A 99,692-nucleotide genomic window follows, 5' to 3' on the forward strand; every position below is an offset into this window, starting at 1 on the left:
CCGGCGAGGACGCCCGAGCCAGTCGTCGATCTTCACGTACAGTGCGGTCAGAAGGGTGTTGAGGTCTGTCGTCACAAACAGATCTTCAACACCCTCGTCTATGCCCACACCCCGGGGTCGTTAGGACTTACTCGTCTAGGTGCTCTCATCGGCGCAGGGTGGTCGCCCGCCGCATGTGTGACAGCTTCTCCGGGTTACGCACGGCGTAGACCCCGCTGATCAGACCGTCGTCGATCCGCAGCGCAAGGACCGTGTCGACCGCGCCGTCGAGCCGCAGAATCAGCGCCGGGTGACCGTTGACCTGGGTGGGGTGCAGCGACATGGTCGCGGTCCTGGCGTGTGTGCTGCACAGCAGACGGGCTACCTTGTCGGCCCCGACGACAGGCCGCAGCACGGCCTGCTTGATGCCGCCGCCGTCGCCGAGGAGCACGACATCCGGCGCGAGGACGTCGAGCAGGCCCTGCACGTCGCCGGTCTCGACGGCCCGCCGGAACGCGTCCAACGCCCGCCGCGTGTCCGCCGCCGAGACCATCCCCCGGGGCCGGCGCGCGGCCACGTGCGCCCGCGCCCGATGCGCGATCTGGCGAACGGCGGCCGGACTCTTGTCGACCGCCTCGGCGATCTCGTCGTACCCGAGGTCGAAGACCTCGCGGAGGACGAACACCGCCCGCTCGGTCGGCCCGAGTGTCTCCAGCACCAGCAGCATGGCCATCGAGACGCTCTCGGCGAGTTCGACGTCGTCGGCGACGTCGGGTGCGGTCAGCAGCGGTTCCGGTAACCAGGAGCCGACATAGGACTCTCTGCGCCGACCGACCGCCCGCAGCCGGTTGAGCGACAGTCGGGTGGTGATCCGGACCAGGTAGGCACGCTGGTCGCGCACCGCCGCGAGATCCGCGTCCGCCCACCGCAGCCAGGTCTCCTGGAGTACGTCCTCCGCGTCCGCGGCCGAGCCGAGCATCTCGTACGCGACGGTGAAGAGCAGGTTCCGGTAGGTGACGAACGCGTCGACGGCCCGGTCTCCCCGACCGTCCGCGCTCATGATTCCGCCTCCCGCGTCCATGCGCCCTCCAGTCTCACCGAGCTCGACCGCGTCGCCCACCAGACACCGGCCGTGCGACGTCTGTGACACCGAGCCTCCGTGCTCCCCATCACGTCACGAGCTGTCACAGCGCACCGGCCGGCGGTGTCTCCTGTGCGACTCGTTACGGAGGGAAACTCATGAACCTGGCACTGTGGATCGCGGCCGGACTGTTGGCCGCAGTCGCCCTGGCCGGCGGCATCACCAAGACGTTCGTACCCAAGCAGAAGTTGGCCGCACACAACGGCGGCGGATGGACCGGCGACGCCAGCGTGGGCTTCGTCAAGACCCTCGGGGTCCTCGAACTCCTGGCCGCGATCGGCCTCATCCTGCCCGCCGTGCTCGACATCGCACCGGTGCTGGTGCCGGTGACCGCCATCTGCTGGGTCCTGCTGATGATCGGCGCGATGATCACCCACCTGCGCTACGGCGAGGCGAGGTTCATCGTGCTGAATCTGGTCTACCTCGCGATCGCCGCCTTCGTGGCCTGGGGCCGCCTCGGACCCGAGCCCTTCAGCGGCTGACCTGAGCCCGCTCCAGCCCCGGCTGGCCGACGGTGCTTCGCTGGCCTTGCGCGATGACGTCCCTGACCGGGCTGCGGAGACGCACCGGGCACGGACTGCCGGGGCGGCGCGGCGCTCAGGAGGGCGCGGCGGCGGGGAAGCCGTCGGTGAGCGCGCCGATCACCCGCTGGATCCGGTGGTCCGCCGCCGGGTCGGTGGGGCCGGTCAACGCGACGTGGTGCAGCACGCCGACCACCGCCAGGGCCAGTGCCTCGGTGTCGGCGTCGGCCGGCACGCGCCCGCGGGTCTGCTCGGCGGCCAGGTAGTCGGCGACCGCACGTTCGATCCCCCGCAGCCCTGACATCCCACTGCCCAGGACCGCCTCGACGTTCGCCGTCAACTCCGGTCGGAACGCGGTCAGCCTGGTCAACGCCGTCAGCGTGCCCAGCGGGGTCGCCAGGACGGCCTGGCGCAGGTTGTCGGCGACGGTGCCGGACCCGGCGCGCTCCGGCAGGCCGGCCACCTCGCCGGTGATGTGGAAGACGCGATCGACCGCGAACCCGGTCAGGAAGTCGTCGAAATTCGAGAAGTGCGCGTAGAGCAGGCCGGTCGCGACGCCGGCCTCGCGCGTCACGGCCCGGCCGGTGAGCCGGCTCGGGCCCTCTTCAACGACCAACCGCTCGACGGCGGCGAAGAGCTGCTGTCTGAGCGCTGGGATGGCGACTCCGCGCGGCATGGCTGAAGTCTAGGCGGTTCCGCCGCCGCCGTTTGCGTCGGTATGAACAGTCGCTCATACTGGTTTGAGCAGATGCTCATTCTAGCGGCGAGGTGCTCGATGCGACGTGCGGTGATCGTGGGTGCGGGGATAGCCGGGCTGGCCACAGCCCTCCGACTCCACCAGGACGGATGGCAGGTCATCGTGGCCGAACGGGCTCCGGCCCGGCGCAGCAGCGGCTACCTGGTGAACCTGATCGGGCCGGGCTACGACGCCGCCGAACGCCTCGGCCTGCTCCCCTCGCTCTCCGCCGCCGACCTGGGCCCGTTCACCACGGTGCTGGTCCACGCCGACGGTCGGCCCAAGTTCACAGTGCCGTCCGCCATCGCCGAGGCCGCACTCGGCAAGCGGGCCCTCTCGGTGTTCCGCGGCGACCTGGAAGCCAGCCTCTTCGAAGCGGTGCGGGACCGGGTCGACATCCGCTTCGGCACCACCGTCACGTCCGTCGAACAGGACACCGACCACGTACGCGTGGAGTTGAGCGACGGCACCACCGAGCAGGCCGACCTGCTGGTGGGTGCCGACGGGGTGCACTCCACCACCCGTACCGCCGTGTTCGGCCCCGACCTCCGGGTGGACCTCCCATACCTCGTGGCCGCCTTCCCGCTGCCCCACCCGGTGCCCGGTGTGCCCGAGTCATCCGCCACCACCCACATCGGTCCCGGCCGCACCGCGGCGATGATCAACCTGGGCCCGCAGCGGTCGTCGGCGTTCTTCACCTATCGCAGCGCGGAGCCCGCCACCGACCTGCGACAAGGTCCGGTCGACGCGCTGCGGGCCGCATTCGGAGATCTGGCGGGCGGCGTGCCCGACGCCATCGACCATCTTGCGCAGGACCCGGCCAGCGCCTACTTCGACGCCGTCAGCCAGGTGGTCATGCCACGCTGGAGCACCGGCCGCGTCGTCCTGCTCGGAGACGCGGCCTGGTGCGTGACGCTCTTCGCCGGACACGGCGCGGCCCTCGCCCTCGCCGGCGCCGACCACCTCGGCACCGCCCTGCGACGGCACGCCGACGACCTTCCGGCAGCACTCGCCGAGTGGGAGGCCGGACTGCGCCCCGAGGTCGGCACCCGCGACTGACCGAGGACCTGCAACTCGCCCACCGGCTGCACCGACTCCCCCATGGCCGATCACGATAGTGAATGGCCCACACGTAAGCGCCCTGCGCGAGCGACCCGCCGCCCGCCGCCGGCCGCCCGCCAAGATCCGCGCACGGCACCCCCGGGGGTCAGCGGCGCAGGGTGAGGATCAGGTCGGCCACCAGGGCCGTCCAGCCGGTCTGGTGCCAGGCACCCAGGCCGGCCCCGTTGTCGCCGTGGAAGTACTCGGGGAAGGCGATCAGGTTGCGCCAGTCCGGGTGGGTCTGGAACATCTGAGCGGCACCGTAGATCGGCCGTCGACCCCAGTCGTCCTGGGTGAAGAGCGAGATCAGCCGGGCGGAGAGGTCGTCGGCGATCTCGTCCAGTGTGTGCTTCACCCCGGAGCGGGTCGGGTACTCCACCTGGAGGTCGTCGCCGAAGAACGCCGCGTAGTCGCGCAACGCGCTGATCAGCAGGAAGTTCGTCGGCATCCAGATCGGACCGCGCCAGTTCGAGTTGCCCCCGAACAGTCCGCTGGTCGACTCGGCCGGCTCGTAGCCGACGGAGAACTCCTGCCCGCCGAGGTTGACCGAGAACGGCTTGTCCAGGTGCGCGCGGGACAGCGTACGGAGGCCGAAGTCGGAGAGGAACTCGTCCGGGTCGAGCATCCGGGCGAGCAGGCGGACCACCTGCTCCGGGCCGACCATGGACAGCAGCCGCTGCTGCCGGCCGTCGGGGCCCAGCCGGCGGGTGCCGATCACCTGCGCGTACTCCGGGCGGTTGGTGAGGAACCAGCGCAGCCGGGCGCCCAGCTCCGGTAGGTGGTGCAGGGTCCGGGCGGTGAGCCGGGTGGTGGCGGCCAACGGCAGCAGCCCGACGACGGAGCGGACCTTCAGCGGCACCTTCGTGCCGTCGGCGAGGCGCAGCACGTCGTAGAAGAAGGCGTCCTCGTCGTCCCACAACCCCTGCTCGTACGCGGCGGCGGCGATGTACGCGAAGTGCTCGAAGAACTTGGTGGCGGTGTCCACCCAGGTCCGGTCGTGTTCGGCGAGCACGATCGCGATGTCCAGCAGGTTGAGCGCGTACATGCCCATCCAGCCGGTGCCGTCGGACTGCTCCAGCACCCCGGCGACCGGCAGCGCCGCCGAGCGGTCGAACGGCCCGACGTTGTCCAGGCCGAGGAAGCCGCCCTCGAAGACGTTGTTGCCGCCGGTGTCCTTGCGGTTGACCCACCAGGTGAAGTTGAGCAGCAGCTTGTGCATCACCCGGGCCAGGAACTCGTAGTCCCGGCCGCCGTCGATCTCGAACACCTTCAGCGCCGCCCACGCGTGCACCGGCGGGTTCACGTCACCGAACGCCCACTCGTACGCCGGGATCTGCCCGTTGGGGTGCAGGTACCACTCGCGGAGCAGGAGCAGGATCTGCTCCTTGGCGAAGCCCGGGTCGACCCGGGCGATGCTCACGCAGTGGAACGCCAGGTCCCAGGCCGCGTACCAGGGGTATTCCCACGGGTCCGGCATGGAGATGACGTCGAAGCTGGTCATGTGCCACCAGGCGCTGTTGCGCCCGTGCCGACGCCCGGCCGGCGGTGTCGAGCCCGGGTCGCCTTCGAGCCACCGTTTGACGTCGAAGTGGTAGAACTGCTTGCCCCACATCAGCCCGGCGATCGCCTGCCGGGCGACCAGCGCCTCGTCGGGTGTGGCGGCCGGCGGGATCACTCCGGCGAAGAACCGGTTCGCCTCGGCCCGCCGCGCCCACACCACGGCTTCGAAGCCCTCGCTGAGGTCGGCCGGGGGCGGCGGCGCGGCGGCCGGCGGCGACGCGGTTCGGGTCAGCCGCAGCCGGATCTGGCGCTGCCCGCCGGCCGGCACGTCGAGGACGTAGTGCAGCGCGCCCTTGGTGCCCTCCCGGGCCGGGTTGACCGTGGCCGCGCCGTTGACGACGTGGTCGTTGATGCCGTCCTTCGGGTACGGGGAGCGGCCGGGCAGGCCCCAGAGCCGTTCGGCGTTGGTGTCGTTGTCGCAGAGCAGCGGCACCGGGCCGCCGTCGCCCTCCAGCAGCAGTTGGCCGAACACCCGGTGTTCGCCGACGAGGCGGGTGCCCTGACCGGTCAGCCGGGGGATCCGGTCGCCGCCGGGCAGACCCCAGGACCAGGTGTTACGGAACCACAGGGTGGGCAGGACGTGCAGGGTGGCCGCCTGGTCGCCCCGGTTGGCGACGGTCACCACCATGCAGAGGTCGGTCGGGGACGCCTTGGCGTAGTCGACCGTCACCGCCCAGTACCTGTCGTCGTCGAAGATCCCGGTGTCGACCAGCTCGTACTCGGTGTCGTCGCGGCCGCGCAACGCGTTTACCGCGACGAGTTCGTCGTACGGGAAGGCTGCCTGCGGGTAGTGGTAGCGCCAGCGCATCCAGGAGTGGGTGGGCGTGGAGTCCTCGTACCACCAGTACTCCTTGGCGTCCTCGCCGTGGTTGCCGCTGTCGCCGCCGAGGCCGAACATCCGCTCCTTGAGGATCGGGTCCTTGCCGTTCCAGAGGGCGAGGGCGAACGCGAAGGTCTGTCGTTCGTCGCAGACGCCGGCCATCCCGTCTTCATTCCACCGGTAGGCTCTGGACCGCGCATGGTCATGCGGGAAGTAGTCCCAGGCCGTACCGTGCTCGCTGTAGTCCTCCCGTACCGTCCCCCACGCCCGCTCGGACAGATAGGGACCCCATGCACGCCAGTCCTGCTCCCCCGAGTCGGCCTGGGCGAGCCGGAGCCGCTCAGCGTCGGGTGGCGAGGCGTCGGAGGACGATCGGTCAGTGATCACGTGCACATCTTTGACGTCGCCGCGGTACTTGACCACAGCGGCCATTCTCGTCGTGGCGTGTTACACGTTGCCGCCGGTGGAGGAAAGTTGATCGACATTCGGTTCGGCCCGCAGGTCTGCGGCGATCTGACCAGCGCGGCCAGCCGGGAGTGGCTGGTCCCCGACGGCCTCGGCGGCTACGCGATGGGCACTGTCGCCGGGCTGCGGACACGTCGCTACCACGGCCTGTTGGTGGTTCCCGGCGAAACGCCGGCGTCCCGTCAGGTGGGACTGGTGAGTCTCGATCCGGCGGTCACCCTGCCGTCCGGCGCGCGGATCCGCCTCGGCGCGCACGAGTGGGCCTCCGGCGACGTGGACCCGCGCGGCTTCGAGCTGTTGGAGCGCTTCGACCTGGTCGACGGGCTGCCCCGGTGGCGGTGGCGGATCGGCGCGGTGGTCATCGAACGGGAGCTGGCGATGCTGCCCGGCCGCTCCTGCGTCGCAGTGGTGCACCGACTGGTCGCCGGTGGTCCCGTGCGGCTGGAGCTGTCGGCCGCCTGCACCTGGCGGGACGCGCACGGCGAACGGCGGGCCGACGGCCCGGTCCCGCAGGTCGAGGCGGTGGCCGACGGCGCGGTGGTCGAGGGCGCGTACCGGCTCGCCGGCCCGGGCTGGACGCCCGAGGGGCAGTGGTGGCTGGGCGTGCACCACCGCGAGGAGGCCAACCGTGGTCTGAACGCGGACGAGGATCTCTGGTACGCGGGCCGCTTCTCCGGTGAGCTGGAACGCCCCGGCGACACGGTGTCGGTGCGGGCCTGGGCCGGTCGGCTCGACGAGGAGCCGCCGCCGGGCACGGAGATCGTGGCGACGGCCCGGCGGCGCAACCGGCGGGTGGTGGCGACGGCAAAGCCGGCCGACGACGTGGACGCCACCCTGGCGCTGGCCGCCGACGCGTTCGTGGTGCGCACCGACCAGGCGGCGGTCGACGTGATGGCCGGGTACCCGTGGTTCGGGGCGTGGTCGCGGGACACGATGATCTCGTACGAGGGGTTGTTCCTCTGCACGGGTCGCGCCGATGAGGGTCGGGAGCTGCTGCGGGCGTACGCGGCGACGCTGTCCGAGGGGATGCTCGCCAACACGGCCGACACCGGTCGGGTGGAGTACAACACCGTCGACGGCACGCTGTGGTTCCTGCACGCGGTGAGCCGGCACGTCACCGTCACCGGCGACACCGACCTCGGCGACGAGCTGCTGCCGGCGCTGCGCACGGTGGTCGACGCGCACACCGCCGGCACCCGGTACGGGATCCGGGTCGACCCGGCCGACGGGCTGCTCACCCAGGGCGCCGCCGGCACCGCGCTGACCTGGATGGATGCCCGGGTGTACGGGGTGCCGGTCACCCCGCGCACCGGCAAGCCGGTCGAGGTCAACGCGCTGTGGATCAACGGGCTGGCCGGGCTCGCGGAGCTGGCCGAGCTGGCCGGGCAGGACGCCGACGAGCTGTGGGGACTCCACCGGCAGGCCACCGCCTCGTTCCGGGAGCGGTTCCCGGCCCCGACCGGCTGGCTGCACGACGTGCTGGACGCGCCCGCGCCGGCGTACCCGTTGGGTGGCGCCGCGGTGCACGACGACGACGCGTTGCGTCCCAACCAGCTGCTGGCGTGGTCGCTGCCGTACGCGCCGATGGAGCCGGACGAGGCGACGGTGCGGCGGGTCGGGGGCGGTCTGCTCACCCCGCTCGGGCCGCGCAGTCTGGCCCCGGATTCCGCGGAGTTCGTGGGCCGGCACCGGGGCGGCCCGGCCGAGCGGGACGGGGGCTACCACCAGGGCACGGTGTGGCCGTGGTTGCTCGGCCCGTACGTGGACGCGGCCCGCCGGGGGAAGATGTCCGTCGATGACGTTTTCGTCGGCATTGAGGCTCATTTGATGGAATATGGGTTAGGCTCAGTTAGCGAGACGGCAGATGGCCTCGCGCCGCACACCGCTACCGGGTGCCCGTTCCAGGCATGGTCGGTGGCCGAGCTGCTGCGGGTGCGGCGAAAGAGCCAGTAGCGCTTTACACGACCGCAACGGTGGTGTCGCCGCTGGTTATCGCGATCCCGGCAGGATTGGCCTCGATCCAGACGCGACGGCGACATCAATTCGGTGTCGGTCGGCGCGCGCCCGGGGACAACTCAAAGGGGGCCGCATGTCACTCGATGCCCACGTGATCGACATCAACCCCGCCCGACAGCTGCGGGTGCTGATGCTCTCCTGGGAGTACCCGCCGGTGCTCGTCGGCGGCCTCGGCCGACACGTGCACGCCCTCTCCGTCGCCCTCGCCGCCGCCGGCCACGAAGTCACCGTCGTGACCCGCCACAGCGAAGGCGCACCCCTGGAGGAATACGCCGACGGCGTCCGCATCCTGCGCGCCCCCGAAGACCCCGTCACCTTCCCCCTCGCCACCAGCTCCCTCCTGGCCTGGACCATGGCCTTCAACCACACCCTCACCCGCACCGCCCTACGCGCCACCCAGGCCGGCGCCTACGACGTCATCCACGCCCACGACTGGCTCGTCGCCCACACCGCCGTCACCCTCGCCGAGCACCTGGACCTCCCCCTGGTCACCACCATCCACGCCACCGAGGCGGGCCGGCACCAGGGTTGGCTGCCCGAGGAGATGAACCGCACCATCCACGGCGTCGAACACTGGCTGAGCAACTCCTCCATCCGGGTGATCACCTGCTCGGGTTACATGCGCGACCAGGTGACCGCGCTGTTCGAGGTGCCTGCCGGCCAGGTCGACGTGGTGCCCAACGGGGTCGACGACCGGGCCTGGCGGGCCCGCCCCCGAGCGGTCGCGTCGGCCCGGGCACGGTTCGCCGGGGACGGCCCGTTGGTCGGGTACGCCGGCCGGCTGGTCTACGAGAAGGGCGTCCAGCACCTGGTGCACGCCATACCCCGGCTGCGCGAACGACACCCGGGGCTGCGCGTGGTGATCGCCGGCGACGGCCCGTACCGCACCGAACTGGAGGCGGAGGCCCGGCGACTGGCGCTCAGCTCGACGGTCCGGTTCACCGGGTTCCTCGACTCCACCCAACTACCGGCGATGCTCGGCGCCACCGACGCGACGGTGGTCCCCAGCCTCTACGAGCCGTTCGGCATGGTGGCGCTGGAGGCGGCGGCCGCCGGAGCGCCCCTCGCCGTGGCCCGTACCGGCGGCCTCGCCGAGATCGTCGAACCCGGCGTGACCGGGGTGACGTTCCCGCACAGCGACCCGGACGCCCTCGCCGGCGCGGTCGGCCAACTGCTCGGCGACGAGGTCTTCGCCCGGCGGCTGGCCCGCCGGGCCCGCACGATGGTCGGCGAGCGGTACGGCTGGGCCACCATCGCGGCCCGCACCGCCGCCAGCTACGCCACCGCCCGCCGCGAACACGGCCCCGTGCAGGCCCGCCGCGCCGCCGCCCGACTGAGCGCCGGACGGACCCGCATCGCCATCCCGGAAGGGAACCTGCTCGCTGCCGCCGACCACGCCGCCTGCTGAGCCAAGTCGGACGACCGATAGGTGACTTCCGATCCGCTGGTTAGGGTGTAGCCCGGACAGCGGCTGAGGAGGAGCGTGCACAGGTGCTGATCGCTGGTCGGTACCGGCTGCTCGACCTGGTGGGTCGCGGGGGCATGGGTCGGGTGTGGCGTGCCCGCGACGAGATGCTGCACCGCGAGGTGGCGGTCAAGGAGATCGTCCCACCGAGTTGGTTGGCCGATCATGAACGGGACGAGGTGCGCTCCCGCACCATGCGGGAGGCGCGCGCCGCGGCCCGACTCAACCACCCCGCAGTGGTCCGGCTCTACGACGTCGTCGCGGTCGACGGCAGTCCGTGGATCATCATGGAGTACGTCCCGTCCCGCACCCTTCAGGACGTCGTCGACGCCGAGGGGCCGCTCGAACCTGCACGCGCGGCCCGGATCGGGCTGGCCGTGCTCGACGCGCTCCAGGCCGCGCACACCGCCGGAGTGCTGCACCGCGACATCAAACCGCAGAACGTGCTCGTTGCGCACGACGGACGGGTGATGCTCACCGACTTCGGGCTGGCCACCTTCGACGGTGGCGACGGCGCGATGACCCGCCCCGGCATGGTCTTCGGCTCCCCGCAGTACGTGGCCCCCGAGCGGGCCGCCGAGGGGGTGTCCACGGTTGCCGCCGATCTGTGGTCGCTCGGGGCGACCCTGCACGCCGCCGTGGAGGGCCGGTCCCCGTACGCCCGCAGCACCGCGATGGCCACCCTGAGCGCGCTGGCCGCCGGCCCGCCCGACCCCGCCCCCCACGCCGGGGCGCTCGCGCCGGTGCTGGAGGGATTGCTGCGCCGCGACCCGCGCGAGCGCCTCGACCACGACAAGGCCCGTCGGTTGCTCACGATGGCCGCGACCGGCCGCGCCGACCCGCCGCCGGCGACCGACCGGCCCTCTGGTGACGCACCGGTGCCGGGGCTGATCGCCCACCCCGCAGCCGTCGACGACGACCAGGACCCCACCATCCCGTTGCCCGATCCGTCCGACGAGCCGACCCCTGCCCCGCCCGCAACCGGAGGGGCCTCCCCCACGCCGGGCGCGGACCGGGCGGCCCGGGGACCGGCCACCCGCCGGCTGGCACTGATCGGTGTGGCGCTGCTGGTGGCCGTCGCGGCCGGTGTCGGTACCGCGCTGACCTTCGCCGACGACGAGCCCGGCGACACGGTCGCCTCGTCCTCCCCGCAGCCACCGAACCGTCCACCCGACAACAGGCCGGAGGGACCAGGCGGCCCAGGCGGACCGGGCCCCGACCGGCCTGGGCCGCCGCCCAACGGACGGGACGTCCCCCCGCCGCCGTTCGCGTGTGTCCGCCCGCATGTCGCCGGCACGCCGGTGCTGGCCGGCGACCCGGCCTCCGGCGAACAGTTCCGGCCACCGCCGGGCTGGGTCTGGCACGCCGACACCACAGGCTTCCGGGTCTCCGTGCCGGCCAGCTGGTACTACTCCCGCGACGACGGGGTGGTCTGCTTCCAGGACCCGGCGACCGGCCGGGCCTTCAGCGTCGCACCCGGCAACAGCGCCGACCCGTTGGTCCGGCTCCGCGCGGCCCGGGACGCCGCCGCCGGGGCCGGGGCGTTGCCGGGGTACGACGAGATCCGGCTCGCCGCCAGCGACGGCGGGGCGGAGTGGGAACTCCGCTGGCAGGCCCCCTTCGGCGACCTGTGGCTGCACGCCCGGCAACAGGCTGTCGCTGCCGGCCGCTGGACGCTGGCCTGGATCACCCACGACGAGGACTGGGCCGAGGCCGCAGCCGACTGGAAAAAGGTGCGAGAGAGTTTCCGACCACCCCGCTGACCTGCACCGTATGGCCATGATCGAGACCACCGTCCGTCGTGGATCGAGGCCGCTCAGTGGATGAATTAGCCGCCATTGGTGGCTATCGTGGATCCCGGGGTGACCGAGGGGGAGCGACCGTGCATCAGTTGCTGATCGCGGGTCGGTACCGGCTGCTCGACCTGGTCGGCACCGGCGGAATGGGCCGAGTGTGGCTTGCTCGCGACGAGATGTTGCATCGCGACGTAGCAGTGAAGGAGGTCGTGCCGCCGTCCTGGCTGGCCGAGACCGAACGCGAGGAGTTGCGGCTACGGACCCTGCGCGAGGCACGCACCGCCGCTCGCCTCAACCATCCCAACGTGGTCCGCCTCTACGACGTGGTGCACGACCGGGAGAGCCCCTGGATCGTGATGGAATACGTGCCGTCGCGATCGGTGCAGCAGATCATCAGCGCCGAGGGGCCGCTGAGCCCGCAGCGCACCGCCCGGATCGGGCTGGCGGTGCTCGCCGCGTTGCGCGCCGCCCACGCCGCCGGGGTGCTGCACCGCGACGTGAAGCCGCACAACGTGCTGGTCGCCGACGACGGGCGGGTGGTGCTCACCGACTTCGGGCTGGCCACCTTCGACGGCGGTGACGGTGTGATGACCGGGCCCGGCACCGTGCTCGGCTCGCCGCAGTTCGTCGCCCCCGAACGGGCCCGCGAAGGGGTGTCCGACGCGCGCACCGACCTGTGGTCACTCGGGGCGACGCTCTACGCCACGGTCGAAGGGCAGTCACCGTACGCGCGGTCGAGCGCGATGGCGACGCTCAGCGCGCTGGCCACCGAACCACCGGACCCGATGCGTCGGGCCGGCCCGTTGCGTCCCGTCCTGATCGGCCTGTTGCAGCGCGACCCCTGGCGGCGGTTGACCGCCGCCGAGGCGGAGCCGCTGCTGCGCACCGCCGAGGCGAGCCACGACGAGCCCGCCGCGTCGACCCGCTCCACGGCGGTCGCGGCGGTCCGTGACGCCGGACGCACCAGGACGCCCCAACCGGTCGAACCGGTCGCCCCGTCGGGCGAGCCGGCCACACCGACTCCGAGCCCGCGGCGCCGACCTGGCCGGCGACGGCGCCTGATCGCCCTGGGTGGTGCGGCTGCCGCTGTGCTCGTCGCGGGAGGCGTCACGCTCGCGCTGGTCAACCGGCACGACGACCAGACCCCTCCGTCCGGCTCGGGCGGTGGCGCGCCGACCTCCCGACCGGCCGCGTTCGCCTGCGCGTCTCCCCCGCCACCGTCGGCGACCCCGGTCGTGGCGGTGTCACCGCCACCCGGCGTGAAGTACGGGCTACGCGAGGGCTGGACCTGGTACGACGACCCGAGCGGGTTCCGGATCGCCGCGCCGGTGGGGTGGGCGCGCTGGACCGAGGGCTCGGTGACCTGCTTCCGGAGATCCAACGGAACCCGGGTGCTCAGCGTCGAGGCTGGGCCGGCCCGCCCCGATCCGGTGGCCCACTGGGAGGCCGAGGAGGATCGGCTGACCGCCAACGCCGCTTTGCCGGACTATCGCAAGGTGGACATCTCCGCGATGGACATCTTCGAGGGCGGCGCGGTGTGGGAGTGCGGCTGGCAGAACGCCCTCGGCGTTCCGGTGCACAGCTTCCGCTTGCTCGCCAACACCTCGGCCGACCGCTCCTACACCGTCTCGTGGTTGACAGAAGAGTTCGACTGGCAGGTCAACGCGGCATACTTGCCGATGATCCGGCAGAGCTTCACCCCCACCCCGTAACTCGGTCCGATGTGGACGTTCAGGGTGATGCCCCTGCGACGCCGACGCTTACTACAGTGGCGTAGTTTTGGGCGCTCAAGATCCCTGGGGAGGGTGAGCCGAGATGATGGGACCGCAACACGCGCTGTCCGGCGCGGCGGTGTGGCTGGCTGGCTCCTGGGCACTGGAGCAGTTCGCCGACTACCACCAGTCGCCGCTCGCGTTGGCGGTGGGCACCGCGGTGTGCGCCGGCGGCGCGCTCTTTCCCGACCTCGACATGTCGGGCAAGGTGACCAAGAACCAGGGTGGGGCCACCGTGGCCCGTACCTTCGGAGTCTTCTCGCTCTTCGCCGCCGAGGTGATGGAAAAGATCTCCCTCGGCGTCTACTACGCCACGAAGCTCAGCAAGGACCCACGCCGCAACAACGGGCACCGGACGCTCACCCACACGCTGCCGTTCACCGTGCTGGTCGGCTGGGGCACCACCGCCCTCTGCGCCGCGTACGGCAAGTGGGCTGTCATCACCATCCTGTTCTTCATGTTCGGCCTGGCGCTGCGCGGGCTGTTCGACGAGTGGGCCGAACGGGCCGGCTGGGTGATCATCACTCTCGCGTCGGCCGGGGCCGCCTGGTTCACCTTCGCCAACCTGCCCGGCGGACGCGGCTATCCACTGATCGGCACCGCGCTCGGCGTGGGCTGCTTCGTGCACATCCTCGGCGACATGATCACCAGAGCCGGCGTGCCGATCCTCTGGCCGATCCCCATCAAGCGGCGCATGTGGATGATGATCGGCCTGCCGAACAGCATCGCCCTGCGCGTCGGCAGCAAGGCCGAAGTGGTCGGAATGCGCATCGCACTGACCGTCATCTCCGCGCTCGCCACCGTCGGCCTGATCGCGCCCTCGGTGCTGAGCCGATTCGACATCGAAATATGACCGATCCGGCGTCGGTGTCGGCGTCGGCGTCGGCGTCGGCGTCAGTGCCGGCGTCGGCGTCGGCGTCGGCGTCAGTGCCGGTGTCGGCGTCGGTGCCGGCTGGCACGGCCGGCGAGCATCTGCCGGTCCCACCCGACGCGGACGACCGCGTCCCGGAGTTCTGCCGCGCCCTGGGGCTGCCCGGCCTCGCCGACGTGCACGTGCACTTCCTGCCACCACGCCTGCTGCGTCGGGTGTGGGCCTACTTCGACGCCGCCGGGCCTCTGGTCGGCACCGAATGGCCGATCCTGTACCGCTGGAGCGACGCCGACCGGGTCGCGCACCTGCGCCGGCTCGGGGTGCGGGTTTTCAGCGCCCTGGCGTACGCACACCGACCGGGCATGGCGGCGGAACTCAACCGCTGGACGCTGGACTTCGCCCGCGACACCCCCGGATGCCTGGCCTCGGCCACGTTCTACCCCGAGCCGGACGCCCCCGGGTACGTCGAGGCAGCCCTCGCCGAAGGCGCCCAGGTGTTCAAGCTGCACCTACAGGTCGGTGGCTTCGCGCCGACCGATCCGGCGCTGGACCCGGTGTGGGGGATGCTGTCCGACGCGGGTGTGCCGGTGGTGGTGCACGCCGGGCACGCCCCGGTGGGGACCTCCCACACCGGCCCGGAACCGTTCGCCGCCCTCCTCGCCCGCCACCCTCGACTGACCGCCGTGGTGGCACACATGGGAGCCCCGGACTACCCGGCATTCCTGGACCTCGCCGAGACGTACGCGCGGGTTCGACTGGACACCACAATGGTGTTCACGCCCTACTTCGACCAGTTCGTGCCCTACCCCGCCGAGGAGTTCCCCCGGTTACGCGAGTTGGGGCTGGCCGGCAAGGTGCTGCTGGGTAGCGACTTCCCGAACATCCCGTACCCGTACGCCGAGCAGGTGACCGGGCTGGCCCGACTGGACCTGGGCGACGACTGGCTACGCGCGGTCTGCTGGAACAGCGCCGCCACCCTGTTCAACCTGCCCTGACCCTCGACCGCCACGCCCCACGGGCCCGCGCCCTCGCCCTCGCCTTCGCCCCTCGCCCGCCGCGTCGTCGCGCGCCTTCGCCCTCGCCTTCGCCGCACCCCGCACCTTCGCCCCACCGGGCCGCACCCTCGCCCCCTCGCCCCACCGGGCCGCGCCCCGCACCCTCGCCCCACCGGGCCGCACCCCCGCCCCACCGGGCCGCACCCCCGCGCCACCGGGCCGCACCCCTGCGCCCTCGCCCCACCGGGCCGCACCCTCGCGCCCTCGCCCCACCGGGCCGCACCCTCGCCCCCTCGTCCTAACGGGCCGCACCCCCGTCCCTCGCCCCACCGGGCCGCACCCCGCACCCCGCACCCCGCACCCCGCACCCCGCACCCCGCACCCCGCACCCCGCACCCCGCACCCAAGATCGTGCTCGATCCTGGATGTAGTGGCCTCCACGACTATCCAAGGGACTACATCCAGGATCGAGCACGATCTTGGCGCCGCCCGGCCCGCTCCCCCCTTGACCGGCGGCCAAGATCCGTGCAACTTCCCGGATGTTGCTGCCTCCGGCGGATGGGAGGCAGCAACATCCCCGATGCTGCGCGAATCTTGGCCGCGACCGTCACCTGCGACTGACCGAACCGGAGCGGCGCGCCCCCTGCAACCAAGATCGTGCTCGATCCTGGATGTAGTGGCTTCCACGACTGACCGAGGGAACTAAATCCAGGATCGAGCACGATCTTGCCGTCGCGCGGCCCGCCCGCCCCGTGACCGGCGGCCAAGATCCGCGCAACGTCCCGGAAGTTGCTGCCTCCGGCGGATGGGAGGCAGCAACATCCCCGATGGTGTGCGGATCTTGGCCATGACCGGCCTGTGCGACTGACCGACCGGGGGCGGCACGAGCGGGAGCAGCGCGGCACGGACTGAACGGGAGCAGCGCGGCACGGACCGGGAGCGGCACGGCACGGACCGGGAACAGCGCGGCACGGACTGGGAACAGCGCGGCACGGCGCGGACCCAACGGGACCAGCACGGCACGGACCGGAAGCAGCGCGGCACGGCGCGGACCCAACGGGACCAGCGCGGCACGGACCGGAAGCAGCGCGGCACGGACCGGAAGCAGCGCGGCACGGACCGGAAGCAGCGCGGCACGGACCGGGAGCAGCGCGGTGCCGCGCGGACCGGCCGGGAGCGGCACGGCGCCGACCGACCAGGAGAAGCGCGCGGCGCGGGCTGGGCGAGGGCTCGGCACCCTTCCAGCCTGGCCGCGCGCAGGGCGCTCGGGAGGGACGGGCGCAGGGCCCTGCGCGCCCCTGAATTCTTTTCGACATCGGCTATTGACGTCGCCGTAACAGGTGGCCTAGCGTCCTGTCGAACCGCTTCGTCGAAACGCTTCGACGAAGTTCGGGAGCGGTCCCACCCCAGGCCGGAGGAGATGCGCGGTGGCCACCATGCACGACGTCGCCCGCCTCGCACAGGTCTCGGTCAGCACCGTCTCGTACGTGCTCACCGGCACCCGGCCGATCTCGCAGGCCACCCGTGACAAGGTGCTCGCCGCGATGGCGCAGCTCGACTACCAGCCCAACGCGATGGCCCGTGGGCTGGCCAGTCGCCGCAGCCGGATCCTCGGCCTGCTGATGCCGATGGACGAGCGTGGCCTCGGTGCCACCGAGACCGCGTTCGTCACCGGTGCCGCCGCCGCGGCCAGCGTCGCCGGCTACCACCTGGTGCTCTCGCCGGTCGGTGGGGGCAACCTCGACGACCTGCGTCGGCTGGCCAGTCAGCGGATGCTCGACGGGGTCGTGCTGATGGAGGTCCAGCTGGCTGACGAGCGGGTCACTGTGCTCCAGGAGGCGGGGGTGCCGCTGGTGCTGATCGGCCGCACGGGCGACACCAGCACGCTCTCCTACGTCGACATCGACTTCGACCAGACCGTTCGGGAGGCTGTCGCGCACCTGGTCGGCCTCGGGCATCGGCGCATCGTCTACGTCAACCACTCGGCCGCCACGTTGGCCAGCGGTTACGGGCCGGCGTTGCGTACCCGTGACGCCTTCACCGCGGCGATGACCGGGCACGGCCTGGAGCCGGTGATGATCGCGGCCGAGGACAGCGCCTCCGGCGGGCGGGCCGCCCTGGCCGCCGCGTTCGCGCGGGCCCCGGAGCTGACGGCGGTGTTGGCGATGAACGAGACGGCGATCTTCGGCATTCTCGGCGAGCTGACCGGCCGCGGGTTGTCAGTGCCCGACGACGTCTCCGTCGTCTCGATGGTCACCTCGCCGCAGGTCGCCGAGCTGGCCACCCCGGCGCTGACCGCGATGACGTCACCCGGTTCGGCGCTCGGCCGGATCGCGATCGAGGCGCTGACGCGCCAGCTGGATGGCCCCGCTGACCTTCGTCACCAGCAACTGCTGCCGTGCGCGTTGGAGGTCCGTGGGTCGACCGCTGCGCCCCGACGCCACCAGCCCATGGGGGCCGATCTGTAAATGGCCCGCCGCCGCGCTGCAACGCGACGACGGGCCCCGTGAAGTACCGGCTAGATACTCAACGAGGAGGATGCTAATGCAGCGATTCCACCGGCTCGTCGCCGCGATCGCCCTGGCGGCGATGGCGACGACCACCGTGGCCGCGTGCGGCGGTGGTGACAGCGGGGACGACAGTGACGCCAAGACCCTCAAGCTCTGGCACTACGAGAGCGAGAACAGCGCCATGGGGGTCGGCTGGGACCGGGCGATCGAGATCTTCAAGTCCGAGCACCCGGGCGTGGAGGTGCGCTTCGAGCGCAAGGCGTTCGAGCAGATCCAGCAGAACGCCGGCATGATCATCAACTCGTCCGAGGGCCCGGACATCATGGAGTACAACAAGGGCAACGCGACCGCAGGGCTGCTCTCCTCCCAGGGCCTGCTGGCCGACCTGAGCAGCGAGGCCGACAAGCGCGGCTGGGCCGGCAAGCTCAGCCCCAGCCTGCAGACCACCGCCCGGTACAGCGACAAGGGCGTGATGGGCTCCGGCAAGTGGTTCGGTGTGCCGAACTACGGCGAGTACGTCACCGTCTACTACAACAAGGACCTGTTCCAGAGCAACGGCGTCAAGGTTCCCACCACGATGGCCGAGATGACCGCCGCGATGGACACCTTCGTCGGCAAGGGCATCACCCCGCTGGGGATGGCCGGTGCCGAGTACCCGGCCGGGCAGCTGTTCTACCAGCTCGCCCTCTCCAAGGGCGACCGGCAGTTCGTCGACAACTACCAGCTCTACAAGAACCCGGTCGACTTCAAGGCCGACCCGCTCAAGTACGGCGCGGACACCTTCGCCCAGTGGGTGCAGAAGGGTTACGTCGCGAAGAACTCGGCCAGCCTCAAGGCCGAGGACATGGGCACCGCCTTCATCGGCGGCAAGGTTCCGATGATCGTCTCGGGTAGCTGGTGGTACGGCCGGTTCAAGACCGAGATGAAGGCCAACTGGGACACCTTCCTCTTCCCCGGCAACACCCTGCAGGCCGGCTCCTCCGGCAACCTCTGGGTCGTCCCGGAGAACAGCAAGGCCAAGAGCCTGGCGTACGACTTCATCGACATCACCCTGCGTCCGGAGATCCAGGACCTGATCGGTAACAACGGTGGTGTTCCGGTCGCCGCTGACGCGTCGAAGATCAGCGACCCGAAGGACCGCAAGCTGATCGAGGACTTCAACACGGTCAGCAAGCAGGACGGGCTCGCCTTCTACCCGGACTGGCCGGTCCCCGGCTACTACGACGTGCTGGTCTCCGGCTTCCAGGGTCTGATCAACGGCTCGAAGTCGCCCGACCAGGTTCTCGACACGATCGCCAAGCCGTACGCCGATGGCGTCAAGGAGATCACCGGCAAGTGACACGGCGAGCGGCGGGCGCGACCGGCACGACCGGCGCGCGCCCGCCCGCCCCGCCGGGAAGGATCTTCCATGGCAGTCTCCGAGACGGTCGCCGCCACACCGCCGGCCGCGACCCCCACCCCGCCCGCCCTCAGCCGCAGACGCCGCGGCCGCGACGCGGCGTACTGGCTCTACCTGCTCCCCGGAGCGGTGCTCTTTCTGCTGGTCATCGGCGCGCCCCTGGTCGGCACCCTCTACCTGTCGCTGACCAAGTGGTCCGGCATCGGCGACCCCCGGTGGGTCGGCTTGGACAACTACCGGCAGTTGCTGCAGGACGACGTGTTCTGGGCGTCGTTCCGCAACACCGTCTGGATGCTCGTCGCGATGGTGGTGGTGCCCACGGTGCTGGGGCTGCTGCTCGCCGCGGTGCTCTTCGACGTCGTCGGCCGCCGGTTCAAGCCCCGCACGGCCGCCGCGCTGCGGGCCGCGTTCTACCTCCCGCAGGTGCTGCCCGTCGTGGTGGCCGGCATCGTCTGGGGCTGGATCCTGCGCCCCGGCGGCGCGTTCAACAGCCTTCTCGACGTGGTCGGTCTCGGCGCGTTACGCCATGACTGGCTCGGCGACCCGGGCACCGCACTGCCGGCCGTGATGGCCGTGATGATCTGGGTGCAGATCGGCTACCCGGTGGTCGTCTTCATGGCGGCGTTGCAGCGGGTCGACCCCGAGCTGTACGAGGCGGCCGAGGTCGACGGCGCGAACTGGCTGCACCGGTTCCGGGCGATCACTTTTCCGCAGATCCGGCCGGAGACCTTCGTGGTGGCCCTGACCTGCACCATCGCCGCGTTGAAGGTGTTCGGGCCGATCTTCGCGCTGACCCGGGGTGGTCCGGACAACGCGACGAACGTGCCGAGCTACTTCGCCTACTACACGTTCTTCAAGAAGCTGCAGGTCGGCTACGGCTCCGCGATCTCCACGGTGCTGACTTTGATCATCGTGGTGGTGGCCGGGGTCTTCATCTGGATGCAGGCCCGCAGCGAGCGCCGGGACCGGGGGTTCTGATGGCCGTCACGCTCACACCGAGCCCCGCGCCGGTGACGCCGGCCCGGCCCGTACGCGATCGACACCACCGTGGCGTCAGCCGCTGGGTGGTGCTCGCCCTGGTCACCCTCGGCGCGCTCGTCATGCTGGTGCCGTTCGCGTTCATGCTGCTCAACGCATTCAAGTCGCCCGGGGACTACTCGTCGGGCGGCCCGCTGAGCTGGCCGACGGAGTTCTACACCAAGGGTCTGCGCACGTACTGGACCGAGGTCAACTTCCCGCTGAAGTTCTGGAACTCGGCGGTCATCGCCGGCTCCGTGGCAGTGCTCGGCGTCGCCGTGTCACTGCTCAACGCGTACGCGCTGGGCATCGGCCGGGTCCGGGGACCGCTGTGGATCGTGGGTCTCTTCCTGCTGGCCAACATGCTGCCGCAGGAGGCGCTGATCTACCCGCTGTACTACGTGGCGAAGCAGGTCGGCCTCTACAACACCCAGCTCTCGGTGATCATCATCTTCACCGTGATCCAGAGCGCGTTCGGCACGTACCTGCTCGCCTCGGTGATGGGCACGTTCCCGCGCTCGCTGCTGGAGGCCGCCGCGCTGGACGGCGCCGGCAAGTGGACGGTGCTGTGGCGGGTGGTCTTCCCCAACCTGCGGCCCACCCTCGCGGTGCTGCTCATCTTCTTCTTCATCTGGACGTGGAACGAGTTCCTCATCCCGCTGGTCATGCTGATCGACAACCAGACGCAGACCATTCCGGTCGCGCTCGCGTCGTTGCAGGGTGACCGGCTGATGGACGCCCCGACCACCAACGCCGGCGCGCTGATCAGCCTGGTGCCGGCCATCGTCTTCTTTTTCATCTTCCAGCGCACTCTGGCGCGCGGCATCACGGCAGGAGCCGAGAAGTGAAGTTCACCGACGGGTACTGGCAGCTGCGCCCCGGCGTCAGCGTCCTGCGCCCCGGCGTCGTGGAGTCGGTCGAGCCGGACGAGCGTGGCTTCACCGTCTTCGCACCGACCGGTCAGATCACCGGCCGCGGCGACACCCTCAACCGCCCCCTGGTCACCGTCCGGTTCTTCTCCCCCGCCCCCGGTGTCATCGGCGTGACCATCGCCCACCACACCGGAGGGCTCCCCCGCGAGCCGCACTTCGGGCTGAGCACCGACGACACGCACCCGGTCACCGTCGACGTCACCGGGCTCAGCGCGACACTGACCACCGGCGAGCTGACCGCGCGGGTCGCGCTCATCGACGGGTGGCGGGTCGACTTCCTGCACGGCGACCGGCTGGTCACCGCGTCCACCGCCCGCAGCATCGGCGTCGTCAGCGACGCCGAGGGCCGCCGGCACGTACACGAACGGCTCGCCCTCGGTGTCGGCGAGACGGTGTACGGGTTGGGCGAGCGCTTCGGCCCGTTCGTGAAGAACGGGCAGACCGTCGACATCTGGAACGCCGACGGCGGCACCGCCAGCGAGCAGGCGTACAAGAACGTGCCGTTCTACCTGAGCAGCGCCGGCTACGGGGTCTTCGTCGACCACCCGGAGCACGTGTCGTTCGAGGTCGGCTCCGAGGTCGTCGCTCAGACCCAGTTCAGCGTCGAGGGCCAGTCGCTCACCTACTACGTCATCGACGGACCCCACCCGAAGGACGTGCTGCGCCGCTACACCGCCCTCACCGGTCGTCCGGCCCGCATCCCCGCTTGGTCGTACGGCCTCTGGTTGTCCACCTCGTTCACCACCTCCTACGACGAGAAGACGGTGACCGAGTTCGTCGACGGGATGGCCGAGCGGGGGCTGCCGCTGTCGGTGTTCCACTTCGACTGTTTCTGGATGCGTCAGTTCCACTGGGTCGACTTCATCTGGGACCCGGCGACCTTCGGAGACCCGGAGGGGATGCTGCGCCGGCTGCACGAGCGCGACCTGAAGGTGTGCGTCTGGATCAACCCGTACATCGCGCAGCGCTCGTACCTCTTCGAGGAGGGCCGCGAGGCCGGTTACCTGGTCCGCAACCCGGACGGTTCGGTCTGGCAGTGGGACAAGTGGCAGGCCGGCATGGCGCTCGTCGACTTCACCAACCCGGACGCGGTCCGCTGGTTCACCGGCAAACTCAAGGCCCTGCTGGACATGGGCGTCGACTGCTTCAAGACCGACTTCGGTGAGCGCATCCCGACCGACGTGGTGTGGCACGACGGCTCGGACCCGCAGCGGATGCACAACTACTACTCGTACCTCTACAACAAGGCCGTCTTCGAGCTGCTGGAGACCGAACGCGGCGAGGGCGAGGCGGTGCTGTTCGCCCGCTCGGCCACCGCCGGCGGGCAGCAGTTCCCCGTGCACTGGGGCGGCGACTGCGAGTCGACGTTCGTCGCGATGGCCGAGTCGCTGCGCGGCGGGTTGTCCCTGGCAGCCTCCGGCTTCGGCTACTGGAGCCACGACATCGGCGGCTTCGAGGGCACTCCCGACCCGGCGGTGTTCAAGCGGTGGGTCGCCTTCGGGCTGCTCTCCTCTCATTCCCGGCTGCACGGGTCCGGCTCGTACCGGGTGCCGTGGGCGTACGACGAGGAGGCCGTGGACGTGCTGCGGCACTTCACCCACCTCAAGCTCGGCCTGATGCCGTACCTGGCGGCTGCCGCCCAGGAGGCGCACCGCGACGGGACGCCGGTGATGCGGCCGATGTTCCTGGAGTTCCCGGACGACCCGGCGACGACGCACCTGGACCGGCAGTACATGCTCGGCCCGGACGTGCTGGTCGCCCCGGTGCTCAGCGCCGACGGCGACGTCACCTACTACGTACCCGCCGGCACCTGGACGCACCTGATCACTGGCGCGCAGGTCACCGGCCCGGCCTGGCTGACCGAGAAGCACTGCTTCGACAGCCTGCCGGTGCTGGCCCGACCGGGCGCGGTCATCCCGTTCGGCTCGCGTACCGACCGACCGGACTACGAGTGGGCCGACGATGTGCGGCTGCGGATGTACGCACCGGCCGAGGGGCAACGGACCCGGGTACGGGTACCGTCACCCGGCAACGGGCCGGGCGCCGAGTTCGACGTGCGCTACGAGGGTGGGACGGTCAGCGCCGAACTGGTGGCCGGCACCTCGACGGGCTACATCTGCGAGATCCAGGGGACGGAACGATGACGCAACACCACTTCCCGGAGAGCTTCGTCTGGGGCTCGGCGACGGCCGCGTACCAGATCGAGGGCGCGGCGACCGAGGACGGGCGCGGTGCGTCCATCTGGGACACCTACAGCCACACACCGGGTCGGACCCTCAACGGTGACACCGGTGACGTGGCCGCCGACCACTACCACCGGTGGGCCGACGACCTCGGGCACATCGCCGACCTGGGGCTCGGTGCGTACCGGTTCTCCATCTCCTGGCCCCGGGTGCAGCCGGGCGGCTCGGGCCGGTTCAACCAGGCCGGCATCGACTTCTACTCGCGGCTGGTGGACGGGCTGCTGGAGCGGGGCGTCCGCCCGGTCGCCACCATGTACCACTGGGACCTGCCGCAGGAGTTGGAGGACGCCGGCGGGTGGGCGGCGCGGGAGACCGCGTTGCGCTTCCAGGAGTACGCGGCGGGCATCGTCGGTGCGCTGGGCGACCGGGTGCACACCTGGACGACGCTCAACGAGCCGTGGTGCTCCGCGTACCTGGGCTACGCCTCCGGCGTGCACGCGCCGGGTCGGACCGAGCCGGCGGCGGCGCTGGCCGCGGTGCACCACCTCAACCTCGCGCACGGCCTGGCCGGTCGGGTGGTCCGGGAGCTGGCCCCCTCCGCCGAGCTGTCGGTGACCCTGAACCTGCACGTCATTCGGGGTGCGTCGGACTCGGCCGCCGACCAGGACGCGGTCCGGCGGATCGACGCGTTGGCGAACCGGGCGTTCCTCGGCCCGATGTTGGACGGGGAGTACCCGGCCGACCTGCTGGCCGACACCGCCTCCGTCACCGACTGGTCGTTCGTGCGCGAGGGCGACGAGAAGCTGATCGCGGTGCCGCTGGACGTGCTCGGGGTCAACTACTACTCCAGCACCCTGGTCCGGGCGTGGGATGGGGTGTCGGCCCGCTCCGACGCCGACGGGCACGGCGCGTCGACCTCGACGCCGTGGGTCGCCGCGGAGAACGTCGACTTCCTGCCGCAGCCCGGCCCGTACACGGCGATGGGTTGGAACATCGACCCGGCGGCGCTGACCGAGCTGCTGCTGCGCCTTCAGCGCGAGTACCCCAACCAGCCCATGATGATCACCGAGAACGGCGCGGCGTTCGACGATGTGGTGTCGGCCGACGGGCGGATCCACGACGACCGGCGGATCGACTACCTGCGTCGGCACATCGGCGCGATGGCCGACGCCCGCGCGCAGGGCGCGGACGTGCGTGGCTACTTCGTCTGGTCGTTGCTGGACAACTTCGAGTGGGGCTACGGCTACGACCGTCGCTTCGGCATCATCCGGGTCGACTACGACACCCAGGTACGCACCTGGAAGGACAGCGCCCACTGGTACCAGCGTCTCGCCGCCACCGGCGAGCTGGACCAGGCGGCGGAGTAGGCACCGCCGGGCAGCCCCGCACGGAGGCTGCCCGGCAACCCGCCCACCCTTACGCGATCTTGCACTTTCTGCACCGACATGCCGGGCATCCCACGCGTATCGGCGACAGAAACTGCAAGATCGGCGCGCGCCTAGACCCCGACGCGCTGCGGCGGGACGGTGAGCCCGTACATCTCCATCAGCTCCGGAGTGTCGACCCGGCTGCCGTCGGCCACCGAGTCGCAGGCGATGTCGACGATCTGGTCCTTGTGCGCCAACAGGTACGGCCGGGCGCCGACGTCGGCGCTGGCCAGGGTCGCGATGCCGGGCCAGTGCCGGCGGCCGAACAGCATCGGGTAGCCACGCAGCCCGTCGTAGGTGGCGCAGACCAGCACGTCCGGGTACGGCAGCGCGGCCACCCGGCTGACCGCCTCGGCGGTCAGGCCCGGCATGTCGACCGGCACCACCACCACCGCCTCGATCCCCTCGTCGTCCATGGCGGCCAGGCCGGCCCGGATGGACGAGCCGACCCCGGTGCCCCACGCCTTGTTGATCACAACGGTCGCCTTGCCCAGGTCGGCGGTTTCCTGGACCTGCTCGGCGGCAGCGCCCAGGACGACCACGATCTGCTCGCAGCCCGCCTCGGTCATCGTGTCGATCATCTGATTCACCAGCGGCTTGTCGCCCTGGTGCAGCAGCGCCTCGGGACCTCCGATCCGTCGTCCCCCGCCTGCGGCGATGATCATTCCTGCGATCCCGTTCAGCTGCGCCCCCTCAAGCATGGGAGCGACCGCGACCGATCCGCCCCCTCCTACGGACACTGCAACGAGGAGCGCCAGCGAGGGGTGGCGGGGCGAAAAGGAGAAATAGCACAACCGTTATACACCGGACCGCAGCCGCTCGGCACCGCCGCCACCCCTGACGCGAGCCGTTGATCAAGTTATGGAAAGTAGGTCGGGAAGGCTCCGGGAACCTACTTCCGATCACTTGATCATGGGGCGAGCGCGGGTCAGGCCGCGTCGGCGTAGCAGTCGACGATGGACAGGTCCAGTGGGAACCGGACCGGCGTCGCACCGAAGAGCAGCGCGGAGGCTCGCTCGCCCGACCGGTTGACGGCCTCGGCGACCGCGTCCGCCTGATCGGCCGGCGCGTGCACAACCACCTCGTCGTGCTGGAAGAAGACCAGCTCGGCGTCGGTGCCGGAGAGCTCCGTCCGCAGCGTGGCCAGCAACGTGGAGGCCCACTCCGCCGCCGTGGCCTGGATGACGAAGTTGCGGGTGAAGCGCCCCCGGGACCGGGCGGCACGCGCCCGCGGACTGTGCGGATCACCCGCCCGCTCCGGGTCGGCGGGCTCGTCGTCGGGATCACCGAACCCGACCGAGCCGGGCGGACACGTCCGCCCCAGCCACGACCGCACCAGCCCACCCGTCTCACCGGTACGCGCCGCGGCCTCGACGTAACCGAACGCGGTCGGGTAACTGCGCTTCAGCACCGCCAACGCGGGCACCGCGGCCCCGCCGGTCTGCCCGTACATCGCGCCGAGCAGGGCCACCTTGGCCTTGGCCCGGTCACCGCCGAACGAGTCCCGGGCCAGGGCCGCGTAGAGGTCGCCGGCACCGCCCGCCGCCGCCAACCGCGCGTCGCCGGAGACCGCGGCCAGCACCCGGGGCTCCAACTGGCCGGCGTCGGCGACCACCAACCGCCAGCCCGGATCGGCCACCACCGCCCGTCGGATCACCTTGGGAATCTGCAACGCGCCACCACCCCGGGTGGCCCACCGGCCGGAGACGACACCAGCCGGCACGTACTCCGGTTGGAACCGGCCTCCCCGGGCCCACTGATCGAGCCAGGACCAGCCGTGCGCCGTCCAGATCCGGTACAGCTCCTTGTATTCCAGCACCAGCGGCACCGCCGGATGGTCCACCCCGCGCAGCACCCAGGCCCGGGTGTTGGGCAGGTCCACCCCGGCCCGGGCGAACGCCTTCAGCAGCTCCGCCGGGGAGTCGGTGTGCAGGCCGCGTACGCCGAGCGCGTCGGCGATCCGGGCGGCCAGCTCGGCGAGTCGGCGTGGCGGACCACCGACCGGGGACGCCTCGCCGAGCAGCTCGTGCAGGATCTCGTTGTGCACGTCGGCCCGCCAGGGCAGCCCGGCGACACCCATCTCCGCCGCGATCAGCGCGCCGGCCGACTCCGCGGCCACCAGCAACCGGAACCGGCCGGGGTGCTCGGTCGCGGCGACGCGGGTGAGCTGGTCGGCGTACACCTGGGTCAGTGCCTCGATGCCCGGGCCCGGCGGACCGGGCAGGGTGTCGAAGAGCGCGCCCTGCCCGTGCCCGGGTGGCGCCGCGGCGCGCGGAGGCGGGTCGGGCGGCACCGCCGCGCCGGTCAGCCGGGCCCAGGCGGCGGCCAGCGAGCGGGGCTCACCCCAACGGCCCACGTGCCCGAGCAGCAACGCCTCGGTCAACTCCACGTCGTGACACCGATCGACCCGGACGCCGGCGCGCAGCAGCGTCGGGTAGAGCGCCGCAGCGGTCGACCAGACCCAGCGCGGGTGCTCGGCGGCCTCGCGGCCGGCGACCGCGGCGACCAGATCGGTGACGACCTCGGGTCGGCCGGCCGGCCGGCCGGAGGCGTCCAGCGGGCACAGCACTCCCCCACCCCGCTCGTCGGACACCACCGCCACCAGCACGAACGTGATTCTGCCTCTCCCGTCCGACAGGAACGGAGGCGCACCTCACCGTCGTCGGGCCGGTGGGCTGTCGGGGCCGGTCGGTAGCGTGATCGGGTGCCTCCGCAGATCCCGCATCCCGATCCGGGCACCCCGGACGCCCGTGGTCCGATGCGCTACCTCTGGTGGCTCGTCCGCTGCCAACCCTGGCGGGTGCTGCGCGGCAGCCTGATCGGCACGGCCTGGATGATCGGGCTCTCGGCCCGGCCCTACCTGATCGCCCGCGCCGTCGACGACGGGCTGCGCGAACGCGACACCCAGGCCCTGGCGCTCTGGGTAGCGGCGATCGTCGTCGCGGGCGTGGCCCTGTCCTACCTGGGCATCATGCGCCACCGCACGATGACCTTCATCCGGGAGGACGCCAAGGCCCGCTCGGCGGAGGTTCTGCTGCGCCACCTGTCCCGCATCGGCGCGGTGCTGCCCCGGCGGGTCGGAGCGGGCGAGGTGTCCACCATCGGCGGCTCCGACATCGACTGGACGGCGCAGGTGCTGACGCTGACCGGGCCCGGCGTCGGCGCTGTCATCGCGTACGGGGTGATCGCCGTGGTGCTCTGGTCGGTTTCCCCGATGCTCGCGCTCTGCGTGCTGGTGGGGGTGCCGGTGGTCGGTCTGATCGTGGGGCCCCTGCTGCGCCGCCTGGAGCAGGTCGAATCGGTCTACCGCCGGCAACAGGGCGCGCTCACCGCCCGGTCCGGTGACATCGTCGCCGGGCTGCGGGTGCTCGCCGGGGTGGGCGGCCGGGACCTGTTCGCCCGGCGGTACGCGGCCCGGTCCCAGGAGCTGCGCGCCGAGGGCTACCGGGTCGGCGCGGTCAACAGCTGGATCGACGCGGCGACGGTCGCGATCCCCGGGTTGTTCCTGGCGGCGGTGGTGTGGCTGACGGCCCGGATGGCGGTGACCGGCGACGTCACGATCGGCGAGTTGGTCGCCGTCTACGGCTACGTGGCGACCCTGATCGTGCCGGTCTGGTTTCTGCTGGAGGGCAGTTACCAGCTCATTCGCGGCCGGGTCGCCGCCCGGCGGATCGCCGACCTGCTCAACGTGACACCGGACGACGTCGGTGGCCCGGGCCGCCGGTGGCCGGGGGCCGTGCCCGAGGCACGCCGGCCGGACGACCTGGCCGGGCCGGACGACCCGGCCGACCTGCACGACCCGGTGACCGGCCTGACCGTGCGCGCCGGCCACCTGACCGGGGTGGCGGTGGACGACCCGGCGGCGGCCGTGGCGTTGGCCGACCGGCTCGGCCGGTACGTGGCCAGCGACGTCACCTGGGGCGGCGCACCGCTGCGCGAGGTCGCCCTGGACGAGGTCCGCGCGCGGATCCTCGTCGCCGACCACGACTCCTACCTCTTCGCCGGCACCCTGCGCGACATCCTGCGAGCCGGGGTCGACGACGATGACGAACGGATCGGCGCGGCCCTGCGGACCGCGTCGGCGCAGGACGTCGTCGACGCCCTGCCCGCCGGGCTGGACACCCCGATCGACGCCCGAGGCCGGACGCTCTCCGGCGGTCAACGCCAAGGGCTGCGCCTGGCCCGGGCGTTGAGCAGCGAACCGGAGGTGCTGATCCTCGTCGACCCGACGTCGGCGGTGGACGCGCACACCGAGGCGCGGATCGCCGAGCGGCTGCGGGCCGCGCGGGCCGGGCGGACCACAGTGGTGATCGCCACGTCGCCGCTGCTGCTCGGGCGGGCCGACGTGGTCGCGCTTCTGAACGCCGGCCGGGTCACGGCCACCGGCAGCCACGCCGACCTGCTCGACGACGACCCGGCCTACCGGCATCTGGTGGCCCGCGGCAGCGAGGAGGCGTACCGGTGACCCGGCTGCCGGTCGCGGACCGTGGCACCGTACGCCGCGCCCTGCGGAACATGATCAGCCGGCACCGGCGCGCCGTCGGGGTCGTGCTGGCGCTGCACAGCGCCGCGGCGGTCGCCGGGCTCGCCCCGCCGTGGCTGTTGGGCACCATCGTCGACCGGGTCACGGCGGGCGCGGGAGTGGCGACCGTGGACCGGTTGGCACTGGCCATCGCCGGCTGCGTCGCGGTCAGCGCCCTGCTCTCCCGGTACGCCCAGTACGCCGGCCACCGCTTCGGCGAACGGGCCGTCGCCGAGCTGCGCGAGGAGTTCGTCTCCCGGACTCTCGGGCTGCCCGTCTCGGTCGTCGAGCGTGCCGGCTCCGGGGACCTGGCCACCCGCAGCTCGGTCGACGTGTCGACGGTCGGCACCACCGTCCGGGACGTGGTGCCCACCATGGTCATCGCCACGGTCCAGTTGACGTTGCTGTTCGGGGCCGTCTTCCTGCTGCACCCGCTGCTCGGGTTGGCCGCGCTGGCCGGGCTCCCGTCGATCGTGGCAGTGACCCGCTGGTACCTGCGCCGGGCCAGCTCCGCGTACCTCACCGAGGGCGCGGCGGCGGCCGAGCTGACCGAGACGCTGACCACCACCGCCGAGGGCGCGCGCACCGTGGAGGCGCTGCGGCTGGCCGACGACCGGATCCGGCACGGCACCACCCGCGTCACAGCGGTGTGGCGGGCCCGTCGGGCGACCCTCGCGCTGCGTACCGTGTTCTTCTCGATCGTCGAGGCCAGCTATCCGCTGCCGGTCGCCATGGTCCTGCTCGTCGGGGGCTATCTGCTCTCCCGGGACATGGTGTCGCTCGGCGCGGTGGTCGCCGCCGCGCTCTACCTGCAACAGGCGATCGACCCGTTGGACCGGCTGTTGCAGTGGACCGAGCAGGCGCAACGCGGCTTCGCGTCGTACGCGCGACTGCTCGGCGTGGGCATGGTCGCACCGGAAGCACCCGGCACGAACGCCTCGTCACGGGGTGAGCGGCTGGTCGTCAGTGACGCCCGGTTCTCCTACTCCGACGGGCCGGACGTGCTGCACGGCATCGACCTGGAGGTGCAGCCCGGTGAGCGGCTGGCCGTCGTCGGCCCGTCCGGTGCCGGCAAGTCCACCCTGGCCCGGCTGCTGGCCGGGATCGACGCGCCACGCCACGGCGTCGTCACCATCGGCGGCTGCCCGATCACCGACCTCGACCCGGCCGAGCGACGCCGCCGGATCGCCCTGGTCACCCAGGAGCACCACGTCTTCATCGGCTCGGTACGCGACAACCTCTCCTTCGCCGCGCCCGACGCCACCGACGAAGAGATGCGCGCCGCGCTGCTCACGGTGGGCGCCGAGTGGTTCGCCGAGCTCCCCGACGACCTGGACACCCAGCTCGGCGACGGGGCCCGTCAACTCGGTGCGGCCGAGGCCCAACAGCTCGCGCTGGCCCGGTTGGTGCTCGCCGACCCGCACACGCTGATCCTGGACGAGGCGACCGCCGCGCTCGACCCGTCCACCGCCCGCCGGACCGAACGCGCGCTGGCCGCCGTGCTGGTCGGGCGGACCGTCATCGCGATCGCGCACCGGCTCAACACCGCGCACGACGCCGACCGGGTCGCCGTGCTCGCCGACGGTCGGATCACCGAGATCGGCAGCCACGACGAGCTGGTCGCTGCCGGCGGGGCGTACGCGGCGCTGTGGCGCTCCTGGCACACCCGCGTCGACGAGCGGTGAGGCGTCCTACTTCACCGCTCCGGAGGTGAGGCCGGCCTGGATCTGACGCTGGAAGACCGCGTACACGATGATCATCGGGAGGATGGCGATGGTCAGCGCGGCGAACAGCCCGGACCAGTCCGCCTCGTACCCGGCGTTCACCGAGATGTCGGCGATGCCCTGGGTGAGCACCCACTTGTCCTTGGCGTTGGAGAGCAGCACCAACGGAAGCTGGTACTGCGCCCACTGGCCGATGATGTTGAAGATCGCCACGCTGATCAGGCCCGGCTTCGCCATCGGCATCATCACCTGGAAGAACAGCCGGGTGTGCGAGCAGCCGTCGATCATCCCCGCCTCGGCCACCGACGACGGCAGCGTCTTGAAGAACGCGGCCAGGAAGAACACGGTGAACGGCAACGAGTACGCCGAGTAGACCAGGATCACGCCGGTGTGGGTGTCGAGCAGACCGAGGTTCTTCACCACGAAGAAGAGCGGCACCAGGGCCAGGAAGACCGGGAAGGCCAACCCGGAGACGAACAGGTAGTAGATAGCCCGGTTGCCCCAGAACTTGTAACGGGCCAGCACGTACGCGGCCATCGAGCCGAGCAGCATGGTGAGGAACGTGCTGCACGACACCACGATCACGCTGTTGATGAAGTAACGGCCGACGTGTGCCTTGGTCCAGGCCCGCCCGAAGTTCTCCCACCGCAGCTCGGCCGGCAGCGTCCACGGGCTGCTGAAGATCTCACTGGTGTTCTTGAACGCGGCCAGGAAGGTCCAGAGGATCGGCACGATGACGATCACCGCCCACACGGCGAGCGCGACGTGCCCCAGGCCGGCGAAGAGCCGTACCTCCGAGCGAGGGTCCTTGCGGCCCGGCCCGGCGGGGGCGGACGGGTCACCGGTCTTCGGCGGCAGCGCGGCCGGGGTCGGCGGCAGCGTCGACTGCGGATTCATCAGTACTCCACGCTTTCCCGCTTGGTGAGCCGCAGCGTCAGCGCCGCGAACGTGAGGGTGAGGAAGAACAACGCCACGCCCATCGCCGAGGCGTAGCCGTACTTCGAGTAGACGAACGCGTTGCGGTAGATCTCCATGGCCAGCACGGTGGTGGCGCCGTCCGGGCCGCCACCGTCCACCGAGAGCACCGCCACGATGGCGAACGCGTCGAACGCCGCGATCCCGAGGTACACCCAGGCCACCTGGAGCGTGTCCCACAGCAGCGGCAGGGTGACCCGGAAGAACAGCGTCACCCTCGTCGCCCCGTCCATCTCGGCGGCCTCGTAGATCTCACCGGGGATGGAGGCCATCCCCGCCGAGAAGAGCACCACGTAAAAGCCGACCGCCTGCCAGACCAGCACCGCAAGGATCGACCAGAGCGCCAGGCTCGGCTTGACCAGGAAGAGGATCGGCTCGATGCCGAACTTCATCAACACGCCGTTGATCAGGCCGGACTCGTTGGGCCGGTACACCATCTGGAACAACACCGCGATGATGGCCACCGCCAGGACCTGGGGGAAGAAGAACACCACCCGGTAGAACTTCGCCCCCCAGACCCCCTGGCGTTGACCACCGCTGCTCTTGCCGCCCACGTTGAGCAGGAAGGAGAAGAACAACGCGATGGCAATGGTGATCAGCGGCAGGGCAAGCAGCAGTACGCCGTGGTGCTGGACCGCCTTCCAGAAGGCCCCATCGTCGAGCAACCTCTGGTAGTTGTCGAAGCCCACCCACTGCGGGGCGGACAGCCCCCGCCAGTTGGTCATCGAGATCTGGAACGCCTGAGCGTACGGCCAGATCACGAATGTCACGTACAGCGCGACCGGGGCGAACAGGAACCCGATCACGAATGGATACTTGCCGTGCCGCATGACCCTAGCTCCGATCGATCAGCGCTTGAACTTGGTGACGGAGCTGTCCTTCTTGATAGCGTCGGCGCGCTTCTGGATCCGCTCCACGAAGGCGTCGGCGTTGATCCGGCCGAACATCAGCTCGTTGGTGGCGGTACGCGCCTCCGTGTCGAGCTCCTTGTACCAGCCGTCGAAGTACAGGTTGAACACGTCCTGACCGGCCGCCTTGAGCGCGGCCTGCGAGCTGGCCACACCGGGCGGGAAGGCGAAGCCCTCCGAGCCGGCGGTGACCACGGTCGGGGCCTTGACCACCTCGGTGAAGCCCTTCGCGCCCGCCTTCGACAGCATCTGACGCATGTACTCCAGGCCACCCTTGGGGTTCTTGCTCTTGGCCGAGACGAAGTAGCCCTCACCGGCGGTGGCGCGCAGCGCGGTGGCCGGCAGCTTGTCCGAGGCGGACAGGCTCGGCACCGGCATGAGCTGGTAGTCGAAGCCGGCCGGGGTGTCCTTCTTCTGCTCGCCCTCCAGCCAGTCACCGCTGGGGTACAGGGCCACCTTGTACTGGTTCTGCCGCAGCTGCACGTCGGTGTGCTTGAGGCCCTCGAAGCTCTTGTCGCTGAACTTCGCCCCGACCTCGGCCCACGCCGCGGCCGCCTGCTTCACGGCGTCCTGCTTCCAGGCGCCGTCCTCCAGGTTGTCGATGTTCTTCAGCACGTCCGTGCCGCCGATCTTGGCGGCCTGGGTGAGGATCACGTTCCACTGGTAGTAGGCCGCGTTCGCACCGGCGTAGCCGTACGGGGTGATGCCCTTGGCCTTGATGTTGGTGAGCAGGGTCATGAACTCGTCCCACGTCTTCGCCGGGGCCCAGCCATTGTCCTTGAACAGCTTGGCCGAGTACCAGATGCCGAAGACCGTGGAGACGTAGTACAGGACGAACGGCTTGCCGTTGAACGAACCGGCCTCGATGGTGCCCGGCACCACCGTGTCGCGGACCTTCTTGGACGGGTCGTCGACCGACGGCGCGTCCCACAGCTCGGTGAGGTCCTGGAGCTGACCGTCGGCCACGAGCGCACCGAAGTCCATCAGCTTCTCGCCCGAGTTGTTCACGAACTCCGGCGGGTTGCCGGAGGCGAACCGCGGCTGGAGCACAGTGGAGACTGCCTGGGTGGCCTGGTGCTTGACCTCGGCCTTGGGGAACGCCTTCTTGTACAGCGGCTCGTGCACGTCGGTGGCGTACTTCTCGCCGTAGCCACCGTTGAAGATGACCACCTCGATCGCGGCGTCCTCCTTGACGCCCAGCGGGTTCGCCTCGCTCTTGGTGCCGCCGGCGACCTGCTCGTTGTCACCGTCACTGCCGCTGGTGGCGCAGGCGCCGAGCAGGCCGATGGCCGGAGTGGCGAGCATGCCCACGGCGGCGGCGCGACGCAGGACCGTGCGACGGTCGAGTGCGGCCGGGTGTTCGGGGGTAATCGACATCGTCGTCTCTCCTTGTGAAATTCGGGTCATGCGGTACGCCGGAGACGTCCGGCGTACCGCGACTCGAGGGCGAGGTTGTGCTCGTCCCCGCCGGGGACGTTGGCGGAGAGGTAGATAGGGGGCACCTCTCCGGCCTGGTGGAACCGTCGTACGACCTCCGCGGTCAGCAACTGCGCCAGCAGCGCCGTGGTGACCGAGGAGACCGCACAGACCGCGCCGCCGCCCTCGAGCGGCAGCAGTGCATCGCCGTACGGCGCGCCGTTATCCAGCACGACGTCGGCGAGGTCGGCGAGCCGGTGCCCGGACGGGTGCCGTGGCGCCACCCGCGCGGTGTGCTCGACCGAGGTGACCGCGATCAACGGGTGACCGCGCTCGGTGACCAGCGCCGCCAGCTCGACGACCGAGCCGTTGATGCCGGACTGGGACGCCACCACGAACACGTCGCGCGGCTGGGGTGCCGCGAGCGCGTAGATCTGGTGGGCGATGGAGGGATCACGTTCCAGCTTGGGGTCGGCGAGCACGTCACGCGGGGCGTCACCGTGCATCACCAGGTCCCGTACCGAGAGCCGGTTGGTGGGGACCAACCCGCCGGCCCGGGCGACCAGCTCGGCGGCGAACGCCTCCGAGTGCCCCGCGCCGAACGCCTGGAGCACCCCGCCGTCGCGCAGGCTGTCGGCGATCAGGTCGGCGGCCCGGGTGATCCCGTCCGCCTCCGAGTCGAGCAGCCGGTCGAGCACCGGGCGGACGGCGTCCGCGTACCCCTGGGCGCTGATCATGAGAGGGCTCCCTTCGCTGCCTTGTGCCCGTCGACGGCCTGCGCTGTCCGCCGGAAGGCCGCGTGCGCGCGGTCGTGCGTGCGTTGGGCGACGGCGATGTAGAGCAGGTCGAGCACCACCAGTTGGGGATGCCGGGCGGAGAGCGCGTCCGGCCGAAAGGTGGTCGCCTGGCTGGCCGTGAGCAGGACGATGTCGGCCAGCTCGGCCAACGGGGAGCGAGGGAAGCCGGTGAGCGCGAGCGTGGTGGCGCCCCGGCTGCCCGCCTCGGCGAGCATCTCGATCGTCTCCCGGGTCTGCCCGGTGTGCGAGATGCCGAGCGCCACGTCCCCCGATCGCAGCAACGCGGCGCTGGCCAGCCCCTCGTGCACGTCGTTCCAGGCCCACGCCGCCACACCGATGCGGTGCAGGCTGAACTGCATCTCCTCACCGACCAGGGCGCTGCCGCTGGCACCGAAGATGTTCACCCTGCTGGCGCCGGCGATCGCCACCGCGGCGCGCTCCACCTCGCTGAGGTCGAGCAGGGTGGCGGTGTCGTGCATGGCCCGCGTGTCGGCGGCCATGATCTGGTCGAGCACCCGGGCGAGCGGGTCGCTCGGCTGGATCTCGCGTCCGATGTCGACTGTCCAACCGGCAGAGCGGGCCCGGCCGGTCTCGGAGGCGATGCCCAGTCGCAGGTCGGCGTACCCCTCGAAGCCCATCGCCCGGCAGAACCGGGTGATGGTCGCCGGTGAGGTGCCACTGCGCTCGGCCAGTTCGACGATCGTCGAGCGGGCGGCGGCCTCCGGGTCGCTGAGCACGTGCTCGGCGACCCGGCGCAGGGCCCCGGTCAACTCGCCGAGCCCGTTGCGGACCCGGGCCAACACCCCGTCGGAGGCCGAGGTCCGTCGCTCGATCACGTCGGCGTCGACCACCGCGGTCCCCGCGGCGGTGTCCACCTCGTGATCAACCATGAGACGCCCCTGCTTTCCGAAAAGACTGTTAACTGTTAGTGGTAAAAGTTCTTACTGAACGACCCTCTGTGTCAAGACTGTGGGCGAAGTTTTCAAACTGTTACCTCCCGCACAGCCCCCCACGCTCGCCACAACTTGCCCCGCACGACCCCGCCGACCAGCATGAACAAGCCAGATCGCCGTTCCGCGCAAGGAGACTCGTGCCGATGTCCGACACCGTCGTGGTGGGTCTCGATATCGGCGGTACGTCCACCCGGGCGACCGTCCTCACCCTGACCGGGCGACGCGTCGGCACCGGCCGCGCCGGCGGCGGCAACCCCACCAGTCACGGCGCCGAGCGCGCCGCCGCCGAACTGCTGACCGCGCTCCGCGAAGCGCTCGCCGACATCGACCCGACGCGGGCCGCCGCCGGCACCATCGGGCTCGCCGGAGCCGGCCGACTGCTCGCCGACCCGGCCGGGCGGGCCGCCTTCGACCAGGCCTGGCACGACGCCGGCCTGCGCTGCCCGTACGAGGTCCACGGCGATGCCCTGGTCGCGTACGCCTCCGGCACCGCCGCCCCGCACGGAACCATCCTCATCGCCGGCACCGGCGCGATCACCGCCCATGTCCACGAGCTGCGGCTCGACCGGATCGCCGACGGCCACGGCTGGCTGCTCGGCGACGCCGGGTCGGGCTTCTGGCTCGGTCGGGAAGCCGTCCGCCGGCTGCTCGCCGACCTCGACGCCGGCAGTGCGCTGGGCGCGCTGACCACGACCGTGCTCACCGAGATTCTGGGCAGCGCCGACATCGCCGCCCGCCCCCGGGACACCGTCGACGCCACCATCCAGACGGTGACCCGTCGACCCCCCGTCGAACTGGCCCGGCTCGCGCCGCTGGTCGTCGACGCCGCCACCCACGGCGACCCGGTCGCCACCGAACTGATCACCGACGCCGCCGCGCACCTCACCGAGAGCGTGAGCCGCATCCGCCCCGCCGGGGCTGTGACACCGATCGTGCTCGGCGGCGGCCTGCTCACCGCGGACACCCCGCTCGCCGCCGCCGTCCGGACCGAGATCGCGCGACACTGGCCGGACGCGCCACTGCGCACCGCCGGAGACGGGGCCGCCGCCGCGGCCTGGCTCGCCGCCCGTGGCCTACCCGAGGTGACCGACCCGGCCGCCCTGCACGCCCGCCTCTTCCCCAACCCCTGAAGCCAACGGCGCGCGGCACATAGCCTGCGCCGGCACGACACCTCGCGCCCCACACCGCGGTGCCCGGCGCCCCACACCGTGCGGGGAGCCCCACCCGCCCGCGCTGAGCGCGGAGTCAAGATCGTGCTCGATCCAGGATCTAGTGGCCTCATCCCGCCGGGAGGGGACTACATCCTGGATCGAGCACGATCAAGGGGCTGGCTGCGGCCCTACACCCGCCGCACCGCGCTCCAACGCACCTGAACCGCTGCGGCCCGTCGCGACATGGCCAAGATCCGCGCACTTTCGGTGAAACTGCTGCCTCGGCACGGCGTGAGGCAGCAATTTCACCGGAGTTGCGCGGATCTTGGGGCCGGGCCGGCCCGGGATGGGATGGGGTGGGGCCGGTCGGGATGGGGCCGGCCCGGGATGGGGTGGGGCCGGTCGGTGAGCGAGTCGGGGTACTGGTCGGGTGGAAGGTCGTGTCGGCCTGCGGGTGGGGTGATCGATATCGGTCAGTGATGGCTAGGTGGTTCTACTTGAGCTGCCCTGCGGTGAGGCCCGCCTGCACCTGCCGCTGGAAGGCCACGTAGACCGCGAGCACCGGGAGCACCGCGATACTCAGCCCGGCGAAGAGCCGGGCGTAGTCGCCGGCGTACCCCTGGCTGACCGACAGCGCGAAGAGCCCCTGCGCCAGCATCCACTTGGACTCGTCGCCCTGCAACAGCACCTGCGGTAGCAGGAACTGGTTCCAGTGGCTGAGGAAGTTGAAGATCGCCACACTGATCAGTCCCGGACGTGCCATGGGCAGCATCACCCGGAAGAAGAGCCGGAAGTGACCGCAGCCGTCGACCAGTGCGGCTTCCGCCACCGAGGTGGGCAGGGTCCGGAAGAACGCGGTCAGGAAGAACACGGTGAACGGCAGCGAGTAGGCCGCGTACACGAGGATCAGCCCGAGCCAGGTGTTGAAGAGGCCGGCGTTACGGACCACGAAGAAGAGCGGTACCAGGGCGAGGAACACCGGGAACATCAGGCCGCCGACGAACAGGTAGTAGACGACCTGGCGACCGCGGAACTCGTACCGGGCGAAGACGTACGCGGCGGTGGCGCCCATCAGCATGGTGAGGCTGACCGAGCCGGCCACCACCACCAGGCTGTTGAGGAAGTACCGGCCGATGTGCGCGCCGGTCCAGGCCCGCACCCAGTTGTCCAGGTGCAGCGCCCCGGGCAGCCCCCACGGGTCGGCGAGGATCTCACCGTTGGTCTTGAACGAGCTGATGAACATCCACAGCAGTGGCAGCACGGTGAGCAGGCCCCAGAGCAGCAGGAAGCCGTGCGAGAGGGCGTTGGCCACGCCGAGTTCCCGGCGTACCGGGCGGTCCCCGCTGGTGACCGGGGTCGGGGCGGTCGCGGTGGGCTGATCCAGAGTGGTCACGAGTACTCGATCCGTTCGCGCCGGCCGACCCGCAGCGACAGCACCGCCACCGAGAGGGTCAGGAAGAACATCACCACGCCGATCGCCGAGGCGTAGCCGAACTTGGTCTCGCTGCCGAAGGCGGTGTCGTACATGCGTACGCCGATCACGTCGGTGGAGAAGTTCGGCCCGCCGTTGGTCATCAGCTGGACGAGGATGAACCCATCCAGGGCGAAGATGGCCAGGTAGACCCAGGCGACCTGGACGGTGTCCCAGAGCAGCGGCAGGGTGACCCGGCGCAGGGTGGTGAACCGGGACGCGCCGTCGAGCAGGACGGCCTCGTAGATCTCCTTCGGCACTGCCGACATCGCCGCGCCGAACAGCACGACGTAGAAGCCGACGTTGCTCCAGACCATCACCGCCAGCACACACCAGAAGGCGGTCGCCGGGTCGCCGAGCCAGGTCGGCGCGGGCAGGCCGAGGCCGTGCAGAGCGGTGGTGAGGAGCCCCTTGTTGGGGTGGTACACCTCCTTCCACAGCAACGCGATGATCACCACGGAGAGCACCTGCGGGAAGAAGTAGACGGTGCGGTAGAGCGCGCCGCCGCGTACGCCGGTGACGCCGGCACTGCCCTTGCGCCCGCCCATGGCGAGCATGGTGGCGAAGAACAGCCCGAGCACGATGGTGAGCACCGGCACCAGCCCCAGCAGGATCGCGTTGTTCTTCAGCGCGTTCCACACGTAGTCGTCGTGCCAGAGGGTCTTGAAGTTGGCCAGACCGACGGGGTTGGCGTCGGCCGAGTAGCCGAGCCAGTCGGTGGTGGAGATCTGGAACGCCTGAAGGTACGGCGAGACGACGAAGAACACGTACAGCAGCACCGGTGGCACCAGGAACGTGACGATCAGCGGCCACTTGCCATGTTTCACGAGAGGGACCTCTCCGATTGGGTACGGCCGGTGGGGGCGGACCTCTCCCCCACCGGCCGGGCGGTCAGGCCGCTCGCTTGTACTTCTTGATGGAGCTGTCCTGGGCGATCGAGTCGGCGCCCTTCTGGCACTGTTCGAGGAACTCGGCGGGGCCGATCCGGCCGCTGAAGAACTCGCCGCACGCGGCGTCGACGAGGTTGCGTTCCAACTTCCGGTAGAAGCTGTTGTAGACCCAGTTGAAGCCGTTGGCGCCGGACGCGTCGAGGGCCTTCACCACGGTGCTCAGCCCGTACGGCAGCTCGACGCCCTCGGTCGCACCGGCGACCACGGTGAGGCTGGCGACCTTCTTCGTGAAGTCCTGGGCGCCCCTCTTGGAGAGCATGGTCCGGAAGTACTCCAGGCCGCCGGCGACGTTGCGGGCCTTGGCGGGCACCATGAACGGTTCCCCGGCGGTTCCCCGGATCGCCTCGAACGGCAGCTTGTCGCCGCTGCCCAGGCTCGGCGTCGGCGCGATGGTCATGGTGAAGCCGGGCGGGGTGACGTCCTTCTGCTCGCTCTCCAGCCAGGATCCGCAGGAGATGAAGGCGGCCTTGCCCTGACACCAGGCGGTCTGCGACTGCTTGTGGTCCAGGCCGGGCGAGCCGTCCAGGATGTACTTGTCCTTGACGATCTGGTGCCAGGCGTCGGCGGCGGCGCGCATCGAGTCGGACTTCCAGGCGTTCGGCTCCAGGTTGTCGATGGCGGTCGCCACCGACGGGCCGCCGAACTTGATCGCCGTGGAGATCAGCGGCCAGCTCATGTAGCGCGGGTGCAGGCCGGCGTACGTCCAGGGGGCGATGCCGGCGGCCTTGATCTGCTTGCAGAGCGCGATGTGCTCGTCCCAGGTCTTCGCGTACGACCAGCCGCGGTCGGCGAAGAGCTTGGCGGAGTGCCAGATGCCGTAGGCGGTGTAGGTGTAGCTGAGCACCAGGAACTTGCCGTCGTAGGAGCCGACCTCGACCGCGCCGGGCAGCAGGGTGTCCTTGACCGTCTTGCCGGGGATGTCGAGGCTCGGGGCGGCCAGCAGTTCGTCGAGGCCGGCGAGGGCGTTCTGGCTGACCAGGCCGTTGAAGTCGATCTGGCTGGAGCCGGAGTTGTTGACCACGTCGGGCGGGGTGCCGTCGACGAAGCGCGGCTGGAGGGTCTTGCTGATCTCCTGGGTGGAGGAGTGCTTGATCTTCGCCTTCGGGTACTTCTCGGTGTACATGGCCTCGTGGGCCTTGGCGTACTCCTCACCGAACCCGCCGCCGAAGATCACCACCTCGAGTGGGGCGTCCTCCTTCACGCCGAGCGGGTTCTCGGCGCTCTTGGTGCCCTGGTAGGTCTCGGCATCGTTCTTGTCACCGCCACCGCTGGTGGCGCAGCCGGACAGCAGACCGGCGGCGGGGGTGGCCAGGAGGCCGGCGGCGGCGCTGCGCCGCAGGATGTCGCGCCTGTTCATGGGTTCTCCTCGGGTCGGGTCGGGCGGATCGCCGGTCTTGTGGGGGAGGCGTCCACCGCGCGAGGGGCGGTAGTTCTCTTCAGTTAATGCTCCGTTGCTGAAGAATTTCTACGACAGCCGGGCTCGGACTTCAAGTCCTGAAGGTCGAACCGTTATCACCACCAGCCGTCATCAGGTCGCCTAGCCTGAGGCGATGCGCCGCCTGCGCCGGCTGGCCGAGCACACCCCGGCTGGGCGGGAGCGATATGTCGACCTGCTCCGCGCACTCGCCATCACCATGGTCGTTTTCGGACACTGGGGCGTCACGTCGATCGGGCGCGACGCCGCCGGGCAGGTCACCGGGCACTCGATGTACGCGCTGCACCGCCGCTTCGGCCTGACCGTCCCGCTGGCACTTGTCGCCCTGGTCGGCCTCGGCGACCTCGGCCGGCTCACCGGGCCGGAGGCGCTGAGCTACGGCACCTACCTCTTCGGCTGGCTGGCCGTCCACCAGCTCGGCTTCGCCTGGCACGACACCCGGCAGACGCCGCCGCCCGCCGCCGGGCCGTCGGGCGACACCGCCGCGACCGCCTCGCAAGCCGGCCCGACGCCCGCCGCCGGGCCGTCGGCCCACGACCATCCGGGGGTACGCCGCTGGCGACGACTGCCCACCTCGCGGCGGGCCGGACTGGTGTTCCTGGCCGGCGGCCTGGCCACGGCACTGCTGCTCACCGGGCCCGGCCCGTGGCCGGTGGCCATGCTGCACGTGCCCGGCGAGAGCCTGGACAACGCCGCGCCGCCCAGCCTCGCGCTGCTGGCCGTCGCCGCCGGCCAGCTCGGTCTGATCCTGCTGCTGCTCGTCGCCATCTTCGGCCGGGGTGGAGGCGCGCAGCGGCCGGCACCGCGCCGGGCGTCGGACCGGTCGAGGCACGCCAGCCCGAACGGCCTCGACGGTGGCCGCCTACGCCGCCGTGGTGGCGGCGCTGCTGCTCAACAGTGCGACGGCCGCCCGCGCCCCGGAGCCGCTCGGCACACCCGTCCCGGCACTGGTGGCGTACCTGGCCGGGGCGGGCGTGCTGCGACTGCTCAGGTCTGGGTGGGGAACCCGAGGTTGACCCCGCCGTGTCGCGGATCCAACCAGCGGCTGGTGACGACCTTGCCCCGGGTGAAGAACCGCACCCCGTCCTCGCCGTGCGCGTGCAGGTCGCCGAAGAGCGACGACTTCCAGCCGCCGAACGAGTGGTACGCCATCGGCACCGGGATGGGCACGTTGATCCCGACCATGCCCACCTCCACCTCGTGCTGGTAGCGCCGGGCCGCCCCGCCGTCGTTGGTGAAGATCGCCGTGCCGTTGCCGTACGGGCTGGCGTTGACCAGGTCCACCGCCTCGTCGTACGAGTCGACCCGGACCACGCTCAGCACCGGCCCGAAGATCTCGTCGGTGTAGATCGACATGTCCGGGGTCACCCGGTCGAACAACGTCGGGCCGAGCCAGAAACCGTCCGGGTCGCCGTCCGGCGTCACGTCCCGCCCGTCCACCACCGGCACCGCGCCGGCGGCGACACCGGCGTCCACGTAGGAGCGCACCTTCGCCGCGTGCGCGGCGGTCACCAGTGGGCCCATGTCGCAGCCCCGTCGGCCGTCGCCGGTGCGCAGACCGGTCACCCGCGCGGCGATCCGCTCGACCAGCGCGTCCGCCACCGGCTCCACCGCCACCAGCACCGAGATGGCCATGCAACGCTCCCCCGCCGAGCCGAACCCGGCGTTGACCGCCGCGTCGGCCGCCAGGTCCAGATCGGCGTCCGGGAGCACCACCATGTGGTTCTTCGCCCCACCGAGCGCCTGCACCCGCTTGCCGGCGGCCGTGCCACGCTGGTAGACGTACCGGGCGATCGGCGTGGAGCCGACGAACGACACGGCCCGCACCTCCGGGTGCTCCAGCAACGCGTCGACCGCCTCCTTGTCACCGTTGACCACGTTGAGCACCCCGTCGGGCAGGCCCGCCTCGGCGAACCATTCGGCCAGCAGCAGCGCCGCGCTCGGGTCCTTCTCGCTCGGCTTGAGCACCACCGCGTTGCCGCAGGCCACTGCCACCGGCACGAACCACAGCGGCACCATCACCGGGAAGTTGAACGGCGAGATCACCGCGACCACGCCGAGCGGCTGCCGGATGGTGTACGAGTCGACCTCGGTGGACACGTTCTCGCTGAACGCGCCGCGCAACGCCGACGGCAGGCCGCACGCGTACTCGATGACCTCCAGGCCGCGCTGCACCTCGCCGGCGGCGTCGGCGAGCACCTTGCCGTGCTCGGCGGTGATCACCTCGGCGAGCCGGTCCCGCCGGGCGTGCACCAACTCCCGGAAGGCGAACAGCACCGCCGACCGCCGGGCCAGTGACGCGTCCCGCCAGGCCCGCGCCGCGCGGGCGGCAGCCTGCACCGCCACGTCGACGTCCGCGGTCGAGGCCAGCTCGACCTCGGCGGTACGCCGACCGGTCGCCGGGTCGAACACGTCGCCGCGCCGCTGCGACGTGCCGTCGACCCGCTTGCCGTCGATGAAGTGACCGATGCTCATGCCGCCACCCCCGCAGCCGTTCGGATCGCGTCGACGAGGATCGCCAGGCCCTCACGGGCCTCCTCCTCGGTCAGCGTCAACGGTGGCCCCATCCGCAGCACGTTGCCGTGGAGGCCGCCCTTGCCGGTCAGCAGGCCACCGTCCCGGGCGGCTTCGAAGACCCGGTTGGTCAGCGCCGGATCCGGCTCACTGCCGCCCGGCCGGACGAACTCGACGCCGAGCATCAGCCCCTTTCCGCGTACCTCGGCGACGCAGTCGAGCCCGCCCACGGCGGACCGCAGGCCGTCGGCGAGGATCGCGCCGACGCGGGCCGCGTTCGCCTGGAGGTCGTGCGCGATCAGGTAGTCGAGCACCGCGTTGCCGGCCGCCGTGGAGATCGGGTTGCCGCCGAAGGTGGAGAAGCTGATGGCCGGCACCGCCTGGAGCACGTCGGCCCGACCGACCACCCCGGCCAGGGCGAACCCGTTACCGATGCCCTTGGCGAAGGTGAGCAGGTCGGGGGTGACGCCGTGCGCCTGGTAACCCCAGAAGTGCTCCCCGGTACGCCCCCAGCCGGTCTGCACCTCGTCGGCGATGAACAGGATGCCGTGCTCGTCGAGGACCTTCTTCCAGCCGGCGAAGAGCCCGTCCGGCGGGTGCACGAAACCGCCCACGCCCTGGATCGGCTCGGCGATCAGCGCGGCCACGTCGCCAGCGGTCTGGGTGGCCAACACCTCGCGCAGGTCCTCCACCGCCGCGTCGACCTGCTCGTCGGCGCTGAGCCGGGCCAGCAGACCCCGCACCCGGTCACCGGAGTGCAGCCAGGCCACCTGGAGCGGGTTGAGGCCGCTGGCCGACCAGGTGCGGTTGCCGGTGACGCCCATCGCCGCGAACGACCGGCCGTGGTAACTGTTGCGCACGGCCAGGATCTGGTGCGAGCGGCGGTGGTTGGTGGCCACCAGCAGCGCCGCCTCGTTCGCCTCGGTGCCGGAGTTCGTGAAGAACACCCGGGCGTCCGGGATGCCGGAACGCTGGGCGATCTTCTCGGCCAGCTCCACCTGTTGACGGATCAGGTAGAGCGTCGAGGTGTGCACGATGCCGGTGGCGAGCTGCCGCTCCACGGCCTCCCGGATCTCCGGGATGTCGTACCCGATCATGTTGGTCAACACGCCGCCGAAGAAGTCCAGGTAGCTGCGCCCCTGCGCGTCGGTGACCCGGCGGCCCGAGCCGGAGACCAACTCGATCGGCTCGGCGTAGTACAACGGCATCCAGGACGGGAGCACTGCCCGGTGCCGGGCCAGCAGGTCGTCGGTCATCGTGGCAACCCTTCAGCGGCGTTCGTGGATACCGCACGCTCCCACCGCCGGCCGACGCGAACAACTGTCAGCCTGTAGCGCATGGACGTCCCGACCTGACAGCACGTCAACGGTTTCCACAGCAATGGTCGACCTTGACGGCTGATTTGCACAGCAATCGCGGGATCACCCCACTCGATCCGCACCTTGGCCGGCCGGTAGGTGTGGTGGCTCGGTCGCCGGCCGGAATGCCCTCGGCGGGCGAGACATCGAGATTCCCCCATCAGCGGCTCCCGCCAGCGTAGGCAGCAACCACAACCAGCAGCTCTGACGCGGCGGGCCGGTAGCATCCGGCAGGTGCACAGAGCGGACGGGCCACCGTCGACCGGAACGGACGACGAACGGATCACGGCGGACATCCGGGCCTGGGTCTGCTCCACCCCGATCCGCGGCCTGGTCGCCCACTTCGGCGGCACCTGGCCCGACGGCGACCTCACCGACGTGCTCCGCTACCTCGACGACTTCTCCGCCCGTCACTGGGACTTCCGCGGCGGCCGGGAACGGCCCGACGCCCGGGAGCCCGACCTCGCCCCGGCCACCGCGACCCTCGTGCTGGACGCGGCTGCCACACTCCGGCTGATCCACCCAGTGCCACCGGCCCGATCGGCGTACGCCCACCTGGTGGTGCTCGGCGGCCTGGCGCACGCCTGCGTACGCCGCGTCGGCTACGCCGCGCACCTGCTGCGCGCCGGCCTACCGGTGAGCGGCGAGGTCGCCGTCCTGGGCAGCTTCCGGCCGCTGTCGGACTGGGAACGCCGCACACTCGCCGAGGCGGGCCTGCCGGCCGACGAGACCGAGGTGGACGTGCTGGACACAGCCGTCCGCCGGGTGTTCGAGGTGACCACCCCGGCCGAGCAGGACGGCGTCGACGCCGGCCACCCGCACCACTCCTGGTCCTCGCGGACCTACCGACCGGACGGGCTGCCGCCGATCCGGGTACTGGCCGCGCCGTCCAGCGAACCGGACCAGCGGCGGGCCCACACCGCCGACACCCAGCGGTTCTGGGCCGGCCACGTCCGGCTCGCGCCGGACGACGAGGTCCTGATGGTCACCGCGCCGATCTACGTGCCGTTCCAACACTGCGACGCGCTGCGCACCCTGGCCGTGCCGTACGGATGCGCCATCGACACGGTCGGGGTGGACCCGACGCTCGCCGACCTGGCGGTGCTGCCCGAGCAGACGCTCACGCCGGGGCGCTACCTTCAGGAGATCCGGTCGGCGATCCGCTCGATGCGCGCCCTGCACGACCTGGTGCGTTGAGGGCTGAGTTCAGCGGGCGGTGTCGGCGACGGCCTGGGCGAAGACCTCGGAGCGGTGCTCGAAGTTGCGGAACCGGCCGTAGCTGGGCGCGGCCGGCGAGAGCAGAACCACCCCGCCGGCCGGGGTCACCTCGCGGGACAGCCGGACCGCGTCCACCAGGTCGTCGACCAGTTCGGTACGCACCTTCGGCAGGCCGGCGAGCACCTCGACGATCCGGGTGCCGCTGTCCGGAATTCCGATCACGGTCAGCTCCCGCTCGGCCAGGTGCTCGGCCAGCGGCGTGTAGTCCAGACCCCGGTCGTTGCCCCCGACGATCACCGTCAACGGCCGCCCGTCGTACGCGTCGATGGCGTGCATCGCCGCGTACGGGCTGGTGGCGAGAGTGTCGTCGACGAACGTCAGCCCGGACGGGTCGGTGATCTCGGTGAGCCGGTGGGCCAGCCCCTGGAACTCGGCGACCGCGACGGCGAGGTGGTCCTTGCCGGCCACCACGTCCACGCCGAGGGCATCGAGGACGGCGAGCGCGACACAGAGGTTGCCCTCGTTGTGCCGGCCGACCAGCGGCAGCACCGCGCGCGGGAACAGCGGCTGGTCACCGAAGTGGAACCACTGCGTACCGTCGAGGCCGGGGGCGACGTGGGTGGTGTCGGGGCTACCGGCGCGGACCGCCGGCAGCTCACCCAGCTCCGCGGCCAGCCGGGGGTCGCCACCGTTGACCACGATCGTCTGCGGGTCGTGGGCGAGCAGGTTGAGCTTGTCCCGGTAGTACTCCCGCTCCCCACCGTGCGCGTCCAGGTGCTCGGGGAAGAGCGCCGTGACCACCGCGACCCGTGGCGAGTCGGTGAGGTCGCTGCACTGGTAGCTGGACAACTCCAGCACGTACAGCTCCGCCTCCGGCAGGTCCAGGGTCGGCACCCCGATGTTGCCGCCGAAGACGTTCGGCCGCCCCATCGCGGTGAGCAGGTGACTGATCAGGCTGGAGGTGGTGCTCTTGCCCTTGCTGCCGGTGACCCCGACCGTGCGCGCGGCGTGGTCGGCCATCCACAACGCGGTGCCCTGGGTCACCATGACCCCGCGCCGGCGCAGCTCGACCAGCCACGGGTGGGTCTGGGGCACGCCCGGGGACCGCACCACCACGTCCGCGGCGGCCAACCGTTCGAAGCCCGCCTCGCCGGTCACCAGTGGCGCCGCCTCGGCCAGCGGGCCTTCCCACGGCAGCGACAGGAAGTTCGCGCTGTCGTCCACGGCGACCAGGTCGGCTGGGCCGTGGGCGGCGATCGCTGTCACAGCGGCCCGGCCCTCCCGACCGGTGCCCCAGACGGCGACGGTACGTCCGCGCAGGTCAGACAGGCGCACTGGTGTCTCCTCGGGGGTCACGGCGGCGGCAGGGCGGGCCCGGTCCGGACACGGCCGGACGAACCAGGGCCTAGTATGGCGTGTGCCCAACGAGCAGCTCCGGCGGATGGACGCCTTCACCTTCCCGTCCTACTCGATCGACTTCGCCACCGGCGAGGTGTTGTTCGACTACGCCCTGACCGGCCCGGCCGGCGAGCAGCGGTTCACCGAGGTGATCACGCTCCCGCTGCCGGCGGAACCGCCCTCCGACGAGACGGTGGCGACCCTCAACCGGGTGCTGGAGGTGCTCCACCTCGTCGCCGGGGTCAGCTACTACAAGGCCGCCGCGCCGCCCCGGCTCGTGCTGCCGACGCCGCTGGGCGCGGCCACCGTCGACTACGTCACGGCCGTCTACACCAGGGGCCTCGCAGAATACGCGTACCGCAACCAACTGCCGCACGTGCTCGACCTGCGCCCCGAGGTGCCGACCGGTGTGGTGACGCCGGCCCGGGTGTACGACGACTCGGACCGTCGCCCGCTCTCCGCGGTCGGCGGCGGTAAGGACTCGATCGTCAGCCTGGAGGCGCTGCGCCGCGCCGAACTGGACCCGGTGCCGTTCTCGGTCAACCCGAACCACGTGATCGTCGCCGTCAACGAGGCGTCCGGGCTGGTTCCGCTGGCTGCCCGGCGGCGCATCGACCCGGTGCTGTTCGACCTGAACGCCGCCGGCGCGCTGAACGGGCACATCCCGGTCACCGCCATCAACTCCCTGATCGCCGTGGCCACCGCCGTCCTGCACGGGCTGGGCCCGGTGGTGATGTCCAACGAGCGTTCGGCGTCCGACCCGAACCTGGTCTGGAACGGCCACGAGATCAACCACCAGTGGTCCAAGGGCGTCGAGGCCGAAGGGCTGCTGCGGGCGTCGCTGGCCGAGCACGCCGGCCTGACCGACCCGTACTTCTCCCTGCTGCGTTCGCTGTCCGAGCTGCACATCGCCCGGCTGTTCGCCGAGTTCACCCGGTACGACGACGTGGTGACCAGCTGCAACCAGGCGTTCAAGCTGCGCGACGCGAGTGAGCGCTGGTGCCGGGACTGCCCGAAGTGTCGCTTCGTCTTCCTGGCCATGGCGCCGTTCATGCCGCGGGAGCGGGTCACCCACATCTTCGGCGGCGACCTGCTGGCCGACGAGTCGCAGATCCCCGGCTACCGCGAGTTGCTGGGCGTGGACGGGCACAAGCCGTTCGAGTGCGTGGGCGAGGTCGAGGAGTCGGTGGTGGCCCTCGGCCTGCTCGCCGAGCAGGACCAGTGGCGCGACGCCCCGGTGATCCAGGCCCTGGTCGACGCCGTCCCGGAGACAGCCTGGTCCTCGGTGGCCCACTCGGACGTCTTCACCCCCGGCGGCCCCAACCACATCCCCCCAACCTACGCAAAAGCCCTAAACGCCCCAGCAACCTAACCCCATCCCCCAACCCGATCCCCGGGCTCCCGCCCCCAGGCTCCCGCTCCGGTGATCATGAAGTTATTGCCATCCTCATCGGCGTGTCGTGGCAATAACTTCATGATCAACGGGGGGCGGCGGGGGACGGCCGGCGCGGAGGGTGGGGTGGGGTGGGGGGTTACGGGGTTCGGACTGCGTCCAGGGCTAGCAGGGCCACGTGTAGGGAGAGGGCGGCCTCCACCGAGTCGAGGTCGACGTCGAGGATGCGGGCGATCCGGGCCAGGCGTTCGTAGAAGGCCGGTCGGGACAGGTGGGCGGCGGCAGCGGCTGCGGACTTGTTGCGCCCCTGCTCCAGGTAGGCGCGCAGGGTGTCCAGCAGCCGCTCCCTCGGGTGCCGGGCGTCGTACTCCAGCAGCGCGCCGAGTTCGCGTTCCACGAACGTCTGCAGGCGGGGCTCGTCGCGCAGCAGGTGCAGCAGACCGGCCAGCCCGACGTGCGGGAGCCGGAAGATCGGCAGGTCACGCCGGTCCCGTCGGGCCGCCTCGGCGATCTGCCGTGCCTCCACGAGCGACCGGCGGGCCTCCCGCAGGGTGCTCACCCCGGATCCGGCGGCCACGATCACGGCACCCGGGCCAGCACCCCGGGCCCCCTCGACACCCATCCGGGCGGCCTCGACACCGGGAGCCGCCCGGAACGGCTCCGCGCCGGAGGAGGAGCGGGACGCGTCGACGACGGGTCCCGTCCGGCCGGCGCCGGCGTCGAGGCGTACCTGACGAAGGGCGTTGGCGAACGCGGACAGCGCGCGGTCCTCGGCGGCCGGGTCGGTCAGGGCCAGGAGAGCGCCCACCGAGTTGTCGTCGACGGCGCTGGTCAGCGCGGTCAGCTTCGCCTCCCGCAGGGCCTGGCCGACGGCCTCGGAGAGATCACGCAGCCGGGCCTGGCCGGCCTCGGGGCCGACCTCCCCGGCGGGGTCGTCGGCGCGGTGCCGCACCATCACGCCGACCAGGTGCCTCCGGTCGAGCACCACACCGAGCGCCTTGGCTCGCAGTCCCACCTCGTCCACCGGGCGGGAGTGGTCGAGCAGCGCGGTGAGCAGGGTGCGGTGGATCTGCCGTTCCAGGCCCTCGGCGTCGCGGCGGATCAGCCGCCCCAGCGCGAGGGTGGACGCGGCCCGCTCGATCAGGATGGTGAGCCGGGTGGGCGAGCCCGCGCTCGGTTCGACGGCCTGGGCGCTGGGCACGTCGCCGCTGGCCGGCCAGCGCAGCAGCAGCCGACCCCAGTCCTGCCCCCGGGCGCCGACGGTGGTCACCAGCCAGCCGCTGTCCGGGTCGTACGCGGTCCGCCCGGCCGGGCGGATCCGCCGGGAGTGCTGCTCCCAGCCGTCCAGCAGCAGCTCTGCGCTCTCCCCCGCCGGGTCGTACCCGAGCACCTGCCGGGACAGGTTCTCCAGCACCACCGGGCAGCCGGACAGCTCGGCGGCCTGTCGGATCACCTCGGCGGCGTCGGCGCCCTCCACGGACAGGTCGTTGAACCGCTGGTGGATCTCCTCGGTGGCGCGCAGCTCGGTGAGCTGCGCGTCGACGATCAGCGCGTGCACCGCCTCGGTGATCCGGACGAACGGGGTGGCCCGGCGCAGTTCCACCAGGGGCAGCCCGCGCCGCTCGGCGGCGGCGGCCATCACCCGGGGCACACCGCTGACGTACCGGCGGCCCAGCTCGACGACGAGCCCGGAGACCCCGACGTCGGCGAGATCGCCGATGAACGCGCGCAACCCGGCGTCGTCCCCGGGCAGACCGATGCCAGTGGTGAGCACCAGCTCGCCACCGCCGAGCAGGGTGGCGATGTCCGGCACCTCGGCGACGTGCACCCAGCGGACGGGTCGGTCCAGCCCCTCGTCGCCGGCGACGACGCGTGGCGCGCCGTGGCGGACCGGGCCCAGGGCGAGGACCTCACGGACGGTAGGGAACACGGCCGACACGCTACCGTCCGTGACGCCGGAACTCGACTTGCCACCGGCGCGAGGGGTCAGTCGACGCCGAACTCCATCGCGGCGCGGTCGAGGGCCGCGTCCTCCGCCGAGGCGACACCCCGGGACGCGATGGCTTCCGCGCCGCCCTCGGGCATCGCCCCGATCAGCCCGGTGGAGGCGGCCTGCGCGGCCCCGATCATCCGCTGCGGGTTCCCGCCGCCGACCAGCCCGAGGGAGGCGTACTGCTCCAGCTTCGACCGCGAGTCGGCGATGTCCAGGTTGCGCATCGTGAGCTGGCCGATCCGGTCCGACGGGCCGAACGCCGAGTCCTCGGTGCGCTCCATGGACAGCTTGTCGGGGTGGTAGCTGAACGACGGGCCGGTGGTGTCCAGGATCGAGTAGTCCTCGCCCCGGCGCAGCCGCAACGTCACCTCGCCGGTGACCGCCGTGCCGACCCACCGCTGCAACGACTCGCGGAGCATCAGCGCCTGCGGGTCCAGCCAGCGGCCCTCGTACATCAGCCGACCGAGGCGGCGACCCTCGTTGTGGTAGTTCGCCAGGGTGTCCTCGTTGTGGATGGCGTTCACCAGCCGCTCGTACGCGTAGTGCAGCAGCGCCATCCCGGGCGCCTCGTAGATGCCTCGGCTCTTGGCCTCGATGATCCGGTTCTCGATCTGGTCGGACATGCCGAGGCCGTGCCGGCCGCCGATGGCGTTGGCCTCCAGCACCAGGTCGACGGCGCTGCCGAACTCCTTGCCGTTGATCGTGACCGGGCGACCCTGGTCGAAACCGACTGTGACGTCCTCGGTCGGGATCTCCACCGACGGGTCCCAAAACCGGACGCCCATGATCGGGTTGACCGTCTCGATGCCGGTGTCGAGGTGCTCCAGGGTCTTCGCCTCGTGCGTGGCGCCCCAGATGTTGGCGTCGGTCGAGTACGCCTTCTCGGTGCTGTCGCGGTAGGGCAGGCCGCGCTCCAGCAGCCACTCGGACATCTCCTTACGCCCACCCAGCTCGGTGACGAAGGCGGTGTCGAGCCACGGCTTGTAGATGCGCAGCATCGGGTTGGCCAGCAGGCCGTACCGGTAGAACCGCTCGATGTCGTTGCCCTTGAAGGTCGAGCCGTCGCCCCAGATCTGCACGTCGTCGGCGACCATCGCCCGCACCAGCAGGGTGCCGGTCACGGCGCGACCCAGCGGGGTGGTGTTGAAGTAGGCCCGACCGCCGGTGCGGATGTGGAAGGCGCCGCAGGTCAACGCGGCGAGGCCCTCCTCGACCAGGGCGGCGCGGCAGTCGACCAGGCGGCCGAGCTCGGCGCCGTAGCTGAGCGCACGACCGGGCACCGAGGCGATGTCGGGCTCGTCGTACTGGCCGATGTCGGCGGTGTAGGCGCAGGGAATGGCGCCCTTGTCGCGCATCCACGCGACCGCGACCGAGGTGTCGAGGCCGCCGGAGAAGGCGATGCCGACACGTTCGCCGGTGGGCAGGGAGGTGAGAACCTTGGACACGGGGAAAATTATGCAATAGAACGCATGGCCATGCAAGCCGATGCGGTCTACCCGCCGTCGACCGGCGCGTCGTCGCGCCCCAGCTCCCAGAATGCGACCGCCGCCGCGGCGGCGACGTTCAACGAGTCCACGCCGCGCCGCATCGGAAGGACCACCCGCACGTCACTGGCGGCCTGCGCCGCAGCGGTGAGGCCCGGCCCCTCGGCGCCGAGCAGCAACGCCGCCCGCTCACGCTGCGCCGGGGTCAACCGCTGCATCGGTACGGCGTCCGGCGCGGGCGTCATCGCGAGCACCGTGAAGCCGGCCTCCCGCACCTGATCCAGGCCCGCGGGCCAGCGGTCGAGTTTCGCGTACGGCATGGCGAAGACCTCACCCATGCTGACCCGGACGCTGCGCCGGTAGAGCGGGTCGGCGCAGGTCGGCGACAACAGCACCGCGTCGACACCGAGCGCGGCGGCCCCCCGGAAGATCGCGCCCAGGTTGGTGTGGTTGTTCACGTCCTCCAGGACGACGACCCGGCGCGCGGTGGCGAGCACCTCGGCCGCCGTCGGCAGCGGCCGGCGGTGGAACGACGCCAACACCCCCCGGTGTACGTGGAAACCGGTGGCCCGTTGCAGCACGTCCTGGGTCGCGGCGTAGACCGGGGCGTCGCCGGTGTCCAGGTCGGCCAGCTGGTCGGCCCGCTTGGCGTCGACCAGGTACGACCGGGCCGGGTAGCCCGCGCGCAGCGCCCGGCGCAGCACCAGCTCCCCCTCGGCGATGAACAGGCCGTGCGGTGGTTCCCAACGGGTGCGCAGCTCGACGTCGGTGAGCGCCCGGTAGTCGGCGATCCGGTCGTCGTCGGGGTCGGTGATCTGGTGGACGGGCACCCGACGATTCTGCCGGACGCGGAGCAGCGCGCTCCGAGGCCCGCCCGACGAGGTGTTTTGTCCGAAGAAGAAGGGGAATGACCGGCAGACAACGGACGTGACGGGAAGGACCAGCCAGGTGAGCGCAGACGACACCACCCCGGGCGAAGTGGGCACCCTGCCCCGGCGTCCGACCGTCGCGGACCACATCGTGTCGCGACTGTTCAGCTGGGGCGTGCACCGCTACTTCGGCTACCCGGGCGACGGCATCAACGGCCTCACCTCCGCGCTGCAACGCACGAATGGACGAGCCCAGTTCATCCAGGTCCGCCACGAGGAGACCGCCGGCTTCGCCGCCTCCGCACACGTCAAGTACGGCGGCGGCCCACTGGGCTGCGCGCTGGTCACCAGCGGGCCGGGCGCCATCCACCTGCTCAACGGCCTGTACGACGCGAAGCTCGACCACCAACCGGTGATCGCTCTGGTCGGGCACACCGCGACCACCGCCGAGGGCGGCGGCTACTACCAGGAGGTCGACCTGCTCGCCCTCTACAAGGACGTGGCGGCAGCGTTCCTGGCCCAGCTCGACAACCCCGCACAGGTACGCCACCTCGTCGACCGGGCGTGCCGCACGGCGCTGGCCCGGCGTACCGTCACCGCACTGATCCTGCCCCTCGACATCCAGGACGAGCCGGCTGTCCCGAACCCGCCCCACGCGCACGGCTACTACCAGACCAGCAACGCGCCGAGCACAACGCCCACAATGCCACCGGAGGCGGACGTACGCCGGGCGGCCGAGGTCCTGCGCGGCGGGCAGCGGGTGGCCATGCTGGTCGGCCAGGGTGCCCTCGGCGCACGCGACGAGGTCCGCGAGATCGCCGATCGACTCGGGGCCGGAGTGGCCACCGCACTGCTCGGCTTCACCGCCGTCGACCACCGCGAGCCGTGGGTGACCGGCGCGATCGGGCTGCTCGGCACCCGACCGAGCTGGCAGCTGATGAGCGGCTGCGACCGGCTGCTGATCGTGGGCAGCAACATGCCGTACTCGGAGTTCTACCCGCAACCCGGGCAGGCCCGCGCGGTCCAGATCGACCTGGACGGCACCCAGCTCGGGCTGCGCTACCCGACGGAGGTGAACCTGACCGGCGACGCCCGCCCCACGCTGCGGGCCTTGCTGAACGAGCTGGGCCCCGGCCCCGGACCGACCGCCTGGCGGGCGGAGGTCACCGAGGCCACCTCGGCGTGGCGTCGGGTGCAACACGACCTGGCCGAACAGGCCGCCGACCCGGTCAACCCGCAGTTGCTCTTCCACACCCTGAACGAACGGCTGCCCGACGACGTGCTGCTCGCCGTCGACTGCGGCACCACCACCGCCTGGTACGCCCGACACATCCAGGTACGCCCCGGCATGCTGGCCAGCCTCTCCGGCACGCTGCTGTCCATGGGCGGCGCCATGCCGTACGCGCTGAGCGCCAAGTTCGCCCACCCGGACCGGCCGCTGGTCGCGCTGATCGGTGACGGCGCCATGCAGATGAACGGCGTCAACGAGCTGATCACCGTGGCGAAGTACTGGCGCAGCTGGGCCGACCCGCGCTTCGTGGTGCTGGTGCTCAACAACCGGGATCTGGCGTTCGTCAGCTGGGAACAGCGCTCCACCGAGGGGACGCCGATGTTCCCGGACAGCCAGCAGTTGCCGGACATCGCCTACCACCAGTGGGCGGAGGTGCTCGGGCTGCACGGCGAGTTGATCGACTCACCGGATCAGGTGCGCGACGTCTGGGACCGGGCGCTCACCGCCGACCGGCCAGTGGTGATCAACGCCCTGGTCGACCCGGCGGAGCTGATGCTGCCACCGCACTTCACCGTCGAGCAGGCCCGCAAGACCGCCGCGGCGGTGCTACGCGGCGACACCGACTGGGCCGGAATCATCCGCCGCGGCCTCCCCGCCACCCTGGCCAGCTACCGCCCCCGCCGCCGAGACCGCTAACCCCCGGCCTGACTCCCGCGATCTTGCACTTTCTGCGCCGACAAAACCGGGCGAATGGGCTATTCCGGCAACCGAAAGTGCAAGATCGCGGGAGTCGGGCTGGGGCGGGGCGGGGGCGGGGCGGGGCGGTGGTCAGCCTCGGCGGTCCAGCCAGCGCTGGAGGGCTGAGCGGGGGTCCTCGGTGGTGGGGTCCTCTCGACGGTTCGGGACCGCTGGGCGCTCGACCGGGCGGTGCGGGTCGCCGGCCAGCTCATGGCTCGGTGCGACGAACGCCTTCTCCGGTTGGCCCTTCACGGCGGTGGCGATGACCCGGGCCACCGCGTCGATCACCTTGGTCTGCACCGCTGACCCCACCGAGTCGGCCGGGTCGTCCGGGTTCGCGGCGATACCGGCGACCGCGACCTGCGGGGTGAAGCCGACGAACGTCTCGGTGGAGTTCTGCTCCGAGCTACCCGTCTTACCAGCCACCGGTCGGCCGTCGAGGATGTCGTTCACACCGGTGGCGGTGCCGCCGTTGCACTGCCCGAACGCCGACTGCTGACCCACCGGGCAGCGCGCCGCGTCGGTAGCGGCACGGGCGACGTCCGCGTCGAGTACCCGCTTGCAGGACGGCTGCCCCACCGGCACCTTCGTGCCGTCCGCGCCGGTCACCGAGACCACCGGCACCGGCGTGCAGTAGGTGCCCTCGGCGGCCACCGTCGCGTACGCGTTGGCCAGGTCGAGCGGGGTGGTGGCCGCCACTCCCAGAGTGAACGAGCCCCAGTTCGCGGCGTTGTTCTTGGCGAAGGCCGCGTCCGAGTCGGCGCGGAACGTGATGCCGAGCCGCTGCGCCATCTGGACCACCTTGTCCTGGCCGACCTGCTCGGCCAGCCAGACGAAGTAGGTGTTCACCGAGCGACCGAAGCCGTCCCACATCATCCGGTACCCGTCCATCCAGTCCGGGTTGGCGTTCGCCGGGCACCAGTGACCGTCACAGCTGCCCGGCCCTTCGGCGGGGTACCGGGTGGGCAGCTTGGCGGGCGCGTCGAAACCGGTGGAGAGGGTACGGCCCGACTCCAGCGCGGCGAGCATGGTGAACATCTTGAACGTGGAACCCGCCTGGTATCCGTCGACGCTGGCTCCGCCGGAGATCAACGGGTTGACGGTGTTCGGGTAGTTCGCCTGCCCGGCCGGGTTGTCGGCGAGGCTGTAGTGCCTGTTGACCGCCATCGCCAACACCCGCCCGGTACCGGGCTGGACCGCCGCGATCGGCAGGGCGCGCTTGTTGTCGTACCCGTAGACCTTTGTGGCCTGCTGTTGCGCGGTGGCCTGGATCTTCGGGTCCAGCGAGGTGACCACGGTGTAGCCGCCCGAACGCAGTGCCTGCTCGCGCTCCGCGACGGTCGCCCCGAAGGCCGGCTGGGTCAGCCACCACTGGCGCAGGTAGTCGCAGAAGTAGCCCCAGTCGTCGTGGCCCTGGGAGACGGCGGTGCAGCCGTTGGGCTGGGCGGTGGGGTGCAGAGCGAGGGGCTCGGCCTTGGCCTGGGCGGCCTGTGCTGCGGTGATCGTGTTGGTGGCGACCATCGAGTCGAGCACGTACGACCGGCGGGTCAGCGCCTCGTCCTTGTCGCCGCTGATCGGGCTGTACGCGTCCGGGGACTGCACCAGACCGGCCAACAGGGCCGACTCGGCGAGGGTCAACTGGGCCGGAGGCTTGCCGAAGTACCGCTGGCTGGCCGCCGCGATCCCGTACGCGCCGGAGCCGAAGTAGGCGATGTTCAGGTACCGGTCGAGAATCTCGTCCTTGCCGAGGTTCTTGTCCAGCGCGCTCGCGTACCGGATCTCCTGGATCTTGCGGCCCACTGTGGGATCGGTGGCGGCGGCGCGCTCCTCGGCGGTGCGGGTGGGGTCTGTCTTGAGCACGTTACGGACGTACTGCATGGTCAGCGTCGAGCCGCCCTGCTCGGTGCCGCCACCCTTGACGTTGGCCACCAGCGCCCGGGCCAGGCCGCGCAGGTCCGCACCACCATGGTCGTAGAAGCGCCGGTCCTCGGCCGCCACGATCGCCTGCCGCATGACCGGAGCGATCTCCGACAGGGGTACGTCGGTGCGGTTCACGTCGTAGAACGTGGTGATCAGCGTCTTGCCGTCGTTGGCGTAGAGGTACGAACGCTGCGGCGTGGCCGGGGTCTTCAGCGAGGCCGGCAACGCGGCGTACGACCCGAGCGCGGAGCGTGCGGTGAGCCCGAGCAGCAGGTTGCCCGGCAGTGCGGCGACTGCCAGGACGAGCCCGGCCAACACGCCGGCGAGCAGCACGGTGAACAGCCGCGACAGCGGCGAGCGAGGGGCGGCCATGCTCCCCAGGATTGCCACGAAAGCCGCCAACCGACCACCCCCACAGCCGGATTGTCAGCAACTTCACGGCCCCCCACCAGCCAATCCCCTGCCCCCGCCCCCACCCCCACCCCCGCCCTAGTGATCATGAGGTTGGCGGGTGAATCGATGATCGATGCACCCGCCAACCCCATGATCACCGAGAAGGGCCGAGGGCCGGGCGCGGGCGCGGGCCGGGCGGCCGACTCTCGTTGACCATGAAGTTATTGCCAGGACACGCCGAGGGCGAGCGCAACAACTTCATGATCAACGGGCGGGAGGCGGGAGGCGGGAGGCGGGAGGCGGCGGGCGGGAGGCGGGACCCGGGGGCAGCGGGGGGTTAGGGGTTTGGGGTGCTCAGGCTGGCGGAGGCGGCGTCTCTGGCGGTTTCGCGGGGCATCAGGCGACCGGAGCGGTAGCCGATGCCGATGCCGGCGATCAGCACGAAGATCGCGCCGAAGGTCTGCAACGAGCCGATCAGGGCACCGCCGAGGCCGAGCAGCGGCGCGGCGATGATCAGCATGACGCCGTCGCCGAGGCTGAAGGTGCCCGAGCGGGCCACCGCCCACCCGGTGAGGAACCAGCCCGCGCTGTAGAACGTCGCGCCGAGCAGGACCAGCGACCGCGCGGTGGCGCCGAAGACCGGCGTCTGCTCCTCGAACCCGGCGAACGGCAGCATCAGCACGGTGCCGGCGATGCTGACCAGCAACCCGGCGGCGGCCACCCGGCGGCTGCGGGTCGCGGCCAGCAGCCCGGTGAGGGCCAGCAGCGCGAGCAGGCCGAGCCAGACCGCGGCCACCCAGCCGATCAGGTAGACCGCCCGGCCGTCGGCCGGATAGGGGTCGTTGCCCACCCCTCCGTCGCTGGCCATCGCCACCGCGCCGTAGAGGATGGCGTACGCGGGCAGCAGCCAGACCGCCGCCCGTGCGAACCGGCGCACCGACCAGGCCCAACTGGCGTTCGTGGCGGGGGCGCCCGGGGTCGGCTCGCCGACGAAGGGCAGTACGCCGAACCCGCCACCGTTGCGTCGGGAGCCCAGCGGGGCGACCGGGTCGTGCGCGCCGGGCACCGGGGCCGAGGACCACATCCGCTTCGCCGGATCCTTCATGCGTCACCTCGCTCGTCGTCGAGCGGTGCACCGACGCGCCGGGGCGCCCCGATTGCCTGGTCACCACCCGTCCTAGGACCGATCGTGGCAGGCGTCGGAGCGCCCCATGAGTCTTTCTCGTATTTAGCCGACCGGGCGGCCGGCGTACCGGATCAGCCGCGCTCGCGCTGGTCGGCCGGGTCCTCGACGAGGCTGGTCGGCGACACCGGCTCCGGTGCGGGCAGCCCCTGCCGCCCCTTGCCGCCGGTGGCCTGCGCCTCGGCGACGCGTACCTCGTCGTGGATCTGCTGGGCGGCGTCCGCCGCCGCCTGCGCCGCCTCCGCGGCCTCTCGCTCGACCTGGCTCGCCTGGTCCGCGGCCTCCGGCGCGGGCAGATCCCCCACCATCTGGCTCAGCCCACCGAGCGCGCCACCCATGCCCTCCAGGGCCTTGGTCAGCTCGGCCGGGACGATCCAGACCTTGTTGGCGCTGCCCTGAGCGATCTGCGGAAGAGCCTGGAGGTACTGGTAGGCCAGCACCTTCTGGCTCGGGTTGGCCTGGTGGATCGCGTCGAAGACCGTACGGATCGCCTTCGCCTGACCCTCGGCCTGCAGGATGCGGGCCTGCCGGTCACCGTCGGCCCGCAGCACCGCCGACTGCTTGTCACCCTCGGCGGTGAGGATCACCGACTGCTTGTGCCCCTCGGCGGTCAGGATCGCCGCACGGCGGTCCCGCTCGGCGCGCATCTGCTTCTCCATCGAGTCGCGGATGCTGGCCGGCGGCTCGATCGCCTTGATCTCGACCCGGGTCACCTTGATGCCCCAGCGGCCGGTGGTCTCGTCCAGCACACCCGAGAGGTGCCTGTTGATCTCGTCCCGGCTGGTGAGCGCCCGCTCCAGATCGAGCGAACCGATCACGTTACGCAGCGTGGTGACGGTCAACTGCTCGATGGCCTGAAGGAAGCTGGAAATCTCGTAGGTCGCCCGAACCGAGTCGACCACCTTGAAGTAGAGAACCGTGTCGATCGAGACCACCAGGTTGTCCGAGGTGATCACCGGCTGCGGCGGGAAGCTGACCACCTGCTCCCGCATGTCGACCTTGGTACGGACCGCGTCGATGAACGGCACCAGCAGGTTGAGGCCGGGGCTGAGGGTGCGCTTGTACTTGCCGAGCCGTTCCACCACGTCCTGGCGTTGCTGCGGCACGATCCGCACCGCCTTGGCCAGCGTTATCACGGCGATCAACGCCACCGCGATCACCACCACCCCGATTAAGGTCATCCCGTTCACCCTCTCGATTCCGGCAGCTCGCCGGCGGAAGAAACATCGTCCTGCCACACCAGGGCGGTAGCGCCCCGGACCTTTATCACCCGAACCCGTTGACCGGGGTCGTAGACCTGTGTCGTGTCGTACGACCGGGCGCTCCACAACTCACCGTCGATCTTGACGAGACCCTGCTCGGCGTCCACCCGTTCCAGCACCAACGCCGTGGAGCCCTCGATCGCCTCCACGCCGAACGGCTGCTCGCCACTCTCCAGCGCGGAGCGGCTGTGCCGCCGGATGACCGGTCGGACCACCACCAGGCTCAAGGCCGACACCACAGCGAAGACCAGCGCCTGCACGGCGACCGGCGCGCCCAGGGCGGCCGCGCCGGCGGCAGCGAACGCGCCGGCCCCGAACATGATCAGAAATAGCGTCGTCGTGAAGATCTCGGCGACGGCCAGCAGCACACCCAAAACGATCCACACCACGGCGTCCACCCCCCGATCGTGACACGCAAATGCACGCGCGGCCTCCCCGCGAAGATCAGTAGGCTCGGCGGGACCCTTTTCCGGCCCGTCAAAACACCACGAATCGGCGGCCCGACCCGAGGAGATCCCGTTGACCCTGCTACCCGAGACCGCCCGACAGATCGACACCCGGGTCGCCCAGGCACAGGCCGACGGTCACACCCCGTCGCTGGTGCTGGGCGTGGTCCGCGACGGCACGCTGGCGCATGTGGCCGTCGCCGGCGAACACCCCCGCCCGGACGTCGACCTGCAGTACCGGGTGGGCTCGATCAGCAAGACGATGACCGCCACCCTGATCATGCAGGTGCGCGACGCCGGCCGACTGGCTCTGGACGACCGGCTGGAGCAGCACCTGCCCGGCACCGGTGTGGGCGCGCTCACGGTGCGCCAACTGCTCGGCCATGCCAGCGGCATGCAACGCGAACCCGAGGGCGACTGGTGGGAGCGGGCGGCGGGCGTCGATCTCACCACCCTGCTCGCCGAGGTCGACGCCGGCAAGATCGCTTACCCGCCGCACCGCGCGTACCACTACTCCAACCTGGCGTACGGGTTGCTCGGCGGGTTGCTCGAACGGCTCACCGGGAAACCCTGGGCCGACCTGCTCGACGAACGGATCCTCACCCCGCTGGGCCTGCGCCGCACCACCTACGCGGCCACCGAGCCGTACGCCCCCGGCTACGTCGTCCATCCCTGGCACGGCACCCTGCGCGAGGAACCCCGTACCGACACCGGCGCCATGGCCCCCGCCGGACAGCTCTGGTCGACGATCGAGGACCTCGGCCGCTGGGCCGCGTTCCTGGCCGACCCCGACCCGTCGGTGCTGGCCGCCGAGACGCTGACCGAGATGTGCGCCCCCGTGGTGATCAGCGACCTCGACTCCTGGACCGGCGGGCACGGCCTGGGCCTGGAGCTCTACCGCGACGGCGAGCGGGTGTACGTCGGGCATGGCGGCTCGATGCCCGGGTACGTGGCCGCCCTCATGGTGCACCGACCCAGCCGCACCGCCGTGGTCGGCTTCGCCAACTCGTACGGCTTCCCGATCACCGGGCTCGGCCGTCAACTGCTGACCATGGTGCTGGACGCCGAGCCGGTGCTCCCGCAGCCGTGGCGACCGGCCACCGCCGCCCCCGATGCGGGGTCGGCCGAGCTGACCGGTCGCTGGTGGTGGATGGGCACCTCGCTGGACCTGAGCTGGGACGCGGGTGACCTGGTGGCCCACGTACGCGGTGAGCGGGTGAGCCGGTTCACCGCCGAGGGGACGGACCGCTGGCGGGGACGTTCCGGCCCGGAGAACGGCGAAATCCTGTCGGTGCTGCGCGACGACAACGGACGGGCACTGGCGGTCGACATCGCCACGTTCGTCTTCACGCGCAGCCCGGACGAGGTTCCCTGACCGGCCGCCGGCCGCCGGGAGTCGGGAGTCGGGCGGTCAGGCCGGCTCGGTGACGAAGTCGATGAGCCGTTCCATGGCGTTGATCAGGGGGGTCTCCACGTCGGCGAAGCTGTTCACCCGGGACAGGATGTGCCGCCACATGTCGGCCGGCTCGGCCACCCCGAGGGCCGCGCAGACCCCCTCCTTCCACGGCCGCCCCGGCGGCACCACCGGCCAGGCCGCGATGCCCAACGCGGCAGGCTTGACCGCCTGCCACACGTCCACGTAGGGATGCCCGGTCACCAGCACGTGCGGCGAGTTCACCCGGGCGACGATCCGGCTCTCCTTGCTGCCCGGCACCAGGTGGTCGACGAGCACGCCGAGCCGTCGGGTCGGGCCGGGGCCGAAGTCGCGTACCTCGGCGTCGAGGGCGTCGATGCCGTCCAACGGCTCGACCACCACGCCCTCGATCCGTAGGTCGTCACCCCAGATCCGCTCGACCAGCGCGGCGTCGTGGATGCCCTCCACCCAGATCCGGCTGGCCTTCGCCACCTGGGCCTGCACGTTATCCACGGCGACCGAGCCGGACGCGGTCCGGCGGCGGGCCGTCGGCACCGTCGCCCGGGTCGGGCGGCGCAGCGTCACCGGGCGGCCGTCGAGCAGGAACGCCGCCGGCAGCAGCGGGAAGTTGCGCCGTCTACCGTGCCGGTCCTCCAACACCACCGCGCCGGCCTCGAAGCCCACCACCGCTCCACAGAACCCGGAGTCGGCATCCTCGACCACGAGATCCGGTTCGGCGTCCACCTCGGGGGTGATCTTGCGCCGTCGCCAGTCGCCCGCCAACACGTCCTCGCCGTATCGCCCCGCCATGTCGATCACGCTAGACCCAGCCCGCTCCCACCCCACCCCCGACACACCGCCCCGCCCACCCGACCCCCAACGCCTCCACGTCAGCCGCCACCCACCGCTGTCGATCATGCAGTTGTGGTGCTCCACGAAACGGTCACAACAGGTGCCTGTCACCCACCACCGCTGCATGATCGACGCGACCCGGGGCGCGGAGACAGGGGCGGGCCGGAACGGGGATCGGGGCGAACAGGGCAGTTGGGGGCAGGCCGGGCGACCGGAGCGGCAGCCGAGACAGGGCCGGTCGTGACCACGTACCCTTTCGGCATGTCCACCCCCGCAACGGGCGCGGTCACACTCGCGCCACGCCGGTCCAGCCGGTTCGTTGCCTGGGTGCGCGCGTGGCGCGCCGGGTTGGTGCCCTTCGACGAGGTCGCCGACGCCATCGCCGGCGACGAGGAACACCTCGTTGCGGACGCCCCGGGCACCTGGACCGACGTTCCGCTGGGTGCCGCGCTGCCCACCCTGGCCAAGCTCTCCCCGGACGAGATCCGCCTGGTGCTGCCCGCGCCGGGCGACCCGAGGGGTCTGCCCGGCCCCGGCGACTTCGCCGGTGCGGCGCTGGTCACGGGTGAGGCGGTGGTCGCCGGCGAGCTGGGGTTGATCCCCCAGGTGCGGCTGCACACCTCCGGCTCGGGAGACTGTTTCGAGACCGTGCTCTGGCGGGTCTACCCGCTGCCGGCCAACGCCCCCGCCGCGTCACTCTCGTTGCCTGGCGCCGCCGAGGCGGAGGCCGAGTTGGCCGCCGCGCTGGCCGAGACGACAGCCGTGCTGACCCGCCTCGACGTCGCCCAGTGGCGGCCCGAGCTGGCTGGCGCGCTGGCCGCGCTCCGCCGCCCGGACGGCACCACCGATCTCCCCCCGGGCTTCGACCCGCGAGCCCGCCGGCTCTTCGCCCGGGCCGCGGTGCTCGACCGGGTGCTGGCGTTGGCCGGGCACGCCGCCCCGGGCGGCGCCATCAACAACTACGAGGCGCAGCAACGGGACGCGGCACTCCGCCCCCTGACCGCAGCCTGCCGGCAGGCGCTGGTGGCCGCCTGCAACGCCCCCCTGCGCCCCTGACCGACGCTGGCACGAGACAGCGGCGGCGAGGGGCGACCGGGGCAGGTCAGATCTCGTCGAGCAGGTCCGCGACCGAGTTGATGATCCGCGACGGGCGGTACGGGTAACGCTCCGCCTCGGTGCGGCTGCTGATCCCGGTGAGCACCAGGATGGTCTCCAGCCCCGCCTCCAGGCCGCACAGGATGTCGGTGTCCATCCGGTCACCGATCATCGCGGTGCTCTCCGAGTGGGCGTTGATGGTGTTGAGCGCCGAGCGCATCATCATCGGGTTGGGCTTGCCGACGAAGTACGGCTCGACCCCGGTCGCCTTGGAGATCATGGCGGCGACCGAGCCGGCGGCGGGTAGCGCGCCCTCCACGGACGGGCCGGTCACGTCGGGGTTGGTGCAGATGAACCGGGCGCCGTCGTTGATCAGGCGGACGGCCTTGGTGATCGCCTCGAAGCTGTAGGTGCGGGTCTCGCCGAGCACCACGTAGTCGGGGGCGAAGTCGGTCAGCACGTAGCCCACGGCGTGCAGGGCCGTGGTCAGCCCGGCCTCACCGATGACGTACGCGGTGCCACCCGGGCGCTGGTCGGCGAGGAACTGGCCGGTGGCCAGGGCGGAGGACCAGATCGACTCCTCCGGCACGTCCAGCCCCATCCGGCTGAGCCGGGCCGTCAGGTCCCGCGGGGTGTAGATCGAGTTGTTGGTCAGCACCAGGAACGGCTTGCCGGAGGCGCGCATCCGGTTGATGAACTCCGGCGCGCCGGGCACCGGCTGGCCCTCGTGCACCAGCACGCCGTCCATGTCGGTCAGCCAACTCTGCACGGGCTTACGGTCATGCATGATGATCCTCAGAGGTCAGGGGCGACGGGTCGGCACGCAACAGACGGTGGGGCAGGTGTCCCACATGGGCAGCTGGCCCAGGCGGCGGCGCAGCTGCGCGCCGTCCGGGTCGGTCCGCTCGGTGACCAGCTCACGCACCATGGTCACGAAACGCGGGTCGGTGCCCGGCGTACCGGCCCGGACGAAGTCCAGGCCGAGCTGCTTCGCCGTCTCCAGCGCTTCGGTGTCCAGGTCCCACACGACCTCCAGGTGATCGGAGACGAACCCGATCGGGCTGACCACCACACCGGTGGTGCCGCCCTGCGCGAGGGCGGCCAGGTGGTCGTTGATGTCCGGTTCCAGCCACGGAACCTGCGGCGGGCCGGAGCGGCTCTGCCAGACCAGGTCGTACGCCAGGTCGGGGGCGGCGGCCGCGGCGACGAGCCGGGCGGTCTCGTGCAGCTGCGCCTCGTACCGGCCGCCGTGCGGGCCGGCGTTGGCCGCCATCGAGTTGGGGATGGAGTGGGCGGTGAAGACCAGCCGGGTGGTGTCCCGCAACGCCGGGTCGAGCTGGCTCAACGCCGCCCGGACCGCGTCGACGTGCGGCTCGACGAAGCCGGGATGGTCCCAGAACTGACGCAGCTTCTCGATCACCGGGGCATCCGAGCCGACGGCGGCACGCGCGGCGGCGATGTCCTCCTGGTACTGCCGGCAGGAGGAGTAGCCGCCGTACGCGCTGGTGACGAAGGCCAACGCCCGGGTGACCCCGTCGTCGCGCATCCGGGTCACGGTGTCGGCGAGCATCGGGTCCCAGTTGCGGTTGCCCCAGTAGATGGGCAGGTCGACACCGTGCGCGGCGAAGTCGGCGCGGACGGCGGCCAGGAGGTCCCGGCACTGCTGGTTGATCGGGGACACCCCACCGAAGTGCTGGTAGTGCTCGGCGACCTCGGCCAGCCGCTCAGGAGGCACACCCCGGCCCCGGGTCACGTTCTGCAGGAACGGCATCACGTCCTCGGGCCGCTCGGGCCCGCCGAAGGACACCAGCACCACCGCGTCGTACGACATGGGGTCATTCTTGCCCCTCGGCCGGAACGCCCCGGCGACGCCCCCTGGTCCGGACGCGTGGATCACGCGGACGGCGACCAGGGGGCGTCGCGGGGAGCGTCAGGAACCGATGGCGTGGTAGCCGCCGTCGACGTGGACGATCTCGCCGGTGGTGGCCGGGAACCAGTCGGAGAGCAGCGCCAGGCAGGCCTTCGCGGCGGGCTCCTGGTCGTTGAGGTCCCAGCCCAGCGGGGCACGCTCGACCCAGGCGCCCTCGAACTGGTCGAAGCCGGGGATCGACTTCGCGGCGATGGTACGCAGCGGCCCGGCGGCTACCAGGTTGCTGCGGATGCCCTGCTTGCCCAGGTGCAGCGCCAGGTAGCGGGAGGCGGACTCCAGGCCGGCCTTGGCCACGCCCATCCAGTCGTAGACCGGCCACGCCTTCGTCGCGTCGAAGGTCAGGCCGACCACCGCGCTGCCGGGCGACATCAGCGGCAGCGCCGCCATGGCGAGGGACTTGTACGAGAAGGTGGAGACGTGCAGGGCGGTCGCCACGTCCTCCCAGGGCGCGTCGAGGAAGCCGCCGCCCAGGCAGCTCTGCGGGGCGAAGCCGATCGAGTGCACGACACCGTCGAGGCCGTCGACGTGCTCGCGGACCCGGTCGGCGAGGCTGGCCAGGTGTTCGGTGTTGGTGACGTCCACCTCGATGACCGGCGCGGGCTCGGGCAGCCGCTTGGCGATCCGCTCGACCAGGGACATCCGGCCGAAGCCGGTGAGGACGACCTGCGCGCCGTTTTCCTGAGCGAGCTTCGCCACCGAGAAGGCGATCGAGGCGTCGGTGATGACACCGGTGACGAGCAGCCGCTTACCGGCGAGCAGTCCGGACATCGCTGATTTCCTCCGTAGTAGTCAAAGGGTTAGTGGCCCATGCCGAGGCCGCCGTCGACCGGGATGACGGCGCCGGAGACGTACCCGGCGCTGTCGGACGCCAGCCAGGTGACCACGTCGGCGACCTCGTCCGGGCTGGCCATGCGGCCTGCCGGGATGGACTTGAGGATCTCCGCTTTGCGGTCGTCGGTGAGGCCGGCGGTCATGTCGGTGTCGATGAAGCCGGGCGCCACCACGTTCGCGGTGATGTTGCGGCTGCTCAGCTCCCGGGTGATCGAGCGGGCGACGCCGACGAGGCCGGCCTTGCTGGCGGCGTAATTGACCTGCCCGGCGCCGCCGGCGAGGCCGACCACCGAGGAGATGAAGATCATGCGACCCCACTTGGCGCGGAGCATCTTGCCGGAGGCCCGCTTCGCGACCCGGAACGCGCCGGTGAGGTTGGTGTCCACCACGTCGGTGAACTGCTCCTCGGTCATCCGCAGCAGCAGCGTGTCGGCGGTCATGCCGGCGTTGGCGACCAGCACCTCGACCGGCCCCAGCTCGGCCTCGACGGCGGCGAAAGCGGCGTCGATCGAGGCGGCGTCGGTGACGTCGGCGCGAACGCCGAACAGCCCTTCAGGCGCCTCGCCGCTGCGGTGGGTGACCGCCACCCGGTCGCCCTGCTTGGCGAAGGCCTGCGCGATGGCCAGGCCGATCCCCCGGTTACCCCCGGTCACCAGCACGGTGCGAGCCACTGTTCCCCCTTGCGATGGTCAGCACGGACGCGTCGGAGCCTAGGCGTTACCGGCAGGTAAGCGCTAACGGGAGTCGCGTCACACTGGGGTACGACACCGGGATCAACCCCTGGTGGCACGCCTCGTGACGGCGTCGGCCCGTAGCCTCCCGGTGGTGAACCGGCATCCGATCGCGGTGGCCCTGCGGGCCCTGTGGCAGACAGTGCTCGGCCCGGACGCCCGGCCCGAACGACCGCACACGCCGACGGGCGGCTGGACGGCCGGCGGGCGGGCGGCACGTTGGCGGCCGGTGGGGCGGTCGCGCTGGCGGCGCTGGTGGCGCTGGGCTACCCGGTGAGCGCGGTCGGCGTACCCGGAGCCGGGGTGTCCAACCTGAACCCGCCGTCGTTGCTGGCCGTGGCGTTGGCGGTGACCCAGGTCGGGCTGGGGCTGCTCGCCCGGCCGGCACTGCACCGGCTGCTGACCCGACCGCTGCCGGGCCGGGCGGTGACCGAGGTGAACCGGTCCGCCGTCCGGATCTACCTGTGGCACCAGCCGGTACTGGTGGCGGTGACCGCGCTCACCGCCCGCGGCGGGCTGGCCCTGCCCGGCCTGCACACCGCCCCGGACAGCCCGGGGTGGGTGCTGGCGCGCTGCTGCTGGCTGCCGTTGCTCGCCGTGGTGCTGCTCACCGTGGTGCGGGCGGGTCAGCCGAGGCCGTTTCAGCGAGGCGTACGCGCTGGTGGCGGGTGGCGTCGCCAACCGGGCGGTGGAGGGGCTGCCGACCGGTCGGCCGAGTGCGTCCCGTCGGCACCGCAGGTGTACGATCATCGACGTTCCGGCCCGCCCGACTTGCAGGAGGTGATCGCTGTGCGAGATAGCGATCCTCCCAGTCGTGGCCGGGCCGATGGTCAGTCCCGCTGAGCCACGACTCAGTCTGGTGAGCTGACCCCGCTCCGCTCCCCACCACGTCGGCAACTGCCGAGGTGAGTGTGCCGCACCGCCCGATCCTCGGGCGGTCGCCGGGAGCCGCCCGGTCACGACTTCGTGTGCGCGTCCCCACCCCCTGCGGTCCGCCCCCGCACGCGGACCGTCCAGCCGCCACCCGGAGCCGTCATGAGCCGCTACGTCGCCCCGCTGGGCTTCACCCTCGCCGCCGTCTGGGTGGCCATCGTCTTCGTGCTCGCCGGTGGCGGTCACTGACCGTTCCGGGCCGGCAGCTCGCGCTGCCTGGTGCTGGTGCCGGCGGCGATCGTCGACCGCCGCCGGCGCAGCCGTTCACAGCATCCGGGACGACCACAGCAGACTGAACGCGCCCGCGCAGAGCGCCAGCAGCAACGCCACCCCGGCGTACCACTGGGTCACCTCACGCGGCTCGGTGCGGAACCCGATCGAGCTGCCCATGTCCTGATAGACCTGCTTCAACTCGCTCACCGAGGCCGCCTCGTAGAAGTAACCCTCGGTGGTCTCGGCCAGCTCGGCGAGGGCCATCCGGTCCACCGGCACCCGCTGCAACTGCCCGCCGATGTCGACCTGGCCGGTGTCGGTGCCGAAGGCGATGGTGGAGACCGGAACGTTAGCGGCCTGCGCGGCCGCCGCCGCCTCCTCCACCGCCCGACCGGAGGTCCGGAAACCGTCGGAGAGCAGCACGATCCGGGCCGGCGGAATACCCGCCGCGCCGTCGGCCGGCACCGACCGGATCGCCTCCAGGCAGGTGAACACCGCCTCACCGGTCGCGGTCGCCTCGGCCAGCACCAGCCCGTCGATGGCGCTGGTCACCGCGTCCCGGTCCTTGCCCGGCGGCACCAGCACGTTGGCCGCCTTGGCGAACGACACGAGGCCCAGGTTGTAGCTCTCCGGCAGCTCACTGACGAACTGCTTGGCCGCTTCCTGGGCCGCCTCCAGCCGGTTCGGCGCCACGTCGTCGGCCTGCATCGACAACGACACGTCGATGGCGAGCATCACCGTGGCCCGCTCCAGCGGCTCCTTGGTGTCCACAGCGGGACGGGCCAGCGCGGTGGCCAGCACCAGCAGGCAGAGCAGGAAGGCGGTCGCCGGGACGTGCCGACGCCAGCCCAGGCCCTTCGGCGCGACGGTACGCAGCAGGTCCACATTGGTGAACCGCATCGCGTACGCCCGGCGGTGCAACTGCCGCCAGACGTAGAACGCGGCGAGGGCGAAGACCGGCAGCACGGCCAGCAGCCACCACGGTTGCAGAAAACGGATCATCGTGTCGTCCCCCGGGTACGCGCGTGCCGCTGCGCGGCCACGAATCGCACCATGTCCAGCAGCCAGTCTCGGTCGGTACGCAGACGCAGGTGGGCCGCGCCGGCGCCGCGCAAGGCGGCGGCGATCGTGGCCCGTTGGGCGGTGGCGGCCTCGGCGTAGCGCTGCCGCAGCCGCGGGTCGGCGGTCTGCACCTCGTGCAGCTCGCCGCTCTCCGGGTCGACCACCGGCAACACGCCAACGTCGGGCAACTCCAGCTCACGCGGGTCGACCACCTCGATCGCCAGCACGTCGTGGCGGACGCGCAGCTTGCGCATCGGCCGCGCCCACTGCTCGGCCGGCGCGAGGAAGTCCGAGACCACCACGGCCACCCCGCGACGGCGGGGCGGACGGTTGAGCATCTCGATCAGGGCACCCAGGTCACCACGGCCCGGCTGGATGGCGGTGCCGGCGACGGCACGCAGCAGGCCCTGCGCCTCCTTGCGCCCGGAACGGGCCGGCAGCCGGGTGAGCACCCCGGGCCCGGCCGGCGGTGGTCCGCCCCGCCAGCGTCGGGCCGGGGCGGACACCCCGCCACCGGTGCCGATCACGGCGCCGATGCGGTTACCTCCGCGCACGGTCAGGTGGGTGATGGCAGCCGCGGCGGCCACCACCACCTCCCGTTTGAGCCACTGCCCGGTCCCGAAGTCCAGGCTGGCGGAGAGGTCCAGCGCGAGCCAGGTCTCCAGTTCCCGGTCGGCCACCGTACGCCGCACGTGCGGTGTGGTGGTCCGGGCCGTGACCGGCCAGTCCATCCGGCGTACGTCGTCGCCGGGGCGGTACTCCCGGGACTCACCCGCCTCACTGCCCGGTCCGGGCAGCAGGCCGGCGTAGTCGCCCTGGAGCAGACCGTCGAGCTTGCGGGTGACGAGCAGCTGAAGCCGGGACAGCACGGCTTCGCTACGGTCGGCCAGGGGGGCCGGACGAGGGGTGGGTGAGGTCACGGGCGCTGCCCGGGCCAGCCAGCGCCCGGCGGCGGCGCGATCGACGGCAGGGTGGCCTGCTGCCGGGGAGCGACCGCCGGAAGCGGGATCGTCGACATCACCCGCTGCACGATGTGGTCGGCGGGTACGTCGTCGGCGAGCGCGTCGTAGCTGAGCACCAACCGGTGCCGCAGGATGTCCGGCGCGATGTCCTGAACGTCCTGCGGCAGCGCGTAGTCACGCCCGCGCAGCAACGCCAGGGCACGGGTGGCCCGGACCAGACCCAGCGAGGCACGCGGGCTGGCCCCGTACTGGATCAGTTGCGCGACGTCGGGCATGCCGTGCTCGGCCGGGGCCCGGGTGGCCAGCACCAACCGGACCGCGTAGTCGACCAGGGCATTGTGGACGAAGACCTGGTCCGCCTTACGTTGCAGGGCGATCAGCTCCGGGGTGTCGAACACCACGGTCGGCTCGGGCGCGGCCACACCCATCCGGTAGACGATCTCCCGTTCCTCCGCGTCGGTCGGGTAGCCCACCACGATCTTCATGAGGAACCGGTCCCGCTGCGCCTCCGGGAGCGGGTAGACGCCCTCCTGCTCGATCGGGTTCTGGGTGGCCATCACCAGGAACGGGTCGGGAACCCGGTGGCTCTCCCCACCGATGGACACCTGCCGCTCGCTCATCACCTCCAGCAGCGCGGACTGCACCTTCGCCGGCGCACGGTTGATCTCGTCAGCGAGCAGGAAATTGACGAAGACCGGCCCCAACTCGACGTCGAACTTCTCGCTCGACTGCCGGTAGATCCGGGTGCCCATGATGTCGGCGGGCACCAGATCCGGGGTGAACTGGACCCGGGCGAAAGACCCACCGACGACCTTGGCAAGGGTCTCCACCGCCAGGGTCTTGGCCACCCCGGGGACGCCTTCGAGCAGGCAGTGACCTCGGGCGAGCAGCGCGACGAACATCCGCTCCACCATCCGGTCCTGCCCGACGATCACACGTTTGATCTCGAACAGGCCCTTCTCCAGCAGGGTGGCGTCCTGCGCTGGTGTGGTCACCGGGGCAGGTGCCGCTCCGTTCGGCGTCGGGGCGTCGGGCATGGTCGGCTGGGCCACCGGTCCTCCACAGCGTTTGTCGGTCGTCGCGGCTCGTGCGGTATCAAGACTCGCACGCCTTGCTGAGTGTCGAGGTGGGGAGAAGCCGATTTTGGGCGCGCCGTCCCCGGCAGCCGAATCACACATCTCGGGTGTGCACATACCGGCCTGCCGCGTGTACGATTCACCCCGTCGCCGGGCGGCTCCCCCCGTGGTCGCCCGGCGCTCAAGCTCTCCGTCCCGCCGCCCTAGACTGGCCGGGATGAGCACCCCCTCCCCCGCCGACGAGGCCCTGATCTGTTCGGCCCGGGGCTGCCGGTCCGTCGCCATCTGGGCGCTGGAGTGGAACAATCCCCGCCTGCACGACGCCGATCGGCGCAAGACCTGGTTGGCCTGCGCCGGGCACCGGGGCAGCCTCGGCGACTTCCTCGACGCTCGAGGCTTCCTGCGTGCCGTCACTCCGGTGCCCGGATCGCCTACGCTCGACGTGTGAGCGGCGACCCTCCGGCTTCCCCCGGCCCCACCTCCCCGTCCTGGCCGCCCACCCCGGCCACCGCACCACCCGGCGTCGACCCGCCGCCCGGCGCGTTCCCCGCACCCGGCACCCTCGGCCCGGAGCCCACCGCGCCGGATGTCTCGACGCCCGCCCCGCTGCCACCGGGTGCGCTGCCACCCGGTCACCGGCCGGCACCGGCCGCCGACCAGCGCCCACCCGACCTGCCGCCTCCCGGCCTCCTGCCGCCCGACCCCGGCGCGCTGATGACGGCCGTGCCGGGTGGCCGGGGTCCGCTGGAGCCCTGGCCGGACACTGTCAACTGGCAGCCGATCTCCACCGACCTGATCTGGGTGGAGCTGATCCGGCTGGCGATCGTGGTCGCCATCGGGCTGGCGGTGACCGGGGTCGCCTGGGCGTTCAGCGGCCACTGGTTGTTCGGGCTCGCCGTGGCCGTCGTGCTGGTGCTCGGCGCGTGGCGGGCCGTCGCGATCGTCCGCGCGGTCCGGGCCTGGGGGTACGCCGAGCGGGAGAACGACCTGCTGGTCCGGCACGGGCTGCTGGTGCGCCGACTCTCCATCGTGCCGTACTCGCGGATGCAGTTCGTCGACGTGAGCGCCGGGCCGTTGGAGCGCGCCTTCGACCTGGCCACCGTGCAGCTGCACACGGCGGCGGCGGCGAGCGACGCCCGGGTGCCCGGGCTGCGCCCGGCGGAGGCCTCCCGGCTGCGCGATCGGCTCACCGCGCTCGGCGAGGATCGGGCGGAGGGGCTGTGAGCACCCGGGCGGGCAGCCGCCGACCGCACCGAGGGCCGCTCCGATGAGCGACGGGCCCGCCGAACCGAGCACCGTGCCGCCCACCGGCCCGACACCCCCGGGGCCGCTGCTGCCCGCTGGCCCGGCTCCTGATGGCCTGACACCGCCTGGACGGGTGCCGCCTGGCGCGGCACCTGATGGGCCGGTGCCGCCCGGGTCTCCCGCGCCGTGGCCGGCACCACCGGTGGGCGGCGAGGGCGAACCCCGGCAACGACTGCACCCGCTCAGCCCGGTGCTGCACGGCGCCAAGTCCCTGGTCGTGGTGATCGCCGGGCTGTCCTGGTCGACGCTGTCGCGGGTGGGCTTCGGCTGGTTCGCCGCCATGGTGGCGGTGCTGGCGCTCGGCGCGACAGTGCTGTCGGTCATCAGCTGGTACAACACCGGCTACCACGTCGTCGGCCGGGAACTTCGGGTGTACGAGGGGCTGCTCTGGCGGCGTACCCGGGCCATCCCGTTGGAACGGTTGCAGGCCGTCGAGGTGGTCCGACCGCTGCTCGCCCAGCTCACCGGCCTGGCCGAGCTGCGCCTGGAGGTGGTCGGCGGCGGCAAGACCGAGGCGCCACTGGCGTACCTCGGGGTGGGCGACGCGGCCCTGCTGCGCGAACGTCTGCTGGTGCTGGCCGGGCGGGTGGCGCAGCAGCCCGTACCCGGCTACGCGGCGGCCCCGGTGGCGCCGGGTGCGACGGCGCCACCGGCGGCCGTACCGGGCCGGCCACTGCACGCGGTGAGCAACCAGAACCTGCTGATCAGCCAACTGCTCACTCCGCAGGCGTTCCTGCTCCCGTTCGGTGTGGCCTTCGTCGTGGTGCAGTTCCTCACCGCCGGTTCGTGGTCGTTCGTCGCGGTGGCGAGCACCCTGACCGCGATGGCGGGTGTGCTGCTGCAACCGATCCGCCGTGTCCTCGACGACTGGAACTTCCGGCTGGCCCGCGACGGCGGCACGCTGCGGGTGCACAACGGCCTGCTGGAGACACGGGCGCAGACCGTGCCGCTGGAGCGGGTGCAGACCGTGCGGGCCACCTGGCCGCTGTTGTGGCGGGTGAAGGGCTGGCTGCGGCTGCGGCTGGAGGTGGCCGGTTACTCCGTCGCGGAGGCCGACGACCGTAACCGGCCCGACCGGCTGCTGCCGGTCGGCGACCTGCCGACGGCGACGATGATCGTCGCCGAGGTGCTTCCCGGGGTACGCCTCGACGCTCTCACGCTGAGCCCGCCGCCGCGCCGGACCCGTTGGCTGCACCCGCTGGGCCGTGCCGCGTTCGGCGCGGGGCTGTTCGAGCGGGTGTTCGCCACTCGGTCGGGGCGGCTCACCCGGCAACTGGTGATCGTGCCGTACGCCCGGATCCAGAGCGTGCGAGTGGTCCAGGGGCCCATCCAACGCCGTCTCGGGTTGGCCACCGTGCACGCGGACACCGCGGGCGGCTCCGGCGCCACCGCCCAGGACCGCGACCTGGCCGAAGCCTGGACCCTGGCAGCCGACCTGTCGACAAGAGCCCACCAGGCCCGCACCACCCCCCAACCCTGACCCCCACCCCCACCCCTCCCGGCCCTCCGTGCCCCGCCTTTCTCCGCGGTGATCATGAAGTTGTTACCCCGACACGCCGCGCGGGAGGGCAATAACTTCATGATCAACGGGCCGAGAGTGGGGTGGGTGGGGTGGGTGGGGTGGGGTGGGTGGGGTGGGGTGGGTGGGGTGGGGTGGGTCAGTGGTCGGCGGGGACCGGGGGGGTGGTGGTGGTGGTTTCCGGGGCGCGTGGGGTTGGGGGCTCAGGCTCATTGTGCGGGGAGTCGGGGGGCGGTTGCGTTCCGGCCTTCGGGTGGCGGACACGCCACGCCGCCCAGCCGCGCTCCGCCAGACCGACCACCAGGAAGGTCAGCCCCACGTAGGCCCAGCCGACCAGCACGTCGATCACGTAGTGCTCACCCGAGTAGACCAGGGTGAAGGTCATCGCCAGCGGGTACGCGAGCAGCAGCGGCCACCAGCGACGACGGGTGGCGGTCAGGAAGAACAGCACCACGAACAACGCCCAGGCGGTGTGCAGCGACGGCATCGCGGCGACCGGGTTGGAGGCGATCTGGCCGGCGTTGAGGACGTTTCCGGCGCCGTGCATGCCGAACGCCTTCCAACCCCGGGTGGAGATCCGGGCGACCTCGGTGAGCAGGCCGTTCTGCGCCGCCCACCAGGGCGGGGCCGCCGGGTAGATGAAGTAGGTGACCAGGCCGGCCGCGCAGAGGAAACCCCACCGCCGCATGTACGCGGCCCAGCGGTGCCGGTCGCGCAGCCAGAGCACCGCGGCGGCGGCCAGCGCCACCACGAAGTGGGAGAAGTACACCCAGCTCGCCGCTACATCCCACCAGTGCACCTGCGGGTGGTAGAGGTGCTGCTGCAACCAGACGGTGGGCACCTCACCGCCGGTGGCCCAGCCGAACATGAACCGGTCGGCGACGATCAACTCCATCGCGTGCGGCGTGGCCCCGTTGTCGGCGAACCCGCGCGAGAGGTTGTAGATCACGAACAGCAGCACCACCGGCACCCAGTCCCGGGCGAAGCGCAGGTGGCTACGCCACGGCCGATCGCTGTTCCAGGCGATGGTCGCCAGCCAGATCCAGACGAAGGCGTACGCCGGGTCGGTGGGCAGCCCGATGGCCAGCCACGCGGCGACGAAGGCGACCGCCCAGACGGTCATGGCGACGACGCGCCGACGACCCCCGTCCGGGGACGCGGGCGGGTCGGTCCGGGCGGGGGGCTGGGGGTCAGTCGCGACGGCCATCGGGGTCAAGGTTAACGACGGGTACGGCATCGACCGACGGGGACCACCCGTTGGGCGTCCGGGGTGGTCGCGTCGGGATCGTCGGGCGCGTGCTCGACGGGTCCAGCGAGCACCTAGGCTGACGACCATGCAGGAGCAGCCCGAGCCGGCCTTCGCGCCGGGTCTGACCGCCCAGGTCGAGTTGACCGTCACCGACGCGGACACCGCCCAGGCGGTCGGTTCCGGGGACGTACCGGTGCTGGGCACCCCCCGGGTGCTGGCGCTGGCCGAGGCGGCCACCGTCGCGGCGACGGCGACCGGGATGCCGCCCGGTTCCACGACAGTGGGCACCCGGGTCGAGTTGGAGCACCTGGCGCCGACAGTGGTCGGCCGGACGGTCCGCGCGCAGGCGCTGCTGGCGACCGTCGACGGTCGCCGGCTGTCGTTCGAGGTCACGGTCAGCGACGGCGACCAGACGGTGGCCCGGGGCCGGGTGGACCGGATCCTGGTCGACCGGGGACGCTTCGTCGAACGGGCCGGGCGGGCGTCGTGAACGCCGCTTTCGCCGAGGTCGCCGACCGGGTGCACGTGCTGGCCGAACCGCTGCTGCGGGTCAACGTCACACTGGTCGTCGGCGACGACCAGGCGCTCCTGGTGGACACGCTCTCGTCGGCCGCCCAGGCCACCGAGCTGGCCGCGGCCGTCCGGGCGGTCACCGACCGTCCGCTGACGCTCGTCAACACCCACCACCACTACGACCACTGCTTCGGCAACGCCGTCCTGGCCGGCGACCCACCCCGCCCGGTGTACGCGCACGAACTGGCCGCCGCCGCCCTGCGCGAGGAGCCGGAGCGGCTGCGCCGGGAGGCGTACGAGGAGGTGCGCACGGAGCACCCGGCGCTCGCCGCCGAGCTGGCCGACACCCCGCTGCTCGCTCCCACGCACACCGTGCACGTCGAGACGGTCCTCGACCTGGGCGGTCGACAGGTGCTGCTGCGCCACCCCGGGCGGGGGCACACCGAGGCCGACCTGGTGGTGCACGTGCCGGACGCCGACGTGCTGGTGGCCGGGGACCTGGTGGAGCAGAGCGGCCCGCCCGCCTTCGAGGACTCGTACCCGTTGCGGTGGCCGGACGCGGTCGCGGACCTCCTGCGACTCACCACCGCGCGCACCGTGGTGATCCCGGGCCACGGCGACCCGGTCGACGTCGACTTCGTCCGGGCCCAGCACGCGGAGCTGGCGAAGCTGGCCTGGCTGATCCGGGCCGCGCACACCGGCAGCGCCCCGCCGGAGCGGGTGGCCGCCGAGGCCCCTTTCGGGGCCCGCCCGGCCCTGGTCGCCGCCCACCGCGGCTACCTGGAACTGAACGGCACGGCCTGACGGCCTACACCGAGGTGCGTCGCCACTGCTGGTTGGTGCCGGTGCCACACGTCCACTGCACCGCGCGGGCACCGTCGGTGGTGGCGGAGTTGAGCACGTCGAGGCACTTGCCGCTGTGCCGGGCGACGAGCTGCACGTAACCCGTGCCGAGGTCCTGCACCCGCCACTGCTGGTTGGTGCCGCCGTTGCAGGTCCACTGGGTGACCCGTACCCCGTCGGCGGTGGCGCCCGCGCCGCCGTACACGTCGAGGCACTTTCCGCTGTGCGCGCTGACCACCGTCTGGTAACCCCCACCCGCGTCCTGGAACCGCCACCGCTGGTTGGGCTGACCGTTGGCGGCCCACTGCACCACGTCGGCACCGTCGGTGGTCGCGCTGTTGCTCACGTCCAGCAGCTTGCCGCTGTGCCGCGCGGTGAGGGTGTACGCGCTCGGCACCGGCACCGTGGTGTCCGGGGCGAGCCGGTACAGCCCGGCACCGTGGGCCGGGAGCGACCGGGTGAGCGTCCCGGTCGCCGTGCCGAGGGACGCCCCGGACCACAGGTCGGTCACGGCGGCCGACCCGATCCCGAGGTCGGCGAGGTTCACCGACACCTGCGCCGCACTGCTGTCCCTGTTGAACAGGGCGACGTACCGGTGGTTGCTGCCCGGCACGTCGGCGGTCCACACCTGCCGGTTGCCACCGTAGAGCTGACGGTTGCGTCATCGACGTTAACGTTCACAAATCCCCGAGGTCAACCCTCCCACACCCCCACACGCCCCCCGCGCCCCCACGCCCCCACGCCCCCACGCCCCCACGCCCCCCACGCTCCCGCCCTCGCCCGAACGCGCGATCTTGCACTTGCTGCGGGGCGAAAGCAGGGCATAGCTGACAAAACGTCGACAGAAACTGCAAGATCGACGCCGGGGGAAGGGCGGGGCGCGGGGCGGGGGGTGGGGGTGGGGGGTGGGGGTGGGGTTAGGGGTTGAAGCGGTTTTTTACTGCGGTGCGGGTGGGCATGGCGGTGGCGCCGCCCGGGGATTCGCAGACCAGGCCGGCCACCCGTAGCGCGAAGGCCACCCGCTCGGTCCAGCCCGACGGGCTGTCCGGCTCGCCGTCGACGAGCAGGTCGGCGATCAGCGCGGCCATCACCGAGTCACCCGCGCCGGTGGCGTCGATCGCCTTGACCTTGGGGGCCGGTACCCGCACCGGGTCGGCGTCGGCGGTAGCCAGCACCGCACCGGCCGCGCCGAGCGTCACGACCACCGTGGCCGCCCCCAACTCACGCAGGTACGCCGCGACACCCTCGACCGGCTCACCGGGATAGAGCAGTACCGCGTCGGCGGCGCTCAGCTTGACCAGGTGCGCGCCGGCAGCGAACTCGGCCACCACCTCGCGCAGCCCTTCCAGTGCGCCCGGCCCGTTCAGCAGCCGGGGACGTACGTTCGGGTCGAAGACCCGCAGGCCGGCGGCGAGCGACCAGGCACGGCGGGCGGCGGCGAGCGTGTCGGGTCGGAGCAGCACGATCGAGCCGCAGTAGAGCACGTCGGCGCCCTCCAGCAACGCCAGGTCCAGATCGTCGGGACCGAGCAGTGCGTAGGAGGCCGGCTCGCCGTAGAAACGGAAGTCCGGCTCCGGCCCGGCGTACGTGACCACTGCGAGCGTGGTCGGCGCCGGGACCGTGATCGCACCGGCCACCCCGACGTCGGCCGCGGTGAGGAAAGCGCGGATCCGACCGCCCAGCGCGTCGTCACCGAGGGAGCCGACGAACTGTGCCGCGCCGCCGAGGCGGGCCACCCCGACGGCGACGTTCAGCGGCCCGCCGCCGATGGCCTGCCGATAGACCCGCTCCCCGTCGAGTTCGCTGTCGAGCAGGTCGACGAGCGCCTCACCGAGCACCACCGCGTATCCCATGCCGATCCTCTCGTCGTCGCCACCGGCCGCCGATCGCCGAGCCGATCTTCGTGGCACCAGGCTGGCACAGCGCACGGCCCGATGGGCGCCGAAGGCCACGCACCGACGGGCGCGCTACCCCGGCCGGTGGATCGGCCCGTCGAGTACCGCGAGGGGGCGACCGGTGCCGCCCCACCGGGCCGCGACGATCTGCGCGGCCACACTCACAGCGGTCTCCTCGGGGGTACGACCACCGAGATCCAACCCGATCGGGGAGGCGAGCCGGGCGAGCTGCGCCGGGCTGAGCCCCGCCTCGCTCAACAGCTTGTGTCGCTCGTCGTGGGTACGTCGTGAGCCCATCGCGCCCACGTACGCCAGCGGGTGGCGCAGCGCCAACTCCAGCAACGGCACGTCGAACCTGGGGTCGTGGGTGAGGACGCACACCACCGTCCGCTCGTCGAGCCGATCGGCCGCCAACTCGGTACGCAGGTAGCGGTGCGGCCACTGCACCACCACCTCGTCCGCCTCGGGAAAGCGCCGCGCGGTGGCGAAGACCGGCCGGGCGTCGCAGACGGTGACCCGGTAGCCGAGGAACGCGCCGATCCGGGCCACCGCGGCGGCGAAGTCGATCGCACCGAAGACGATCATCCGGGGTGGGGTGGCGTACGCGGTCACGAAGAGGCTGACGCCGCTGCCTCGGCGCTGCCCGTGGTACCCGTAGCGGAGCATGCCGCTGTGCCCGGCGGCGAGCAGCCCGAGGGCGTCGGCGCTGGCCGCGTCGTCGAGCCGGTCGTCACCGAGCGAGCCGACGGACCGCTGGCCGGTCAGCACGAGCCGCCGACCGAGCCGCCGGGCCGGGTCGGTCGGTGAACTGAGGGCGTCGGCGGGTGGATCGTCACCTGCGTCGGCGGCCACGCAGGTGACGATCGCCGCCGGGTGGCCGCCGCTACGGGCTGCGGCGACCGCGTCCAGCGCCGGCAGGGCGCTCGCGTCGACGCGCTCCACGAACACGTCGAGAATGCCGCCGCAGGTCAGGCCCACTGTGTACGCGTCGTCGTCGCTGATCCCATAACGGCACAGCTCGGGTTGGCCGGTGTCCAGCACACGGCGGGCCCGTTCGTAGAGATCGGCCTCGACGCAGCCGCCGGAGACGCTGCCGATGACCGTGCCGTCGGTTGCGACCACCATGGCGGCGCCGGGTGGCTGCGGGGCGGAGTGCCAGGTGGCCACCACGGTGGCCAGCGCGACCGCCTCGCCGTTGCGGCACCGGCGGTGCACCTCGTCGAACACGTCCGGCACCGGCGGCCGCCTCCCCCGTTCCCGCTCCCCGTACGCAGGATATGACGTCCGACGACCACCGGCGGGTCTTCTCATACATCGAGGAATGACTATTGCGCTCGGTTGCCGCGGCGTGGTGGGATGACGCGTACCGGGCGGTGCGAGGGCTGCGGCGCCGCCGGTTGCCGGGTTGGTTAGACGCGAGGGCACCGGTCCAGGACAGGACCGTCGACGGCGCACGTCCACTGGCTGTTTTCCGCCAAGGCACGTCGCCGTGCTCGTCGCACCGCTCACGACAGCGGGGCGATCACGCCACATCCCACCCGATTGCGGCGGGGCGGCTCAGCCAGCGCCCCTCGCGAGTCAGGAGAACCTGTGAACCGTTCCCGTATGGCCGCCTTGCTCACCGCGGCCATGACCCTCGCGCTCGGCGCTGTCGCCCTGGCATCCACTCCACAGCCGGCCGCCGCGCACGGCGCGGCGATGACGCCCGGCAGCCGCACCTACCTGTGCTGGCAGGACGGCCTCAGTACGACCGGTGAGATCAGGCCGACCAACCCCGCGTGCTCCGCCGCCGTGGCCCAGAGCGGGACGAACTCCCTCTACAACTGGTTCAGCGTGCTGCGCTCGGACGCTGGCGGCCGGACCACCGGCTTCATCCCGGACGGGCAACTGTGCAGCGGCGGGGCCACCGGTTTCCGCGGCTACGACCTGCCCCGCACCGACTGGCCGCTGACCCACCTGACCGCCGGGGCACGGTTGGACTTCAAGTACAGCAACTGGGCGCACCACCCGGGCACGTTCTACTTCTACGTGACGAAGAACAGTTGGAGCCCGACCCGGGCCCTGGCCTGGAGTGACCTGGAGGAGCCGTTCCTGACGGTGACCAACCCGCCGCAGCGCGGCTCGGTCGGCAGCAACGACGGGCACTACTACTTCAGCGGCAACCTGCCCTCGGGCAAGAGCGGCCAGCACATCATCTACTCCCGCTGGGTCCGCGCGGACTCACAGGAGAACTTCTTCGGCTGCTCCGACGTGGTCTTCGACGGTGGCAACGGCCAGGTGACCGGCATCCGGGGTGGCACGACGTCGCCGACCCCCACGCCGACCACGCCGACGCCGGGTCCGACCGACCCGCCGCCGACCACCACCCCGCCGCCGCCGGCCGGTGGCGCCTGCACGGCCAGCTACAAGGTGTCGGGTTCCTGGCAGGGTGGCTTCCAGGGCGATGTCACGATCACGAACAACGGCAGTTCGGCGTTGTCCGGCTGGACCGCAAGCTGGACCTGGCCCAACGGGCAGGCGATCAGCCAGATCTGGGGCGCGACACAGACGTCGTCCGGCTCGTCCGTGACGGCGACGAACGTGGCCTACAACGGCACCATCGCGCCGTCGGGGACCGCGACGTTCGGTTTCCTGGCCAGCTCCACAGGCACCAACGGCGTCCCCACGGTGAGTTGCGCCGCCCGCTGAGGCCCAACCCCGGCTAGATGATCAAGAGGTTTGCGTCACCTGGAGCAACTCGGGTGACGCAAACCTCTTGATCGATGTGGGAGACGTCGGGCCGGGTCAGCGGACCATGGAACCGACCACCGGCTTCGTGAGCAGGGCGGACTGGTTGCGCTGGATACCCGGGTCGAGGGTCTTGGCCACGAAGATCGCGTGCCAGATGCAGAAGATCAGCACCGTCCACACCTTGCGGGAGTGGTCGGCCTCCTCCCGCTTGTGCTCGTCGAGCAGCCGCAGCGCGTACGACAGGTCCAGCAGGTCACCCGCGCCCGAGGTGCTCAGCACGTGCCGGGCCCACTCGTACATCTCGCCGCGCAGCCAGACCCGGGTGGGGGTCGGGAAGCCCAACTTCTTGCGGTTGACGATGGCTGGCGGTACGACACCCTGCAACGCCTGACGCATCGCGTACTTGGTGGCGTCGGAGCGCGGCGGCAGCTTCAGGTCCACCGGGATCTTCGCCGCGACGTCGAACACCTCACGGTCGAGGAACGGCACCCGCACCTCCAGCGAGTGCGACATCGAGATCCGGTCGGCCTTGACCAGGATGTCGCCGCGCAGCCAGGTGTAGAGGTCGACGTACTGCATCTTGGTGACGTCGTCCAGCTCGGTGCACTCGGCGTAGATCGGGGCGGTGACGTCCGTGTAGCGCACCGAGGCGTCGTAGCGGCGCATCAGGTGCTGCTTCTCCTCCTCGGTGAACATCCGGGCGTTGCCGTAGTAACGCTCCTCGATCGGGGTGGTGCCGCGCTCCAGGAAGCTCTTGCCCTTGACCCCCTGCGGAATCGCCTTGGAGACCGCGCGCAGCCCCTTCTGCACACCGCCGGGCAGACCGTTGACGCTGCCCAGCGACAGCGGCTCCCGATAGATCGTGTAACCGCCGAAGAACTCGTCCGCGCCCTCACCGGAGAGCACCACGGTGACGTGCTCGGCGGCCTTCTTCGCCACGAAGTAGAGCGGTACCAGCGCCGGGTCGGCCACCGGGTCGTCAAGGTGCCAGACGATCTTCGGCAGCGCGTCGATCATGTCCTGCGGACCGATCTTGGTGGGGATCGTGGTGACGTCGAGGTGCCGGGCCGAATCCTGGGCGACGTCGATCTCCGAGTAACCCGGCACGTCGTAGCCGACGGTGAAGGTCAGGATGTTCGGGTTGAACTCCCGCGCCAGCGCCACCACCGCTGTGGAGTCGATGCCACTGGACAGGAACGAGCCGACCGGCACGTCGGAGCGCATGTGCATGCGCACGCTCTCCCGCAGCGTCTCGCGGATCTCGTGGTAGAGCCTCTGCTCGTCGTCGACCGGCGCCGGCCGGAACACCGGCCGGTACCACCGGCGTACGTCGATCCGGCCGCCCGGGGTCCAGTTCAGGTACTCCCCGGAGCCGATCCGGCTGATGCCCTTGTGCAGGGTGCCGGGCTCGGGGACGTACTGCAGGGTCAGATAGTGGCTCAGGTTCGCCGTGTCGACGCCCGCGTCGCCCTGGTAGTTGCTGTGCGCGAACGGCAGCAGCGCCTTCTTCTCCGAAGCCAGGTAGAGGCCGTCGGCGGTCTCCAGGTAGTGCATCGGCTTGATGCCGAAGTAGTCGCGGGCACCGAACGCCCGCCGTTCCTGCCGGTCCCAGATGACGAAGGCGAACATGCCCCGCAGCCGGGTGAGTACCTGCTCACCCCAGAAGTGGTAGCCCGCGACGATCACCTCGCCGTCACCGGCGGTGGCGAACTGGGCACCGAAGTTTCTGATCAACTCCTCGCGCAGCTCGATGTAGTTGTAGATCTCGCCGTTGAAGGTCAGCAGGTAACGGCCGTTCGCGTAGGGCAGTGGCTCGTGGCTCGACGCGACGTCGATGATGGCCAGCCGCTTGTGGGCGAACACGCCGTCCGCGTACCGGCCGGAGGCGTCGCCGACCACCTCGACCCCTGTCTCGTCGGGGCCGCGGTGGTGCAGGCATTCCAACGCTCCGGCGATGTGGTCGCGATGCGCTGCGGCGTTGCCGTTCGCGCTGAAGAAGGCCAGAAGTCCGCACATGGTGGCCATCTTTCCACGCGCGCTGTCGGCCCTTGCAGCCGTCCGTCGATCCACCCGACTCCGAGGGGGCGTCACCGCCAACCGGACGCGCGGTACCGTCGGGACCAGCAACGAAGCGGAGGGAGCGGCGCAATGACCGAGGGACAGACCGACGGTACGCCGACGGACGGTACGGAATCGCACGATCCGGACTTCCCGGAGGCGTTCCTGTCCTTCATGCGGCAGGGCTGGAGCGACACCGCGCTTCCCGTGACGCCCCGCCCGGAGACGCCCAACTACGCCAAGCGGCGGGCGGCCCTCTCGGCGGCGTTCCCCGGCGAGACGCTGGTGATCCCCACCGGCACCGAGAAGGTCCGGGCCAACGACACCGACTATCCGTTCCGGCCGGGCAGCGACTTCGCCTACCTGACCGGCGACCACGACGCCGACAGCGTCCTGGTGCTGCGCCCGAACGGCTCGGGGCACGACGCGACGCTGTACATGCGGCCCCGGTCCTCCCGGGAGACCGACGAGTTCTTCCGCAGCCGCAACGGCGAGCTGTGGGTGGGCCGGCGGCACACCCTCAGCGAGAAGTCGACCGAGGTGGGCCTGCCGACCGCCGACCTGACCGGCCTGGAGGCGACGCTCGCCGACCTGGCTCCGGGGCGTACCCGGGTGTTGCGCGGTTTCGACGCCCAGGTGGACGCGGCCGTCCGCCCCTACGACGGGCCCCGCACCGACGGCCAGCCCGCCCGGGACCGCGAGCTGGCCATCGCCATATCGGAGATGAAGCTGGTCAAGGACGAGTGGGAGATCGGCCAACTCCAGGACGCGATCGACGCCACCGTACGCGGCTTCGAGGACGTCGCCCGGATCCTGCCGGCCGACCGGGCGGTCTCCGAGCGGCTCCTGGAAGGTGTCTTCGCGCTGCGGGCCCGCCACGACGGCAACGACGTCGGGTACAGCTCGATCGTCGGCGCCGGCGAACACGCCACGATCCTGCACTGGGTCCACAACCACGGCGCCACCCGGCCGGGTGACCTGCTGCTGATGGACATGGGCGTCGAGGGTCGCAACCTCTACACCGCCGACGTCACCCGGGTGCTTCCGGTGAACGGTCGGTTCACCGCCCTGCAACGCCAGGTCTACGACATCGTGTACGCCTCGCAGCAGGCCGGCATCGAGGCCATCCGCCCCGGCGTGAAGTTCAAGGACGTCCACCTGACCTGCATGCGGGTCCTGGCCGAGGGCCTGTCCGACCTGGGCCTGCTGCCGGTGAGCGTGGACGAGGCGATGGACGAGAAGTCGACCGTCTACCGGCGGTGGACGCTGCACGGCTTCGGCCACATGCTCGGCATCGACGTGCACGACTGCTCCAACGCCCGCAAGGAGACGTACCGCGACGGCGCGCTCGGCGAGGGCTACGTGCTCACCGTCGAGCCCGGTCTGTACTTCCAGCCGGAGGACGAGCTGGTCCCCGCCGAGTTGCGGGGTGTGGGCATCCGGATCGAGGACGACGTGCTGGTCACCGCGACCGGCGCGGTCAACCTGTCGGCCGGGCTGCCCCGCACCTCCGACGAGGTGGAGACCTGGCTGGCCGAGCAGCGCGAAGCCGGCCCCCGCCTGCCCAGCTGACCCGCCTACCCGCCTGACCCGCTAGACCAGGCTGACCCGCCAGTGCCCTCGCCTAGGGGCGCTGGCGGGTCACGCTCCGCCCCTGGCCCGCCCGCCCCTCGCTGAGGGCCGGCGGCCAGGGGCTTTTGCCGTGATCAACTCGGTTTCCGTGAAGTCGCGCTGTCCCGCTCGCTCGGATGCCGCGTTTTCAGCGAAACCGAGGCTGTGCGTCGTCCGCCGGTGTTTGTGCTGCTCGGGTCCTTTCCGCCGGCCCGGACCGGTTGGCCGCCCTCACCTGACGTGCGCTGAATGCGTGGTTATCTCGGATACGTCCGCATCGCGAAGATGGTTCTCATACGGTGAGGATCAGAGGCTACAACCCATTTGTAGCTGGTCGTGGCGCCTCGGGCGGTGCGATCCCGTCTGGTAGCAGGAAAGGGCGGAAGGCTCTGATGTCCAACGACGTAACGAGTACCGACGGCGGGGCCTCGACAGCTCCGCCAACACGGCGAAGGCGGGCGCTCTGGGTCGCCGGCGTAGCCGGGCTGACCGGCGTGGTCGGCCTGGCGGCCCTCGGCGGCGTCGCCGCTCGGGACGACAAGCCCAAGTCCGACCAGGTGTCGGACGCTCAGCCATCGACCAACCGGCAGAACGTCAGCGACGACGGCGGCGCGAACAAGGGCGGCGCCAAGGACGACGGCGGTCAGGACGACGAGTGGGGCGGCGACGAGTGGAGCGGCTTCGACGACCGGTCCGGCAAGGATGACAAGGACCGCGAGGACGGCAAGCACGACGAGAAGGACCGCACCAGGCAGGTCCCGTGCGACTCCGACAAGCTGATCCAGGCGATCACGTTCGCCAACAACGATGACGGCGGCGTGCTGGAGCTGGCCAGGGGCTGCACCTACACCCTGACTCGCAACCAGGACGGCAACGGCCTCCCGGTGATCACCGAGCGCATCACCCTCAAGGGCGAGCACACCACCATCGGCCGCGAAGCCACTGCCGACTACTTCCGCATTCTCAACGTCGGGGCTGGCGGGCACCTCACTCTCAAGGGCCTGAGCATCAGGGGTGGCCAGACCCTTCAGTCAGCGATAGCCGCCGACCCGGCGACGGTCTGGGCGCCGTACTCGGCCCAGGTCCGCTCGACCAAGGCCACACCACCGGCAGCGGCGACGCCCGCCGCGAAGTCGGCGACTGCCGCGCCCACCGCCAAGCCAGCGGCAGCAGCGGCAGCGAAGCCGGCAGCAACCGCTGCCAAGCCGGCCGCGAAGGCAGCGCCTGCCAAGGCCACCGCAAAGGCAGCGCCTGCGAAGGCCACCGCGAAGGCAGCCGCCAAGCCGGCCGCGGCAGCAACCAAGGCCGCCCCGGCCAAGCCGGTAGCCGCGGCGGCGAAGCCGGCGGGTGCCGGTACGGCGGTCGTGCCGCTGGTTGAGCAGCCTGGGTTCACCGACGGCGCCGGGGTGCTGGTGCAGCCCGGTGGTCGCGCGGAGATCCTGGACAGCGAGTTGCTCTACAACCAGTCCGGCGGCAACGGCGGCGGGTTGGCCAACTTCGGCAGCACCAGGCTCAGCAAGACGACGGTTGCGCACAACACGGCGTTCTTCTTCGGTGGCGGTGTCTTCAACGCCGGCGTACTCCAGGTCGACGAGTCGAAGATCAAGGACAACACCGGGATCGTCGGCGGCGGCGGCATCTCCAACGGCGCTGCCGACATCTTCACCGAGGATGTCGACGGCGGCTCGGTCTGGGTCTACAAGAGCGAGGTCTCCGACAACGAGACGCTCGGCTTCGGCGGCGGCGTCCTGGATGTCGAGGGCACCACGACATTGCACGAGACGACGGTCAGTGACAACACAGCGGTCCTCGCCGGTGGTGGCGTCGCGGTGGCCGACAGCCAGCTCACCCTCAAGGACGCCTCGGTGGTCAAGAACAGCACCGCTGGCGTGGGTGGCGGCCTGGCCGTGGCCTTCGACAGCGTCGCAACGATCGAGAACAGCAGGATCAAGGACAACACGGCCGGTTTCTTCGGCGCCGGCCTCTACAACGAGGACAGCGTCACCACGCTGCGCGACAGCGAGGTGACCGGCAACCGGGCCGTCGGCCCGGTCGGCAGCGGCGGCGGCATCTACAACACCGACGGCGGCGAGGTCAGCCTCCACCGGACGAAGGTGACGCACAACTTCGCCACCCTGCCGCCCGGCGGGATCTCCAACGGCCTCTTCAGCCAGGTACGGCTGGACGACGAGTCCGTGGTGTCCGCCAACCGCCCCACCAACTGCCTGAACGTTCCTGACTGCTTCTGACCGGAACGGGTGGCTGATCCACATAGAGGGCGCGCCCCTCCGAGCCGTGACGGCTCGGAGGGGCGTACCCATTTGGGCAGGTCAGGAGCCTGCCGGCCGGCTTGGGCCGCGATGCGCCGGTGCGGCCTCGCTGGGGGCAACATGAACCGAATGTGGGCTTCTCTCGGATAAGCCCGCGAGGCGAGGAACCTTCTCATACGGTGGTTTTGGGAGCTACAACCGATTTGTAGCAGGGGACGCCCGTCTGACGGCGGCGACCCTGTCTGGTACGAGGAGAGGGCAGAGAGCTCCGATGTCCAACTACCTAACGAACAACGAAGCCTCCGGGCGGGCGACGGCCAAGAGCCGCCGCAAGCTCTGGCTCGCCAGTGGCGTGGCCGGTTTGACGGGCGTGATCAGTCTCGCGGCGGTGGGCGTCGCGGGCAGCGCCGGAGCGGTCGGCTTGAACTGGAACACCGCGCAGGTCAGCAAGGACGGCGACCAGCGGGGTGACGAGTCGCGCGACTGGAACAAGGACGAGGACCGGAACAAGGACAAGGACAAGGACAAGGACCGGGACAAGGACCACGAGCGCGGGAAGGAGGTGCCCTGCGACACCGACAAGCTGATTCAGGCGATCGTGTTCGCCAACAACAAGCACGGCGGTGTGCTGGAGCTGGCCAAGGGCTGCACCTACAACCTGAGCCGCAACGACTACCAGGGCAACGGCCTGCCGGTCATCACCGAGCGCATCACCCTGAAGGGTGAGCACACGACGATCGCCCGGGAAGCCACCGCGGACTACTTCCGCATCCTCAACGTCGGCGCGGGCGGTCACCTCACCATCAAGGGCCTGACCATCAAGGGTGGACAGACCCTCGAGCGGTACAACAGCGTCGAGCCGGCGGCCGTCTGGGCGTCGTACTCGGACTCCGAGGCGATCGCGGCTCAGGTGAAGGCGGGCGTTCCGCTGAACCAGGCGCTCACCGCCCGGCAGGCCAACCCGAAGGCGGGCCTCACGGCCGCTCCGAAGGTCACGGCCAAGGCCGCGCCGGCTGCCAAGGCGGGTGTCGTCACGCCGCTCGTGGAGTACCCGGAGGACACCGATGGCGCCGGCATCCTGGTCCAGCCGGGCGGCACCGCCGAGATCCTGGAGTCCGAGGTCGTCCTGAACCAGTCGGGCGGCAACGGTGGTGGTGTGGCCAACTTCGGCACCACGAAGATCTGGCACAGCACCGTGACCCGTAACACCGCCTTCTTCTTCGGTGGCGGTGTCTTCAACGCCGGCCTGCTCAAGGTCGAGGAGTCGAAGATCAAGGACAACACCGCCATCATCGGTGGTGGCGGTATCTCCAACGGCGCCGCTCGGATCTTCGCCGACGACGTCGACGGCGGAACGGTCGAGCTCAAGAAGGCCGAGATCACCGACAACGAGACCCTCGGCTTCGGCGGTGGCTACCTCGACATCGAGGGCAACACCACGGCGTACGGGACCAAGTTCGTCTCGAACACCGCAGTCCTCGCCGGCGGCGGCCTGGCCGCGGCGGACAGCCAGCTCAACCTGCACGAGGTCTCGGTGGAGCGGAACAGCACCGCCGGTGTCGGTGGCGGTGTGGCCATCGCCTTCGACAGCGCGGTCACCTTCGAGAAGAGCAGCATCAAGGACAACACCGCCGGCTTCTTCGGCGGCGGGCTCTTCAACGCCGGCAGCGTCACGACGCTGCGCGACAGCGAGGTCGTCGGCAACCGGGCCATCGGCCCGATCGGGGTCGGCGGCGGCATCTTCAACATCTTCGGCGAGGTCAACCTGTCGAAGACGAAGGTCGCCCACAACTTCTCCACCTTCGAGCCGGGCGGTGTCTTCAGCTTCTTCGGAGACGTGAACGTGGACGACAAGTCCGCCATCACCGCGAACCGTCCGACCAACTGCCTGGCCATTCCGGGCGGCACCATCGAGAACTGCTTCGCCTGATCACCTCAGGGTGAGCACGGCGTAGCGCCAGCACGACGGCCGGCCCCCTTCCGCGAGACGCGGAAGGGGGCCGGTTCACGTCACTTCTGGACGAAGACCGCCACGCTGCGCGCCGGTACGGTGAACGTGCCGGCCGCCCGGTCGAACGAGGCGGTACGCAGCACCGGGTCGGCCGAGTCGACAAGCACCGGGTGCAGTGCCACGTCTGCTCCGCGCAGTCCGGTCACCGTCTGGTCGGCCGCCGACGGGGTGCTGTTGAAGACGACGGTCAGCGACTTCCACGGCCCGCCCAGCCCCTTGGCGTCCAGGGTCATGGTCAGCACACCCGGCGTCTCCTGCGCGCCGGACAGCGGGAACGCCACCCGTCGCTGTACCTGCTCGGCGGTGGCCAGCCCGAACACCGGCGACGACGCCCGGACGCGCAGCAACTCGGCGTACCGGGCGTCGGTGGTGTTGATCGCCGCGCAGTCCGGCACCAGCGCCGGGTCGGCCAGCAGCGGCTTCGCGTACGGCCACTTGGCCTCGTTGTCGGGCGCGGGCGGCAGACCGGCGCCGAACCCGTTGCCCTGCTCACAACCCCAGCGGATCTGGTTGAACCAGTCACCGGAGTTGTACGAGTTGCGGTCCAGCGACTTCGACCGCAACCGTTCGGTGCCGGCGGTGACGAACCCGGTGCCCTGTCCCAGCACCACAGTGCCCAACGCCAGCACCTGCATCCGGGAACGGTCGGTCGCCGAGGTGGCCTGCGGCAGTTTGTACGCCAACGCGTCGTACAGGATCTCGTTGTCGTGCGCGTCGGCGTAGGTGACGGCCTCGCCGGGCGCTGCCGTGTAGCCGGCCGGGGAGCCGTTGTAGTCGACCTGCGCCCCGGTGACCTCGTGCCCGGCGCTGTCGGTGAACTGGTAGTCGCGCAGGTTGCCGGTCAGCCCCACCTTGATCAGGTCGTGGGCGCGCAGCAGCCGGGCCTTCTGCTCGGCCGGTGACCCGTTGACCGGGTCGCCGTTCGGGTCGGTGTAGAGCCCGGAGGCGAAACCCTGCACCCTCGGGTTCTCGTCGAACGGTCCGCCGCCGCGCACCGCGTCGCGCAGCCGGTCGTTGAAGGTGCCGATGCCGGTGCCGGCCATGTTGGCCTGGGTGGCCTGGACGAAACGGGCGTCGTTGGCGACCTCGCCGAAGTTCCAGCCCTCGCCGTAGAGCATGATCGCCTTGCCGTCCACGCCGTCGCGGGCGACGGTCAACCGGTCCAGGGCCGCCCGGACGGCCAGGATGTTCGCCTTCGGGTGGTGGCCCATCAGGTCGAAGCGGAAGCCGTCCACCTTGTACTGTCGCGCCCAGGTGACCAGCGAGTCGACCACCAGCTTGCCCATCATGGCGTGCTCGGGAGCGGTGTTGGCGCAGCAGGTGGAGTTGGCCACCGCGCCGTCCTCGAGCAGCCGGTGGTAGTAGCCGGGCACGATCTGGTCGAGCACGGACTTCGCGTCCGTGCCGGCGGCCGACGTGTGGTTGTAGACCACGTCCATGATCACCCGCAGCCCGGCGTCGTTCACCCCGGCGACCATCCGCCGGAACTCGGTGGTCCGCGCCGCGCCGACCGGGTCGACGGCGTAGCCACCCTCGGGCACTGTGTAGTGCAGCGGGTCGTACCCCCAGTTGTAGCCGTCGGTCTCGGCGACCGCCGCCACGCACTTCTGCTGCTCGGCAGAGTCTGGCGGCAGCGCCGCCAGGTCGCAGGCCGGCTGCCGCTGGTCGGCCCGCTTCTCGGGGATCGTCGCGAAGTCGAACGCCGGCAGCAGGTGCAGGTAGTTGACCCCGGCGTCGCCGAGCGCCCGCAGGTGGGTCATGCCGGCGGTTCCCGGCTCGGTGAACGCGAGGAAGGTCCCCCGCCGCCCGGCCGGCACGGTGTCGTCGGCGATGGAGAAGTCCCGCACTGACAACTCGGTGATCTGCGCCTTCGCGGCCGGCACCGGAGCCGGTTTGCGCAGCGTGCGCCACCCGGGGGGTGCCAGCGCCGGGTCGTTCAGGTCGACGAGCTGGCTGTGCGTGGAGTCGGCGGCGAGGGCCACCGAGTACGGGTCGGTCACCGACGCGGTGACCATCCGCTGCGCCGCCGGCTGCCACGCCCGCACCTCGTACCGGTAGAACTTTCCGGCCCAGGTGCGGTCGCCGCGCACCGACCAGACGCCGGTACGGTCGTCGCGGCGCATCGGCACCGTCTTCGGTGCGGCGGTGGGCGAGTCGAACAGGTGCAGGCGCACGCTGTGGGCGGTCGGCGCCCAGAGCGCGAGGCTCGGCGTCCGCCCCGCGAAGGTCGGCCCGAGCGTGGCGTCGGTCGCGCGGGAGTACACGTCGTCGAGCACGCCGGGGATCTGCACGCCGGTCGCGGCGAGCAACGCGCCCTCGGCGTCGCGCTCGGTGACCAGCAGCTGCCCCCGCAGCGCCGCCGGGACCTTGGCCAGGTCCGCCCGGTCCAGGGCGAAGCTACGGTACGACCACAGGTGCGGGAACCTGTCGCGTTGGGCCTCGGTGAGCCCGTTGCGCTGCGCCCGCAGCGGCATCGCGGTGTACGTGCCGGTCAACTCGCCGTCGACCACGCTGACCCCGCCCGTAGGTGCGGTGACCAGCGCGTACGTCTTCCCGTCGGTCGGCGGTGTCCGCCACGCCACAGTGGACCTGTCGATCCAGTGCGCCTCCTGCTTGCCGATGTCGGTGTCTCCGCTGGCGGTGGTGGCCGTCGACGGCAGCAGGCGCCCGGGCGTGGCGGCGAGCAGCCACACCTCCCGGCCGGCGCTGGCGAAGTCGAGCCGCTGGTCGTCGGGCAGGTCCTTGGTGTCGCCGTTGTGGATGATGTAGTTCAGGCCGGCGGCACCGGTCGCCAGTGGCACCCGGAACACCGCCCCGAACGCGTCGACGGTGCTCGGGCGCAGCGGGGCGGACCACTCGGTCGGGTTGGCCGCGCCGTCCCACAGGTGCAGGCCCCAGCCGTCGTAGTTGCCGTCGGCCCGCCGATAGTGGAGCACGGCGGTGCCCTCCTCGACCGGCGGCTCCGGTTCTCCGGCGGCCGCCTGCCTGCTCGGGTAGATCGCCGGGTCGCCCTGCTTGAGCCAGATCTCGCCGGTCTGGGTGACGTCGATGCTGCGGTCCTGGGCGACGTCCTTCGTACCAGCCTTGTCGACAACCAGGAAGTTCACCGACGTCGCGCCCGGCTTGAGTTTCACCCAGGCGAACCGGCCGTAGGAGTCCTCCCCGGCGAACGGCTGCCCCTTCGGCCACTCGGTGACGTACGCCGGGTCGATGTCCCCCCAGGCGTACAGCCCCCAGTCGTCGTACCCTCCGGCCGGGCGCTGGTAGTGCACCACCGCCCACTCCCGGGAGCTGCCCTGCGGCGGGGTTCCCACGACGGCGGTGGACCGGGCGGTGGCGGTACGACCCCGACCGTCGCGGACCACCGCCTTGTACTCGACCCGGGTGCCGCCGGCCAGTCCGGTCAGGTCGTGCTGCACCGTGTACGGGGCGTGGTCGGCGCTGCCCAGCAGTGTCCACCGACCGCCGGCCACCCGCGCCGCGACGGTGACGGTGGCCAGCGGGTCGCCGGTCACCCGGGCGGTGACCGCTGCCCTGGTGGCGACCGCCGCGTCCGGAACCGGGCTGGTGATGGTGATGGTCGGCTTGTCGGCCGCCGGTGCGACGGGTCTGCCGGCCCGGTACACCGCCGCCGACAACGGCGGCACGGTGAGGGTCAGTTCGCCGTCCCCGCCAGCGGTGGCGCGGTCGGTGCCGCCGTAGATGCCGGTGAAGGTGGCGCCGGCCGACCAGGTGTCCACCGTGACAGTCTGCGCGGTGTCGGCGTTGTTGACGGCCACCACGTACTCGGTGCGGTCGGACGGGGCGATGCGGGAGGCGGCGAAGACGCCCGGCCCGTCGGCTGCGTACCGGGTGACCTGCACGCCGTCGCGCAACGCCGGGTGGGCCTGGCGCAGCCGGCCCAGGTCGGCGATGGTCCGGTACAGCGGGTGGGTCGGGTCGAACTGGTCGCTGGCGTGCGTCCGGTCGGTGCCGAGCAGGTCGTCGTCGAGGTAGTCGGCAACCTTCGACGCGAACATGTCCTGCCGGGCGTCCTTGTCCCCGCCGGGGCCGGTGAAGCCCTGTTCGTCGCCGGAGTAGACCACCGGCTGGCCCCGGGTCAGGAACATCAACTGGTGCGCGAGCTGGTCACGACGCAGGTGGCTGGCCGGGTCGCTGCCACCGCCGGCGATGAACGATCCGATCCGGCCCATGTCGTGGTTGCCGAGGAAGGTGGTCAACCGACCCGCGTCGGTGTCCCGGGCCGCGTACAGGTCGTCGCGGGCGTACACGTCGGCGAGCGCCTTCGCGGAGCCGGCACCGGCGGTGAAGCCCCGCGCGGCCTCCTGGAAGGCGAAGTCGAGGGTGGCCGGCAGGCCACCCTGGCGGACGTAGCTGGAGCTGATCTCCGGGTCGGCGCTGTACACCTCGCCGAACATGAAGAAGTCCTTCTTGCCGGCCTTCTCCGCAGCCCGCTCAATGCCCTGGCTGAACTGCGGCCAGAAGTCCATGTTGACGTGCTTCACGGTGTCCAACCGGAAGCCGTCGACGCCGGTCGCGCCGATCCAGTCCCCGTACGCCTTGGTCAAGCCCCGCACCACCTCGGGACGCTCGGTCCACAGGTCGTCGAGGCCGAAGAAGTCGCCGTACTCGCTGTTCTCGCCCGCGAAGGTGGAGTCACCCCGGTTGTGGTACATGGTCGCGTCGTTCAGCCAGGCCGGGACCTTGACGCTCGCGTCCTTCGGGTCGGCGAACGTCGGCGTGTACGGGAAGGACTCCTTGTCGACCGGCGGGAACGCCCGGGAGCCGTCGGCGTAGTTGCGGTCCTCGAACGCCCGGCCCTGCGCGTCGGTGTACGGCGAGGTCGCCTTGTCCACGTACGCGTACCTGTCCTCGGCGTACTTGATCACGTCGGCGGTGTGGTTGACGATCACGTCAAGGTAGATCTTGAGGCCACGCTGGTGGGCGAGCTTGACCAGCCGCTTCATCTCTTCCATCGTGCCGAAGTGCGGGTCCACCTGGGTGAAGTCGGTGATCCAGTAACCGTGGTAGCCGGCCGAGATGTCGTTGCCGGCACCCTGCACCGGCCGGTTCTTGAAGATCGGGGCGAGCCAGATGGCCGTGGTGCCCATCCCCTGGATGTAGTCCAACTTGTCGATGACGCCCTTGAGGTCGCCGCCGTGGTAGAAGCCCTTGTCGGTCGGGTCGAGGCCGGTCCGCAGCCGGTCGCCGGTGAGGCCGCCCCGGTCGTTGCGCGGGTCTCCGTTGGCGAACCGGTCCGGCAGGACGAAGTAGAACTGCTCGGCTCGGGCAGAGTTGCCGCCGGCCTTCAGCAGCGCCTCGGCGCTGGGTTCGGCACGCCACTGGGTCGCGCCGCCGATCGCGGTCGGGGCGTCGTCGGACGGCCGTGAGCTTGCGGCGGCGGGGTGCACGGCGACCGGAGCGCCGACGAGCGTGACGGTGAGCAGGGAGGCAAGGGCCAGCAGAGCGGTGCGCGGTATCGGCGGGGGTTTCATCGACGCCTTCCTCTGGTCGCTGATTGGCCGCACGCTAACCCTTGCCGAAACATTCTGCAATACCTTGCAAACATGGTCGCAACACAGCACGTCCTTGCGGAAGCGCCGGTCAGAGCCCGTTGCAGCGCGTCCCGTCGACAGTGCACTCCCGTGGCGTGGCGGGGGCCCGCTCCATGTGGAACCGCAACGACACCGAACCACCCGGCGACACGTCGACCCCGCTGACGTACGTGAAGCCGTCGTCGAACTGGCGGATCGTCCCCTGTGGGACGCCCTCCACCCAGGAGGTCACCAGCCGTCCACCGGCGAACTCCAACCGCACCGTCCAACCACGGCTGCGGGTGGACGTGTTGACCATCGCCACCTCACCGATGAAGCCCCCGTCGAAGCTCTGCACCACCCGGTACCGCCCGATCATCGCCGGCTGCCCCGGCGCGGCCCGGCTCGGCGACGGCGTCGCCGCCGGCTTCCCGGCCGGACCGGCCGTCGGATCGGCCGATGGTGACGCAGACCCGGCCGCGGCGCTCGGCGGCAGCCCGTTCGCACGGCCGGATATCCCCGGCAGCACCGGCGCTGGAGACGGCACCGAGGTGGGCACGCTCGGCGCCACCACCGCCGACGGCACCGGCAGCGCCGGCGGTTGCGTGCCGTCCGGCGCGGGGCTACGTCCCCGGTACGCGCCCAGGGCCACGATGAGCAGAACCACCATCACGACGACACCGGCGCCGACCACGATCCAGGGTGACGTGGCGATTGCCACCGGACCGTGTGGTGGGCGCGGAACACGGCGCATGCCGGACATGTACCTCCTTCAGCGGACCGTCCGCGCAGCGTAGCGATCGGCGGCCCGGCCCGGAAAGCCTTGCCGGTGCAGCGGTGCAGCAGTGGCGGTGGCTCAGCCGATCCGGCAGTCGACCCCGTTGACGGTGCACTTGACCGGTCGCTGCGCCGAGTCACCCCAGCCGACGCGCAGCCGTAGCGTCCGGGAGTCGCCCGCGTCCAGCGAACGGGTGCCGCGCAGGACGAACTCCCCGTGCCCGCGCCCCCGCACCGAGACGCCCGAGTCATCACCCACTCGCAGAGTCCAGGTGTCGTCGTCGAACAGCAGTTCCACCTGCCAGTCCGCCGACCGACCCGACTCGTTGGCGATCGACAGGACCGCCGAATCCCCGTCCCAGCCGTTCGAACCGACCTCGTACCGGGCGCTGACCGCGTCCTGCGCCGACGGCGCAATCAGGACGCTCGTCCGCACCGGGGTCGGCGAGCCGGTGACGGTGGCCCGCGGTGACGGTGTCCGGCTACTGCGTGACGGTCGCGGCGACACCGAGCGCCGCTCCACGGCGGCCGGAGTCGGCCCACCGGTGGCCGACGCGGCGGCCGGCACGGTCGGCAGGAACGCCGGAGGCGCGGCCTGCTTCGGCGCGTCCCGCTCCCTGGTGCGAAACGACAGCAGCGCGATCACCAGGAGCACCACCAGCGCGCACACGCCGAGCAGCACCACGATCCACGGCACCGACGCCAACACCCGCGCCGCCCGCGAATCTGCCGCACCGTCCGGCCGCACCGCCATCAGGTCTCCCCTCGTCCCCCACCGACGCGACAACGTAGCCAGCGCCGCACGGACCCGAAACCGGGTGGGTACGGATCGGGCCAACCGGCCCCCGTCGGTCAGCCCGTCCGGACGACAGTGCAGATCAGTGGTCCGTCATCAGAGATCCGCAGCAGGTAGCGGTACCGCTCCCCCGGCACCGCCTGCCCTCGACAGTCCAGGAACTCCCACTCCACTGCCACCATCGTCAACAGCGCGGACACCGCCTGAACGTCCTCGATCCGGGCGTGGGCCGCGACCAACTCCCGGTCCTGGTAGTCGGGTGCGGCGCCCACGAAGGACAGCGCCACCGCAGCCGCGGACGTGAACGAGAAACTGTAGGTGTCAGCCACCACCAGCCCCGGCAGGGCGTAGCAGCCGGCGATGGCCGGCAGATCGCCCGAGGTCAACGCCACGCCGTACCGGTCGAAGAAGTCGGCCAACGTGTCAAGGTCCGTGGAGGCGTTCACGGCCACAGCAATTGCCGGTCACCGCACAGCTCAAACCTCAGCGCGGCGGCACCTGAACCTCGATCTCGGAACCCAACCGGGCGTCGGCGGCCAGACCCAGGTCGTCCCCGCTCCAGAACCGCCCCGGGTCGTACCAGTTCGGACGTCGACCCGCCGGCAGCAACCCCATTGCCTCATAGGTCACCGCCACCACCTCGGCGCAGTACGCCGTCTCCAGCGCCCGGTCCCGCTCCCCCGCCGACCGGGCCGAGCTGGCCGGGCCGGAAGGGTTGGCGCGGTCGGTCGGGTTGGGGAGCTCGGTCCGGTCGGGGTGCTCGGTCCGGTCGGGGTGCTCGGTCCGGTTGGGGTGCTCGGTCCGGTTGGGGTGCTCGGTCCGGTCGGGGTGAGGTGTCGGCTGGCCGAGGCGTGCCAACGCCGACAGCCCACCGAGGTGCGGCAACGCGGGAAGCCGGCCGGGACGCGGCAGCGCCGGCACCCGACCCCGCACCCAACGCCACGCCAACTGGGCGGTCGACGGGAACGGCGTGCCGTCCAACCGCGCGATCGTCCGCAGCACCGCCCGCTCCATCTCCGCGTCGACCGGCGGATCGAGCTGCCGCAACCAGGCCCGTTGGCCGTACCGGTTGGCCCAGACGCAGACCGCGTCCCGCAGGTCGTGCAGCTGGACGCCACGTTGGTGGCCGCCCGACCACAGGTCCGGCAACGACCTGCCCAACTCCGCGTGCCACATCAGCGGCGGCATGTCGTCCAGCACCACCGCCATCCCGACGTGATTCACCGGGCTGTTGGTGGTGAACTGGATCGCCCGGTCCGGCACGCTGCGGCCCCGGAACACCCACACGTCACCGGTGCGGGTCAACTCGACGGCCTCATCCAGGCTGATGCTCATGAGGGTCTAGCCTAGGGCCGATGCGGCAACGAATGCGGTGGTGGAAGGTTCTCGGGCTGGCCGGGCTCGCCGGTGTCGCGGCCTCCGGCGTGGTCATCGCGCGGGCCGAACGACGTCGGCGCGCGTACACCCCGGAGGAGATCCGGCAGCGGCTGCTGGAGCGGCACGCCCAGGCCAGCGATGCCGCGAAACCCGGTGACCCGACCTGACCCACCGTCCTTTGTAGATCATCGTTGGGGCAGCCGGGCAGGTTGGTGATCGTTACGATGAGGCCATGACGACGCCCGTCGCACAACGGCCCTTCGTCCTGTCCATCCCGGCCGCGCCGGTCGAACGACACGGCAACGTCGACCTGCACCTGCCCACCCACACCGGTCGCGCGCCGGCCGTCGTGGTGGTGCACGGCGCTCCGCTGCCACCCGACGCGCCCGACCCTCGCGACTGGTTGCTCTATCGCGGCTACGGCGCGCTGCTCGCCGCGAGCGGCGTGGTCACCGCGCTGGTCAGCTACCAGGTGTCCGACCTGTCCGCGCTGCCCGCCGCAGCCGACGACATCGCCGCCATGGTCGAGCAGGTCCGCGCCGATCCGCGGGTCGACCCCGAGCGGGTGGTGCTGTGGTTCTTCTCCGGCGGCGGCCTCTTCGCGGCCGACTGGCTGCGCGTCCCACCGGCCTGGCTACGCGGGATCGCACTGACGTACCCGCTGCTCGTTCCGTTCCCCGGCTGGGAGGTCGACGCCCGGTTCCTGCCGGTCGAGGCACTCAGCTCCGGCACCGACGTGCCACTGGTGCTGACCCGCGCCGGTCAGGACATCCCGCCGGTCCTGGCCGGCATCGACGCGTTCCTCCCCGCGGCGACCGCCAAGGGCTGGCCGATGCAGGTGATCGAGGTGCCGGACGGGCAGCACTCCTTCGACATCCTCAACCACGGCCCGCAGTCCGAGGCAGCCGTCCTGGCCGCCCGCGACGCCGTCCTGGAACTGCTCGACGCAACCTGACCGCTCCCGCCCCGCCCGGCGCCGATGCACGGCGGCATGATCGACTCGGGTTTCATGATGTCGGGGGGTCTCCGGCATCAGGACACCGCGTTTTCAATGAACCCGAGTGGATCATGCTGCGGTGGCCGCGATGTCGGGTTCGGCGGGGTGACAGGTCGGGCGGTTTGTCGGGTTCGGGGTGAATGTCGGGTGGTCGGGGCCACCCCGGCGGCGGAATCGGCGGCCGGCCGGGGTCGTTATACCTGGCAGACCACCGCGCCCGTCGAGTCGCAGGGCGCAGGCCCCCGGGAACACCCGGCAGGCCGCCTCGGTTACACCCCCCGAACGGCCGAGTACCACAACGGCCGACCCCCTGCGGGTAGGCGGAATGACCTGCCACCGCGAACGGTTACACCCTGTCCCGACGCCGGCCCCCGTTGTGGGTCGCCGGGCAGATGAACTTTCCCGCGCCACCATCCACCACCCCCCTGGTGTGGTGTGGGTTTCCCCCTGAGGCAGAGGAGCACGCCATCATGCGTACCGATCTGATCCGTAAGACCGCCCTGACCGCCGCCGGGCTCGCGTTCACCGGCGGTGCCATCGCCGGACCGGTGACCACCGCGTTCGCCGCACCCACCACCAGCAAGCCGGCCACGCAGACGCAGACCGACCGTAAGGGTCACGGCGAGCGGGAGCTCGGTGTGCGCTACGAGGCGCAGCCGAACTTCTACTACTGCGGGCCCGCCGCGACGCGTAACGCGCT

Annotated in this window: 76 protein-coding genes and 2 pseudogenes; 37 read left to right on the forward strand and 41 right to left on the reverse strand. The window is 71.3% G+C overall.

The genetic code is table 11. From position 1 onward, the window contains the following. Window positions 1–145: 145 nt before the first annotated feature. Window positions 146–1,039: an RNA polymerase sigma-70 factor gene (locus ACIBEF_RS23590; RefSeq protein ID WP_396795327.1), complete on the reverse strand. Its 894-nt coding sequence runs from the start codon at window positions 1,037–1,039 to the stop codon at window positions 146–148. 179 nt (window positions 1,040–1,218) lie between these two features. On the opposite strand from ACIBEF_RS23590, the gene ACIBEF_RS23595 reads away from it, so the two are divergent. Further along, window positions 1,219–1,602 (forward strand): DoxX family protein, encoded by a 384-nt coding sequence (locus ACIBEF_RS23595; RefSeq protein ID WP_396795328.1) that lies wholly within the window; start codon window positions 1,219–1,221, stop codon window positions 1,600–1,602. 115 nt (window positions 1,603–1,717) lie between these two features. Here the strand turns inward: ACIBEF_RS23595 and ACIBEF_RS23600 are convergent, their stop codons facing one another. Continuing rightward, a complete protein-coding gene (locus ACIBEF_RS23600; protein WP_396795329.1) occupies window positions 1,718–2,317 on the reverse strand; it encodes a TetR/AcrR family transcriptional regulator in 600 nt (199 codons plus the stop codon). A 99-nt stretch (window positions 2,318–2,416) separates the two neighbouring features. Here ACIBEF_RS23600 and ACIBEF_RS23605 point away from each other — a divergent pair, with 99 nt between their 5' ends. Beyond that, the gene (locus ACIBEF_RS23605) at window positions 2,417–3,436 is read left to right on the forward strand and encodes an FAD-dependent oxidoreductase (protein ID WP_396795330.1); all 1,020 of its coding nucleotides are present in this window, start codon (window positions 2,417–2,419) and stop codon (window positions 3,434–3,436) included. 148 nt (window positions 3,437–3,584) lie between these two features. Here ACIBEF_RS23605 and ACIBEF_RS23610 read toward each other — a convergent pair whose 3' ends face one another. Then, window positions 3,585–6,290 carry an MGH1-like glycoside hydrolase domain-containing protein gene (locus tag ACIBEF_RS23610; protein WP_396795331.1) on the reverse strand — a complete coding sequence of 902 codons (2,706 nt, stop codon included), beginning with the start codon at window positions 6,288–6,290 and terminating at the stop codon, window positions 3,585–3,587. Window positions 6,291–6,332: 42 nt separating this feature from the next. On the opposite strand from ACIBEF_RS23610, the gene ACIBEF_RS23615 reads away from it, so the two are divergent. From ACIBEF_RS23615 to ACIBEF_RS23670, 12 genes are all read left to right on the forward strand, one after another. Then, complete coding sequence (locus ACIBEF_RS23615) at window positions 6,333–8,276, forward strand: amylo-alpha-1,6-glucosidase (protein WP_396795332.1); 1,944 nt, start codon at window positions 6,333–6,335, stop codon at window positions 8,274–8,276. Window positions 8,277–8,412: 136 nt separating this feature from the next. Then, a complete protein-coding gene (locus tag ACIBEF_RS23620; RefSeq protein ID WP_396795333.1) occupies window positions 8,413–9,747 on the forward strand; it encodes a glycosyltransferase family 4 protein in 1,335 nt (444 codons plus the stop codon). Window positions 9,748–9,830: 83 nt separating this feature from the next. Beyond that, window positions 9,831–11,567, forward strand: a complete 1,737-nt coding sequence (locus ACIBEF_RS23625; RefSeq protein WP_396795334.1) for a protein kinase — start codon at window positions 9,831–9,833, stop codon at window positions 11,565–11,567. A 119-nt stretch (window positions 11,568–11,686) separates the two neighbouring features. Then, the gene (locus tag ACIBEF_RS23630) at window positions 11,687–13,312 is read left to right on the forward strand and encodes a serine/threonine-protein kinase (protein ID WP_396795335.1); all 1,626 of its coding nucleotides are present in this window, start codon (window positions 11,687–11,689) and stop codon (window positions 13,310–13,312) included. A 103-nt stretch (window positions 13,313–13,415) separates the two neighbouring features. Next, the gene (locus ACIBEF_RS23635; RefSeq protein WP_396795336.1) at window positions 13,416–14,225 is read left to right on the forward strand and encodes a metal-dependent hydrolase; all 810 of its coding nucleotides are present in this window, start codon (window positions 13,416–13,418) and stop codon (window positions 14,223–14,225) included. Window positions 14,226–14,344: 119 nt separating this feature from the next. Beyond that, complete coding sequence (locus ACIBEF_RS23640; RefSeq protein WP_396795382.1) at window positions 14,345–15,238, forward strand: amidohydrolase family protein; 894 nt, start codon at window positions 14,345–14,347, stop codon at window positions 15,236–15,238. Between the two features lie 1,436 nt (window positions 15,239–16,674). Beyond that, window positions 16,675–17,706 (forward strand): LacI family DNA-binding transcriptional regulator, encoded by a 1,032-nt coding sequence (locus ACIBEF_RS23645; protein WP_396795384.1) that lies wholly within the window; start codon window positions 16,675–16,677, stop codon window positions 17,704–17,706. Between the two features lie 76 nt (window positions 17,707–17,782). Further along, on the forward strand, window positions 17,783–19,087 hold the full coding sequence (locus ACIBEF_RS23650; RefSeq protein WP_396795337.1) for an ABC transporter substrate-binding protein: 1,305 nt from the start codon (window positions 17,783–17,785) through the stop codon (window positions 19,085–19,087). 69 nt (window positions 19,088–19,156) lie between these two features. Continuing rightward, window positions 19,157–20,125, forward strand: a complete 969-nt coding sequence (locus ACIBEF_RS23655) for a carbohydrate ABC transporter permease (RefSeq protein WP_396795338.1) — start codon at window positions 19,157–19,159, stop codon at window positions 20,123–20,125. Then, window positions 20,125–21,012: a carbohydrate ABC transporter permease gene (locus ACIBEF_RS23660; protein WP_396795339.1), complete on the forward strand. Its 888-nt coding sequence runs from the start codon at window positions 20,125–20,127 to the stop codon at window positions 21,010–21,012. Before ACIBEF_RS23655 ends, ACIBEF_RS23660 begins: the two co-directional genes overlap by 1 nt. Beyond that, a complete protein-coding gene (gene yicI / locus ACIBEF_RS23665) occupies window positions 21,009–23,240 on the forward strand; it encodes an alpha-xylosidase (RefSeq protein ID WP_396795340.1) in 2,232 nt (743 codons plus the stop codon). Before ACIBEF_RS23660 ends, yicI begins: the two co-directional genes overlap by 4 nt. Then, on the forward strand, window positions 23,237–24,646 hold the full coding sequence (locus ACIBEF_RS23670; RefSeq protein WP_396795341.1) for a GH1 family beta-glucosidase: 1,410 nt from the start codon (window positions 23,237–23,239) through the stop codon (window positions 24,644–24,646). Before yicI ends, ACIBEF_RS23670 begins: the two co-directional genes overlap by 4 nt. A gap of 131 nt (window positions 24,647–24,777) precedes the next feature. Here the strand turns inward: ACIBEF_RS23670 and ACIBEF_RS23675 are convergent, their stop codons facing one another. Together ACIBEF_RS23675 and ACIBEF_RS23680 are read right to left on the reverse strand one after the other, a co-directional pair. After that, a complete protein-coding gene (locus ACIBEF_RS23675; protein WP_238687087.1) occupies window positions 24,778–25,371 on the reverse strand; it encodes an NTP transferase domain-containing protein in 594 nt (197 codons plus the stop codon). A 263-nt stretch (window positions 25,372–25,634) separates the two neighbouring features. Then, a complete protein-coding gene (locus ACIBEF_RS23680) occupies window positions 25,635–27,314 on the reverse strand; it encodes a bifunctional 3'-5' exonuclease/DNA polymerase (protein ID WP_396795342.1) in 1,680 nt (559 codons plus the stop codon). Between the two features lie 150 nt (window positions 27,315–27,464). Here ACIBEF_RS23680 and ACIBEF_RS23685 point away from each other — a divergent pair, with 150 nt between their 5' ends. Both ACIBEF_RS23685 and ACIBEF_RS23690 read left to right on the forward strand, forming a co-directional pair. Continuing rightward, on the forward strand, window positions 27,465–29,171 hold the full coding sequence (locus ACIBEF_RS23685) for an ABC transporter ATP-binding protein (protein ID WP_396795385.1): 1,707 nt from the start codon (window positions 27,465–27,467) through the stop codon (window positions 29,169–29,171). A gap of 50 nt (window positions 29,172–29,221) precedes the next feature. Beyond that, on the forward strand, window positions 29,222–30,913 hold the full coding sequence (locus ACIBEF_RS23690; RefSeq protein ID WP_396795386.1) for an ABC transporter ATP-binding protein: 1,692 nt from the start codon (window positions 29,222–29,224) through the stop codon (window positions 30,911–30,913). Between the two features lie 6 nt (window positions 30,914–30,919). Here the strand turns inward: ACIBEF_RS23690 and ACIBEF_RS23695 are convergent, their stop codons facing one another. From ACIBEF_RS23695 to ACIBEF_RS23715, 5 genes are read right to left on the reverse strand one after another with little or no spacing between them, the layout of a single operon-like run. Then, on the reverse strand, window positions 30,920–31,849 hold the full coding sequence (locus ACIBEF_RS23695; RefSeq protein ID WP_396795343.1) for a carbohydrate ABC transporter permease: 930 nt from the start codon (window positions 31,847–31,849) through the stop codon (window positions 30,920–30,922). Continuing rightward, the gene (locus ACIBEF_RS23700) at window positions 31,849–32,757 is read right to left on the reverse strand and encodes a sugar ABC transporter permease (RefSeq protein ID WP_354878663.1); all 909 of its coding nucleotides are present in this window, start codon (window positions 32,755–32,757) and stop codon (window positions 31,849–31,851) included. Before ACIBEF_RS23700 ends, ACIBEF_RS23695 begins: the two co-directional genes overlap by 1 nt. A gap of 18 nt (window positions 32,758–32,775) precedes the next feature. After that, complete coding sequence (gene ngcE / locus ACIBEF_RS23705; RefSeq protein ID WP_396795344.1) at window positions 32,776–34,212, reverse strand: N-acetylglucosamine/diacetylchitobiose ABC transporter substrate-binding protein; 1,437 nt, start codon at window positions 34,210–34,212, stop codon at window positions 32,776–32,778. 26 nt (window positions 34,213–34,238) lie between these two features. Beyond that, entirely contained in the window at window positions 34,239–34,988 is a 750-nt protein-coding gene (locus tag ACIBEF_RS23710) for a sugar isomerase domain-containing protein (protein ID WP_091403970.1), read from the reverse strand. Continuing rightward, window positions 34,985–35,938, reverse strand: coding sequence for a MurR/RpiR family transcriptional regulator (locus ACIBEF_RS23715; protein WP_396795345.1), 954 nt, complete (start codon window positions 35,936–35,938; stop codon window positions 34,985–34,987). The genes ACIBEF_RS23710 and ACIBEF_RS23715 overlap by 4 nt, the downstream gene beginning before the upstream one ends. A gap of 206 nt (window positions 35,939–36,144) precedes the next feature. Between ACIBEF_RS23715 and ACIBEF_RS23720 the strand changes: the two genes are divergently transcribed. Next, window positions 36,145–37,131, forward strand: coding sequence for an N-acetylglucosamine kinase (locus tag ACIBEF_RS23720; RefSeq protein ID WP_396795346.1), 987 nt, complete (start codon window positions 36,145–36,147; stop codon window positions 37,129–37,131). 514 nt (window positions 37,132–37,645) lie between these two features. On the opposite strand, the gene ACIBEF_RS23725 is transcribed toward ACIBEF_RS23720, so the two are convergent. From ACIBEF_RS23725 to ngcE (ACIBEF_RS23735), 3 genes are all read right to left on the reverse strand, one after another. Further along, window positions 37,646–38,545 (reverse strand): carbohydrate ABC transporter permease, encoded by a 900-nt coding sequence (locus tag ACIBEF_RS23725; protein WP_357260459.1) that lies wholly within the window; start codon window positions 38,543–38,545, stop codon window positions 37,646–37,648. Continuing rightward, window positions 38,542–39,450 carry a carbohydrate ABC transporter permease gene (locus ACIBEF_RS23730; RefSeq protein WP_091403945.1) on the reverse strand — a complete coding sequence of 303 codons (909 nt, stop codon included), beginning with the start codon at window positions 39,448–39,450 and terminating at the stop codon, window positions 38,542–38,544. The genes ACIBEF_RS23725 and ACIBEF_RS23730 overlap by 4 nt, the downstream gene beginning before the upstream one ends. Window positions 39,451–39,514: 64 nt before the next feature. Next, window positions 39,515–40,930, reverse strand: coding sequence for an N-acetylglucosamine/diacetylchitobiose ABC transporter substrate-binding protein (gene ngcE, locus ACIBEF_RS23735; RefSeq protein WP_396795347.1), 1,416 nt, complete (start codon window positions 40,928–40,930; stop codon window positions 39,515–39,517). Between the two features lie 193 nt (window positions 40,931–41,123). Here ngcE (ACIBEF_RS23735) and ACIBEF_RS23740 point away from each other — a divergent pair. After that, window positions 41,124–42,024, forward strand: a pseudogene (locus tag ACIBEF_RS23740) (hypothetical protein). On the opposite strand, the gene ACIBEF_RS23745 reads toward ACIBEF_RS23740, so the two are convergent. Together ACIBEF_RS23745 and ACIBEF_RS23750 are read right to left on the reverse strand one after the other, a co-directional pair. Beyond that, window positions 41,996–43,483 carry a CoA-acylating methylmalonate-semialdehyde dehydrogenase gene (locus tag ACIBEF_RS23745; RefSeq protein WP_396795348.1) on the reverse strand — a complete coding sequence of 496 codons (1,488 nt, stop codon included), beginning with the start codon at window positions 43,481–43,483 and terminating at the stop codon, window positions 41,996–41,998. The pseudogene ACIBEF_RS23740 and the gene ACIBEF_RS23745 sit on opposite strands and share 29 nt — an antisense overlap. Then, the gene (locus tag ACIBEF_RS23750; RefSeq protein ID WP_396795349.1) at window positions 43,480–44,778 is read right to left on the reverse strand and encodes an aspartate aminotransferase family protein; all 1,299 of its coding nucleotides are present in this window, start codon (window positions 44,776–44,778) and stop codon (window positions 43,480–43,482) included. The genes ACIBEF_RS23745 and ACIBEF_RS23750 overlap by 4 nt, the downstream gene beginning before the upstream one ends. Before the next feature lie 336 nt (window positions 44,779–45,114). On the opposite strand from ACIBEF_RS23750, the gene ACIBEF_RS23755 reads away from it, so the two are divergent. Beyond that, window positions 45,115–46,077 (forward strand): hypothetical protein, encoded by a 963-nt coding sequence (locus ACIBEF_RS23755; protein WP_396795350.1) that lies wholly within the window; start codon window positions 45,115–45,117, stop codon window positions 46,075–46,077. 9 nt (window positions 46,078–46,086) lie between these two features. On the opposite strand, the gene murD is transcribed toward ACIBEF_RS23755, so the two are convergent. Then, window positions 46,087–47,433, reverse strand: a complete 1,347-nt coding sequence (murD, locus tag ACIBEF_RS23760; protein WP_396795351.1) for a UDP-N-acetylmuramoyl-L-alanine--D-glutamate ligase — start codon at window positions 47,431–47,433, stop codon at window positions 46,087–46,089. An 82-nt stretch (window positions 47,434–47,515) separates the two neighbouring features. Between murD and ACIBEF_RS23765 the strand changes: the two genes are divergently transcribed. Then, entirely contained in the window at window positions 47,516–48,868 is a 1,353-nt protein-coding gene (locus ACIBEF_RS23765) for a hypothetical protein (protein ID WP_396795352.1), read from the forward strand. 160 nt (window positions 48,869–49,028) lie between these two features. Here the strand turns inward: ACIBEF_RS23765 and ACIBEF_RS23770 are convergent, their stop codons facing one another. The 3 genes from ACIBEF_RS23770 to ACIBEF_RS23780 are packed head-to-tail and all read right to left on the reverse strand — an operon-like array spanning window position 49,029 to window position 53,223. Continuing rightward, complete coding sequence (locus ACIBEF_RS23770) at window positions 49,029–50,879, reverse strand: PucR family transcriptional regulator (RefSeq protein WP_396795387.1); 1,851 nt, start codon at window positions 50,877–50,879, stop codon at window positions 49,029–49,031. Continuing rightward, window positions 50,876–52,327: an argininosuccinate synthase gene (gene argG / locus ACIBEF_RS23775; RefSeq protein WP_355009703.1), complete on the reverse strand. Its 1,452-nt coding sequence runs from the start codon at window positions 52,325–52,327 to the stop codon at window positions 50,876–50,878. Before argG ends, ACIBEF_RS23770 begins: the two co-directional genes overlap by 4 nt. A gap of 47 nt (window positions 52,328–52,374) precedes the next feature. After that, window positions 52,375–53,223: a TrmH family RNA methyltransferase gene (locus ACIBEF_RS23780; RefSeq protein WP_396795388.1), complete on the reverse strand. Its 849-nt coding sequence runs from the start codon at window positions 53,221–53,223 to the stop codon at window positions 52,375–52,377. A 91-nt stretch (window positions 53,224–53,314) separates the two neighbouring features. Here ACIBEF_RS23780 and ACIBEF_RS23785 point away from each other — a divergent pair, with 91 nt between their 5' ends. Continuing rightward, window positions 53,315–55,162 carry a thiamine pyrophosphate-requiring protein gene (locus ACIBEF_RS23785; protein WP_396795353.1) on the forward strand — a complete coding sequence of 616 codons (1,848 nt, stop codon included), beginning with the start codon at window positions 53,315–53,317 and terminating at the stop codon, window positions 55,160–55,162. Window positions 55,163–55,294: 132 nt separating this feature from the next. Here ACIBEF_RS23785 and ACIBEF_RS23790 read toward each other — a convergent pair whose 3' ends face one another. From ACIBEF_RS23790 to ACIBEF_RS23805, 4 genes are all read right to left on the reverse strand, one after another. Beyond that, window positions 55,295–57,496: a transglycosylase domain-containing protein gene (locus ACIBEF_RS23790; protein ID WP_396795354.1), complete on the reverse strand. Its 2,202-nt coding sequence runs from the start codon at window positions 57,494–57,496 to the stop codon at window positions 55,295–55,297. A gap of 358 nt (window positions 57,497–57,854) precedes the next feature. Next, the gene (locus ACIBEF_RS23795) at window positions 57,855–58,622 is read right to left on the reverse strand and encodes a hypothetical protein (RefSeq protein WP_396795355.1); all 768 of its coding nucleotides are present in this window, start codon (window positions 58,620–58,622) and stop codon (window positions 57,855–57,857) included. 152 nt (window positions 58,623–58,774) lie between these two features. Then, window positions 58,775–59,881, reverse strand: coding sequence for an SPFH domain-containing protein (locus tag ACIBEF_RS23800; protein ID WP_238672666.1), 1,107 nt, complete (start codon window positions 59,879–59,881; stop codon window positions 58,775–58,777). Between the two features lie 5 nt (window positions 59,882–59,886). Continuing rightward, window positions 59,887–60,360, reverse strand: a complete 474-nt coding sequence (locus ACIBEF_RS23805; protein WP_091403880.1) for an NfeD family protein — start codon at window positions 60,358–60,360, stop codon at window positions 59,887–59,889. A gap of 121 nt (window positions 60,361–60,481) precedes the next feature. Here ACIBEF_RS23805 and ACIBEF_RS23810 point away from each other — a divergent pair, with 121 nt between their 5' ends. Then, window positions 60,482–61,783: a serine hydrolase domain-containing protein gene (locus tag ACIBEF_RS23810; protein WP_396795356.1), complete on the forward strand. Its 1,302-nt coding sequence runs from the start codon at window positions 60,482–60,484 to the stop codon at window positions 61,781–61,783. A 36-nt stretch (window positions 61,784–61,819) separates the two neighbouring features. On the opposite strand, the gene ACIBEF_RS23815 is transcribed toward ACIBEF_RS23810, so the two are convergent. Further along, window positions 61,820–62,632 (reverse strand): DUF3097 domain-containing protein, encoded by an 813-nt coding sequence (locus tag ACIBEF_RS23815; protein WP_396795357.1) that lies wholly within the window; start codon window positions 62,630–62,632, stop codon window positions 61,820–61,822. A 303-nt stretch (window positions 62,633–62,935) separates the two neighbouring features. On the opposite strand from ACIBEF_RS23815, the gene ACIBEF_RS23820 reads away from it, so the two are divergent. Continuing rightward, a complete protein-coding gene (locus tag ACIBEF_RS23820; protein WP_396795358.1) occupies window positions 62,936–63,730 on the forward strand; it encodes a hypothetical protein in 795 nt (264 codons plus the stop codon). 46 nt (window positions 63,731–63,776) lie between these two features. Here ACIBEF_RS23820 and ACIBEF_RS23825 read toward each other — a convergent pair whose 3' ends face one another. The 4 genes from ACIBEF_RS23825 to fabG all read right to left on the reverse strand — a co-directional run bounded on the left by ACIBEF_RS23825 (window position 63,777) and on the right by fabG (window position 67,201). Next, entirely contained in the window at window positions 63,777–64,556 is a 780-nt protein-coding gene (locus ACIBEF_RS23825; protein WP_091403868.1) for an HAD-IIA family hydrolase, read from the reverse strand. A gap of 15 nt (window positions 64,557–64,571) precedes the next feature. Further along, window positions 64,572–65,600 (reverse strand): ferrochelatase, encoded by a 1,029-nt coding sequence (locus ACIBEF_RS23830; RefSeq protein WP_396795359.1) that lies wholly within the window; start codon window positions 65,598–65,600, stop codon window positions 64,572–64,574. A gap of 99 nt (window positions 65,601–65,699) precedes the next feature. Further along, window positions 65,700–66,467, reverse strand: coding sequence for an enoyl-ACP reductase FabI (fabI, locus tag ACIBEF_RS23835; RefSeq protein ID WP_396795360.1), 768 nt, complete (start codon window positions 66,465–66,467; stop codon window positions 65,700–65,702). A gap of 29 nt (window positions 66,468–66,496) precedes the next feature. After that, window positions 66,497–67,201: a 3-oxoacyl-ACP reductase FabG gene (fabG, locus tag ACIBEF_RS23840; protein ID WP_396795361.1), complete on the reverse strand. Its 705-nt coding sequence runs from the start codon at window positions 67,199–67,201 to the stop codon at window positions 66,497–66,499. A 192-nt stretch (window positions 67,202–67,393) separates the two neighbouring features. Between fabG and ACIBEF_RS23845 the strand changes: the two genes are divergently transcribed. Continuing rightward, entirely contained in the window at window positions 67,394–68,104 is a 711-nt protein-coding gene (locus ACIBEF_RS23845) for a hypothetical protein (protein ID WP_396795362.1), read from the forward strand. Window positions 68,105–68,227: 123 nt separating this feature from the next. Then, window positions 68,228–68,383: a hypothetical protein gene (locus ACIBEF_RS23850; protein ID WP_396795363.1), complete on the forward strand. Its 156-nt coding sequence runs from the start codon at window positions 68,228–68,230 to the stop codon at window positions 68,381–68,383. A gap of 75 nt (window positions 68,384–68,458) precedes the next feature. Here the strand turns inward: ACIBEF_RS23850 and ACIBEF_RS23855 are convergent, their stop codons facing one another. The 3 genes from ACIBEF_RS23855 to ACIBEF_RS23865 are packed head-to-tail and all read right to left on the reverse strand — an operon-like array spanning window position 68,459 to window position 71,483. Beyond that, window positions 68,459–69,409, reverse strand: a complete 951-nt coding sequence (locus tag ACIBEF_RS23855; RefSeq protein ID WP_238682141.1) for a VWA domain-containing protein — start codon at window positions 69,407–69,409, stop codon at window positions 68,459–68,461. After that, the gene (locus ACIBEF_RS23860; protein ID WP_112603426.1) at window positions 69,406–70,407 is read right to left on the reverse strand and encodes a DUF58 domain-containing protein; all 1,002 of its coding nucleotides are present in this window, start codon (window positions 70,405–70,407) and stop codon (window positions 69,406–69,408) included. The genes ACIBEF_RS23855 and ACIBEF_RS23860 overlap by 4 nt, the downstream gene beginning before the upstream one ends. Continuing rightward, window positions 70,386–71,483, reverse strand: coding sequence for an AAA family ATPase (locus ACIBEF_RS23865; protein WP_396795364.1), 1,098 nt, complete (start codon window positions 71,481–71,483; stop codon window positions 70,386–70,388). The genes ACIBEF_RS23860 and ACIBEF_RS23865 overlap by 22 nt, the downstream gene beginning before the upstream one ends. A gap of 241 nt (window positions 71,484–71,724) precedes the next feature. Here ACIBEF_RS23865 and ACIBEF_RS23870 point away from each other — a divergent pair, with 241 nt between their 5' ends. From ACIBEF_RS23870 to ACIBEF_RS23880, 3 genes are all read left to right on the forward strand, one after another. Then, a complete protein-coding gene (locus ACIBEF_RS23870) occupies window positions 71,725–71,955 on the forward strand; it encodes a hypothetical protein (protein WP_396795365.1) in 231 nt (76 codons plus the stop codon). 266 nt (window positions 71,956–72,221) lie between these two features. Next, window positions 72,222–72,731: a PH domain-containing protein gene (locus ACIBEF_RS23875; RefSeq protein WP_396795389.1), complete on the forward strand. Its 510-nt coding sequence runs from the start codon at window positions 72,222–72,224 to the stop codon at window positions 72,729–72,731. A gap of 43 nt (window positions 72,732–72,774) precedes the next feature. Further along, window positions 72,775–74,292 carry a PH domain-containing protein gene (locus ACIBEF_RS23880; RefSeq protein ID WP_396795366.1) on the forward strand — a complete coding sequence of 506 codons (1,518 nt, stop codon included), beginning with the start codon at window positions 72,775–72,777 and terminating at the stop codon, window positions 74,290–74,292. 178 nt (window positions 74,293–74,470) lie between these two features. Here ACIBEF_RS23880 and ACIBEF_RS23885 read toward each other — a convergent pair whose 3' ends face one another. Continuing rightward, window positions 74,471–75,538: a phosphatase PAP2 family protein gene (locus ACIBEF_RS23885; protein ID WP_396795367.1), complete on the reverse strand. Its 1,068-nt coding sequence runs from the start codon at window positions 75,536–75,538 to the stop codon at window positions 74,471–74,473. 127 nt (window positions 75,539–75,665) lie between these two features. Here ACIBEF_RS23885 and ACIBEF_RS23890 point away from each other — a divergent pair, with 127 nt between their 5' ends. Both ACIBEF_RS23890 and ACIBEF_RS23895 read left to right on the forward strand, forming a co-directional pair. Then, a complete protein-coding gene (locus tag ACIBEF_RS23890; protein WP_030488289.1) occupies window positions 75,666–76,070 on the forward strand; it encodes a thioesterase family protein in 405 nt (134 codons plus the stop codon). Continuing rightward, window positions 76,067–76,897: an MBL fold metallo-hydrolase gene (locus ACIBEF_RS23895; protein ID WP_396795368.1), complete on the forward strand. Its 831-nt coding sequence runs from the start codon at window positions 76,067–76,069 to the stop codon at window positions 76,895–76,897. Before ACIBEF_RS23890 ends, ACIBEF_RS23895 begins: the two co-directional genes overlap by 4 nt. Before the next feature lie 4 nt (window positions 76,898–76,901). On the opposite strand, the gene ACIBEF_RS23900 is transcribed toward ACIBEF_RS23895, so the two are convergent. The 3 genes from ACIBEF_RS23900 to ACIBEF_RS23910 form a co-directional block, all read right to left on the reverse strand. Continuing rightward, the gene (locus ACIBEF_RS23900; protein WP_396795369.1) at window positions 76,902–77,564 is read right to left on the reverse strand and encodes an RICIN domain-containing protein; all 663 of its coding nucleotides are present in this window, start codon (window positions 77,562–77,564) and stop codon (window positions 76,902–76,904) included. A gap of 289 nt (window positions 77,565–77,853) precedes the next feature. Beyond that, window positions 77,854–78,789: a carbohydrate kinase gene (locus ACIBEF_RS23905; protein ID WP_396795370.1), complete on the reverse strand. Its 936-nt coding sequence runs from the start codon at window positions 78,787–78,789 to the stop codon at window positions 77,854–77,856. A 114-nt stretch (window positions 78,790–78,903) separates the two neighbouring features. Beyond that, window positions 78,904–80,067, reverse strand: a complete 1,164-nt coding sequence (locus ACIBEF_RS23910; protein WP_396795371.1) for an XdhC family protein — start codon at window positions 80,065–80,067, stop codon at window positions 78,904–78,906. Between the two features lie 369 nt (window positions 80,068–80,436). Here ACIBEF_RS23910 and ACIBEF_RS23915 point away from each other — a divergent pair, with 369 nt between their 5' ends. Beyond that, window positions 80,437–81,519 carry a lytic polysaccharide monooxygenase gene (locus ACIBEF_RS23915; RefSeq protein WP_396795390.1) on the forward strand — a complete coding sequence of 361 codons (1,083 nt, stop codon included), beginning with the start codon at window positions 80,437–80,439 and terminating at the stop codon, window positions 81,517–81,519. A 96-nt stretch (window positions 81,520–81,615) separates the two neighbouring features. Here ACIBEF_RS23915 and asnB read toward each other — a convergent pair whose 3' ends face one another. After that, window positions 81,616–83,577 carry an asparagine synthase (glutamine-hydrolyzing) gene (gene asnB / locus ACIBEF_RS23920; protein WP_396795372.1) on the reverse strand — a complete coding sequence of 654 codons (1,962 nt, stop codon included), beginning with the start codon at window positions 83,575–83,577 and terminating at the stop codon, window positions 81,616–81,618. 132 nt (window positions 83,578–83,709) lie between these two features. Between asnB and ACIBEF_RS23925 the strand changes: the two genes are divergently transcribed. From ACIBEF_RS23925 to ACIBEF_RS23935, 3 genes are all read left to right on the forward strand, one after another. Next, complete coding sequence (locus ACIBEF_RS23925; RefSeq protein ID WP_396795373.1) at window positions 83,710–85,191, forward strand: aminopeptidase P family protein; 1,482 nt, start codon at window positions 83,710–83,712, stop codon at window positions 85,189–85,191. 431 nt (window positions 85,192–85,622) lie between these two features. Next, on the forward strand, window positions 85,623–87,479 hold the full coding sequence (locus ACIBEF_RS23930) for a hypothetical protein (RefSeq protein WP_396795374.1): 1,857 nt from the start codon (window positions 85,623–85,625) through the stop codon (window positions 87,477–87,479). Between the two features lie 292 nt (window positions 87,480–87,771). After that, window positions 87,772–89,430 (forward strand): hypothetical protein, encoded by a 1,659-nt coding sequence (locus tag ACIBEF_RS23935; protein ID WP_396795375.1) that lies wholly within the window; start codon window positions 87,772–87,774, stop codon window positions 89,428–89,430. Window positions 89,431–89,510: 80 nt separating this feature from the next. Here ACIBEF_RS23935 and pulA read toward each other — a convergent pair whose 3' ends face one another. From pulA to ACIBEF_RS23960, 5 genes are all read right to left on the reverse strand, one after another. Continuing rightward, a complete protein-coding gene (gene pulA / locus ACIBEF_RS23940) occupies window positions 89,511–95,006 on the reverse strand; it encodes a pullulanase-type alpha-1,6-glucosidase (protein WP_396795376.1) in 5,496 nt (1,831 codons plus the stop codon). A 109-nt stretch (window positions 95,007–95,115) separates the two neighbouring features. Further along, window positions 95,116–95,808, reverse strand: a complete 693-nt coding sequence (locus ACIBEF_RS23945; protein ID WP_396795377.1) for a cellulose binding domain-containing protein — start codon at window positions 95,806–95,808, stop codon at window positions 95,116–95,118. Window positions 95,809–95,901: 93 nt separating this feature from the next. Further along, complete coding sequence (locus tag ACIBEF_RS23950) at window positions 95,902–96,576, reverse strand: hypothetical protein (protein WP_396795378.1); 675 nt, start codon at window positions 96,574–96,576, stop codon at window positions 95,902–95,904. A 98-nt stretch (window positions 96,577–96,674) separates the two neighbouring features. Then, window positions 96,675–97,064, reverse strand: coding sequence for a hypothetical protein (locus tag ACIBEF_RS23955; RefSeq protein WP_357234833.1), 390 nt, complete (start codon window positions 97,062–97,064; stop codon window positions 96,675–96,677). 37 nt (window positions 97,065–97,101) lie between these two features. After that, window positions 97,102–97,953 (reverse strand): hypothetical protein, encoded by an 852-nt coding sequence (locus ACIBEF_RS23960; protein ID WP_396795379.1) that lies wholly within the window; start codon window positions 97,951–97,953, stop codon window positions 97,102–97,104. A 20-nt stretch (window positions 97,954–97,973) separates the two neighbouring features. Between ACIBEF_RS23960 and ACIBEF_RS23965 the strand changes: the two genes are divergently transcribed. The 3 genes and pseudogenes from ACIBEF_RS23965 to ACIBEF_RS23975 all read left to right on the forward strand — a co-directional run. Further along, complete coding sequence (locus ACIBEF_RS23965; protein WP_238671532.1) at window positions 97,974–98,162, forward strand: hypothetical protein; 189 nt, start codon at window positions 97,974–97,976, stop codon at window positions 98,160–98,162. Window positions 98,163–98,227: 65 nt separating this feature from the next. Continuing rightward, a complete protein-coding gene (locus tag ACIBEF_RS23970) occupies window positions 98,228–98,950 on the forward strand; it encodes an alpha/beta hydrolase (protein ID WP_396795381.1) in 723 nt (240 codons plus the stop codon). 512 nt (window positions 98,951–99,462) lie between these two features. Continuing rightward, window positions 99,463–99,692 (forward strand): annotated as a pseudogene (locus tag ACIBEF_RS23975) (phytochelatin synthase); the annotation flags it as partial.

The organism is Micromonospora sp. NPDC050795, assembly GCF_044456785.1.
Lineage (GTDB): Bacteria > Actinomycetota > Actinomycetes > Mycobacteriales > Micromonosporaceae > Micromonospora.

Excerpts from the sequence above, each read along its gene's own strand:
- ACIBEF_RS23650 (WP_396795337.1), top strand. The coding sequence starts at position 17,783 with ATGCAGCGATTCCACCGGCTCGTCGCCGCGATCGCCCTGGCGGCGATG.
- ACIBEF_RS23905 (WP_396795370.1), bottom strand. The coding sequence starts at position 78,789 with ATGGGATACGCGGTGGTGCTCGGTGAGGCGCTCGTCGACCTGCTCGAC.
- ACIBEF_RS23690 (WP_396795386.1), top strand. The coding sequence starts at position 29,222 with ATGATCAGCCGGCACCGGCGCGCCGTCGGGGTCGTGCTGGCGCTGCAC.
- ACIBEF_RS23695 (WP_396795343.1), bottom strand. The coding sequence starts at position 31,849 with ATGAATCCGCAGTCGACGCTGCCGCCGACCCCGGCCGCGCTGCCGCCG.
- ACIBEF_RS23720 (WP_396795346.1), top strand. The coding sequence starts at position 36,145 with ATGTCCGACACCGTCGTGGTGGGTCTCGATATCGGCGGTACGTCCACC.
- ACIBEF_RS23820 (WP_396795358.1), top strand. The coding sequence starts at position 62,936 with ATGTCCACCCCCGCAACGGGCGCGGTCACACTCGCGCCACGCCGGTCC.
- ACIBEF_RS23965 (WP_238671532.1), top strand. The coding sequence starts at position 97,974 with ATGCGGCAACGAATGCGGTGGTGGAAGGTTCTCGGGCTGGCCGGGCTC.
- ACIBEF_RS23745 (WP_396795348.1), bottom strand. The coding sequence starts at position 43,483 with ATGAGCATCGGTCACTTCATCGACGGCAAGCGGGTCGACGGCACGTCG.
- asnB (WP_396795372.1), bottom strand. The coding sequence starts at position 83,577 with ATGTGCGGACTTCTGGCCTTCTTCAGCGCGAACGGCAACGCCGCAGCG.
- ACIBEF_RS23875 (WP_396795389.1), top strand. The coding sequence starts at position 72,222 with ATGACGGCCGTGCCGGGTGGCCGGGGTCCGCTGGAGCCCTGGCCGGAC.
- ACIBEF_RS23870 (WP_396795365.1), top strand. The coding sequence starts at position 71,725 with ATGAGCACCCCCTCCCCCGCCGACGAGGCCCTGATCTGTTCGGCCCGG.
- ACIBEF_RS23930 (WP_396795374.1), top strand. The coding sequence starts at position 85,623 with ATGTCCAACGACGTAACGAGTACCGACGGCGGGGCCTCGACAGCTCCG.
- ACIBEF_RS23710 (WP_091403970.1), bottom strand. The coding sequence starts at position 34,988 with ATGATCAGCGCCCAGGGGTACGCGGACGCCGTCCGCCCGGTGCTCGAC.
- ACIBEF_RS23935 (WP_396795375.1), top strand. The coding sequence starts at position 87,772 with ATGTCCAACTACCTAACGAACAACGAAGCCTCCGGGCGGGCGACGGCC.
- ACIBEF_RS23685 (WP_396795385.1), top strand. The coding sequence starts at position 27,465 with ATGCGCTACCTCTGGTGGCTCGTCCGCTGCCAACCCTGGCGGGTGCTG.
- ACIBEF_RS23880 (WP_396795366.1), top strand. The coding sequence starts at position 72,775 with ATGAGCGACGGGCCCGCCGAACCGAGCACCGTGCCGCCCACCGGCCCG.
- pulA (WP_396795376.1), bottom strand. The coding sequence starts at position 95,006 with ATGAAACCCCCGCCGATACCGCGCACCGCTCTGCTGGCCCTTGCCTCC.
- ACIBEF_RS23795 (WP_396795355.1), bottom strand. The coding sequence starts at position 58,622 with ATGAAGGATCCGGCGAAGCGGATGTGGTCCTCGGCCCCGGTGCCCGGC.
- ACIBEF_RS23815 (WP_396795357.1), bottom strand. The coding sequence starts at position 62,632 with ATGGCGGGGCGATACGGCGAGGACGTGTTGGCGGGCGACTGGCGACGG.
- ACIBEF_RS23715 (WP_396795345.1), bottom strand. The coding sequence starts at position 35,938 with ATGGTTGATCACGAGGTGGACACCGCCGCGGGGACCGCGGTGGTCGAC.
- ACIBEF_RS23605 (WP_396795330.1), top strand. The coding sequence starts at position 2,417 with ATGCGACGTGCGGTGATCGTGGGTGCGGGGATAGCCGGGCTGGCCACA.
- ACIBEF_RS23610 (WP_396795331.1), bottom strand. The coding sequence starts at position 6,290 with ATGGCCGCTGTGGTCAAGTACCGCGGCGACGTCAAAGATGTGCACGTG.
- ACIBEF_RS23970 (WP_396795381.1), top strand. The coding sequence starts at position 98,228 with ATGACGACGCCCGTCGCACAACGGCCCTTCGTCCTGTCCATCCCGGCC.
- ACIBEF_RS23675 (WP_238687087.1), bottom strand. The coding sequence starts at position 25,371 with ATGATCATCGCCGCAGGCGGGGGACGACGGATCGGAGGTCCCGAGGCG.
- ACIBEF_RS23830 (WP_396795359.1), bottom strand. The coding sequence starts at position 65,600 with ATGTCGTACGACGCGGTGGTGCTGGTGTCCTTCGGCGGGCCCGAGCGG.
- ACIBEF_RS23660 (WP_396795339.1), top strand. The coding sequence starts at position 20,125 with ATGGCCGTCACGCTCACACCGAGCCCCGCGCCGGTGACGCCGGCCCGG.
- ACIBEF_RS23790 (WP_396795354.1), bottom strand. The coding sequence starts at position 57,496 with ATGGCCGCCCCTCGCTCGCCGCTGTCGCGGCTGTTCACCGTGCTGCTC.
- ACIBEF_RS23885 (WP_396795367.1), bottom strand. The coding sequence starts at position 75,538 with ATGGCCGTCGCGACTGACCCCCAGCCCCCCGCCCGGACCGACCCGCCC.
- ACIBEF_RS23960 (WP_396795379.1), bottom strand. The coding sequence starts at position 97,953 with ATGAGCATCAGCCTGGATGAGGCCGTCGAGTTGACCCGCACCGGTGAC.
- ACIBEF_RS23595 (WP_396795328.1), top strand. The coding sequence starts at position 1,219 with ATGAACCTGGCACTGTGGATCGCGGCCGGACTGTTGGCCGCAGTCGCC.
- ngcE (WP_396795347.1), bottom strand. The coding sequence starts at position 40,930 with ATGAACAGGCGCGACATCCTGCGGCGCAGCGCCGCCGCCGGCCTCCTG.
- ACIBEF_RS23855 (WP_238682141.1), bottom strand. The coding sequence starts at position 69,409 with ATGATCCGTTTTCTGCAACCGTGGTGGCTGCTGGCCGTGCTGCCGGTC.
- ngcE (WP_396795344.1), bottom strand. The coding sequence starts at position 34,212 with ATGTCGATTACCCCCGAACACCCGGCCGCACTCGACCGTCGCACGGTC.
- ACIBEF_RS23925 (WP_396795373.1), top strand. The coding sequence starts at position 83,710 with ATGACCGAGGGACAGACCGACGGTACGCCGACGGACGGTACGGAATCG.
- ACIBEF_RS23645 (WP_396795384.1), top strand. The coding sequence starts at position 16,675 with ATGCACGACGTCGCCCGCCTCGCACAGGTCTCGGTCAGCACCGTCTCG.
- ACIBEF_RS23945 (WP_396795377.1), bottom strand. The coding sequence starts at position 95,808 with ATGTCCGGCATGCGCCGTGTTCCGCGCCCACCACACGGTCCGGTGGCA.
- ACIBEF_RS23890 (WP_030488289.1), top strand. The coding sequence starts at position 75,666 with ATGCAGGAGCAGCCCGAGCCGGCCTTCGCGCCGGGTCTGACCGCCCAG.
- ACIBEF_RS23950 (WP_396795378.1), bottom strand. The coding sequence starts at position 96,576 with ATGGCGGTGCGGCCGGACGGTGCGGCAGATTCGCGGGCGGCGCGGGTG.
- ACIBEF_RS23655 (WP_396795338.1), top strand. The coding sequence starts at position 19,157 with ATGGCAGTCTCCGAGACGGTCGCCGCCACACCGCCGGCCGCGACCCCC.
- ACIBEF_RS23750 (WP_396795349.1), bottom strand. The coding sequence starts at position 44,778 with ATGACCGACGACCTGCTGGCCCGGCACCGGGCAGTGCTCCCGTCCTGG.
- ACIBEF_RS23800 (WP_238672666.1), bottom strand. The coding sequence starts at position 59,881 with ATGACCTTAATCGGGGTGGTGGTGATCGCGGTGGCGTTGATCGCCGTG.
- ACIBEF_RS23825 (WP_091403868.1), bottom strand. The coding sequence starts at position 64,556 with ATGCATGACCGTAAGCCCGTGCAGAGTTGGCTGACCGACATGGACGGC.
- ACIBEF_RS23915 (WP_396795390.1), top strand. The coding sequence starts at position 80,437 with ATGGCCGCCTTGCTCACCGCGGCCATGACCCTCGCGCTCGGCGCTGTC.
- ACIBEF_RS23635 (WP_396795336.1), top strand. The coding sequence starts at position 13,416 with ATGATGGGACCGCAACACGCGCTGTCCGGCGCGGCGGTGTGGCTGGCT.
- ACIBEF_RS23590 (WP_396795327.1), bottom strand. The coding sequence starts at position 1,039 with ATGAGCGCGGACGGTCGGGGAGACCGGGCCGTCGACGCGTTCGTCACC.
- ACIBEF_RS23620 (WP_396795333.1), top strand. The coding sequence starts at position 8,413 with ATGTCACTCGATGCCCACGTGATCGACATCAACCCCGCCCGACAGCTG.
- ACIBEF_RS23700 (WP_354878663.1), bottom strand. The coding sequence starts at position 32,757 with ATGCGGCACGGCAAGTATCCATTCGTGATCGGGTTCCTGTTCGCCCCG.
- ACIBEF_RS23600 (WP_396795329.1), bottom strand. The coding sequence starts at position 2,317 with ATGCCGCGCGGAGTCGCCATCCCAGCGCTCAGACAGCAGCTCTTCGCC.
- fabI (WP_396795360.1), bottom strand. The coding sequence starts at position 66,467 with ATGTCCGGACTGCTCGCCGGTAAGCGGCTGCTCGTCACCGGTGTCATC.
- ACIBEF_RS23670 (WP_396795341.1), top strand. The coding sequence starts at position 23,237 with ATGACGCAACACCACTTCCCGGAGAGCTTCGTCTGGGGCTCGGCGACG.